The sequence below is a fragment of the Zobellia roscoffensis genome, from assembly GCF_015330165.1.
GTDB lineage: Bacteria > Bacteroidota > Bacteroidia > Flavobacteriales > Flavobacteriaceae > Zobellia > Zobellia roscoffensis.
Genome location: NZ_JADDXT010000002.1, coordinates 2,249,192 through 2,364,534, shown reverse-complemented (window position 1 = coordinate 2,364,534; position 115,343 = coordinate 2,249,192). Strand labels below are relative to the sequence as shown.

Annotated in this window: 97 protein-coding genes and 1 tRNA gene (2 of these 98 running past the window's edge); 44 read left to right on the top strand and 54 right to left on the bottom strand. The window is 37.6% G+C overall.

The genetic code is table 11. From position 1 onward, the window contains the following. Nucleotides 1–254, bottom strand: the 5' end (the start) of a protein-coding gene (locus tag IWC72_RS09910; protein ID WP_194529673.1) for a hypothetical protein. The gene continues 484 nt to the left of window position 1, outside the view; the window shows 254 of its 738 coding nt (coding positions 1–254); it begins with the start codon at nucleotides 252–254; its stop codon lies beyond the left edge, outside the window. 11 nt (nucleotides 255–265) lie between these two features. Then, the gene (locus IWC72_RS09905; protein WP_194526048.1) at nucleotides 266–421 is read right to left on the bottom strand and encodes a YqaE/Pmp3 family membrane protein; all 156 of its coding nucleotides are present in this window, start codon (nucleotides 419–421) and stop codon (nucleotides 266–268) included. A 218-nt stretch (nucleotides 422–639) separates the two neighbouring features. Here IWC72_RS09905 and lysS point away from each other — a divergent pair, with 218 nt between their 5' ends. The 8 genes from lysS to IWC72_RS09865 all read left to right on the top strand — a co-directional run bounded on the left by lysS (nucleotide 640) and on the right by IWC72_RS09865 (nucleotide 12,775). Beyond that, on the top strand, nucleotides 640–2,331 hold the full coding sequence (lysS, locus tag IWC72_RS09900; protein WP_194529672.1) for a lysine--tRNA ligase: 1,692 nt from the start codon (nucleotides 640–642) through the stop codon (nucleotides 2,329–2,331). A 424-nt stretch (nucleotides 2,332–2,755) separates the two neighbouring features. Beyond that, the gene (locus IWC72_RS09895) at nucleotides 2,756–5,494 is read left to right on the top strand and encodes a PSD1 and planctomycete cytochrome C domain-containing protein (RefSeq protein WP_194529671.1); all 2,739 of its coding nucleotides are present in this window, start codon (nucleotides 2,756–2,758) and stop codon (nucleotides 5,492–5,494) included. 3 nt (nucleotides 5,495–5,497) lie between these two features. Then, complete coding sequence (locus tag IWC72_RS09890; RefSeq protein ID WP_194526045.1) at nucleotides 5,498–7,009, top strand: DUF1501 domain-containing protein; 1,512 nt, start codon at nucleotides 5,498–5,500, stop codon at nucleotides 7,007–7,009. Nucleotides 7,010–7,036: 27 nt separating this feature from the next. Continuing rightward, on the top strand, nucleotides 7,037–7,909 hold the full coding sequence (locus IWC72_RS09885; RefSeq protein ID WP_194529670.1) for a sugar phosphate isomerase/epimerase family protein: 873 nt from the start codon (nucleotides 7,037–7,039) through the stop codon (nucleotides 7,907–7,909). Nucleotides 7,910–7,913: 4 nt separating this feature from the next. Beyond that, on the top strand, nucleotides 7,914–9,305 hold the full coding sequence (locus tag IWC72_RS09880; protein ID WP_194529669.1) for a c-type cytochrome domain-containing protein: 1,392 nt from the start codon (nucleotides 7,914–7,916) through the stop codon (nucleotides 9,303–9,305). 50 nt (nucleotides 9,306–9,355) lie between these two features. Further along, nucleotides 9,356–10,786, top strand: coding sequence for an SLC13 family permease (locus IWC72_RS09875; protein WP_194529668.1), 1,431 nt, complete (start codon nucleotides 9,356–9,358; stop codon nucleotides 10,784–10,786). A gap of 180 nt (nucleotides 10,787–10,966) precedes the next feature. Further along, nucleotides 10,967–12,088 carry a DUF4198 domain-containing protein gene (locus IWC72_RS09870; RefSeq protein WP_194529667.1) on the top strand — a complete coding sequence of 374 codons (1,122 nt, stop codon included), beginning with the start codon at nucleotides 10,967–10,969 and terminating at the stop codon, nucleotides 12,086–12,088. Further along, a complete protein-coding gene (locus IWC72_RS09865; protein WP_194529666.1) occupies nucleotides 12,089–12,775 on the top strand; it encodes a HupE/UreJ family protein in 687 nt (228 codons plus the stop codon). Between the two features lie 129 nt (nucleotides 12,776–12,904). On the opposite strand, the gene IWC72_RS09860 is transcribed toward IWC72_RS09865, so the two are convergent. Continuing rightward, entirely contained in the window at nucleotides 12,905–13,312 is a 408-nt protein-coding gene (locus IWC72_RS09860; RefSeq protein ID WP_194529665.1) for a hypothetical protein, read from the bottom strand. A gap of 462 nt (nucleotides 13,313–13,774) precedes the next feature. Here IWC72_RS09860 and IWC72_RS09855 point away from each other — a divergent pair, with 462 nt between their 5' ends. From IWC72_RS09855 to IWC72_RS09815, 9 genes are all read left to right on the top strand, one after another. After that, nucleotides 13,775–16,270 (top strand): zinc-dependent metalloprotease, encoded by a 2,496-nt coding sequence (locus tag IWC72_RS09855; protein ID WP_194529664.1) that lies wholly within the window; start codon nucleotides 13,775–13,777, stop codon nucleotides 16,268–16,270. Continuing rightward, nucleotides 16,267–16,851, top strand: coding sequence for a Crp/Fnr family transcriptional regulator (locus IWC72_RS09850; RefSeq protein ID WP_226979539.1), 585 nt, complete (start codon nucleotides 16,267–16,269; stop codon nucleotides 16,849–16,851). Before IWC72_RS09855 ends, IWC72_RS09850 begins: the two co-directional genes overlap by 4 nt. An 85-nt stretch (nucleotides 16,852–16,936) precedes the next feature. Beyond that, on the top strand, nucleotides 16,937–17,287 hold the full coding sequence (locus tag IWC72_RS09845; protein ID WP_226967999.1) for a YciI family protein: 351 nt from the start codon (nucleotides 16,937–16,939) through the stop codon (nucleotides 17,285–17,287). A 13-nt stretch (nucleotides 17,288–17,300) separates the two neighbouring features. Continuing rightward, nucleotides 17,301–17,744 (top strand): DUF1569 domain-containing protein, encoded by a 444-nt coding sequence (locus tag IWC72_RS09840; protein ID WP_194529663.1) that lies wholly within the window; start codon nucleotides 17,301–17,303, stop codon nucleotides 17,742–17,744. Nucleotides 17,745–17,748: 4 nt separating this feature from the next. Next, on the top strand, nucleotides 17,749–18,384 hold the full coding sequence (locus tag IWC72_RS09835; RefSeq protein ID WP_194529662.1) for a hypothetical protein: 636 nt from the start codon (nucleotides 17,749–17,751) through the stop codon (nucleotides 18,382–18,384). 230 nt (nucleotides 18,385–18,614) lie between these two features. After that, the gene (locus IWC72_RS09830; protein ID WP_194526035.1) at nucleotides 18,615–18,770 is read left to right on the top strand and encodes a hypothetical protein; all 156 of its coding nucleotides are present in this window, start codon (nucleotides 18,615–18,617) and stop codon (nucleotides 18,768–18,770) included. Between the two features lie 175 nt (nucleotides 18,771–18,945). Further along, a complete protein-coding gene (locus IWC72_RS09825) occupies nucleotides 18,946–19,389 on the top strand; it encodes a Spy/CpxP family protein refolding chaperone (RefSeq protein WP_194526034.1) in 444 nt (147 codons plus the stop codon). 136 nt (nucleotides 19,390–19,525) lie between these two features. Then, nucleotides 19,526–20,014 (top strand): MepB family protein, encoded by a 489-nt coding sequence (locus IWC72_RS09820; RefSeq protein WP_194529661.1) that lies wholly within the window; start codon nucleotides 19,526–19,528, stop codon nucleotides 20,012–20,014. Between the two features lie 28 nt (nucleotides 20,015–20,042). Then, nucleotides 20,043–20,282 carry a DUF1059 domain-containing protein gene (locus tag IWC72_RS09815; protein WP_194526032.1) on the top strand — a complete coding sequence of 80 codons (240 nt, stop codon included), beginning with the start codon at nucleotides 20,043–20,045 and terminating at the stop codon, nucleotides 20,280–20,282. Here the strand turns inward: IWC72_RS09815 and hemL are convergent, their stop codons facing one another. The 4 genes from hemL to IWC72_RS09795 all read right to left on the bottom strand — a co-directional run bounded on the left by hemL (nucleotide 20,283) and on the right by IWC72_RS09795 (nucleotide 23,728). Beyond that, on the bottom strand, nucleotides 20,283–21,563 hold the full coding sequence (gene hemL / locus IWC72_RS09810) for a glutamate-1-semialdehyde 2,1-aminomutase (protein ID WP_194529660.1): 1,281 nt from the start codon (nucleotides 21,561–21,563) through the stop codon (nucleotides 20,283–20,285). After that, nucleotides 21,564–22,418 carry a glucosaminidase domain-containing protein gene (locus tag IWC72_RS09805; RefSeq protein ID WP_194529659.1) on the bottom strand — a complete coding sequence of 285 codons (855 nt, stop codon included), beginning with the start codon at nucleotides 22,416–22,418 and terminating at the stop codon, nucleotides 21,564–21,566. Continuing rightward, complete coding sequence (locus tag IWC72_RS09800) at nucleotides 22,415–23,326, bottom strand: 1-aminocyclopropane-1-carboxylate deaminase/D-cysteine desulfhydrase (protein ID WP_194529658.1); 912 nt, start codon at nucleotides 23,324–23,326, stop codon at nucleotides 22,415–22,417. The genes IWC72_RS09805 and IWC72_RS09800 overlap by 4 nt, the downstream gene beginning before the upstream one ends. A gap of 63 nt (nucleotides 23,327–23,389) precedes the next feature. After that, nucleotides 23,390–23,728: a hypothetical protein gene (locus tag IWC72_RS09795; RefSeq protein WP_194529657.1), complete on the bottom strand. Its 339-nt coding sequence runs from the start codon at nucleotides 23,726–23,728 to the stop codon at nucleotides 23,390–23,392. A 201-nt stretch (nucleotides 23,729–23,929) separates the two neighbouring features. Here IWC72_RS09795 and IWC72_RS09790 point away from each other — a divergent pair, with 201 nt between their 5' ends. The 4 genes from IWC72_RS09790 (at nucleotide 23,930) to IWC72_RS09775 (ending at nucleotide 27,931) form a co-directional block, all read left to right on the top strand. Beyond that, nucleotides 23,930–24,088, top strand: a complete 159-nt coding sequence (locus tag IWC72_RS09790) for a DUF5522 domain-containing protein (RefSeq protein WP_194528118.1) — start codon at nucleotides 23,930–23,932, stop codon at nucleotides 24,086–24,088. A 78-nt stretch (nucleotides 24,089–24,166) separates the two neighbouring features. Then, nucleotides 24,167–24,727, top strand: a complete 561-nt coding sequence (locus IWC72_RS09785; RefSeq protein ID WP_194529656.1) for a DUF4136 domain-containing protein — start codon at nucleotides 24,167–24,169, stop codon at nucleotides 24,725–24,727. A 145-nt stretch (nucleotides 24,728–24,872) separates the two neighbouring features. Next, nucleotides 24,873–26,636 (top strand): aromatic amino acid hydroxylase, encoded by a 1,764-nt coding sequence (locus IWC72_RS09780; protein ID WP_194529655.1) that lies wholly within the window; start codon nucleotides 24,873–24,875, stop codon nucleotides 26,634–26,636. A 38-nt stretch (nucleotides 26,637–26,674) separates the two neighbouring features. Beyond that, the gene (locus IWC72_RS09775) at nucleotides 26,675–27,931 is read left to right on the top strand and encodes a glucuronyl esterase domain-containing protein (RefSeq protein ID WP_317171402.1); all 1,257 of its coding nucleotides are present in this window, start codon (nucleotides 26,675–26,677) and stop codon (nucleotides 27,929–27,931) included. A gap of 14 nt (nucleotides 27,932–27,945) precedes the next feature. Here the strand turns inward: IWC72_RS09775 and IWC72_RS09770 are convergent, their stop codons facing one another. The 6 genes from IWC72_RS09770 to IWC72_RS09745 all read right to left on the bottom strand — a co-directional run bounded on the left by IWC72_RS09770 (nucleotide 27,946) and on the right by IWC72_RS09745 (nucleotide 32,352). Next, nucleotides 27,946–28,560, bottom strand: a complete 615-nt coding sequence (locus tag IWC72_RS09770) for a DUF4230 domain-containing protein (RefSeq protein ID WP_194526025.1) — start codon at nucleotides 28,558–28,560, stop codon at nucleotides 27,946–27,948. Between the two features lie 50 nt (nucleotides 28,561–28,610). Further along, complete coding sequence (locus IWC72_RS09765; protein ID WP_194529654.1) at nucleotides 28,611–29,582, bottom strand: GSCFA domain-containing protein; 972 nt, start codon at nucleotides 29,580–29,582, stop codon at nucleotides 28,611–28,613. A gap of 63 nt (nucleotides 29,583–29,645) precedes the next feature. Then, nucleotides 29,646–30,074, bottom strand: a complete 429-nt coding sequence (locus tag IWC72_RS09760) for a DUF3995 domain-containing protein (protein ID WP_226979538.1) — start codon at nucleotides 30,072–30,074, stop codon at nucleotides 29,646–29,648. Nucleotides 30,075–30,161: 87 nt separating this feature from the next. Continuing rightward, nucleotides 30,162–30,575, bottom strand: a complete 414-nt coding sequence (locus tag IWC72_RS09755; protein ID WP_194529653.1) for a Crp/Fnr family transcriptional regulator — start codon at nucleotides 30,573–30,575, stop codon at nucleotides 30,162–30,164. A gap of 189 nt (nucleotides 30,576–30,764) precedes the next feature. Further along, a complete protein-coding gene (locus IWC72_RS09750) occupies nucleotides 30,765–31,640 on the bottom strand; it encodes a hypothetical protein (RefSeq protein WP_194529652.1) in 876 nt (291 codons plus the stop codon). A 1-nt stretch (nucleotide 31,641) separates the two neighbouring features. Next, the gene (locus IWC72_RS09745; RefSeq protein WP_194529651.1) at nucleotides 31,642–32,352 is read right to left on the bottom strand and encodes a hypothetical protein; all 711 of its coding nucleotides are present in this window, start codon (nucleotides 32,350–32,352) and stop codon (nucleotides 31,642–31,644) included. Nucleotides 32,353–32,612: 260 nt separating this feature from the next. Between IWC72_RS09745 and IWC72_RS09740 the strand changes: the two genes are divergently transcribed. Then, on the top strand, nucleotides 32,613–35,876 hold the full coding sequence (locus IWC72_RS09740) for a ligand-binding sensor domain-containing protein (RefSeq protein ID WP_194529650.1): 3,264 nt from the start codon (nucleotides 32,613–32,615) through the stop codon (nucleotides 35,874–35,876). Between the two features lie 182 nt (nucleotides 35,877–36,058). Here the strand turns inward: IWC72_RS09740 and alaS are convergent, their stop codons facing one another. Further along, entirely contained in the window at nucleotides 36,059–38,674 is a 2,616-nt protein-coding gene (alaS, locus tag IWC72_RS09735; protein WP_194529649.1) for an alanine--tRNA ligase, read from the bottom strand. A 101-nt stretch (nucleotides 38,675–38,775) separates the two neighbouring features. On the opposite strand from alaS, the gene IWC72_RS09730 reads away from it, so the two are divergent. The 8 genes from IWC72_RS09730 (at nucleotide 38,776) to IWC72_RS09695 (ending at nucleotide 44,119) form a co-directional block, all read left to right on the top strand. Then, nucleotides 38,776–39,753 carry a M23 family metallopeptidase gene (locus IWC72_RS09730; RefSeq protein WP_194526018.1) on the top strand — a complete coding sequence of 326 codons (978 nt, stop codon included), beginning with the start codon at nucleotides 38,776–38,778 and terminating at the stop codon, nucleotides 39,751–39,753. Then, nucleotides 39,753–40,082, top strand: a complete 330-nt coding sequence (locus IWC72_RS09725) for a MerR family transcriptional regulator (RefSeq protein ID WP_194526017.1) — start codon at nucleotides 39,753–39,755, stop codon at nucleotides 40,080–40,082. Before IWC72_RS09730 ends, IWC72_RS09725 begins: the two co-directional genes overlap by 1 nt. 83 nt (nucleotides 40,083–40,165) lie before the next feature. Then, a complete protein-coding gene (locus IWC72_RS09720; RefSeq protein ID WP_194529648.1) occupies nucleotides 40,166–40,765 on the top strand; it encodes a LemA family protein in 600 nt (199 codons plus the stop codon). Nucleotides 40,766–40,768: 3 nt separating this feature from the next. Next, a complete protein-coding gene (locus IWC72_RS09715; protein WP_194529647.1) occupies nucleotides 40,769–41,206 on the top strand; it encodes a TPM domain-containing protein in 438 nt (145 codons plus the stop codon). Further along, entirely contained in the window at nucleotides 41,187–41,978 is a 792-nt protein-coding gene (locus IWC72_RS09710) for a TPM domain-containing protein (protein WP_194529646.1), read from the top strand. Before IWC72_RS09715 ends, IWC72_RS09710 begins: the two co-directional genes overlap by 20 nt. Before the next feature lie 117 nt (nucleotides 41,979–42,095). Next, nucleotides 42,096–42,932, top strand: a complete 837-nt coding sequence (locus IWC72_RS09705) for a hypothetical protein (RefSeq protein WP_194529645.1) — start codon at nucleotides 42,096–42,098, stop codon at nucleotides 42,930–42,932. Between the two features lie 116 nt (nucleotides 42,933–43,048). Next, nucleotides 43,049–43,483, top strand: a complete 435-nt coding sequence (locus IWC72_RS09700) for a TPM domain-containing protein (RefSeq protein WP_317171401.1) — start codon at nucleotides 43,049–43,051, stop codon at nucleotides 43,481–43,483. Between the two features lie 417 nt (nucleotides 43,484–43,900). Further along, nucleotides 43,901–44,119: a hypothetical protein gene (locus IWC72_RS09695; RefSeq protein WP_194529643.1), complete on the top strand. Its 219-nt coding sequence runs from the start codon at nucleotides 43,901–43,903 to the stop codon at nucleotides 44,117–44,119. 60 nt (nucleotides 44,120–44,179) lie between these two features. Here IWC72_RS09695 and der read toward each other — a convergent pair whose 3' ends face one another. The 5 genes from der to IWC72_RS09670 all read right to left on the bottom strand — a co-directional run bounded on the left by der (nucleotide 44,180) and on the right by IWC72_RS09670 (nucleotide 49,978). Next, nucleotides 44,180–45,484: a ribosome biogenesis GTPase Der gene (gene der / locus IWC72_RS09690; RefSeq protein WP_194529642.1), complete on the bottom strand. Its 1,305-nt coding sequence runs from the start codon at nucleotides 45,482–45,484 to the stop codon at nucleotides 44,180–44,182. A gap of 144 nt (nucleotides 45,485–45,628) precedes the next feature. Next, nucleotides 45,629–47,161, bottom strand: a complete 1,533-nt coding sequence (locus IWC72_RS09685) for a choice-of-anchor I family protein (RefSeq protein WP_194529641.1) — start codon at nucleotides 47,159–47,161, stop codon at nucleotides 45,629–45,631. A 106-nt stretch (nucleotides 47,162–47,267) separates the two neighbouring features. Then, entirely contained in the window at nucleotides 47,268–48,152 is an 885-nt protein-coding gene (gene era, locus IWC72_RS09680; RefSeq protein ID WP_194526010.1) for a GTPase Era, read from the bottom strand. 10 nt (nucleotides 48,153–48,162) lie between these two features. Next, entirely contained in the window at nucleotides 48,163–48,627 is a 465-nt protein-coding gene (locus IWC72_RS09675) for an RNA methyltransferase (protein WP_194529640.1), read from the bottom strand. Further along, entirely contained in the window at nucleotides 48,614–49,978 is a 1,365-nt protein-coding gene (locus IWC72_RS09670; protein ID WP_194529639.1) for an alanine/glycine:cation symporter family protein, read from the bottom strand. The genes IWC72_RS09675 and IWC72_RS09670 overlap by 14 nt, the downstream gene beginning before the upstream one ends. A gap of 192 nt (nucleotides 49,979–50,170) precedes the next feature. On the opposite strand from IWC72_RS09670, the gene IWC72_RS09665 reads away from it, so the two are divergent. Further along, nucleotides 50,171–50,243: transfer RNA gene (locus IWC72_RS09665), tRNA-Met, on the top strand. Between the two features lie 54 nt (nucleotides 50,244–50,297). Continuing rightward, nucleotides 50,298–50,519 (top strand): hypothetical protein, encoded by a 222-nt coding sequence (locus IWC72_RS09660; RefSeq protein WP_194529638.1) that lies wholly within the window; start codon nucleotides 50,298–50,300, stop codon nucleotides 50,517–50,519. A 246-nt stretch (nucleotides 50,520–50,765) separates the two neighbouring features. On the opposite strand, the gene IWC72_RS09655 is transcribed toward IWC72_RS09660, so the two are convergent. The 10 genes from IWC72_RS09655 to IWC72_RS20455 all read right to left on the bottom strand — a co-directional run bounded on the left by IWC72_RS09655 (nucleotide 50,766) and on the right by IWC72_RS20455 (nucleotide 71,435). After that, on the bottom strand, nucleotides 50,766–51,488 hold the full coding sequence (locus IWC72_RS09655) for a phytanoyl-CoA dioxygenase family protein (protein WP_194525997.1): 723 nt from the start codon (nucleotides 51,486–51,488) through the stop codon (nucleotides 50,766–50,768). A gap of 15 nt (nucleotides 51,489–51,503) precedes the next feature. Next, nucleotides 51,504–53,540: a six-hairpin glycosidase-like protein gene (locus IWC72_RS09650; protein WP_194525996.1), complete on the bottom strand. Its 2,037-nt coding sequence runs from the start codon at nucleotides 53,538–53,540 to the stop codon at nucleotides 51,504–51,506. Between the two features lie 13 nt (nucleotides 53,541–53,553). Further along, a complete protein-coding gene (locus IWC72_RS09645) occupies nucleotides 53,554–54,774 on the bottom strand; it encodes an MGH1-like glycoside hydrolase domain-containing protein (RefSeq protein WP_194529637.1) in 1,221 nt (406 codons plus the stop codon). A 165-nt stretch (nucleotides 54,775–54,939) separates the two neighbouring features. Next, nucleotides 54,940–56,340: an arylsulfatase gene (locus tag IWC72_RS09640; RefSeq protein ID WP_194529636.1), complete on the bottom strand. Its 1,401-nt coding sequence runs from the start codon at nucleotides 56,338–56,340 to the stop codon at nucleotides 54,940–54,942. A gap of 1 nt (nucleotide 56,341) precedes the next feature. Further along, nucleotides 56,342–58,627 (bottom strand): family 20 glycosylhydrolase, encoded by a 2,286-nt coding sequence (locus tag IWC72_RS09635; protein WP_226979537.1) that lies wholly within the window; start codon nucleotides 58,625–58,627, stop codon nucleotides 56,342–56,344. Nucleotides 58,628–58,648: 21 nt separating this feature from the next. Then, nucleotides 58,649–60,892, bottom strand: a complete 2,244-nt coding sequence (locus tag IWC72_RS09630; RefSeq protein ID WP_194525992.1) for an alpha-N-acetylglucosaminidase — start codon at nucleotides 60,890–60,892, stop codon at nucleotides 58,649–58,651. Between the two features lie 152 nt (nucleotides 60,893–61,044). Next, nucleotides 61,045–62,616, bottom strand: a complete 1,572-nt coding sequence (locus IWC72_RS09625; protein WP_194529634.1) for a SusD/RagB family nutrient-binding outer membrane lipoprotein — start codon at nucleotides 62,614–62,616, stop codon at nucleotides 61,045–61,047. A gap of 21 nt (nucleotides 62,617–62,637) precedes the next feature. After that, entirely contained in the window at nucleotides 62,638–65,895 is a 3,258-nt protein-coding gene (locus IWC72_RS09620) for a SusC/RagA family TonB-linked outer membrane protein (RefSeq protein WP_194529633.1), read from the bottom strand. Nucleotides 65,896–66,347: 452 nt separating this feature from the next. Further along, on the bottom strand, nucleotides 66,348–70,562 hold the full coding sequence (locus tag IWC72_RS09615) for a hybrid sensor histidine kinase/response regulator transcription factor (protein WP_194529632.1): 4,215 nt from the start codon (nucleotides 70,560–70,562) through the stop codon (nucleotides 66,348–66,350). A 717-nt stretch (nucleotides 70,563–71,279) separates the two neighbouring features. Next, the gene (locus tag IWC72_RS20455; RefSeq protein WP_194529631.1) at nucleotides 71,280–71,435 is read right to left on the bottom strand and encodes an integrase core domain-containing protein; all 156 of its coding nucleotides are present in this window, start codon (nucleotides 71,433–71,435) and stop codon (nucleotides 71,280–71,282) included. Between the two features lie 166 nt (nucleotides 71,436–71,601). Between IWC72_RS20455 and IWC72_RS09605 the strand changes: the two genes are divergently transcribed. After that, the gene (locus IWC72_RS09605; RefSeq protein WP_194529630.1) at nucleotides 71,602–73,062 is read left to right on the top strand and encodes a sulfatase; all 1,461 of its coding nucleotides are present in this window, start codon (nucleotides 71,602–71,604) and stop codon (nucleotides 73,060–73,062) included. Nucleotides 73,063–73,138: 76 nt separating this feature from the next. Next, entirely contained in the window at nucleotides 73,139–73,366 is a 228-nt protein-coding gene (locus IWC72_RS09600; protein ID WP_194529629.1) for a hypothetical protein, read from the top strand. Between the two features lie 164 nt (nucleotides 73,367–73,530). Here the strand turns inward: IWC72_RS09600 and IWC72_RS09595 are convergent, their stop codons facing one another. The 14 genes from IWC72_RS09595 to IWC72_RS09530 all read right to left on the bottom strand — a co-directional run bounded on the left by IWC72_RS09595 (nucleotide 73,531) and on the right by IWC72_RS09530 (nucleotide 93,212). Beyond that, entirely contained in the window at nucleotides 73,531–76,767 is a 3,237-nt protein-coding gene (locus tag IWC72_RS09595; protein ID WP_226979536.1) for a VCBS repeat-containing protein, read from the bottom strand. 159 nt (nucleotides 76,768–76,926) lie between these two features. Next, nucleotides 76,927–78,480: a RagB/SusD family nutrient uptake outer membrane protein gene (locus IWC72_RS09590; RefSeq protein WP_194525984.1), complete on the bottom strand. Its 1,554-nt coding sequence runs from the start codon at nucleotides 78,478–78,480 to the stop codon at nucleotides 76,927–76,929. Between the two features lie 10 nt (nucleotides 78,481–78,490). Then, entirely contained in the window at nucleotides 78,491–81,715 is a 3,225-nt protein-coding gene (locus IWC72_RS09585; RefSeq protein ID WP_194529627.1) for a SusC/RagA family TonB-linked outer membrane protein, read from the bottom strand. Nucleotides 81,716–81,905: 190 nt separating this feature from the next. Then, a complete protein-coding gene (locus tag IWC72_RS09580; RefSeq protein ID WP_194529626.1) occupies nucleotides 81,906–84,731 on the bottom strand; it encodes a Kelch repeat-containing protein in 2,826 nt (941 codons plus the stop codon). A 9-nt stretch (nucleotides 84,732–84,740) separates the two neighbouring features. Next, nucleotides 84,741–85,862 carry a glycoside hydrolase family 5 protein gene (locus tag IWC72_RS09575; RefSeq protein ID WP_226979535.1) on the bottom strand — a complete coding sequence of 374 codons (1,122 nt, stop codon included), beginning with the start codon at nucleotides 85,860–85,862 and terminating at the stop codon, nucleotides 84,741–84,743. Between the two features lie 11 nt (nucleotides 85,863–85,873). Next, entirely contained in the window at nucleotides 85,874–86,299 is a 426-nt protein-coding gene (locus tag IWC72_RS09570; protein WP_194529625.1) for a GlcG/HbpS family heme-binding protein, read from the bottom strand. A gap of 4 nt (nucleotides 86,300–86,303) precedes the next feature. Then, on the bottom strand, nucleotides 86,304–87,263 hold the full coding sequence (locus IWC72_RS09565; protein WP_194529624.1) for a sugar phosphate isomerase/epimerase family protein: 960 nt from the start codon (nucleotides 87,261–87,263) through the stop codon (nucleotides 86,304–86,306). A 28-nt stretch (nucleotides 87,264–87,291) separates the two neighbouring features. Next, the gene (locus tag IWC72_RS09560) at nucleotides 87,292–87,849 is read right to left on the bottom strand and encodes a cupin domain-containing protein (protein WP_194529623.1); all 558 of its coding nucleotides are present in this window, start codon (nucleotides 87,847–87,849) and stop codon (nucleotides 87,292–87,294) included. 19 nt (nucleotides 87,850–87,868) lie between these two features. Next, nucleotides 87,869–89,134 carry an MFS transporter gene (locus IWC72_RS09555; RefSeq protein WP_194529622.1) on the bottom strand — a complete coding sequence of 422 codons (1,266 nt, stop codon included), beginning with the start codon at nucleotides 89,132–89,134 and terminating at the stop codon, nucleotides 87,869–87,871. After that, entirely contained in the window at nucleotides 89,127–89,762 is a 636-nt protein-coding gene (locus IWC72_RS09550; RefSeq protein ID WP_194525977.1) for a GntR family transcriptional regulator, read from the bottom strand. Before IWC72_RS09550 ends, IWC72_RS09555 begins: the two co-directional genes overlap by 8 nt. Before the next feature lie 281 nt (nucleotides 89,763–90,043). Further along, nucleotides 90,044–90,868, bottom strand: coding sequence for a class I SAM-dependent methyltransferase (locus IWC72_RS09545; RefSeq protein WP_194529621.1), 825 nt, complete (start codon nucleotides 90,866–90,868; stop codon nucleotides 90,044–90,046). A 363-nt stretch (nucleotides 90,869–91,231) separates the two neighbouring features. Then, nucleotides 91,232–91,918, bottom strand: coding sequence for a GNAT family N-acetyltransferase (locus IWC72_RS09540; protein ID WP_194529620.1), 687 nt, complete (start codon nucleotides 91,916–91,918; stop codon nucleotides 91,232–91,234). 91 nt (nucleotides 91,919–92,009) lie between these two features. Continuing rightward, complete coding sequence (locus IWC72_RS09535) at nucleotides 92,010–92,255, bottom strand: hypothetical protein (protein WP_194529619.1); 246 nt, start codon at nucleotides 92,253–92,255, stop codon at nucleotides 92,010–92,012. 12 nt (nucleotides 92,256–92,267) lie between these two features. Continuing rightward, the gene (locus IWC72_RS09530) at nucleotides 92,268–93,212 is read right to left on the bottom strand and encodes an NAD(P)/FAD-dependent oxidoreductase (RefSeq protein ID WP_226979681.1); all 945 of its coding nucleotides are present in this window, start codon (nucleotides 93,210–93,212) and stop codon (nucleotides 92,268–92,270) included. Between the two features lie 151 nt (nucleotides 93,213–93,363). Here IWC72_RS09530 and IWC72_RS09525 point away from each other — a divergent pair, with 151 nt between their 5' ends. Continuing rightward, nucleotides 93,364–93,741, top strand: coding sequence for a Fur family transcriptional regulator (locus tag IWC72_RS09525; RefSeq protein WP_194529618.1), 378 nt, complete (start codon nucleotides 93,364–93,366; stop codon nucleotides 93,739–93,741). A 35-nt stretch (nucleotides 93,742–93,776) separates the two neighbouring features. Here the strand turns inward: IWC72_RS09525 and IWC72_RS09520 are convergent, their stop codons facing one another. Further along, a complete protein-coding gene (locus tag IWC72_RS09520) occupies nucleotides 93,777–94,529 on the bottom strand; it encodes an arylamine N-acetyltransferase family protein (protein ID WP_194529617.1) in 753 nt (250 codons plus the stop codon). 86 nt (nucleotides 94,530–94,615) lie between these two features. Beyond that, complete coding sequence (locus IWC72_RS09515; RefSeq protein ID WP_317171428.1) at nucleotides 94,616–95,353, bottom strand: DUF5995 family protein; 738 nt, start codon at nucleotides 95,351–95,353, stop codon at nucleotides 94,616–94,618. A 368-nt stretch (nucleotides 95,354–95,721) separates the two neighbouring features. On the opposite strand from IWC72_RS09515, the gene IWC72_RS09510 reads away from it, so the two are divergent. From IWC72_RS09510 to IWC72_RS09500, 3 genes are read left to right on the top strand one after another with little or no spacing between them, the layout of a single operon-like run. After that, the gene (locus IWC72_RS09510; protein WP_194529615.1) at nucleotides 95,722–96,138 is read left to right on the top strand and encodes a DUF6789 family protein; all 417 of its coding nucleotides are present in this window, start codon (nucleotides 95,722–95,724) and stop codon (nucleotides 96,136–96,138) included. A 7-nt stretch (nucleotides 96,139–96,145) separates the two neighbouring features. Next, nucleotides 96,146–96,880, top strand: coding sequence for a flavodoxin family protein (locus IWC72_RS09505; protein ID WP_194529614.1), 735 nt, complete (start codon nucleotides 96,146–96,148; stop codon nucleotides 96,878–96,880). A 48-nt stretch (nucleotides 96,881–96,928) separates the two neighbouring features. Further along, nucleotides 96,929–98,674: a thiamine pyrophosphate-dependent enzyme gene (locus tag IWC72_RS09500; RefSeq protein ID WP_194529613.1), complete on the top strand. Its 1,746-nt coding sequence runs from the start codon at nucleotides 96,929–96,931 to the stop codon at nucleotides 98,672–98,674. 78 nt (nucleotides 98,675–98,752) lie between these two features. On the opposite strand, the gene IWC72_RS09495 is transcribed toward IWC72_RS09500, so the two are convergent. Beyond that, nucleotides 98,753–99,133 carry a DUF5995 family protein gene (locus IWC72_RS09495; protein ID WP_317171427.1) on the bottom strand — a complete coding sequence of 127 codons (381 nt, stop codon included), beginning with the start codon at nucleotides 99,131–99,133 and terminating at the stop codon, nucleotides 98,753–98,755. A gap of 298 nt (nucleotides 99,134–99,431) precedes the next feature. Here IWC72_RS09495 and IWC72_RS09490 point away from each other — a divergent pair, with 298 nt between their 5' ends. From IWC72_RS09490 to IWC72_RS09470, 5 genes are all read left to right on the top strand, one after another. After that, nucleotides 99,432–99,734 (top strand): DUF2607 family protein, encoded by a 303-nt coding sequence (locus tag IWC72_RS09490; protein WP_194525968.1) that lies wholly within the window; start codon nucleotides 99,432–99,434, stop codon nucleotides 99,732–99,734. A gap of 252 nt (nucleotides 99,735–99,986) precedes the next feature. Further along, the gene (locus IWC72_RS09485) at nucleotides 99,987–100,676 is read left to right on the top strand and encodes an ABC transporter ATP-binding protein (protein WP_194529611.1); all 690 of its coding nucleotides are present in this window, start codon (nucleotides 99,987–99,989) and stop codon (nucleotides 100,674–100,676) included. Between the two features lie 4 nt (nucleotides 100,677–100,680). Next, on the top strand, nucleotides 100,681–103,179 hold the full coding sequence (locus IWC72_RS09480) for a TonB-dependent receptor domain-containing protein (RefSeq protein WP_194529610.1): 2,499 nt from the start codon (nucleotides 100,681–100,683) through the stop codon (nucleotides 103,177–103,179). 2 nt (nucleotides 103,180–103,181) lie between these two features. After that, complete coding sequence (locus tag IWC72_RS09475) at nucleotides 103,182–104,621, top strand: ABC transporter permease (RefSeq protein WP_194529609.1); 1,440 nt, start codon at nucleotides 103,182–103,184, stop codon at nucleotides 104,619–104,621. Next, nucleotides 104,622–105,962: a DUF3526 domain-containing protein gene (locus tag IWC72_RS09470; RefSeq protein ID WP_194529608.1), complete on the top strand. Its 1,341-nt coding sequence runs from the start codon at nucleotides 104,622–104,624 to the stop codon at nucleotides 105,960–105,962. Between the two features lie 77 nt (nucleotides 105,963–106,039). Here IWC72_RS09470 and IWC72_RS09465 read toward each other — a convergent pair whose 3' ends face one another. The 6 genes from IWC72_RS09465 to IWC72_RS09440 form a co-directional block, all read right to left on the bottom strand. Further along, nucleotides 106,040–107,011, bottom strand: a complete 972-nt coding sequence (locus tag IWC72_RS09465) for an NAD(P)-dependent alcohol dehydrogenase (RefSeq protein ID WP_194529607.1) — start codon at nucleotides 107,009–107,011, stop codon at nucleotides 106,040–106,042. Nucleotides 107,012–107,340: 329 nt separating this feature from the next. After that, a complete protein-coding gene (locus IWC72_RS09460) occupies nucleotides 107,341–108,198 on the bottom strand; it encodes an alpha/beta hydrolase (RefSeq protein WP_194525962.1) in 858 nt (285 codons plus the stop codon). A gap of 22 nt (nucleotides 108,199–108,220) precedes the next feature. Continuing rightward, nucleotides 108,221–109,258 carry a serine hydrolase domain-containing protein gene (locus tag IWC72_RS09455; protein ID WP_194525961.1) on the bottom strand — a complete coding sequence of 346 codons (1,038 nt, stop codon included), beginning with the start codon at nucleotides 109,256–109,258 and terminating at the stop codon, nucleotides 108,221–108,223. 73 nt (nucleotides 109,259–109,331) lie between these two features. Continuing rightward, nucleotides 109,332–111,668, bottom strand: coding sequence for a helix-turn-helix domain-containing protein (locus tag IWC72_RS09450; protein ID WP_194529606.1), 2,337 nt, complete (start codon nucleotides 111,666–111,668; stop codon nucleotides 109,332–109,334). A 100-nt stretch (nucleotides 111,669–111,768) separates the two neighbouring features. Continuing rightward, on the bottom strand, nucleotides 111,769–112,329 hold the full coding sequence (locus IWC72_RS09445) for a hypothetical protein (RefSeq protein ID WP_194529605.1): 561 nt from the start codon (nucleotides 112,327–112,329) through the stop codon (nucleotides 111,769–111,771). Nucleotides 112,330–112,400: 71 nt separating this feature from the next. Then, nucleotides 112,401–112,976 carry a Crp/Fnr family transcriptional regulator gene (locus tag IWC72_RS09440; RefSeq protein WP_194529604.1) on the bottom strand — a complete coding sequence of 192 codons (576 nt, stop codon included), beginning with the start codon at nucleotides 112,974–112,976 and terminating at the stop codon, nucleotides 112,401–112,403. Nucleotides 112,977–113,137: 161 nt separating this feature from the next. On the opposite strand from IWC72_RS09440, the gene IWC72_RS09435 reads away from it, so the two are divergent. Then, nucleotides 113,138–113,857, top strand: coding sequence for an adenine nucleotide alpha hydrolase (locus IWC72_RS09435; protein WP_194529603.1), 720 nt, complete (start codon nucleotides 113,138–113,140; stop codon nucleotides 113,855–113,857). Nucleotides 113,858–113,880: 23 nt separating this feature from the next. Here IWC72_RS09435 and IWC72_RS09430 read toward each other — a convergent pair whose 3' ends face one another. Together IWC72_RS09430 and IWC72_RS09425 are read right to left on the bottom strand one after the other, a co-directional pair. Further along, nucleotides 113,881–114,219 (bottom strand): hypothetical protein, encoded by a 339-nt coding sequence (locus tag IWC72_RS09430; RefSeq protein ID WP_194525956.1) that lies wholly within the window; start codon nucleotides 114,217–114,219, stop codon nucleotides 113,881–113,883. Between the two features lie 137 nt (nucleotides 114,220–114,356). Beyond that, nucleotides 114,357–115,343 carry the 3' portion of an HmuY family protein gene (locus tag IWC72_RS09425; protein WP_194529602.1) on the bottom strand. 438 nt of this gene lie beyond the right edge of the window, so only the last 987 of its 1,425 coding nucleotides appear in the window; its start codon lies beyond the right edge, outside the window — the gene reads right to left on this strand; it ends in the stop codon at nucleotides 114,357–114,359.

The following is a 115,343-nucleotide window of genomic DNA, read 5'->3' as shown; positions in this document are numbered from 1 at the left end:
TGTTGTTTTGAAGATAATTGGGCAATACTATCTTTATTTTCCCGTATTAAATCTTTAAAAACAATTGTAGAGTCGATTACCTCTTCTAATTGGGTAGAATCTGATGATGGTAACATTTGCAGCATTTCACCACCATCAAAACCAATATTCATCTTCCCAGTTCCATCTTGATTAAAATGGATTTCTTCGGTGAAATTACAGGCAACAAAAAAAACGGCAATTAAGACTGTGGAAAATACTCTGTCTAATTTCATAAAACGGGGTTCTAATTTGGGTTGTTCAATATGACCAATGCAGCAATAACGCCAGGCACCCAGCCACAAAAAGTCAAAAGTAGAACAATTAAGAACGACCCACAACCTTTTCCGATAACTGCCAGGGGAGGAAAAAGAATAGCCAATAATACACGAAAAAAACTCATTTTTATTTGATTTAGATTGATTGATGATGTACCTGTATGACGAGACAAACCCATAATTGTTACATATTTCTACTAAAAATCGGGATGAGCCGAATATCATTTCAAGCTCTTCAATACTAACATTTGAACAAACAAAGTACCAAGCTTATAATTTCATATTATATGATGCATAGAGTGTTGCGCCATTAGTTTATATTTGCAGCCTTAAATAGTAAAAAATGCAACTTTCGGAACAAGAAATTATTAGAAGAGAAAAATTGACCAAATTGCGCGAATTGGGCATTGACCCCTACCCCGCTGCATTATACCCTGTTGACGCCACGTCAAAGGGTATTAAATCTGATTACGAAGAAGGTAAAAAAGTGGTCATTTCAGGTAGATTAATGTCCCGAAGAATTCAGGGTAAAGCTTCTTTTGCGGAGTTGCAGGATAGTGAAGGCCGTATTCAAGTTTATTTTAACCGCGATGAAATCTGTACCGGTGAGGACAAAAGTCTTTACAATGATGTGTACAAGAAATTATTGGATATAGGCGATATCATTGGTATTGAAGGAGAATTGTTCACTACTCAAGTGGGCGAAAAAACTGTAATGGTGAAGAACTTTTCGCTTTTAAGCAAATCGTTGCGCCCGTTACCATTACCAAAAAAGGATTCCGAAGGGAATGTTTTTGACGAATTCAACGACCCGGAAATGAGGTACCGCCAGCGCTATGTAGATTTGGTGGTCAACCCTAAAGTAAAAGAAACGTTTATTAAGCGTACCAAGATTACGAACAGTATTCGCGAGTTTTATAATGAAGCTGGTTATTTGGAAGTTGAAACTCCCATTCTTCAACCTATTCCTGGTGGAGCTTCGGCTAGGCCATTTTTGACGCATCACAATGCATTAAACATTCCATTGTATTTAAGAATCGCGAACGAGTTATACCTTAAAAGATTAATTGTAGGCGGATTTGATGGTGTTTATGAATTCTCAAAGGATTTCCGTAACGAAGGAATGGACCGTACCCACAACCCTGAGTTTACCGTAATGGAACTCTATGTAGCCTATAAGGATTACAACTGGATGATGGATACCACCGAAAAGCTGCTTGAGAAAATCGCTCTTGATGCCAACGGAACTTCTAAAGTTACAGTGGGTGATAATGAAATTGAGTTTAAAGCTCCTTATGCCCGTGTTCCTATTTTAGAGGCAATAAAGATTCATACCGGTAAAGACGTTGCCGGAATGGGCGAAGTAGAACTTCGTGAAACTGCAAAAGAACTTGGTCTTGAAGTAGACGATACTATGGGTGTTGGCAAACTGATAGATGAGATTTTTGGCGAAAAATGTGAGCATCATTATATACAACCAACTTTCATAACGGACTACCCAAAAGAGATGAGTCCGCTTACGAAAGAGCATAGAGACAACCCAGCACTTACCGAGCGTTTTGAATTGATGGTAAACGGTAAGGAATTAGCAAACGCCTATTCTGAGCTTAATGACCCTATTGACCAACGCGAGCGTTTTGAAGAACAGCTAAAACTTTCCGAAAAAGGAGATGACGAAGCAATGTTCATTGATCAGGATTTCTTGCGCGCTCTTGAATATGGTATGCCTCCTACATCAGGTATTGGTATTGGTATAGACCGTTTGGTCATGTTAATGACCAACAACTCTTCCATCCAAGAAGTATTGTTCTTCCCGCAAATGAGACCGGAGAAAAAAGCGGTTGAACTTACAGATGAGGAAAAAGCAATCATAGCATTATTGAAACCAACAGGCGAGATGGAACTGGCAGACCTTAAAACCCAAGCCGGGTTAAGCGGCAAGAAATGGGACAAGTCAATGAAAGCTTTATCTAAACACGGATTAACTTCTGTTGTTGTTGAAGGTGATTCTAAAACAGTACAGCTAAAGCAATAAGTTCTATTTTAATCTGATATTTAACGAGCCCAATTCATTAAATGAATTGGGCTTTTTTTCGTTGCACTTCATTAAAAATGGTCAAAGAAGAGTGAACCTAAATACTCTGATATAAATTTATTCTCAAAAACAATCATTTTTCCCATTTGTTATTTTGCTATAAATTTTAGCCAAATAGCGAAAATAACTTACTCTTTATTGCAAAATTTTATATTTTAATAACTCAATTAGAATATAAATATCAAATTATCAAAACAAACTGGTTTAACCGTCGCAATACAGTATTCTCTATCCTTAGGGGTTTTCTTAATGAACAGCCTAGTACTTATATACTAAAAGTTGCACAGGTTGCGCAAATATCAGACGCATTCACAACTTAAGTTTTCTATATTTAAGATTGATTTTAGCAAAAACGGACCTAAAAATGAAAAAGAATATAACGGATAATATCTACTGGTTTCTTTTTCTTCCTTTGGGAATATTGTTATTAGGAGCCTGCCAATCCTCCCCTCCCGTTGATTTCAGCACACAAATAAAACCTATTCTTAACAACAAATGTATTACTTGTCATGGTGGTGTAAAAAAGAGCGGTGGTTTTAGTCTATTATTTAAAAATGAAGCTTTCGCCAAAACAGAATCAGGCGTTCCAGCTATTATTCCTGGAGATGCAGCAGGCAGCGAAATGATAAAAAGACTTCATGAAGAAGACCCTGAATTACGCATGCCTTACGAAAAACCGAAACTAACAGGCGAAGAAATAGACCTCTTGACACGCTGGATAGACGAAGGTGCTAAATGGGGACAACATTGGGCGTACTCGCTTCCTGAAAAAGTAGATGTACCCAAAATTAATATGAAAGCTAGCCTTTCCCCCGGTACTACTTCTGGCTTTATAAAAAATGAGATTGATCATTTTATTCTTTCCCGATTAAATGAAAAGGAACTCCAACCCAATCCATCCGCAGAAAAAAATATAATCGCCAGAAGATTATCTCTGGATATTGTGGGTATTCCACCAAGTCAAGAATTACTACAACGTTTTGAAAATGACCAACTATCCTACGAAGGCTTAGTAGATACTCTCTTTAATCAAAAGACCTACGGAGAAAAATGGGCCACTTGGTGGCTAGACCTAGCGCGCTATGCCGATTCTAAAGGCTACGAGAAAGATTTGGCCCGAACCATTTGGCGGTACCGTGATTGGGTAATCGGTGCTTTTAACCGAGACCTTCCCTATGACCAATTTACAAAAGAGCAATTGGCGGGAGACCTTTTGCCAGACCCGTCGCCTGATCAACTCATAGCGACAGCTTTCCACAGAAATACCATGAACAATGACGAAGGGGGTACCGACGATGAAGAATATCGTGTAGCTACTGTCATAGATCGTTTGAATACAACTTTTGAGGTTTGGCAGAGTACTACAATGGGCTGTGTACAATGCCATAGTCATCCTTATGACCCTTTCAAACATGAGGAATATTATAAGTTGATGGCTTTTTTCAATAATTCAAGGGATGAAGATACCCCAGGTGAATCTCCAGTTTTAAAATTTTACTCGCCCCCACAGCAAAAGAGTGTTGATAGGATTTTGAATTGGGCAAAGAAATATGGTGATGAGGAGACCTTTGCTACCTACAAGAACTTTTTACAATTTACAGAGCCTGTTTATAAATCACACTTTTACAAAGAAATTAATAATGGTTCGTATGATGACCATGCCTCCGTGGTTTTATGGGATAAAGGAAACTGCATCATAGAAAACGGTTATACCAACAATGCCAGTTTTGTCTATCTCAACTTTCGCTCCCACTATGATGGAACAAAAATCATTATCCGCGAAAAAGGTTCTGGAGGGCCTATTATTGGGGAGTTTATCATCAACAAACAAAAGCAAAATACCACGGCACGCTTTCCTATTAAAAAAACAGAACGTCAGAACGATATTTACATAGAAACCCATAATACGAATTCTAAAAAGGAAGCCAACCTTATGAACTTGTACTGGGTTGCCTTCATTCCAGATTTGCCAGGAAAAGACCAGCCAGAGTGGAATAGTATAAATTCTAATCTTATGGAAGCCCTTAATTGGAATACCCCAACTGTACCTATTATGGTTGAGAATCCAAACCATATGAAGCGCACAACGCAACTTTTTGATCGTGGTAGCTGGATGTCCAAAACCGATACTGTAGAGCCGGGCACTCCTGAAAGTCTGAACGTTTGGAATACAGATTGGCCAGAAAACCGCTTAGGCTTGGCCGAATGGATTGTAGATAAGAAAAATCCTTTAACGGCCCGTACTTTAGTTAATAGAGTGTGGCACCAGATTTATGGAAGAGGACTTGTTTCGACTGTTGAAGATATAGGCTCACAATCAGACGCACCATCGCACCCTGCCATGCTCGATTGGTTATCCTTACGCTTTATGAACGAACATAAATGGAGCGTAAAAAAACTGATAAAAGAAATTGTAATGGCAGGCACGTATCGGCAAAGCTCGGAAAGCACTCCCGAAATGTATGAAATTGACTCTGAAAACGAACTCTACGCACGTGGACCTAGAATTCGTTTGGGAGCGGAACAGATAAGGGATCAGGCATTGGCCGTTGCAGGGTTGCTCAGTGAAAAGATGTACGGACCTGGGGTTATGCCACCTCAACCTGATGGCGTTTGGCAAACTGTTTATAGTGATGCCCAGTGGGTAGAAAGTAAAGGAGAAGACCGTTACCGAAGAGGTGTATATACCTTTTTAAAAAGAACAAGCCCCTACCCTTCTTTCTTAACTTTTGATGCGGGTAGTAGAGAAGTGGCCACAATACGGAGAACGGTAACCAACACCCCCCTTCAGGCTTTGGTTACGTTGAACGACCCCGTTTATTTGGAAACTGCTTACCATTTGGCGAAAAATAACCGTGTACCCAATGACGTAGAGAAAAGTATCGCCCAGAGCTATAAAAATGCAACGTTCAAGGAAATAAGTCCGAATCGACTGAAAGCCTTAAAAACACTTTACAGTACTTCATTGACAGAATTCAACAAAAATAGCGAGGCCTTAAAACTATTTATTCAGTTTGAAGAGAAACCGACCGCAGAACTCAGTGCCCTTACCATTGTGGCCAATGCCATTATGAACTTAGATGAATTTTTAACGAAAGTATAGGCCATGAAAGACCAAATTGAAAGACTTGTTCAAGAACACTTGGCTAGAGAAGCGCAGGAAAAGACCCGAAGACACTTTATAAAAAGTTGCGCCCAAGGACTGGGCGGATTAGCACTAAGTTCCATTTTTATGGGATGTGACCCAATATCCAAGCAGAACAAAAAATCAGCTTCCACTTTTTCAGAACGCGACCTTAATCCATTGGCGACTTTAGCACCTCATTATGGGCCAAAAGTTAAATCGGTCATTTATTTGCACATGGCAGGGGCACCCTCGCAACTCGAAATGTTCGACTACAAACCAAAACTTCATAAGTTAGATGGTCAAGATTGTCCGCAGTCGCTATTGGCAGGCAAAAAATTCGCTTTTATAAAAGGAACTCCAAAGTTAATGGGCCCACAAGCGGAGTTTAAACAAGAAGGTGAATCGGGTAATTGGGTATCTAACTTCATGCCTCATTTTAAAAAAGTAGTGGACGACGTAGCTTTTCTAAAAGCAGTGCATACAGATCAGTTCAATCATGGTCCCGCCCAACTTTTTATGCATACCGGTAGTGCCCGATTGGGGCGCCCCAGTATTGGCGCTTGGGCCACCTATGGCCTAGGCTCGGAAAATCAAAACTTACCCGGTTTTGTAGTATTGACCTCTGGTGGAAATACTCCGGATGCCGGAAAAAGTGTTTGGGGAAGTGGCTTTCTACCTTCCGTATACCAAGGTGTGCAATGCCGTTCTAAAGGTGACCCTGTACTTTATCTTGATGACCCAGATGGAGTTTCAAGAGATTTAAAGAAAAGCACTATAGATGCTATCACACAAATTAACAAAGAAGAATACGCCAAATATGCAGACCCAGAAATTCTGGCTAGAATTAACCAATATGAAATGGCATACCGCATGCAAATTGCGGTTCCTGAGGTTATGAATATCAACAGTGAGCCAGAACATATTAAAGAAATGTATGGTGTTGAACCTGGTAAAGAATCATTTGCGAACAACTGTTTACTTGCTAGAAAATTAGTGGAAGACGGAGTTCGTTTTGTGCAGTTATTCGATTGGGGATGGGATAGTCATGGCGTTATCCGCTCGGGATCTATTGACAAGGGACTCCGAAATAAATGTACCCAAATTGATAGGCCGATAACCGCCTTGATTATGGACTTAAAGCAACGCGGACTTCTAGACGACACTCTCATTGTATGGGGTGGTGAATTTGGAAGAACACCTATGCAAGAAAACCGAGGTAATAAAAAAATGCCATTTAAAGGACGAGATCATCACGGTGATGCCTTTACCATGTGGATGGCTGGTGGCGGCATTAAAAATGGGGCCTCCCATGGGCAGACGGATGATATTGGTTTTTCTGGGGTAGAAGGCCGTGTATCCGTTCATGATGTTCATGCTACTATCTTACATCTACTTGGTTTTGACCATGAAGAATACACCTATGAATTTCAAGGAAGACCTTTCCGCTTAACCGATGTAGAAGGCCATATCATCAAAGAAATCTTATCCTGAATAAATCTCCAACAAACCAAACAATCCATGAAAATACCGTTAACGCTAGTAGTGTTTTTTTTCTCCTTCTTAGGATTTTCCCAACAAAAACAATTAGAATTCTACCAGACCGATTGGGGCAGGCAAATATCATGGGATGCTTTTTGCGAAAAAACAAAGGCTGCTGGTTATGACGGAATTGAAACTTGGTTCCCGAAAAATGAAGAAAGTCAAACCGAATTAAAAGTAGCTCTAATCAAATATGGTTTAAAAGTCGGTTTTCTGAACGGCACTAACAAGTCGCTTCCGTTTGAAGAAAGTTTGAAAAAATACACCGAACATTTTAAAACCCTCATCGCTTGGAAACCTGCTTACATTAATTGTCATACAGGTAACGATTTTTTCACTTTTGAGCAGAACAAAGCCTTTATTGAGGCTGCCAATTCAATTGCAAAAGAGAATAACATACCCATTTACCACGAAACACATCGGGGTCGTTTCAGTTACAACCTGCCCGACACCCAAAACTATCTTTCGGCTATTCCTGACTTAAAACTGACTCTAGACATTAGTCATTGGATGGTTGTTCATGAATCGCTTCTGCAGAGTCAAAATGAAGAATTAGAGGAAATCATAAACCGTTCGCATCATATTCATGCTCGTGTAGGTCATGCCGAAGGCCCACAAGTAAACAACCCGGAAGCACCTGAATGGAAAAAAGCAGTTGACCGCCATATGAATATATGGGAGACAGTAATCCGTAAACAATGGCAAGCCAAAGATGTTTTTACTATTACAACAGAATTTGGTCCAGCGGATTATATGCCGACTTTACCCTACACCCAATTGCCGGTTGCCGACCAATGGAAAGCCAATGTATATATGATGAAGCTTTTAAAAGAACGATTCGACCTAAAATAATAGTATGAACGTTCTTAAACAGCTTCTTGGAAGGCTACATCCGCTTGTTGTACATCTACCCATTGGTTTCATTATGATGGGACTGCTTTTGCAGTGGTACGATAGAAAGAAAAAAAAACACAACACCGTTATATCGCTTGTCTACTTATGGGCGGGTATTACGGCTACCCTAGCCTGTATTACAGGTTACCTGCAATATCTTGGAGAAGGCTATGCTTTTGACACGGTAAAGTGGCACTTGTGGTCTGGTATCGCTACAGCTTTATTTTCCTTTTTGATGTACGCCAAACTAAAAGGTATTCTAACTCTAAGTTTTCTCCTGAAACTACCCATGCTCGGTTTATCCATTTTCTTTTTTATGCTGATTTCCTTTACGGGTCACCAAGGGGGAAATATTACCCATGGAGAAGAATATTTAATAGAACCATTGCCAAATGCCATAAAATCGGCTTTGGGCTTTGAAAATTTTGAAGAGAAAAAAATCGACTTAAATGAGGATAACTGGCAAGATGCGTTACTCTTTGAAGACGTAATCAAACCCATATTGAACAACAAATGCGCTAGCTGCCACAACCCTAAGAAAACAAAAGGCGAATTGCTTCTCACAACTCAAGAAGGAATTCTTAACGGTGGGGAAAACGGAGCAATAATTGAAGCTTCCAATGCTCCGGAAAGTGAATTATATACTAGACTTATTCTTCCTATGGATGATGACGACCACATGCCTCCCGAAGGAAAAACCCAACCCTCAAAAGAAGAAATTCAACTTGTAATGGCTTGGATAGATGCTGGCAATCCGTTTGATAAAACCATTGCCGAGTCAGGCTTGGACAAGTCTCTTTTTCTTTCGTTCTTCCCTAAAAAGGCAGATTTTGACCACCCGAATATAGATGTCGAGGCTGCATCTGACCAACAAATAAAAACAATAGAAGCTTCTGGCATTCACATCGACCAGATTAGTAACGCCTCTAATTTCTTAAGTGCTTCTTGCATCAACAAACCTGATTTTACCGATTCGGATTTTGATATGCTGCTGCCTATAAAGAATCAAATTTCAAGACTTGACCTTGGCAATACCAAAATAACCGATGCAGTTTTTTCTAAACTAGCACAACTTCCCAACTTAACCATAGTGTTACTAGACAACACTATCATAACTGGAAAAAACCTTCAATCCTTAGCAGGATTGGAACATTTAAAATCTATCAACCTAACCCATACTGCCCTAGAAACAAAGTATCTTAAGTCAATTCATGATTTCAAAAATCTACAGCATCTCTATTTACATGGTACAAAAGCTACGCCTCAAAACACGAAGTTGAACAATTCTAAAATCCATATCGACTTTGGAAATTATCAACTTCCACCAATTCCATCGGACACTATTGTATATTAATTTTCAAAAGAAAAAGAAAAAACATAGCTTAGGAGCTCTAATTCAATGCCATGGAACTCAGTAAAAAAGCCGGACTCTTTGTAGGCCCTCTTCTTTTTTTTATAATTCGCTTTTTACCTTTTGATTTGGTCTCCGATAAAGGAGATGCAGTAATTGCCGTAGCGGTTTGGATGGTTATCTGGTGGATTACAGAAGCCGTATCCATTTCTGTTACCGCTCTTTTGCCATTGCTACTATTCCCTTTTCTAAAAATCATGGATATTGGAGATGTGGGAGCCAATTATGGGAGCCCCATCATATTTCTCTTCTTTGGAGGCTTTGTTCTTGCCCTGGCCCTTGAAAAAGTGAATCTCCACAAACGCATTGCCCTAAATATTATAAAAATTACAGGCACCACACCCAACAAAGTAGTACTAGGCTTTATGATAGCAACAGCCTCTTTGAGTATGTGGATCAGTAATACAGCTACAACGGTGGTCATGTTGCCTATTGCCATGTCGGTTATCGGGCTTCTGGTCAATGATGAAGACGGATTTACAAAAAGTGATCGGAATTTTGCCCTTTCCGTGATGCTTGGCATTGCTTTTTCAGCTAACGCGGGAGGCGTGGCTACAGTAATCGGTACGCCACCTAACTCGGTAATGATCGGCCTTCTTGAAAATGAATACAATATTGAAATCTCATTTTTAAAGTGGATGGTTCTTGGTGTCCCCTTCTCTGCCCTTATGATATGGATCAGTTATATGATTTTGGTCAAATGGATGTATCCTAATCGCGATTTGGTATTTTCAGCATCAAAAGATGTCATAAATGATGAACTAAAAAAACTGGGGCCTATGAGCGGAAAAGAAAAAATGGTACTCGCCATTTTTGGTGTCACCGTTTTCCTTTGGATTTTTAGAACCGTCATAAACGGCATATTTCCGGCATTGAAGCTCAACGATACTATGATCAGTATTATGGCGGCCATAGCCATGTTCTCCATTCCCTATAATATGAAAAAAGGAGATTTTATTATTGTTTGGAAAGACACTCAAAAATTGGCTTGGGGCATTTTAATTCTTTTTGGTGGAGGTTTAGCGCTAGCAAAAGGCATGTCCGTTAGTGGGATAGTGGATATGGTTTCCTCTGCCATTGGTGATAGTCAAGTTAGCATACTGTTTACCGCCATTCTTTTAATAACCCTTATGCTCTTTATGACCGAACTGATGAGCAACGTAGCTTTAATTGCGGTACTGGCCCCAGTAGTTGCGGGCATTGCCATTGGTCTAGATATTCCTATTCTTTACCTGTTGATTCCTGTTACCATAGCCAGTAGTTGTGCCTTTATGCTTCCCATGGCCACACCGCCCAACGCCATTGTATTTGCCAGTGGCTACGTAAAGGTGAATGAGATGGCCAGGGTAGGTATTATCCTGAACGTTATAGCCGTTGCCCTTTTGGTTTTGATGTTTCAATTTGTTGTACCATTATTATTTTAGAATTGGCTAAAAAATAATAGTTCTGCATCAACATTATTTTATAGAAACTGTTCTTCAACCGGAAAAGCCGGATTTTATATGAAGTTCGGTTTGCTTGTTCCTTCATTTTCTTATTTTTACCAAATTCAGTTGAACGAGAAGCATATCGTTGTAATTCATCCACTAATTTAATCGCCATTAATGAAAAAAATAATTCTAGCACTACTATCCCTTGTACTGTTCAGTAGTCATATCATGTACCTAAAGTTAGACTCCTATTTTCTAAAACCCAATAGGTCTGCAACCATTCAATTGTTCAACGGTACTTTTGATAAGAGTGATAATGTTATTGACCGCGACCGAATGTTAGATGCCAGCATGCTGAATAATGGCAAGAGAATAAAAATTGATGACTCCCAGTGGAGTGAAAAAGACAGCATCACCTTTTTAAATTTTAGAACCAGTGAATCAGGAACATATGTAACCGGAGTTTCTACAGCACCCAGGTCTATTGCAATGGATGCGGAGGCATTCAATACGTATTTGGAACATGAAGGTATACGAGATATGTTGGCCTGGCGACGTGATAATGACGCTTTAAACGGTGCCGCTGTTGAAAGATACTCCAAACATGTGAAAACTATTTTTCAAGTTGGAGATAAAAGAACGGATGATTGGCAAGAAATTCTTGGGTATCCAATTGAATTTATTCCGTTAGACAATCCATATGATTTAAATACTGGCGATGATTTAAAATTCAAACTACTATTTAACGGTAAGCCCTTGGCAAATCAACTGGTATATGCCGATTATAAAGGCGCAGAAGGACATAGCCATGATTCACATAAAAAAGAAGAACATAGTCATAAAAAAGATGCCAAAAAAGAACATGGGCATAACCATGATGCAGAGGGTACCCATAGTCATGCTAAGGAAACAGAAGAAAAACATAGCCATGGCGCTGAAGGCACTCATAGTCATGCAAAAGAAACAGAAGAACATAGCCATGATTCGGAAGAGGAAACCCACACCCATACTTCAGGGCAGCAGCTACGTACGGATTCCGAAGGTATTGCTACAGCAAAACTAACCGCAGATGGCATCTGGTATCTGCAAACCATACATTTAGTAAATGTAGCTAATGATGATGAAATTACCCATGAATCCAATTGGTCTACCTTAACATTTGAGGTTACTCACGGCCATGGCAAAGAAACACATACCCATGTGGCAGAAGAAGCGGAAATTCCTTCTTATGTGTTTTGGATAGGTAGTGTTTTATTAGTTGGAGCCTTATTCTTCTGGTTTAATAGAAAGAAGTAAATGAAGACACCTAATAAGCAAATTCTAACAACTTCATTACTACTACTTTTTCCTTTACTTCTAGCAGCACATGGGGTAAGTTCAGCCGATCAGGAAACACTGAATAACGGTGGGTTATTATCCTATATATACGTGGGTGCAAAACATATGGTTACCGGGTATGACCATCTCCTATTTTTAGCTGGGGTCATCTTTTATCTAAATAACTTCAAGGATATTGTCCGCTTTATTACTGTATTTACGATAGGACACAGTATTACGTTAATTGGCGCTACTTATTTGGGTATTAAGGCAGATGAACATTTAATAGATGCCGTTATTGCTATAAGTGTTTTATATAAAGGATTTGAAAATTTAGGAGGGTTTGAAAAATATCTAAAATTCAAATCCCCTAATCTTTTATGGATGGTATTTATATTTGGATTGATTCACGGTTTTGGATTATCTACCCGCTTACAATCTTTTGATGTAGGAAGCTCTCAATTTCTAGCAAAAATTGTCTGTTTCAACATTGGCGTTGAACTGGGGCAAGTTCTTGCTTTGATTCCTATTGTTTTTATAATTACCCAATGGAAATCCAAAAAAAGCTACACTCCCTTTTACAAAGCAGCCAATTTATATCTGATAATTGCTGGAATTGGTCTTTTTATATATCAGATGTATGGGTATTTCTACGGAGGTCATTAATTTAAATTACATCTTTCCTTAAACTGTAGATTGAGAAATCTATAGTATAAAACAAAAGCGCACCAATAAAAAACAAAACCCCTGTTATTCACAGGGGTTTAGCTAGCTAATTCAAATAATTTACAATGGTTAATTGTTCCTTATATACGGATTATATCCGCTTGGTAGATGTTTCTTTGTATCAAAATCTAGAGAAATTTCATCATTTTCATCAATGTAGTTGAAAGCTTCTACATCTATTGGGAATGAATAGGCGTTAAAGCCTTCTGGAAGGTATTTCTTAGTACTTAGAACTACTCTAGCATCAGACTCAATAAAATTAATTGCATCTAGATTTACATAAATATCATTGGCATCAAAATCTTCTGGCAAATAATCTGCTGTATCAAAGCCAAGGTCAAAATCTGCATCCTCTTCAATATAATTTATAGAATGAATAACTGTATCATCCTTTTCGGTTAGCGGATCAGCTGCAAATACTCCGTTTGCAAATATAAGACCCAATAACATACTTACTTTTAAACTCTTGTTGTTCATAACGTTGTAGGTTTATGATATGAGTCTATATAACGCTGAAACCTTTCTTTATTGTTCTTTATATTTTGTGAGAGGTTTCCTAAAAAACCAGCAAATTACCAAATTCACAATTCAAGAGCACAAACGATATTAACTTCGCACTTAACAACACTCTAACTTACATTACAAGTAGAGAATAGCATGAATTTTTATCACAGAAAATTTTACTTTTTTTCTAGTCAGCCACTATTTTAATTGCCTTACGAATAAGTTATCGGTGTTTTTATATCTTACATCGAAACTAAACTTATTTCAAAAGAGAGAACAGCGAACAAAAAAGCGATAGCAACAACAAATACCCCCTACCTATCTCAAAAATAAAAATATCAAAAGTGCTATATTTACGAACGATAATAGAGGAATATCATGCAAAATTAGCTTTGCTCCATTATACTAAACATTACAACTTCTAACCAAAATTACATGTCCAAAACAGTTATCACCAAATTACTCTTTGCGATACTCTTAATTAATTTTGCATCCGCGGAAGCGCAAATTTTCAAAAAGAAAAAAGACGAGACCGAAAAGTCAGACAAAAAAGATGACGATAAAAAATCTAAAATAAAACCATACGGTAAGGTCATTACTAAAGATGCTAAGACGGATGAAGGTCTATTTGATGTACATGTGGTTGATGAAAACCACTTCTACGAAATACCAGATTCTCTTTTCAATAAGAAAATGCTCATGGTAAGTCGTATTTCAAAGACGGCTACTGGCATTGGTTTTGGTGGCGGAAAAATCAATACTCAAGTTCTTCGTTGGGAACGTAAGCCCAAAAAAGTGCTGTTACGTGTTGTTAGCCACAACGTGGTTGCCGCAGATTCCTTACCCGTACATGAAGCTGTAGTGAATTCTAATTTTGAACCTGTCCTTTTCGCTTTTAATATTATGGCGATAAAAAAGGATACGGTAAACCCAACTACCGTAATCCAGGTAAATGAACTTTTTGAAAAAGACACGCAAGCTTTTGGTATGCCAGATACCTATAGGGATAAGTATAAAGTTTCTCGCTTAGATGAGGCTAGAAGCTATATTGAAACCATTAAGAGTTACCCTTTAAATGTTGAAGCCCGCCATGTAAAAACGTATTTGGCCAAGAAGCCCCCCAGTAATGGTAGCCTAGGTTCCATATCTATAGAAATCAACAATTCTATGATTCTTTTACCTGCGGAGCCTATGAAACGCCGTTATTTTGATGAGCGTGTGGGTTGGTTTACCAGTGCCCAAACAGATTATGGTTTGGATGTTCAAAAAAGTAAAACCGTGAAGTTCCTTGACCGGTGGCGTTTGGAGGTCAAAGATGCGGATATAGAAAAGTACAAACGTGGCGAATTGGTGGAGCCTAAAAAGCAAATTGTATATTATGTAGACAGGGCTACACCAAAAAAATGGCTTCCTTATATAAAACAAGGTATTGAAGATTGGCAAGTTGCTTTTGAAGATGCAGGTTTTAAAAATGCCATTATTGCCAAAGAGCCACCTTCTGTTTTGATAGACCCGGAGTGGTCTCCCGAAGATGTGCGCTATTCCGTGGTGCGCTATTTGGCTTCGCCTATTCCAAATGCAAATGGACCACATGTGAGCGACCCGCGTAGTGGAGAGATTCTAGAATCCGATATAAATTGGTATCATAATGTAATGACTTTATTGCATAACTGGTTCTTTGTACAAACAGCTGCAATTAATCCGGACGCCAGAAATACGGAATTTAAAGATGAAGTTATGGGACGTTTAATCCGTTTTGTTTCTGCTCATGAGGTGGGTCACACCTTGGGTCTACCACATAACATGGGAAGCAGTGTTGCCTACCCTGTAGATTCTCTTCGGTCGGTTTCCTTCACTCAAAAATATGGCACAGCTCCTTCTATAATGGATTACGCCCGTTTCAACTATGTAGCCCAGCCAGAAGATGGTAATGTTGCTCTTATGCCAGACATTGGCACTTATGATAAATATGCCATTAAATGGGGATATAAGCCTATTCTTGATGTTTCTACAGAGGAAGAAAACAAAGTATTAGATAGTTGGATTCTAGAACATGCAGGAGATCCTCTATACCGTTTTGGCCACCAACAAGTAGGTGATGTGGTAGACCCAAGTTCTCAAACTGAGGATTTAGGTGATGATGCTATTAAAGCAAGCCTATATGGAATTGAAAATTTAAAACGAATTGTACCTAACCTCGTTACATGGACCAAAAAAGATGGAAAGACCTATGAAGACCTTGAAAAGCTGTATGGTCAAGTCGTAGCACAATTTAATCGTTATACGGGCCATGTATCTAACAATATAGGGGGAGTATATGAATATCAAAAAACCTACGACCAAGAAGGTGCCGTTTACATTCCTGTTGCTAAAGAACACCAACAAAACTGTATGTCTTTTTTACAAGATGAACTTTTTGCAACACCACGATGGCTAATTGACCAAAACATCTTTAATAAAATTCAGTACTCAGGTTATGTCGAAGAAATAAGAAAGATGCAGACCAGAACGTTGGACAACATTTTAAGTTTGGGCAAGCTACAGCGCTTGGTAGAAAATGAAACCGCGAACGGAGCGGAAGCGTATCATTTAACCGATATGATGGGCGAATTACGAAACGGTATCTGGTCTGAACTTGAAAATGGCAGCACCATTGACACCTATAGAAGAAACCTTCAAAAAGCACACATAGACCGGTTGGCATATTTGATGACCGCAGAAAACCAAAAGAAAAAACCTGATTTTGGCGGATATCAAAAATCTACGGTGGTGAACACCAGCCAATCGGACATTCGTTCGGTAGCCCGTGGTGAGTTAAGTAATTTACAACGAACTATTAAAAGGGCTATTGGCCGAACTTCGGATACGATGAGCAAATATCACTTGGAAGATGTAAACAAGCGAATAGAGCAAATACTTGACCCCAAATGATAAGCCAAGATCATTTTCTAAATAACATATTCACGCCTTCTAATTTTTCGGATGAAGAACTGGCCACGATTATCCCTAAATTTAAAAAAGTTACTTTCTCCAAAAACGACTTTATACTAGAGGAAGGAAAAACGGAAAATCACTATTGGTTTATTGAAAGTGGCTTTGCACGCTCTTATGTGGTGAATACCGAAGGGAAAGATATCACCACAAACTTTTATGCCGTTGGTGATATTGTTATTGACTGGACCTCTTTTTTCCTTAGAAACCCTACGAGAGAAAACATTCAGGCTTTAACGGATTGCGTATGTTGGCAGTTAGATTTTGATACTTTTCAAGAACTCTTTCACAGCATACGTAGTTTTAGGGAACAAGGGCGCACAACATTGGTAAACAGTTATTTCGCTTTAAAGAAGCAAAGTGTAGCTATGATTGCGGACCAAGCTTCCGAGCGGTACCTAAAGCTGTTAAGAGAAAAACCGCATATTATTCAGAATATTTCGCTTAAACATATTGCTACATATTTGGGTGTTACGGACACTTCTTTAAGCCGAATTAGAAAAGAGATTTCGGGCGAATAGGTTTTCTTGCCCTATGACAAGTTTTATTTTTTTTAATGCAGGTAGCTTAGCCTCATCGAAATATACAAACCATAAAACTTTGACAATGGAAAATCTTCAAGACTTCATGTTGCTATTCCGGATGCAACCTAGCACCGAACACCCCACTACTGATCAATTAAGTGAAATGCAGCAAAAGTGGGGCTCTTTTATTGGTGGTATTGCTGCACAGGCTAAACTTGTAAGCACAACTCGGTTGGCTTTTGAGGGAGCTACAATTGACAACCAATTAAATGTTAGCACAGGAATTACCATAGCGAACAACGAGACCCTAAGTGGTAACATGGTCATTAAAGCAACCACCGTTAAAGAGGCTACTGAAATAGCAAAAGGATGCCCTATTCTTGCCATGGGCGGTTCTGTAGAAGTGAGAGGCATAATACCAATGGAAGTTTAAAACCCTGCAAAAGATGAAAACAATTTTTAAAAACGAAACAATTGCCGAGTTAGTGGATAGAATAAACTCCCTTCAAGAACTCAATCAAGCTCAATGGGGTAAAATGAATGCTTACCAAATGCTTAAACATTGCACATTAGGCGAAGAATTGTTCCATAGTAAAAAAAGCTACAAGCGTTTATTTATTGGTAGGCTGTTTGGCGGCATGGCGTTGCGCAGTATTTTAAAAGACGAGCAACCGATGAAAAAAAATCAACCTACCCATCCTGAATTTAAAGTTACCGGTACGGGCAACTTTGAAAATGAACGCAAAAAATGGATTGAATTGCTTCAAGCATATGACTCCTTTTCAAACCCTGATTTTGTACATCCGTTTTTTGGAAAAATGACCACAGAGCAGATTGGAGTTTTTGTTTACAAGCATACGGACCATCATTTAAGGCAATTTGGAAACTAACACTATGCTACAGTATCTATTTATTGCGACTACCCTTTTATCCTTAATTCTTTTTTATCTAGGAACAGGAAAAGACAAAAGGTTTTTTGTTTTCAGTATACTCTGGCTTCTTATTATTGGTCTAATTGCACATAACGGATATTTTGAAAATACTAAAGCAAAACCTCCTCGGTTTATTTTTACAATTATCCCTTCCATCCTTGCTTTTGCATGGATTTATAAAATAGTCCGTTTAAATAAAATCAAACCTAAGTTTTTAGTCGCTGTTCATATCGTTCGTATCCCGGTTGAACTCATCCTTTTTCAATTATTTCTACAAAAGAAAGTCCCTATTCTGATGACTTTTAAAGGATGGAATTTTGACATTATAATGGGAATATCGGCTCTAATCATTCTTTTATACTTACTATATGCTAAAAAGAACCTTTCCCGATCTTTTATTCTAGCTTGGAATATTTTAGGACTTCTCTTTCTAACTACTATTGTCTTCATAGCAATTCTATCATCACCATTACCTATACAGCAGTTGGCTTTTGACCAACCCAATATTGCAGTTTTACAATTCCCATATATTTATCTACCCACTTACATTGTTCCAGTGGTTTATCTTTCACACACACTGGCAATTCAAAAAAATTAGAATTTAAGTAACAAAAATTTTGAGGCACAAAAACACTTAAAATAAGAACCATTGTTAATCTAGCCTCAATCCCTTTACAACATCTACGAAATACATTAAACCATGATGAAGTGATTTTACAAACAACAAGTTTGTACTATTTGACCACACCCTAAGGTCGCTTTACAACAAGCTTTTCACCCGCCTAATTGTTTTGTCTAAATTAGTATCAGAATCAAAAAACATACGCCATGTCTCAAAAACTTAAAAGTTCTTTATACCTAGCAGGATTCGTAATTGCATCAATTATTTATTACAATCAAACCAATTCTGAACAGTCTCCCCAGACTATAGAAATGGCATCTGCAGATATGGAACAAGTTATTTCCCCAGAGGCACTGGACTAGAATACATAAACATTGAACGACCTACTATGTGAGGGCGAAGAAGCATTTCTTTGCCCTTTTTTTATACCTCAAAATCCCGTCTAATCATCTATTAATTAATTGATAAAAAAATAACATACGTTAAACCATTCTCCATTTTTCCACTCTAAGTAGTATAATCATTAAAATTAAAAACATGAAAAAGATACTTGTAGCATTAGTATGTATGGTTGGGCTTACCGCAATGGCCCAGAAGGAAAAAGGACATGGTAGAGATCAAATGAAAGATTTGACCGCAGAACAAATGGCCACACTTCAAACCAAAAAAATGACCTTGGCCTTAGACTTAACGTCTGGTCAACAACAGAAAATAAAGGCCATTCATTTGGAAGAAGCAAAAGAGCGTAAAGCCAAACACGAAGAACGCAAAGCACAGAGAGAAGAAGGCGAACGTAAAAAACCGACTTCCGAAGAAAGATATGCCATGCAAAATGCAAGATTGGACAAAATGATTGCTTTTAAAGCCGATATGAAAGATATCCTTTCTGCTGAGCAATATGAGAAATGGGAGAAAATGCACAAACGCAGAGGGAAAAAGCACTCCAAAGAGAATAAGGGAGAGCGTAAAGCGAGGAAATAAATAGATGAAGTTGATTTTTAAGAAAGAAGAGTTGCCACAATGCAACTCTTTTTTTGTGCTTATTTTCTACATATTTGATTAGGTTTACGATGCAGCACAAGAATTATACTTTTCATTAAAGACTTAGATCACACATATGAATTTCTCAATTAAAAATGCTATTTCTCAGGTTTATGAACCCTTAAAGTTATCGCTAACAAAATTTACGATTGAAGCGGAAAGTCAAGATTATGATGCTTGTAGGTTTCATCTTGGGTCAAAAATAATTATCTTTAGGAAAGCGAAAATAACTCCAAAGAAAGTTGGACAATTTGTTACTTTCTGGAAACGCGCTAAAACGGGTGTAATTTGTCCTTTTGAAGAAAGTGATTATTTCGACTTTTTTGTAATAGCTGCCAGTAAGGATAATTTTTCCGGGCAATTCGTTTTTCCCAAAAAACGCTTACTAGAGAAAGGAATAATATCGACTGAAAAAAAAGAGGGCAAAAGAGGTTTTCGCGTATATCCTCCTTGGGATGTGACAAAAAGTAAACAGGCCATTACAACTCAAAAATGGCAGGAAAAGTACTTTTTTCACATCCATGATACACTAGACGAAAATAGAATACGAATGCTTTATAACTAGCATAAATGCTAATCATAAAAACTGACCTATGAAAACAATGACCTGCAAGCAATTAGGGGGAGCCTGTGACACAAAATTCTCTGCTAATACCTTTGAAGAAATAGCTGAATTGAGCAAAAAACATGGAGCGGAAATGTTTCAAAAGAAAGACTCCGCCCATTTAGAAGCGATGAATGAAATGCGCAACCTTATGCAATCGCCCGAAGGCATGCAAGCATGGTTTGAAAACAAACGAAAAGAATTTGCTTCACTGCCCGAAAACTTGTGATTAAAATTCTATCTTTTTTAAAGCGGCCACGGTGGCATCAATATCATCATACGTTAAGGCATCATTTAAGAAGTAACTCTCAAAAGCACTTGGTGGCAGGTAAATACCGTTCTCCAACATACCGTGAAAGTACTTTTTAAAAGTGTCATTATTTCCTTTTGCAGAACTTTCAAAATCAACAACCTCATCTTCTGTAAAATGAACAGATATCATACTACCAAATCGGTTGATTTGATACGGAATCTCTTTTTCCTTTAAAACGGCATCTAAACCTTCATGGAGGTAAGCCGTCTTTTTAGCCAAGCTTTCAAAAACTTCCGGATTATTGTTCAATTCAGTAAGCATAGCCAATCCTGCAGCCATTGCTAATGGATTTCCACTTAAGGTTCCTGCTTGATATACTGGGCCTTCAGGTGCCAAATGCGACATAATTTCCGCGCGTGCGGCAAAAGCACCTACAGGCAGACCTCCGCCTATAACCTTTCCAAAGCACACAATATCGGCATCAATACCCAAAGCTTCCTGAGCACCACCTTTTCCTAAACGGAAGCCGGTCATCACCTCATCGAACAACAAAAGGATTCCTTCTTCGGTACAAAGTTCCCGAAGTCCCTTGATAAACTCATCCGAAGGAATAATACATCCCATATTACCCGCAACCGGTTCAATAATTACCGTTGCTATTTCACCTTTATTGGCTGCAACCAATTCACGAACACTCTCTAGATCGTTGTACTTTGCCAACAAAGTATCTTTTGCCGTACCTTGGGTAACACCAGGGCTATTTGGACTACCAAAAGTAACCGCACCACTACCCGCTTGTATCAAAAACGAATCGGAATGACCATGATAACAACCTGCAAATTTTATAATCTTATCCTTTCCGGTATATCCACGTGCCAAACGAACTGCACTCATACAGGCTTCCGTTCCGCTATTTACGAATCTAATTTTATCAATATTAGGCACCATTGAAACAGCCAATTGGGCAAGCTGAGTTTCAATTTCGGTAGGCATACCAAAAGAAGTACCTTGCTTTGCTTTCTCGATTACCGCATTTATTACGGGTTCATGAGCATGTCCCAAAATAAGTGGGCCCCAAGAGGCAATATAGTCTATCAACTTATTACCATCTTCATCATACAGGTAAGCGCCTTTAGCTTTCTTTACGAAAATTGGATCACCGCCAACTGCTTTAAATGCACGAACGGGTGAATTTACACCTCCTGGAATATATTTTTGTGCCTCTGCAAACAAGGCGCTACTTCTTTGATATAACATCTATTTATTGAAATTTTGTGTCTTAACGGTAAGTTCTTGACCAATGGCCAAATTATTATCATACATGTAGTTCCATCTTTTTAAATCATCAACGGAGACCGAATATGACCTAGATATAGAGTATAGCGTATCTCCCTTCTGAACTACATGAACTTGACTTTTGGTACGAGTAGCAACAACCGGTGCTTCTTTTCTTTGCCCGTAGCCTTGCTTCGCAATTTCAGTATCAAAAGCATACAATTTATAACGCTCAATTAATGAAATTAGCTTCTGTGGATAATGCTTATCCGTGGCATATCCGGCCTGTCTAAGACCCTTTGCCCACTTTTTATAATCATCATTTCTATAATCGAACAAAAAGGCATAGCGAGAACGGTTTCTTAAAAAAATACTATGATCACGATAAGAGTACATGGGGTGATTGTATTTCCTGAAGCACTCCCCTTTCTCATCATCATCATGAAAATCATAATCGCCCTCCCAACCTGTGTGGCATTTTATCCCAAAATGATTGTTTGTTTTTAGTGCCAAAGCGCCTTTTCCAAGTCCACTTTCCAATAGTCCTTGAGCCAAGGTGATACTTGCTGGAATACCGTAAGCCTTCATTTCCATCTGAGCGACTTCGGAGAAGGTTTCAATATACTCTTCCGGCGAGTTAATCGTAAAACGAATGAACTTACCGGTATCTTCGGGCATAGGATAAAGTCCATCGTCAGTAATCTTCGTTTCTTTCTTTACGACTACAGCCTCAGTTCTCTTAGGAGGAGCTTCTTTTCGGGTAGAAACCGTTCGTTTGGCCTTACATCCTATAAAAAATATACTTAGAAGCGATGCTATTATCAGTCTACGTATCATACGTTTATTAATGGTAGTTTTTTCTTTTGCAAAATGCGATTCACTCCTTCTATACCCTGTAGACCTCCTGTGTGGATAGCCAAAATATTAGTTTTGGGAGAGAAATAATCTTTTTGGACCAAATCCATTATTCCAAAAAGTAATTTTCCCGTATAAATGGGATCCAGCTGAATTTTCGTCTTCTTTAAAAAAGTATTCATAAAGTCAACCAACTCCCCAGTAACCTTGGCATAGCCCCCAAAATGATAATCGGATTGCAATTCCCAATTATTTCTTGCTGCGAATTTACAAATATCTTCTTGTAAAAAATCGCCTTTGAGTGCTGGAAACCCCAAAACTTTTTGTGAACTAGAAGCCGCATTGCTAATACCGGCAATTGTACCGCCTGTACCTACAGCACAGCAGATTACGTCAAAATCAGCATCGGCAGGGGTTAGAATCTCCTGACACCCCTTTATGGCCAAAGGATTGGTTCCACCCTCCGGTAAAAGATAAAAATCTCCGAATTCATTTTTTAGCTCCTCTAAAAAATTGGGAATTTCCTTTTGTCTATATAGATCCCGTGAAACAAACTTAAACTTCATACCATGGGATTGGGCCAACTTTAAAGTACTGTTCTCCTGCCATTTTTGAGCAATTTCTTCTCCTCTAATAATGCCAACAGTCTTCAAATTGTGAATTTTCCCTGCATAGGCAGTTGCCGCAATATGATTGGAAAAAGCACCTCCAAAAGTCAAAAGCGTACCAAAACCTTCTGCTTTTGCTTCCTCTAGATTGTATTTTAGCTTTCTGTATTTGTTGCCAGAAATTAAGGGGTGGATACGGTCTTCCCTTTTAATAACAAGAGAAACCCCTTTTTGGGCCAGTATTGGCAAATGTACTTCTTGATTGACAGTTGTTACACGCATATTTCACAAAAGTAGTGTGAAATACAGTACTATTAAAACCTAGCAACAACCATGCTTAATAGATTAAGCTTCTTTCCTGAATAAATATTTAAAGAAACTAAATGCATTACGCTCACTCGTATAATTTAGGTTCTTCTCATTTGAGTAGGCCTCCCTCTCAAAGCTAATATTCTGGTACGCCTTATAACTATCCAAATAGAATATGGTACGTATTAGCCATTCCGAGATATAGAAAAAGTAGAAGAAAACAATCAACAGTTCTTGTTGTTGTTTTAAATGAATCTTCTCATGATTGATCAAAACAATATCTTCTTTGAGCTCATCATGTTTTAAAATGATAAAAGGCCAAAGTGATAGACCAACATAGTTCTTATAAAAAAAATGTTTAAAGACTAAGATCATAATCAAAGGTTTAAACGGCACTTAACAAAGTTAATTGTTACTAGACCATCTTATTCGATAACACAACTTTGCCGCTATAATTGTAATCATTCGTTAAAATACTGCTAAAGGCTATAAGATGTACGTTTTTAGAATCCTTTTTAGCTCTTTATCAACAATAATGCAGTAATTTTAATCTAGAATGAAATGGAAGATAAGTTAATGAAAAAAATAATTCCGCCAGAAGAAGGCGACTTCTACCTATCGGAAGAAGGGTATAGAGTTTTTACAAAACAGTATCATTTAAAGAGAGGCTATTGTTGCGAGAGTGGTTGCAGACACTGCCCATATGGTTTCGACCCTAAAACGAACCGTCAATAAACACTGTTGTTCGGCATGATTTTTGAGACTATTTTCCTGAAGAAAATGATGTATTAACACCAAATACGATAATTAGTTATGAAAAAGATTAAAATTTTAGTGGTGCCCATGCTCGTGTTGCTATTTTTAAGTTCGTGTACCTCTGTACGTGTGCTTTCTGACTACGACAAAGAAGCCAATTTCAACAGTTACAAATCCTATGCTTTTTATAAGACCGGAATTGACAAATCCCAAATTTCCGATTTGGACAAAAAGAGAATCCTTAGAGCCATAGAGTCCGAAATGACCAAACGTGGCTTTTCCAAATCTGAAAACCCAGATATTTTAGTGAGTATTTTCACTAAGGAAAAAGAACAAGTTGATATCTACAACAACTACTGGGGTGGTGGTTGGGGCTGGGGCTGGAACCCGTATTACTGGGGGCCAGGCTGGGGCGGTGGCAATAATGTCAGCACCCGCACCGAAGGTTCATTATACATAGACCTAATAGACTCAAAAAGTAAAGAATTAGTTTGGCAAGGTAAGGGTGTTGGAAACCTAACAACCACCGGTAACATAGCCAAGAAAGAGGAGCGTATTCAAGAATTCGTATCTGAAATTCTAATGCAATACCCACCTAATATTGTGGCCACTAAATAATGGAAATAAATTAGGCACACCAAAAATACCAAAGCTCTTTTAATCAAAAGAGCTTTTTTTAGGTCTTTCTCGTTTATCGAAAAAGAATTAAAAGAAAAAACCCTATCTGCCCTTTTTTGTACCTTTATAAAAGAAACCCTCTAGTATGACGTACACTAGCAATCCTGTTTTAGACAAACTGCCCGTGCATTTGCAGCAGTATATAAAACCGCAAGACTATAGTGACTATTCCGCTATAGACCAGGCTGTTTGGAGGTACGTAATGCGTAAAAACGTGGATTACCTAAGTAAAGTAGCCCATACCTCCTACTTGGAGGGCTTACAGAAAACGGGGATTTCCATTGACTATATTCCTAATATGTACGGCATGAACCGTATTTTAAAGGAAATAGGTTGGGCTGCAGTTGCGGTTGACGGGTTTATACCTCCATCGGCATTTATGGAATTCCAAGCATATAATGTTCTTGTTATTGCTTCTGATATTCGTCAATTAGACCACATAGAATACACTCCTGCTCCCGACATTATACATGAAGGAGCTGGTCATGCCCCTATTATAGCTAATCCTGAATACGCCGAATATCTAAGACGATTTGGAGAAATAGGTTCCAAGGCAATTTCTAGTGCCAAAGATTACGAATTATATGAAGCCGTTCGCCACCTTTCTATCATAAAAGAGGCCCAAGGTACTCCACAAGATAAAATTGACAAGGCCGAAAACCGAATTGAAGAGCTACAGGAGAATATGGGCGAACCCAGTGAAATTGCACTCATACGAAACTTGCACTGGTGGACCGTTGAATACGGGCTTATAGGCACACCGGAAAATCCAAAAATATATGGCGCTGGACTCCTTTCCTCTATTGGCGAAAGTGCTTGGTGCATGACCAATGAAGTTGAAAAAAAGCCCTATTCTTTAGATGCCGCCTATACTTCTTTTGATATTACAAAACCACAGCCCCAGCTTTTTGTTACTCCAGATTTCGCTTACCTAAGTCAGGTTTTAGAGGAGTTTGCGAACACTATGGCTTTGCGAAAAGGCGGTTTGAGCGGAATAAACAAATTGATTGCATCCAAGGAACTAGGTACAATAGAACTCAGTACCGGACTACAGGTTTCAGGTAATTTTGATAAGGTTATATCATATGAAGGCAAACCTGCTTTCTTTCAAACCAATGGGCCAACCGCACTCTCTTTTAGAGATAAAGAACTTGTAGGTCATAGTATTAAAAAACATGCCGCCAGCTTTGGCTCTCCAATGGGTAAACTAAAAGGCATTAACCTGGCCATAGAAGATATGAGCCCGCTAGACCTTAAGGCCTATAACATTTTTGAAGGACAACACGTTTCTCTAGAATTTGAAGGCGAAATAAAGATTACAGGAGAAATCATCACTGGTACCCGAAATTTACAGGGAGAAATTATTTTAGTCACTTTTAAAAATTGTACTGTCACCCATAAAGACAACGTGCTCTTTAAGAGTGATGATGAAATGTACAGCATGGCGGTAGGCAGGGAAATAGTATCGGCATACAATGGCCCTGCGGATTTAAGCAGTTTTGATTTGGTTACCCATAAAGTTTCATCCACCACTATAAAACCAAAAAATAATACTTCGCATTCGCAATTAGAAGCATATTACGAGCAGGTCCGTCAGTATAGAGAAGGAAAAAACATTACAATTTCTAGGCACAAAGTATTTGAGGCCATTAGAGATACGTATCCTAACGATTGGTTATTACCTGTAGAACTTTACGAGTTAGCCAAAGAAAACGGAGACCATGACTTTGCCCATGAGATTTCAACCTATTTACAGACCGTAAAACTAAATAATCCCAAAGTAGGCCGTTTAATAGATGATGGTCTCGACTTGATAAACCATAAATTTAAAACCGAGGAATTGAACTAAAACCAACAATTCCTTAATTGACCCCAAACCAAAAAACCGTGAAACCATTACTTTTTATACTACTTACACTTACTACATTAGGACTTATGGCACAGCCAGAAGCCAACTATGATGAAACCAAAGTGCCAAAATTCTCGGTACCAGATCCCTTAACCACGTTCAGCGGAGAAGCAATTACCGATAGCCAAGAATGGGAAGAAAAGAGAAAACTGGAAATTTATCAATTTTTTGAAAAGCAGATATATGGAAAAGTACCCGCTTTATTAGATGAATATTCGTTTAAGGTTATTGAGCAAGATAACCAGGCTTTAGAAGGAAAAGCACAACGTAAACAAATAACCGTTGGCCTAAAGAAAAACAACCGCACACTCAATTTCAACATCCTTTTATATCTGCCTAACGGAAATGAAAAAGCACCGGTATTCCTAGGCTACAACTTTCACGGAAACCATACGGTAACAGATGACCCAAATGTTATTATTCCCGAAGCATGGAACGAAAACAATGCGGATTTAAAAATAAGCAGTAACAAAGCCACTGAAGCCTCTAGGGGCGTACGAATGCACCGTTGGAGCATAGATAAAATGCTGGACAACGGGTATGGATTGGCAACCGTTTATTATGGGGAAATAGACCCCGATAAAAATGACTTTTCAGACGGTTTGCATAGTCTGTTCTATGCGGAAGAACAGACCAAACCCAAAACCAATGAATGGGGCAGTATAGCAGCTTGGGCCTATGGTCTTAGCCGTGCCATGGATTATTTAGAGAACGACACCAATATCTCCAATGTAATTGTTTTTGGACATTCTAGACTAGGAAAAGCAGCATTATGGGCTGGAGCTACGGACGACCGTTTTTCTGGGGTGATAAGCAATAATTCCGGTTGTGGCGGTGCTGCATTATTTAAACGAAAATTTGGCGAAACCATAGGTCACATCAATAATTCGTTCCCGCATTGGTTTTCCGAAAGTTTTAAAAAATACAGTAATAAAGAAGAAATTTTACCAGTTGACCAACATCAATTATTGGCACTAATAGCGCCAAGACCTTTATACGTAGCAAGCGCCGTTGAAGACGAATGGGCAGACCCAAAAGGTGAATTTCTTTCTACACAATATGCATCTAAAGTTTATGGCCTTTACGGTAAAAAAGGAATTGATTTAACGGAGTTTCCTGAAACGGACCGTCCCATTCAGCAAACTATGGCTTACCACATGAGAAGTGGCAAGCATGATGTTACTGCGTATGATTGGGACCAATATATGACCTGGGCAGAGACTTTTGCAAAATAAAACTCAAGTTGATTTTAATCTTTAAAAAGCACTTCAGGCAGATTCTGCTCTACAGGTTGATTTTTGTATGACAGCGTCCACCCCATGGAATTCGTCAAAATATAGAATTTCTGCAGTTCACTAATCAGCCGGTTTTCAGCATTGCTTTTTAATGCCGATGCTTCTACTTTTTTCATAAGTGAAGCCTTTACATTTTTTTTGATTTTATTGTAATCGGAAGCTTCAAACATGTTTAGGTAATCGGAAGTGACATCATAATATTCAAAATCAGGATTGATTTTCACTTCGGCTTCAGGTATGCTTTTAATATGCAGTGTTTTGGTTGACTCGTCTACTTCAAATTCAATCTTACTTAAATCATAAGCTATGGTCACATCAGCATTTACAACAACCAAAGCTTTCTTTTCTGCGGATATAAAAGGACCGAAAAGCATTTTTGAATCTTTGTAATTGTACACTTCGGCAAAATGGCCTTCGGTAACGATCAACTTGCTCACATTGTCTATCTGCGTCTGAATAAGCATACTATTCTCCTGAAGGATAGATTTCTCTTCCCTATCCTCAGCACATGAACGAAAAACCAGCACAGCAGCCAAAGTAATTAAGACACCTAAAAATACTTTTTTCATAAGATGAAGTTACAATACAAATTGAAATTGACGAAACTAAAAAAGCTAATCTAGCTGCCTGAATTAGGGTTGGTAAATTCCATAAACGGGAACTGCTTTTGCATATCGCTTATTTTTGTCTGTAACGATTTTAAAAACTTTAAATGCTGTTCAGAAGTTGGATGAAATGGCCTATGACTTAATCCCTTTTGAATGGCATCAACCTGTTGCATTGTTTTTTGAGCCTCCTCTGCAATCCACGCTATTTTAAACTTCTCCCAGATGTAATCAATAGCTAATTGATTTGGGTGTACCATATCCTCTTTATAAAAGCGATAATCGCGTAGCTCATCCATTTGTATCTCGTAAGAAGGAAAGTAATCCGCCTTTACTGTAGAAGTGGAAATAACCTCATGAACAGCAGCTACTAAATGTGCCTTGCTCCGTTGATTTTCAACAAAACCATCTTTTATATGACGTACCGGTGATACGGTAAAAATAAATTGGGCATTGGGATTGAGAGATTGTACCGAAGCCATGATACTGTTGAGACTCGCAATAATCTCTTCAATACGCAACAACGCTTTAGAAAACTGTTTTTGAGGAACTTTATGACAGTTGGCTACTACGGCATCTATTTCCAGATGACGGTATACCCAAGCCGTACCCAGTGTTATGCAAATGTGTGTAGCTTGCTCCAAATGTTTTGCAGTTTGTTCAATTCCTTGGTTTAAGGCGTTGAGCAAGCTTTCTTTAGAAACAGCACTTAAATCCGAATGTGCATCATAGCACTGCCAGCGTTCGTTGTGAAAAAACACATCTTCTTCCGTGTAGACCTTCCCTAATATGGTTCGAGAGACCAAATTTTCAATTGCCAACGGATGAAACAAAATACCAAACGGGTTCTGAAGTGCCCGAAACTCGAAGTAACTGAACTTTTGCCCAATATTCTCCGAAAAACAGGATCCCAATAACACTAACCTACTGTCATAGTTAACTTGATTTTGAGCCTTTTGTAAAGGTATTTGGGTTTGGAGTTTCATCTTAATTTGTTGCTTTTTCTACCGCTCAAAGATAGTGTCTAATTTAGAGGATTTTCAATTCCTTCAACTCAGATATTGAATCAGCATTCCCATTATACCAATTGTTAGACATAAAGGAACAAATACTTTTGAATCTGCTTTTGCGAATGTGGTATGTTTTATTTTCTTAAAAAAGCCAACATAATTAAAATCGCCTATGGCCCGTAAAATAAAAATAGAAGGAATAAACCAATATGCATAATTTATAATCCAATTTGAAACCTGAAATTCTATCAAACTTGATTTCAAAAGATAAACAAGACCAAATGAAACCAAAACAAGACCTACTATTAATGTTGCTATTTTAGGAATAGCCAGTGAGTTTACCTCGTTTTCTCTTGTTGGAATTGCTTTTTTCAATGCCCAAACTCCACCAAAAAGCCAATAGAAATGAATACCGCCAAGAGCAATAAAAATTAAGAATAGAATCACCGATAAAATCATGACAATCATACGCACAGGTTTTGAAAAATTACTCCATTTGTTTAACTGAAGGCAATTTCTAGAAATACAACTAGATTATGACTTAACTCTGGGTAATTAATGTTTTGAAATCTGATTTCTGATTCTACTTAATGATTGGGGCGTTATCCCCAAATAGCTGGCAATATGTTTCAAAGCATATTTTTGAAAGTAGTCCGGATGATCTTTTAACAAAAGTAAATATCTTTCCTTGGGAGTTAAGAATAATAGCTGTTCCGTTCTACGTTTGCTATTTACAAATATCTGTTCACTAATAATTCTACCAAATTTATTCCAATAAAAGGAGGTGTCATATAACGAATTTAGTCCTGCTCTGTCTAAAAAAATAGCTTCCCCTTTTTCAATAGACTGAATTCGTAAAGTAGACGGCTCTTGACTAATAAAACTCTCGTAATCCGTAATAAATTCATTATCCGACCTCAGCAAGAGATTGGTTTCAACTAGCTGGTCATCTGTATGATAAGACCGCATAGAACCCGACTTTATAAAAGCAATGAAACTACATATCTGAGGCGGACATAACAACTGATCCCCTTCTTTAAATTTTATGATGGATAAATGAGGCTCTATCGCTTTCCAATCGCTTTCCTCTATAGCGAGAATAGCGTTTAATATGTGTTTTAGTTTTTCGATTGTTTGTACAATTTTTAAAAATGTTCTTTAGACCGATTGTTTTAAAAGCTTTTTTTTGATTTGATATTCAAACCTCAAAACTCGTAATCCCCATAAAGTTAAGGTCTGTTCCGCCTTAATACTTTCATTACCCGAACCAACAACCAGTTCATCCTTAAATGATGAAATAAACTTAGTCCATATATTCCCTTTAGAATCGCTTAAAAGAAAATAAAATCCGCTATCGCCAATTGCCTTTCCTGAAGATGTCAAAATTAATTCGCCGTTCCTCCCCACTGTTGGGCTTAATATGACCGTTGCATTACCATTGGGCAAAGGAAATACTGCTTTAACACAAGTCTGCCCAGATGGAATGGTACAGGTTTCATATACCCCGGAATACACCACTTGTCCCGAGGTTTTAAAGGTCCTGAGCCAAATGGTACGCTTTACTTTTTTGGCTTGGCCATCCAACAAGTAAATTACTTTACTTGTCATTGCTTCGGAACCATTACTATTTTTAATGGGTACATTCAATTGTTCAATTCTATTACTAAATAATAAACGTAAAAGCACACCAAACCCTTTAAAAAAGGGATTCCATTTCACTTTTAAGTCAAAGTCATACGTACTGGTATTTTCATAAAAATCAATTACATTTTTGGACAATTTATCCAGCTCTGTTTGAGGTAGTTTAAGTTGACTAATGGATTGCAATATACCTTTGGCATGGGTACTTTTATCTTTACTTAACCTTTCCTTATGCGCCAGCTCTTGAATAAACTTCTCTCCAATTCCGTTTTTTGTTCCAAAAGGCCCCAGAAGCCACTTAATAGTGTCTTCATCAACTTTTTCCCCAAATAGGATAACCCATTGTTGGGTAACCCAATCCTGTACGTTTTGCTTAAGAATAGCAAGCCCCATTTTAATTTTCTTTTAGATTAGGAACAAAATTCTTTTGACCTTTCCATGAACCAGATTCCGAGATGGGTTTAAAACGTAAAGTGGTAAATTCAAAATGAAAGCTTTTCCGGTCTCTTTCTTTCATTGCAACGGCATGCCTTTTGGGTTTAGGCACCTTATTATGACCATGAACCATATCTGTCATTTCTTGCTCCGTTCTCCAAATGGAAAATGTTGATACAGTATTGGGGAATTTAAACGAAGCTAATGAAAGTGTAGTTCCAGGGTGGTCTCGGACCAGCTTTTCTACAGGTCTGCCCCAATGCAGAAATCTTGGGATTTGAAGAGGTTTCATTCTAGCGATCGTAACTGCTATTACAGGAGAATTAGCGCCATCTAACTCGGATTTATGTTCTGGAATCCTAAAGTCTTTAAACCTACCCCACTCTCGCATAAAAGACAAACGAACATGCCAGCCGTTAGCAAGAGTCCTCCCAAATCTCTCTTCTTGCAAATAATCATCCAGCGCATTTTCATCTTCCCATTGGGCGAAAACCACCACCTCTTGGATTAAAAACCTTGATGTCGAAACAATTGCAGAACCCAAAGTCATAGAAGACATGTATTCCGCATGAATTAATCCCTTTGTGTTCTTAGGAATAGGATTTATACATATTGCTTTAATAGCCGTTGAAAATGGTATTTTGACCAAATGGTAAGAAAATATACTCATGCTAAAATTAATATTGATGCGAGAGGACAATCTACCTAAACCATAGCTCCAATGCCCAATTATGAATTTTAAAGATAGTTTTTTAGTTTGACAGCGATATCTAAAAAGGAGCCATGTATTCTATATAATAACCAAACTCTTTCCGCTATTTACCGTTAGTATTTATTCTTATTTCATATAAAAATTTGCATCAATACATTTTTGGACGTAATTTCTTACCTTTAGATACGTTAAAATAGACATACTACACCACCCGAAAAATGTTTTTAAAGTATTGTTGCAAGGTTTTTACTTTTTTCATTCTTTTTCTTTCCATACATACGGTTAGACCTCAAGATGCAACATCCTTTAATTTCCAACATATAACAGAAGGAATATCGCATAGTACAGCTACTGTTTTTTTAGAAGATAGTTACGGTTTTATCTGGATCGGAACTAGAAATGGACTGAATAGATACGATGGTAAGGATTTTGAAATATTCAACAAAACGCTAAATGGCGTAAATGGACTTACCCACGAATACGTAGTTTCCCTATATGAGGATGGCGAAAACATACTAATTAGCACCAATGATGGCCTAAGCTTATACGACCGCAGTTTAAATCTAGTAGTTCCGTATCCCTTTAAGAAAGAGGGGAAGAAAATTGAATCCAAAAGGTTTCAAGGGGTAACAAAACTACATGGCTATTTATGGCTGGGCACGGAAAAAAGCGGACTATACAGATATCAACCAGAAACGGGAGACCTAAAACACCTTAAAATTCCAAATGACTATATAAAACTAAAAAATAAGCGGATAGACCGAGTCCTTGAAATAATGCCCCTGGCCAACGATCACATGTTGGTTATTACCACCTACAATATTTTAGTGATAAACAAGGAAATGGAAATCCTGAACAAACTTCAGCAAAAAGACGAAATTTTCGCAACCACCGCTCTGGGAGAAAACAACTATTTACTAGGCACCCTTAATGGGTCTCTAGTACAACTAGAGGTTGATAAGAATTTAAAGTTCCTTATCAAAAGAAAAAATGTTAGTCCCGGTTATTGCATCCGTTCCTTAGCAAAGGGCCGCAACCGTGAATTATGGATAGGAACAGAAAACAACGGCCTCTATATCTACAACAAAAATTTAGAACAGGTACAACATATAGAATATAGTGTTTACAGACCCAATTCCATCTCGGGCAACTCTATTTGGGCACTATTAAATACGCGTAACGGCATTATGTGGGTGGCTCCCTATAGGAGTGGCCTTAATTTCCACGATCCTGAGCTATTTAAGTTCAGACATTTTACTTCAGACCCATTAAACCCTAAATCTTTAAGTAACAAGTTGATAAATTGTTTTAGCAAAGATCCCAATGGGAATGTATGGATAGGAACGGACGGTGGTGGATTAAATTATTGGAACAGAAGTTTAAATACATTTGACCATTATTCTATAAAGAACAAGAATTTTGGCAGTGATGTAGTGCTTTCATTACTACAGACAAAACAAAACGAATTATGGGTCGGTACTTGGACCAATGGTATTATCGTCTTTAATACGAAAAGTAAAAAGTATGATGAATTAAATACACAGAACTCATTTTTAAAATCCAACATCGTAGTTGATCTCTTGCTAGACAAAAAGGATCGTATCTGGGTTGTAAATTTTTTTACAGGCTTACAGCTTTTCAATCCAAAGACAAACAAACATGAAGATATCGTTCTGACCTCTGAAGTAGATGGTACCGAAATAAATTCGTTAAACACCATATTTGAAGATAATCAAGGTAATATTTGGATTGGAGCACTCAATTCCGGCTTATTTAAACTATCAGAAAACAACGGTACTTGGACGAGCGCGCATTATCACATTAAGAATTCGCTAAGTAACAATTTTGTCAACTCCATTATTCAGGATACCGAAAATACCATTTGGGTCGGCACCCAAGGAGGACTTAACAAATACATCCCTGAAAATGATTCTTTTGAGATAATCAACAAATCAGACGGACTCAAAAATGATGCTATTAAAGAAATTATAGATGATAAGAACAAACATCTATGGTTAAGTACGGAGGAAGGTATTATTAGATACCATACGGATACCGGAAAAACAATGGAATATGGGGTGGTTGATGGTCTGCAGGCTAACCAATTCAACCCTAACGCCTCACTGGTTACCAACAAAGGAGAGTATATATTTGGGGGCGTAAACGGATTCAATATTTTTACCGCCAAGGATGTTGTTAAACGAAAAGATAAACTTACCCTGTTTATTTCGGACCTTAAAATTTTCAACAAATCAGTTCTACCAAATGATGAATTTGGTGTTTTAGAGAAGGATATTAGCCAAGTAGATTCCCTTACCCTCAACTATGACCAATCCGTAATAAATATTGATTTTAAGGCCCTTACCATGAGACACCCAGAAAGTGTTGACTATGCCTTTTATTTAGAGGGGTTTGAAAAAAACTGGAACTATGTAGGAAACAATCCCAGTGCCACATATACCAACCTAAACCCCGGAGCATATACGTTACGCATGAAATCTACCAATTCCGATGGAGTTTGGATAGATAATGAATTGAAACTGCACATGACTATTACCCCGCCCTATTGGCAAATGTGGTGGTTCCAATTTTTATTGGTCGTTCTGGTTTTACTATTACTGTATTTAGCCTATTACCTCAAAGTCCGAAATATCAAAAAAAACCAAAAAATATTAGTTCAAAAAGTAGCGGAACGTACTAGGGAACTAAGGCATCAAAAAAACAAACTTGAAGAAGCCGCAAGTAGCTTACAATCAAAAAACAAGGAAATTCAACAATTTACCTTTGCCGTGTCCCATGACTTAAAAAGTCCGCTTAATAATATTAAAGGACTTGCCGGTCTTGTACCCATATCCATTGAAGCAAAAGATTTTAAGACAGTAGAAGAATATCTCAACTTAATAGATATTTCCTGTGATAACATGAGCGCATTGATTTCGGATATCACCAAAATTGCGGAATTGGGTAAAGTCGAAAATAAAAATGAACTGTTGAACACCAATGAAATATTGAATTTGTCCAAGGATTTGATAAAGGGAAATCTTGACAAAGAAAAAGTTGAGCTCACTATTGCGAACGATTTACCCAAAATATATGGTGACCGCAAACGTATAACCCAGGTATTCAGTAACTTTTTAGATAATTCCATCAAATATATGGGAGACCAAAAAAATCCTAAAATATCTGTGGATTATATTGATAATGGGGACACTAACAGCTTCTTAGTACGTGATAATGGATTAGGGATGAATGAAAACGCCTTACAAAATCTATTTACACCATTTGAACGTTTTCACAAAAATACAGAAGGTACAGGCTTGGGGCTTTATATGGTGAAAAAAATAGCGGTTTCTCATGGAGGAACCATCGTTGCAGAATCTGAAGGCGTCGGAAAAGGAACCACCTTTAAGCTTACTCTACCAAAAGCGGAAATAGCTATGCAAAAAGCAAAAAATAACAATCGGTTACGAACTGAGTCATAGAAACAACTAGCGGTTCTAAGCAGCTCAACACCTCTATTAAACTACCCAAAAGGATTTCACCCTTATCTATTCAATATATTCGTAATCCATTGAATACACTCCTCTTCATCAAGAACGGACATTGACCAGATATTCCCTAAAAGAAAGAAGCTCCGCTATTACTAGCGAAGCTTTTATTCATATTACTTTATATACTCTTTAGCCTTGGCCAGCGCCTCATCTAGACCTTCCGGCTTTTTACCGCCTGCCGTAGCAAAAAACGGTTGGCCTCCGCCGCCACCCTGAATAAATTTACCCAACTCTCGTACAATGGTACCCGCATTTAACTCTTTTGAAGCCACTAGCTCTTTAGAAATGTAGCACGACAACAACGCCTTGCCATTCTGTTCTGTTCCAAAAAGAAGGAATAGATTGTTTTGGTTCTGTCCCATTTCAAAACATAAGTCTTTTATTCCAGCGGCATCCAAATCTATTTTCTTGGCTAAAAACTGAACTCCGTTTACCTCTTGCAATTCGTTCTGTAAATCGCCTTTCAGGTTTTTCGCTTTATCCTTTAGAAGTGCTTCCACTTCCTTTTTTAGTTTGGCATTCTCCTCCTGCAATGTAGACACTGCTTTTACAGGATCTTGTGCATTGTTCAATTGCGATTTTATCTCCGAAAGCATCCTATCGTTATCTGCAAAAAAATCTTTTACCGCATCGGATGTAATCGCTTCTATACGTCTAATACCTGATGCTACAGCACCTTCCGACTTGATTTTAAAATGCCAGATATCACTGGTATTCTTTACGTGCGTACCTCCACACAATTCAATGGATTGCCCAAAACGCACGGTCCGGACGGCATCACCATACTTCTCTCCAAAAAGAGCCATAGCACCTTCTTTCAAAGCATCTTCCATTGGAATGTTTCTTTGCTCCTCAAATGGCAATTGCCCAGCAATACGGGCATTCACAAAATTTTCAACTTCCCGAAGTTGATCTGGTGTCACTCTTGAAAAGTGAGAAAAATCGAATCGTAAATATTTAGAATGTACCGCAGAACCTTTCTGTTCCACATGCGTGCCTAATATCTCACGTAAGGCCTGATGTAGTAAATGCGTAGCGGTATGATTGGCTTGTGTACGTTCGCGCTGTTTCTTATCTACAACGGCCTTAAACGTTCCGTATGTATCTTTTGGAAGGTTTTTAGTAAAGTGGATTATTTCGCTGTTCTCTTTCTTAGTATCCAGAATGTAGACCACATCGCCATTTGGCATTTCCAAATATCCCTTATCCCCTACTTGACCACCACCTTCAGGATAAAAAGGAGTAAGATTGAAAACCAACTGATATTGCTCTCCTGCCTTTTTAGAAGTTACTTTTCTGTACTTTACCAATTTTACATTGGCTTCTAGGGCATCATACCCAACAAATTCTTGCTCTAAATCTCCCGAAAGCACCTCCCAGTCATCCTTGGAAATCTCCGAAGCCGATTTTGAACGGTTCTTCTGCTCCTGCATCGCCTCTTCAAAACCTTTTTCATCTAGGCTCAATCCTTTTTCAGAAAGGATAAGTGCTGTTAAATCTATTGGAAAACCGTAGGTATCATACAATTCAAAGGCCTTTCTACCATTAACTTCTTTACCTTTTGCATTTGCTATGATCTGGTCTAAAAGAACAAGACCCTGATCTAAAGTTTTTAAGAACGAATGCTCTTCTTCTTTGATTACGTTTTCTATCAACTGGCGTTGCTCCTTCAACTCAGGAAAAGCGTCTCCCATATTTTCAGTCAACACACTCACCAAACGGTACATAAACGGTTCTTTCGTATTCAAGAACGTAAATCCGTAGCGAACGGCACGCCTTAAAATACGCCTAATAACATAACCAGCACCTGTGTTACTTGGCAGTTGACCATCTGCAATGGAAAAAGACACCGCACGAATATGATCTGCAATCACACGGATCGCAATATCCGTCTCTTCATTTTTACCGTATTTGCTATGGGTTATAGCCTCTATTTCACGAATGATGGGTTTAAAAACGTCAGTTTCATAATTAGACTGTACGTTCTGAAGCACCATACACAAACGCTCAAAACCCATACCAGTATCTACATGCTTAGCAGGCAAAGGCTCTAAAGAACCATCTGCTTTACGGTTATACTGCATGAAAACCAAGTTCCAAATTTCAACCACCTGTGGGTGATCGGCATTCACTAATGAAGCACCCGAAACTTTAGCTTTTTCTTCCGCAGAACGAATATCTGCGTGTATTTCAGAACAGGGTCCACATGGGCCTTGATCGCCCATTTCCCAAAAGTTATCTTTTTTATTACCGAGAATGATTCGGTCTTCGGGCACGATAGCTTTCCATAAATCAAAAGCTTCGGTATCTAACGATAGGTTATCTGCATCTTTACTTCCCTCAAAAACAGAAACATAAAGACAATCTTTATCAATTTTTAGGACCTCCGTAAGCAACTCCCAGGCCCACGAAATAGCCTCAGGTTTAAAGTAATCACCAAAACTCCAATTGCCCAACATTTCAAACATGGTGTGGTGGTACGTATCTTTACCAACTTCCTCAAGGTCGTTATGCTTACCACTTACTCGCAAACACTTTTGCGTATCTACGGCTCTAGGACTTTTCGGAATACTATTCCCTAAAAAAAACTCCTTAAACTGGTTCATTCCCGCATTGGTGAACATTAATGTAGGGTCATCTTTAATAACCATTGGGGCAGACGGAACTATTTTATGGTCTTTTTCTTTATAAAAATTCAAGAATTGAGATCGGATTTCCTTGGAAGTCATAGAAAATTATAAGGTTTTACAAAATTTAACGTTTTAAACGAAAGTATTTCTATATTTGTTTATCCCGCTAAAACAGCACAAAAATAGGATAAAATCGATACATGTCTAAAGTAAAGTACTATTACGATCCAGATACGCTTTCGTATCGTAAAATAGAGCCTAAAAAATCTAGGCGCTACCGTAATATTGCACTGTTTTTTATAGGGTCTTTCCTTTTTGGCCTCATGTGCCTGGTATTTTTAATGAATACCAACCTCATAAATACGCCAAGAGAACTTTCTCTATCTCGTGAAGTAAAAAATTACGAGTTGCAATTTGAACTTCTAAACAGAAAGATGGGGCAAATTGAAGAAGTTTTAGCCAATATAGAGGATCGAGATAATAATATCTATCGTTTATATTTTGAAGCCAACCCCATACCCGAAGAGCAGCGAAGAGCTGGTTTTGGTGGGGTAAACCGCTATAAATCATTAGAGGGTTTTAATAATTCTGAAATGGTTATTGCAACTTCAAAGCGTTTGGACATCATTAAAAAGCAGATGTCCATTCAGTCAAAATCACTAGATGAAATCACCAAACTTGCCGAAGAAAAAGAAAAATTCTTAATGGCGATACCTGCTATTCAACCCGTTACCAATGAAAGTCTTAGACGTATGGCTTCCGGTTTTGGTTGGCGTTCCGATCCATTTACAAAAGCACGTAAACTTCACAGAGGTATGGATTTTTCCGCACCTAAAGGAACACCTATATATGCTCCTGGCGATGGAAAAGTTATTCGTGCCGATAATGGCTCTTCCGGTTACGGCAAGCACATTCGTATAAATCACGGTTACGGATTCAAAACCCTTTACGGGCATCTTAGTGAGTACAATGTAAAAAAAGGTCAGCAAGTAAAACGTGGAGACCTTATTGGCTTTGTAGGTAATACCGGACGTTCAGAAGCACCCCATTTACATTATGAGGTGTGGAAAGATGAGGAACGCATCAACCCCATAAACTTCTATTACGGAAGTTTATCGGCTGAAGAATTTGAAAATATGCTTAAATACGCAGCTCAAGAAAATCAATCTTTGGATTAATGCAAATAGATCTCCCAGAAAAAAGGTACTATGGCATTGGCGAAGTCGCCAAGGCTTTTGACGTGAACACTTCCCTGATTCGTTTTTGGGAAAAGGAATTTGATGCGCTCAAGCCCAAGAAAAATGCGAAAGGCAATCGCAAATTCACCCCACAAGACATAGAAAATCTTAAACTCATTTATCACTTGGTAAAAGAGCGTGGATTCACTTTAGATGGTGCAAAAACCCACCTAAAGGAGAATCGACAAAAAACGCTTAACAACTTCGACATTATTGATAAGCTGGAGCGTATTAAAGTAGAATTGACCAAAATTAAGGATCAATTGTAACTTTTTAGTCCTTTTGAGGTCTTATACCTTGAATGAACTATTTTTCTAAGAAAACACATTAACTATAACCAAATATTTTTAAGATGAAAAAAGGATTAATTGTACTTATTGTACTAGGAGTCATTGCTTTTGGGCTTTATAATTGGGCCGTTGGCTTTAACAACACCGCAGTAGAGTTAGAAGCGAATGCAAAAACAGCATGGTCTAATGTAGAGAGTGCCTACCAAAGAAGAAACGATCTCATTGGCAACTTAGTAAAAACAGTACAGGGTGCCGCAGATTTTGAGCGTGGTACATTAACAGATGTAATTGAAGCTAGAGCAAAAGCAACCTCCACTTCTATAGACGCCAACAATTTAACGCCAGAAAAAATGGCTGCTTTTCAACAAGCACAAAGTGGACTTACAGGTGCTCTCAGTAAATTAATGGTAGTTGTAGAACGATATCCAGAACTGAAAGCAAACCAAAACTTCCTTGAACTGCAAGCACAACTGGAAGGCACCGAAAACCGTATTAATGTTGAGCGAAATAAGTTTAATGAAACGGTAAACCTTTACGACATTCATATTTCTAAATTCCCAGGTTCATTCTTGGCAGGTATTTTCGGGTTTGAAGACATGGCACGCTACAAAGCAGATGCAGGTTCCGAAAACGCACCGGATGTAGAGTTTGACTTAAAATAAGATATGTCTAGAGTAGAAGCATTTTTAACTGCGGAAGAAGAACAAGAAATTGTTGAGGCTATACACCTAGCCGAGAAAAACACTTCTGGCGAAATCAGAGTGCATATTGAACCGCACACCCGATTGGAACCTATTGAACGGGCCAAAGAAGTGTTTCTACTCTTAAAAATGGAAAATACCAAAGAAGCTAACGGTGTCTTGATCTACGTTGCCGTAAATGATAGAAAATTTTCCATATTCGGAGATAGCGGCATCAACAAAGTGGTACCCGATAATTTTTGGGACACTACCAAAGATGCTATTCAAGACCAATTTGAAAAGGGAAAGTTTAAACAAGGAATCATTGACGGAATTTTAAAAGCCGGAGAAGAACTACAAGCCCATTTTCCTTGGCAACAGGGCGATAAAAACGAACTTAGCAATGAAGTATCTAAAGGGTAGTCTACTTTTTTTAACTTTTTTGATTCTAGAAAGTGCTTTGGGGCAAGCAATCATTCCTAAAAAACCTGACTTCATACCCGCTCTAATAGACAGTACTAATACTTTATCAAGCTCTAAATTCAATTCTCTATCTAAGAAGTTACAAAAATATAGTGATTCTACCTCTACTGAAATCCTTGTAATGCTCATGTCCTCTACTAAAGGAGAGGAAATAAAGTTTTATGCCGCTCAATTAGCTCATGAATGGGAAATTGGTAAAAAAAACAAGGACAATGGAATCATTATTTTACTAGCGAAAGATGATAAAAAAGTAGCTATACAAACAGGATACGGTATAGAACACCTTTTAACCGATGCTCTTTCAAAAAGAATTATTGAAAACATAATGCTTCCTCAATTCAGAGAAGGCGCTTTCTATGATGGACTCAACCAGGGAACGGATACAATTTTCGAAGTTTTAGCAGGTGAATATACCGGAAATCCTCAATCTAATAACAATAATATTCCATTTGACACCCTACTACCTGTTATTATTTTCTTTATTATACTTATAATCTTTTCAAGACGTAATCGCAATAAGGGCGGGGGGCGTAATGGCGGTAAACGTTCTGACGGTCTTGATTTATGGGACATGATAATCCTAAGTAACATGGGACGCAGCGATGGCTCGGAAAGCTTCGGTGGTGGCAACTTTGGAAGTGGAGGTGGCGGCTTCGGAGGTTTTGGAGGCGGTGGTGGTTTTGGAGGTGGCGGTGCGTCTGGTGGATGGTGAAAAATTTATGATACCCTTCATCGAGTTTCCTGTTATCTCTCTATAAGTTCGTTCTAGAATTCCTATATTATCAATTAATATATTGAGTTATAACTTAGTTCCAATAAAAAATTTCTTATGAGCAATGTGACAAAACTTATGTTTATTAAAAAGAAAAAATCTTTAAAAAATAAAATAGTTTCCAACATCTCAGATTGTCTAACCACAGCTGCAAAAAAAGAAAAAACTAGCACTGTTAAATCAAAAATAACCTCATCAGTTAAGGGTGCGTTACGAAAAGCTGAGGATTCAAAAACATTAGATAATATAGTAACTTACGATACTGATTCCATCCTAACAAAAAATAAAATAGACCATTCCTTTAATTTAATTTCAAACCCGGAAATTGAAAGGCTTAAAAAAGAAAAAATAGCCGTAGAACATGATTTATGGATAAAGGAAAACGAGGTAAAGAATTTAATCCAACGAGAAAGCTTAACAAAAGATTTAACACGTAACGATGCAATCAAAGGCTTAGTTTCAAGCATCATAGAAAAATTTAAAAAACTCTCGAAAGAAGAACAAATTGAATTTGCTAAGAATAAGAAAAAAATTTCTCTTCGTGTTGAAGATTACATAGAAAGATTAATTAATGTTTATGATGATAAAGGATATTGGGGTATTGACTACAGCAACAGCGAAAATTTTCTTGGTGATTTATCAACAGTAAAAGATATAGCTATTTTATCTGCAAACCTTTCTAAATATGTTCATTTAGCTACAAGTGGCGTCCATAACGCGACTCAGTTACAGCTAAAAATTGCGATTATGGAAAGAGACAAACTAAAACTGGAATTAGCTGAAATCAATCGGCTACTCGAAATAGAATATGCCAAGAATGGAGAACAACACGGATTTAACGGCGGATTTGGTGGAGGTAGTTTCGGTGGCGGAGGCGCTAAAGGTGACTGGTAATAATAGCACAAATAATTAAGTTTAATTATACATTCAGAAATCAATTTATAATGTTCAACCGTTATATTTTATTTATTACTTTAATATTTTTAAACTGCAAGTCAAGTAAAGAAAGTGTGCCTACATTCAATTCTTTCCCGGAAAATATTAAAGGCACTATCATCAACGATTTTTCTGAAATACTATCCGAGAATGAAAAAGCCAACTTGACTACCAAATTGTATAACTACGAGGTAGCCACAACTAGACAAATGATTTTTGTAAGTATAGATAAAATAACCCCCTATACCGATATTCAGAAGTATGCTACAGATTTAGCCAATCATTGGGGTGTCGGCCACAAAAAGAAGAATAACGGGCTTCTGCTTGTACTTTCTGTACCATCAAGAAAATTAGGCATTGCTACCGGCCTTAATACAGAAAAAATACTGACTGATAGTGTTTGTCAGCAAGTAATTGACATGACAATAATCCCACACTTTAAAGAAGGCAACTATTATAACGGAATCTCGAAAGGATTGGATTCATTAATCTACAAATGGGATAACTGAACAATCCTATTTGTATAGTATAACGAAGCTATTGTTTGCTTTGTTTAATAGTTTTTTACAGATTAAAATAATAATTTAATACGAGAGGCTTCTACTTGTTTTAAGCTAACCCTATATTGTTTCACACAACCTTTATTCCTTAAAAACATCTTGTAGGAAAATCACCATGAAAAAATTCCTTTTAGCATTACCACTACTTCTGATTCTTATGATGTGTACATCTGATGACACTAAAGATTATGATTGTTCAGCAGTAACCTGCGCATCTGGCTTCTCTAATCTTTACATAGAACTTGTGCAGATAGTGAGCGTGGCGAAAATCTACTAGCTAATGATACCTATACTGCTTCGGACATTGCAATATCTGGCAGTGAAACCATTGAATTTTCAATTGAAGAAATATCCAAGAAAACTGTTTTGTCCCTCTCCGATTCCGAATGGGACACTGGAACTTATGATTACGTTTTATCCGTTGGGGATAAAAATAGTCTCGACCTAACTTTAAAATTAGAACGGTCAGGCGGTGAAGGTTGCTGCTCAAACACCCTTTTACTAGATTCTTTTAAGATTGACGGAGAAGTTCAAGAAGAAGATACATTTTTAACATATAAAATCCCTACAAGGAATATAGACTAGTCTAAATCACTTATAGGGATAATAATTCTTCCGAAGAAAATGAAACTTTTAAAACTTCGTTTATTTCTTCCTCATATAAATTGTAATGGGTACACCGCTAAAATCATAATTTTCTCGCAACTTATTCTCTAAAAACCGCTTATACGGTTCACGAACATATTGCGGTAAGTTGCAAAAGAATGCAAACTGAGGATAGTTTGTTGGCAGTTGTGTGATATACTTAATTTTTACGTATTTATCTTTGTACGCTGGTGGTGGTGTCCGCTCAATAATTGACAACATCGTATCATTAAGTTTACGCGTCTTGATTTTTCTAGACCGACTTTGATACACCTCAACAGCAGTTTCAATTGCCTTATAAATACGTTGTTTGGTGAGTGCAGATATAAATAGAATAGGCACATCTACAAAAGGCTCCAATGCTTGTTTAATACGTATGGTGTACTCTTTCATGGTATTGGTTTCCTTATCCTCAACCAAATCCCATTTATTAACTAGAATAACGATACCCTTGTTGTTACGTTGTGCCAGCCAGAAAATATTCTCAACTTGACCATCAAAACCACGTGTAGCATCAAACATCAACAAACAAACATCGCAATGCTCAATAGCACGCACAGAACGCATTACAGAGTAAAACTCTAAATCTTCTTTTACCTTAGACTTTCTTCTAATACCTGCTGTGTCTACAATATTGAAATCAAACCCAAAACGGTTGTATTTAGTATCAATACTATCTCTTGTTGTGCCTGCAATATCGGTTACGATGTAACGGTCTTCACCAATAAGGGCATTTATAAATGATGATTTACCGGCATTTGGTCTACCAACAACGGCAAACCTAGGCAACTCACTCTCTTCTTTCTCTTTTTCAGGAAGAACTTCCACTAAATCATCCAGCAAATCTCCTGTACCACTACCGTTAATACTAGATAGTGTATAGTAATCACCTAGACCCAAAGCATAAAACTCCACCGCATCTTCGGCACGCTTGGCATTATCAACTTTATTCACTACCAAAAAAACAGGTTTTTTTACTCTACGTAGTAAGTTCGCCACATCTTCGTCCATTCCGGTAATGCCACTTTCCACATCTACCATAAAGATAATGGCATCGGCTTCATCAATAGCAAGTTCTACTTGCTTATCAATTTCCTGCTCAAAAATATCGTCGCTACCTTGCACATAGCCACCCGTATCAATTAACGAAAACTCTTTTCCGTTCCAATCACTTTTTCCGTAATGACGGTCGCGGGTTACCCCACTTACGGCATCGGTAATAGCTTCCCTTCTTTGAATCAAACGGTTAAAAAACGTTGATTTCCCTACATTTGGTCTCCCTACAACGGCTACAATCGCACTCATACTTCCTAAAATTTGCTGCAAAAATAGTATTAATCCCGATGGAATCGTAATTCTAAACAACTAATCGTAAGTAAATTAAAAAGAGAATCCCCAGATCTCAAAAAGAAATATGGGGATTCTATAATTTTAGTATGTTAAAACCGACTATTTTATTTCGTAAATAGACACGGTATTGGACACCTCATTTGTGATAACCAAAAGGTTTTCACCGTTAGGCGACTCTTCCGCAGGGATAGTTAAAAGCCCCTCAGGAGCAACATCTTGGGTATTGAAAACCCACTTTAAGAATACCGGAGCAGATGGACTTGAAATGTCATATACAAAAGCGCCACCTGTTCTCTCCAAACCTACGAACAACAATGTAGACCCTCCTACTTTTAGCGTAGTCACCGATTCTGGCTCTGCACCTTTATCATCACTTCTGTCATCTACTTCACCTTCATCGTTATTGAACAAAGCAGGAGCGATTTCCAATGTTTTTCTTCCTATTTCATCTCCACTATCATAAACGATCTGCCCTTGAGGAGACCAGATTGTAAACGAACGTGCCCCGTATGAATAGATTTTATCAAAATCACCATCACCATCCGTATCTCCATTGGCCGTTGTAGTCTTTAAACGACCTAAATTTTCTTCAGTCTGTAATTCTTCAGCATTAGGGAAAGCAGTAGCATCCAGCTCCAAATCCTCTACTCTAACCTCTTCAGAATACCCATCATAATCGCGAGAGTCTCCTTCATTAGCAGAAATGATATACCCTGCACCATCAATTTTAGCATATGTAATAGCATCAGGCATATAGAAACCTAAAACCGGCCATGTTTTAAAATTACCCACAATATCATCTTTATTGCTAGCGTCCATAGCGTTTTCAGTAAGCGAGTGGTCTTTTACCCCCAACCCAAAAACATCCGTTAGGGTCATTGAAGTTAAATCTACCACGGCCATACCGTTATTTTCCTGTAAACTGATGTAGGCATATTTACTATCGTCAGAAACCGCGACGTATTCTGGCTCAATATCCTGCGCTACTGAAGCACCAGGACCAAAAACTCGAAAATCGTTTCCTATGGTTTGTCCGTTGTAATTGGTAAAGAACAAAGTATTCACCTCATTTTTCTCCAGGTCGATTACCGAAATAGAACCTTCAGGGTCTACCGTATAATCGTCATTTGGCTCTCCTTCGTTTGCAGAAATGATATATTTTCCATTAGGACTAAAAGCGACCATATCTGGCAATGCTCCAGCAGGATAAGAGGTTTCCAAGGTCATAGTAGCCGTTTCATAAACTTCAATTGTTCCGTCTGCTTGCTTGTTGTCGTTCTCTACGGCAATTGCCAAAAGTCCATCATGAACCGCAACACTATTTGGAGTACCGCTTAAAGCGATAGATGCTTGTTTTGCTGGAATTGTTGGTTCAGAAATATCCCAAACGGAAACTTCACTTTCCACAGGGTTTACAACGAACAGTTTACCGGTCTTAGCATCAAAGGCACTAATTTCAGCAAAACCTTCATCTCCGGTACCGTTTGTAAAACCACCGATTCTAGTAAAAGTAAGGTTGGACGGATCTACGACCTCTTCATCTATAGGGTGGCCGACAAGGTCTTCTAGTTTTTCACAAGAAAAAGTAGCTAATGCAATAAGAATAAGCGGAATACTTTTAAATTTTTTCATCTTCAGGTTGGTTATTAATCACCAAAGATGAAATTTCAAGATCACTTAAAGGTTAGCATAAGAATAACCAATGTTTACTAGACTGCAACCAAATTGTTAACTACGTTTAATTATTGTAACCAAACCGTTTTAGTTGACGGGCATCATTACGCCAGTTTTTATTAACCTTCACGTACAATTCTAAATGCACTTGTTTTCCAAAAAACTTTTCTAAATCTTTACGGGATTCCACTCCTACCCTTTTTAATGCGCTGCCCTTATGACCAATGATAATCCCTTTTTGAGAATCGCGTTCCACCATGATTACCGCACGCATCCTGATGATATCTTCATCTTCAAAAAATTCTTCGGTCTCTATTTCAACTGAATATGGAATCTCTTTTTTGTAATACATCAAGATTTTCTCACGGATATTCTCGTTTACAAAAAACCGCTCGGGCTTATCCGTAAGTTGGTCTTTAGGGTAATAGGCAGGAGCTTCCGGAAGCAATTCTATTATTCGTTCAAAAATATTTTTAATATTGAAGTTTGATAGAGCGGAAATAGGATGTAGTTCTACAGTGGGAAGCATTTCTTGCCAATACTGAACCTGTTCCTCCAATAACTCCTGTGTTGCCGTGTCTACTTTATTCAACAATAGCAGAACGGGAATTTTACTATTTTTTATCTTTTCAAAGAAAGCTTCATCCTTCAATGCTTTTTCTCCAATCTCTACCATATACAAAAGCACATCTGCATCTTCAAAAGCCGACTTAACAAAATTCATCATGGAAGATTGCAGTTCGTAGGCAGGCTTAATGATACCTGGCGTATCCGAAAGGATTACCTGAAAATCATCACCATTAACAATACCAAGAATACGATGCCTGGTGGTCTGTGCCTTGGAAGTAATAATAGAAAGTTTCTCGCCTACAAAGGCATTCATTAAAGTGGATTTTCCCACATTGGGATTCCCTATAATATTTACAAATCCAGATTTATGATTTCCCATACTTTATCTTTTAACGCATTCGCGGTTTTGATAGACTCCTATCATACATAACAATACTTCCGGCTACAGCCACATTAAGGCTTTTCTCAGATTTAAAACGAACCAAATGGTGCGACTTTTCACAAGCTAGGTTAGAAAGTCCGTGGTCTTCCGCTCCCAGCAAATATACGCATCGCCTTGGGTGTTCAAAAGTTTCCAGGTCAACCGCATTCGCTTTCATTTCTACCCCGACCAGCATAGCACCTTTGGGCAAATTATTATAGAATGCCTCAAACGTATCGTAATGAAAATAAGGCATGGCCTTCACGGCATGGTGCGTATCGCTTGCCTGTTTGGCATATCTATTACCAATCGTGAAGATAAAACTAGCGCCCAGATTTTGTGCCGTTCGCCATAATACCCCTAAATTTTCAGGCGTTTTTCCATTTTGGATACCAATACCAAAAAACTCATGTTCAAAATTATCCGTGCTCACCTTTTAACCTCTGAAAATATTTTTTTGCTTCGCTGTTCACCTTTGGTGCCAGCAAAAGTACGGCAATCATATTGGGTATGACCATTAAAGCATAGGAAAGATCTATAAGGTTTTTTACTAAATCCAAAGAAGCTACGGCTGCAAATACAATCATAAGTACAAAATACCAATTATAAAACTTCCCGATTTTTGCATTGGTCAAGAAAGAAAGACATTTTACACCATAATAAGAATATGTGAACAAAGTTGAAAAAGCAAATGCAGTAACTATTACCATGAGCAAAATATCACCATAACCGAACAGCGTGGTCTCAAATGCCGATAATGTCATAACTATTCCGCTTCCATCTTCTAGATATGCACCACTTAATATAATAACTACGGCTGTGAAAGTACACACCAAAATAGTATCTATAAAAGGTCCGAGCATGGCTACAAGCCCTTCTTTAATAGGATTATCCGTTTTTGACTGCCCATGATACATAGGTGCACTACCCAAACCTGCTTCATTGGAGAACATAGCCCTACGAACCCCAATAATAACCAGCCCCCAGAACCCTCCGGTAACAACGGTCTTAAAATTCCAAGCTTCCGTTATAATCAGTTTTAATGAAGGGATGATCTGCGAAGCGTTCAAGACCATAACAACAACCACCGCTACTAGATAAACCAATACCATAAATGGAACGATTGCAGATGCAACTTTGGCAATTTTGGAAAGTCCACCAAAAATCACAAAAGAAGTAACGACGGCCAGAACAACGCCTATTCCCAACTGCCAGTTGAAATCACCAAAATTGGCAATAGTTTCGTTGGGCTCCACCACACTCATAAATGTTTCCGTAAACTGGTTTGCCGTAAAAACACCTAAAAAGCCGAATAAACCACAGACTGCAAAAAACAGCGCCAATGGTTTTGCTTTAGGCCCCAAACCTTGGGTAATATAGTACATAGGCCCTCCTTGCAATTTACCATCAGAGTCCGTACTACGGAACATAATGGCCAGACTACAGGAATAAAATTTGATACACATACCAATAAGTGCCGTAACCCATATCCAAAAAACAACACCAGGTCCTCCGTCATGAATGGCAATGGCTACACCGGATATATTACCAAGGCCCACGGTTGCCGCAACCGCAGCCGATAGTGCTTGAAAGGAACTTACATCGCCTTCAGCCTTATCATTATCATACTTACCCGCTGTTATGGCAATGGCATGGCCAAAGTAGCGATAGGGTAAAAATTTGGAATAGAAGACCAAAAAAAGCCCCCCACCAATAAGTAAGAGAAACATGGGCCACTCCGTATAAGGCAGCGCGGCAGAAATAAAGTCGTTTATTGTATCCATAAATAGGCTTGAAAGTCCCGAAGATATGGAATTTGGATATTTTTTAGGGTATGCATAAAAAGATTCTGCTCTAAGTTTGGTTTTAAGTAAAAAACAGTTGTATATTTGTCGCCCGTTACGAATAGTAGCGCACCTTTATCTCGTCAGCGTAATGACCTGAAGTTGCAAGACAAGTGAGATAAAAACCCATATCGCGGGGTAGAGCAGTAGGTAGCTCGTCGGGCTCATAACCCGAAGGTCGCTGGTTCGAGTCCAGTCCCCGCTACTAAGCCGAAAGGCAATAAAACCAACGGTCCGTGTACGCACAGACCGTTTTTTTATGCCCACTATTTCCGTAGTTTTACAAACAGTAAACGAAACAGTATACACTTTCCCCATGAAACCGAACTTTACCGAGCCTAAAATTTACACTGGCGGGGTAGATGTCCGTCAATGGTCCAAGCTCTCAAAAACAGAGCAAAAAGAAGCCCTTAAAAAACCTTGGTATGTCTATTTTTCCTTCCGCGATCCTGAAGACTTACCCTTCTTAGGACATTGCTAAATTCATAAAATTATCATTATCGTTTGTCGTTTGGGGGAAGAATTCTTCCCCCAAACGGTCTTTGTATTCCTAGGGTGAAACATTTCAGCAGTTGTTTTGCAATAAGCTCAACCATACATTCAGAGGACAAAAACTATAGAAACAATAATATCAACCCTACTTTTAGCTAAAGAATTCCCTATACCTTGAAAAAATATCTTCTTTTAAGGGAAGCCTAGTTTTATTTAGTCGTGACAAATACTTTTATTATTTAGATTTTCTGAATTTCCGTTTTCCGGTATGGTCCATCCCTTGCTCACGTTCTAGTTGTATCATTTCTTGAGGTCTATAATTTAAAATTAGAGCTCGCCGTGGTCCATCAGTGATATTACCTTTGCTAAAGTGCAGGGTAAAACCATCATGAAATGTACAACCTCCTGCTTTTAAGGGAACAGGTTTACCATCTTTAGGCCTTATAGCTATAGATAGCGCCCCACCCTCTTTACTATGAGTATGTTTGAATAACTGATTGTCATATCTGGGAACAAACCACATACATCCGTTTTCTTCATATACGTCATCCAGTGCAATCCAACAGCTTACCGATCTTTTGTCAGGTAAATCAATCCAATAAGCAGCATCTTGGTGCCAAGGAGTTTCTGTATTCGTAAAAGGAGCCTTATTAATTAGCATATCAAAATCTAGTGCCATATCCTCTCCCAACAAATTTTGGGCCCAAGCCAATGCTTTTGTATAAACTTGCTTCTGTAAAAGTTGGGGTTTAATACGACTGGGAAGCATTATCTGTGTAATTTTCTCAACAGTTTCAGTGTTTGAACTATTACCTGATAAATCACTTCGCAAGCCAGCAGTGAGCTTCTTGTCTTCCAAAAGCACATTGTATAATTTTCTAAGTTCAACCACTTCTTCAAAAGATAATAGTTGTTCTAAATGAGCAAATCCATTATGGATAAAATCTTTTTTCAACATAGTAAGGTTAGGTTTTTATTTAAGAAATACTTCTACAGAGTCACCATCTTTAATTAAGGAATTCATGAATACACTTCCATTACTATCAACCACGTTACAACGGATCTTATCTCCTTCCCTAAACACCTTAATATGAAAATCCTTATTAAAAGCCTTTATCTTATTAAGTTCCATCTTATCCCACTCACTCGGAAGTCTCGGAGTCAAACTAAAACTCTTTAGACCAGTGGGAACAATCCCGAACATTCCCTCCGTAAACACCCGACAATATAATCCGCTTTCCGCAGAAAGATGAGCCATGTTCCCTTCAGGGTATGCTTCCACCACATATGGGACCCTGTCTCCCAACAATCGTTGCGCAGAAAATTCTTGTAACTTTGTCAACGAGCGTTCTGTTGCTCCGGCTAAAAAAGTTCCCCGTAAAGCATACAAAGTCCCTCGATCCCAGAAAATTTTTGATATATCAGGGTTCTGATCGTTCTTCTCTACGTGAACACCATTTTCCGTCCACAATTTATTGAACAGCGCATCAATTGTTCCTTTCTTCCTGTCATTTATCTGTACCACTAATGGTAAACATATCCAATGTCTTAAATTTTGATGCTCTTTATAGTACTTGTAAGTTTCTAAACCCTCTATAGTTGCTCCAAAGTAGGATTCAATGTTCTTTTTCAATCGAACTGCGGTCTTTCGGTAGCCAGAAACTTCTTTTTTGGGCCTCCCTAATGAAACACCAAGGTCAGCGGCTAAGTTTAAGGCTCCGTAATATAAACTTGAAGTTGATAGATTCGCATTACCTGTTTCTATCCTCCCTTCCATTTCATCCGATTCCGAAATCACCACGCCACTCTTGTTCAAGTTTCGCTTGTTATATTCCAAACACCATTTAATTAGGGGCCATATCTTTTCTGCCACCTCTTTATCTCCGGAAGCCATAGCAAATTGTGCAGCCCCATATGCAATCATAGCCGCATCGCCCCTATCTAAGGGGCTAATTGGGGCGTCGCCTTCCATTTCAAAAGAATACCTGATATTTTTATACTCGCTATCTATTTCTTTCAAATAGAGTTCGTACATATTTAGCGCAGCATCATTACCCAAACCATAACCTAAATAAGGAAAGAACGGATTAATATACTCGGCCTGATCATTCGCCCAAAACCCAACATAATACCTTCCTCCACCAGGCGAATGAATCATACCTAGTTTTGATTCAAAAATACTTTCCGATCCTCTAATTTTTGAAAATTCAAATAGTGTATTTAGGGTTTCATTTGGTGTAACCAGTTGAAGTGAATTTTTCATTTCCTCTAAAAAGGCAATGCGCTTTTCATAATGTTCTTCTGCATCAACATTTACCCGACTTTCATTATTCATGCTAGCGGAAATTTGCACAGAAAACCGATAAGATTTACCCGCTGCAATTTCTATGGTATCATCTAAATTACTATCGGTAAAAATTGAATAATCACCCTTTACACCTTTTGTATGCTTAACTGTTTTAGTTTTCTTTCCCTGTAGTACTATTTTTTCTTTAGTAACATTTGTAAGCTTCCACTCTTCTACGAATAACCTTTCATCGGTAGAAGGATAAAAAGTTCGAGTCACTGCAATCCCCTCCTCTGCTTCATGCTCAATAACCAACATTCCATTTATTCTAATACTTTTTGCTTTTCCAGGTTCATAGATTTTATCATCAACAATCAGAGTGGGTAGTATATCATCTGAAAAAGTATCGGATAAATAAGCCCTATAATGCTTCCATTCTGGATCATTGGTTTTTATAAATGTCCTTAACTGTGGAAAAAACACCTGTCTGGACATACTTAATTTTCTACTCTCGTCAATGGAATATGTTACAATACCAGAGACTCTTACTCCGGACATCTCAATATTATCTTGATACGGCACGTTATCCGCTTTAGACAAATCCAGTAAAATTTCATTTCGGTGCTCTATTGACCAATGTTGCTCCTGCTGTGCGAATTGGTAATTACACACTAACACGGTTACCATTACCATGATGGCTTTTATATTAAAGCTTACACTCATTTCTCTTTATCTTTTAATCAATTTCAAGTAACATCCAATTATCGTTCACAACTCCATCTAGAACATTTTCTATACAAAGATTCCAACTAATAAAGCCTACAATGTTGCCGTTTTCATCTACGTGATCATCACTTGGGGCTAGAGGAACACCGGTATCCGCATGATAATTTTCATGGGTTGTTTTGTATTTACCAATATCGCTGAGTAATAAATTTGATACGGTTTGTCCTACCCAAGCAACTTCTTCATTAAATCCGTAATTTTTAAGTCCAATACTATAAATGTAGTTTGCTATTGGCCATACCGGACCTTGCCAATTAGAAAAAGGTACAATTATATTCTTATTATTATAATCAGGGTCCGACGCCGATAATGTGCGAAAACCATACTTGGCTTTCATATGATTTTCGGCGAGCAAATATTTATTAATCATCTTTTTTGCGTTAGAAGGATGGGCAATTTTGGCCGTTAAGGGAAGAAACGAAGAGAAGGTAACGCGTTTATAAAACATTCCCGTTTCGCGATCAACAGTATAGTAGATAGAGTCTTCATCTGACCAAAGGTGATCATTAATAGCCTTTTTCAGCATCCGTGCTTTTTCTTGATAATACACGGCATCATCAGTTTTTCCCAGTTTTTGTGCTAGACTGGATTGAGCCAAATATTCTTTGTACTGCCAGGCACTTACATCTGGAGCTAAAAAAGAACGTTTATCCTCCACAAAATAGTTAAGCGCAGGATTATTATCCGCTCCACTTTGCATGGCAATATCCCAAAAGAACAGACCTGTTATACTATCCTGTTGTGTCCTTTCTCGATACTTTATTACCCTTTCGATTTGGTCATAATAGGGCTTCACCCACTCAAAATCGTTTAATCCTTTTGAAGCAAGGTATACTCCTTGCGACAAAAATGGTTTCATGGCAAACTTTCCAAAAATAGGTCTAGGACCTTTAGTAGTAGCACACCCCGAGACATATCCTTCGTCATCTATTCCTTTAATCAAGTTAAGAGCCCAATACTTTAGATATTGAGGCTCACCTTTGCTAACAAAATAGTTCCCCATAAAAAAACCGTCCCAATCCCACATTTGTTTATAAAATCCTGCAGGAATTAAATACGGATACTCAAGGTATCCTTCAGCCGGTTGCACAACTTTAGTACTTAAATGCTCAAATTCCTTTTTAAGCATTCCATAGGCTTCTTGAAGCTCAACTTTATTTGTTGTTTCCACATGTGCAAAGTCAGGATTTTTAGCTTGCTGTTGCCCAGAATTGTTGCGACATCTAACAAAGATTAAACAGATAAAGCTACATAGCAGTAAACACTTGTATTTATTCATATATTTTATTGTTGGAGATTTAAAAGAACAGCTCTAAAAGGTCAAAGTTATCTTCCCCTATGACCCATTTTTTATATTTTCTAAAACAGCAGTTAATTCCTCTACCTTTTTAGGCATTTTATTTGCCAAGTTATTTTTTTCCTCTGTATCCAATCCTAAATCAAACAATTCTATACTGGTACTATCGTTTTTAGGATAATCTATTTTCACCAGTTTATGATTACCCGCTCTAATTGCATATCGAGCGATATTGGTTTTAAATTCCCAATACAAAAAAGGGTGTTGTAATTGTTTATCCTTACGTCCCAAAAGGGTGGGCAAATATGAAATTCCATCTGTTGATTTTGGTTTTGTCGCACCTGCCAGATCACATGCAGTAGGTAAAAAATCCCAAAAAGTTGTTACTTGATCGGTAAGACCTGGATTTATTTTTCCCGGCCACCTAGCAATAAATGGAACTCTTATTCCGCCTTCATACAAATCTCTCTTCATCCCCCTTAACTGTCCGTTGCTGTTAAAATAATCCAATCGCCAGCCTCCTTCTTGATGTGGACCATTGTCCGATGTAAAAATCACTATGGTGTTTTTATCTCGATTCTTTTCTTTTAGCAAATTCATTAGTCGTCCTACATAAGAATCCAACCTAGAAATCATGGCGGCACCAGATTTTTTTGGGGAAGGCCAATCTTCATTTTCATAAATCCCAAAATCAGGTACTTCCATACCATGTTCATTAAGAAGAAAACTCTCGTTATTAGCATGTGGTATGGTATAAGCTAGATATAAGAAGAAGGGGTCTTTCCTATCGGCTTCAATAAAATCTATTGCCTTTTCCGTAAACAGATCATTTGAATATTCTTCTTTTTTTACTGCCGCGCTACCTATACCCACAGCATAATTTGTACTATCCGAAACATAGACAACCTCATTTTTAAGAGGGTACCTCTGCCCATTTTCCATTAAGTAATCCGGGTAATAATTATGTGCTCTTATTTGATCATAATAACCAAATGAATAATCAAAACCCTGTGCATTCGCATAGCCAGAAGTGCCTACATTACCAAGCCCCCATTTCCCGATTACACCAGTTCGGTAACCAGAGTCTTTTAATAATTCGGCCACCGTAACATCACTATCCTTTATGGGTTTTTCAATGGATTTTATGGTTGTATTACCCATATGTTGCCCCGTCATAAGACTATTTCTTGAAGGAGCACATACCGTAGCACCCGCATAATGTTGAGTGAAGAGAAGACCTTCCTGCGCTAGACGGTCGATATTTGGTGTCTTGATCGTTTCTTGTCCGTAACAACCTAAATCACCATATCCGAGATCGTCAGCAAGAATAAAAACTATATTTGGCTTGCTCCCCTTTACCGGTTCATTTTTGGAAGTGTTCTCTTTACAAAAACAAAAACTTATTAAAAGGCCGAGATATAAAACAGATCTTTTTTTCAAATTAATTTTTTAAAGGTGTTACTAGTCTTTCAAATGGTAGAAAACCGTCCATTTTATCGGTTTTATACTTTAGGTTCAACTGATTCTGAATTTTGCTATAGAAATATTCTAATCTTAATGTATGTTCCCCTTTAGAAAGATTTACGGTGAAATCTTCTGATACTTTTTTTAATTCCGTTCCTTTAGCAATTTGTTTTCCATCTATATAAATATTTGCTAATCCGTCATCCGTGGTCAGTCTAAAAGTATAGGTAGTACTTTCGGGCAATGACAAATTCCCTTTTAGTTCAACTATATAAGGGTTGTAAACTCCATAAAACCTAGTATCAATGTGACCATCTCTTTCTACTTTGGCAAACAGTTCCCCATTAATTTTATCTAGGCGTTCATTAGACATAAACCCGGACACCCCTTCTCTAATTTGTTTAAAGCTTGATAGATTTGGCACACTACTCCATGTTTTTTTAGGCAGGGGACCGTATAATTTATACGAATATGCCGGAATAACTTTTTCATAATATTCCTGTATCGGATGGCCTATTGGCACTCCTGCCGAGAAGGCCTGAACTGTAAGAATACCTGACCTTTCAATTTCAATAGGGGTTTCATACGTTTTTGCTTCTCCCATATTTGGTAAATTCCAAGAATTTGAAAAACTCCATTTGTATTCAACATCTTTCTTAGAATTAATTTCTATGACTAGTTTTTCCTTAAAACGTTGATCTGCTTCGTTTAGCAACCCCTGAACATTAAAAGTTATCGGTCGAAAAAGTTTACCGTACAATTTGTCTGAACTATCAAGAGTATTAGAGAATTCATCGTAGGTAGCCTCTATGCCACCGCTCCACAAATGAGCAGCAAGAATCGGCACCCTTTTTCTCAAAACGGGTATTACTTTAAAGTGATTTTGCTCCCAAAAAGAAATTTGACCACCCAGAATGCCCTTATCGCTATTTACTTCTATATCCTCAATTGAATCTTGCCAATGAGACCATTGCGTGGGCTTCCAACTATATGCTTGTTTTTGGGTAGGGGCAAAATTCATTGCACCCACCATATACCATGGCATCCAGGTTGAATTGACTATGTGATATCCGTTATCCAACAAATTCTGTGGGTGGTTGTAGGTAGTGTTCCATACGATTACCGTAATATCTTTATCTACAGTTAGGTTTTTGGATCCGGTTCCATGAAAACCTTCCCATATAATAGTCTTCTTTCCTTGGGCCTTCACCATGCTGTTCATTCTATTTATAAAATGACAAAAGAGTTCATTTGCATCACCTTTAGCCGCCTCTTGTAAATTGTGTTTAGATGTGTACTCCTGATACTCCGGTACTTTTTTAAGATTCTCTAAATAGACCTCATCTCCTCCTACATGCAGGTAAGGGCTGTTATAGAATACTTCCGCAACCTCACTTATGATTTCATTTAATGCCGAATAAGTAGACTCTTTGGCCATATTGACCACATAGAGAGGCTTGGCCTCACTGGTTTTATCATCGACACTACCAAAAATTTCAGGATATGTACTCCATAAAACTCCCGAATGCCCAGGTACTTCTATTTCAGGAATTATAGTTACGCCTCTTTTTTTTGCGTAGTCTACCAGATCTTTTAGTTCATCTTTAGTATAAAACTCACGGCTCCCATCAAAATGAGTCTTATTTACTTTTGGATAATTCTCCAATGGAAATGTAAAACGTTTATTATCCGATAGATGAAGGCTCAAGTATTTAATCTTATACAACCATAATAAATCTATGGTTTCCTTGATTGTCTCAGTAGGATGCCAAAAACGGGCAAGGTCCAACATTACCGACCTGAAATCTGATTTTGGGCTATCAGTAATGGTAACATGCGGTATACTACTCCCCTTTTCAGAATTTTTCACCAATTGCACTAAGCTCGCAACTGCATTGGCAACGGCCTCATAAGATTGCCCCTCTAGCTCAATTATTTTACCAACCTTTACAGAATGGGAATTGGGCTTAAGGTCTTTATTAATTTTCAATTGAATTTTAGCTCGTTTTTCTTTTGCATCCACAAAATCTAAATCAACCTTAGCTATACGATTCAAATAATTAATCAAAATCTTTGCTATGGGCTCTAGTTCAGTTTGGTTTACACCTACGGTTATAGCACCTGAAAGTTGGAAATGGCCCTTCTTTTGAATCAACTGGTGTGGTGTAGGTATTAGACCCAAATTCTTATCTACTTGCACTGGGCTCTGGGCATTTATAAAACATGTACTCAACAACAGAAATAAAAATTTTAGGCAAGTCATTTTTTTATATATCATGGTTATTTAGTGTTTGAATAGTTGTGTATACTGCGTACGAATTCTATGTGCTACCTCAATAGTATTACCAGTTGGAGAATCCGGGTATTTTTGTTTCGCGCGTGTCCATTTATAATCCATATCACGGACTTCATAATCATATGCTTTAGCATCAAATGCGGTCCCCTTTTCTAAGGATTTCTTTAGGTGGTTTACAAAGAGTTGCCATCTTGGCTTATAATACCCACTAAACAGACCGTTCCACTGTTTACCAGCATAATCTCTGAGTCCCCCTTCAGGATAGGGTTGCCAAATGGTAACGATAGTTCTAGCATTCCATTCGTAATAATCTTTCTCCTCTTTAGTTTTGCCCCAACTTCTTGCATCGCTCAACCATTTACCCAACAAGAAATTCTCATTGGTTCCTGTAATTGCCTCAAGGTCATCTAGTAATTTTAAAAGCGCTATAGAGCTTCTTTGAAAAGCCTTCTTGTCCTTTTCTTGATACGCTACACTCAGATTGTTAATTTTTTGATGTGTTAATCCAAACAGCAACTCTCTATAGACGTTTGTAAGGTCAAAGTTGTAAGTGTCTACATCTTTTAGTTCATCAGCTGCACCAAGTAGTAATTCTGCAGCTTCAGCTAATTGATACACATCAAAATCCCACGCAAAAGGATCGGCCTTTGTTATCTTAAAATCTTTTCTTACGTGTCTAATATCCTCTTTACTGCCTTCTTCAAAAATCATTAACCTTGGTGTGGTAATGAGTGGAGACCACATGGTCCTTGTTCTACCATAAACCGTTTTCTCCAGAAGCTGCCAAGCTTTGGATACATTTTCATTTTTAGTTCCGTACCGGACCGAAGCATAGTTTTCTACCCATTGCGGCACATTAACAGGTGAGCTATCCCAAGCTTTTTCAAAAATAAAATCTTGAATTATGGGATTATAGCCCAAACCTTCCGGAATCACTCCTATCCCTTTTAGATTGTTATTTATTTCTGATGAATAAGCATCTTGAAACTGTCTTTGCATTTCCTCAAGATTACCACTCATGTTTACCTTCTGATCTTCGTTACAGATTACATTCCATATCCATGGCTGACCATAAAAGGCATCGGTTTTATTCCATGTGGGATTCTTTTCACCATAAAGATCAAGTACAATAGCCTTGTTTTTGGGGATACCGTTTAAAAATGCCCGGCCTCTTTCCTTTGTCCAGAAATCTTTTTTGAAAAAGAAAAACCATCCTTGAAGTACCCATGTAGCTTTAGGGTCTGCTATGGCCATAGATTTATAAACATTTTCGCTAACCTGCTTTAAAAAAGCCGGATCTTTTGATGGTGGATCAACTTCAATAAAACAATCAGCATCGTACAAATGGTCTGTTCCATAGAATTCCGTCTGTTTCTTTATAAATGCTGTTCCTATTTTTTGGAAAAGCTCATCAGTAGGGTCAAGAAAATAAGTTCCTTCTACCCCTGCCCAATCTTCTATTTGAAAAATGTTAGCATCAGGGTAAAGTCCTTTTAGTGCTTGGGGAACGTGACCGGTAAATGCTTGCTGTACCGGTTTCATTCCTAATGACCGCATTCGTTCCAGTATTTTTATCTGCAGTTCTTTTCTTTGTGAAATCCAGTTTTGGGGCAATGGACCACCCATGCCGTCTATATTCCCCATCCAGCCCCAGGGAAGATGTGCCGGCCCTACAAAAAAATCATCTATCTGTTTTTGGGACATACCAAAATCCATCAGAACCTCCTGCCAAACTGCTTCTTGACCAATCATGGCCAAAGGCATGTTGACACCCTTTAGAGCCATATAATCAATCATCTTCTCCCATCTGTTCCAATCCCACCATGGCATGGTATATCCATAAGTACAATAATTGAAAAGATAGCGATGGTCAAACGTAGTTTGCTTCCTTATTTTGGAAGTCACCTTGGGAAGTTTGACCGGCAGATTAAGTTGACTATAATTAAGAGAGATATGAGAGTTGCAGTAGTTTTTAAGATACCATTCTAAACCAGAAGCCATAGCAACTGCACTATTTCCCGAAATAGTAATTTTTTCATCTTTACCATTTTCTATTTCAAAAACATCTTTACCATTGTCAGCAGCTATTTCGGTAAAAGTGAATGAAGCGGTATGTTGTGGTAAAAGTCGGTTCAATATACCATATGCGGACTTTTCAGCATCGGTTTGAGAAATTTGCCCATAACCATGGCAAACAATTAAAAGAACTACGAATTTCAAAAATTTTAACATAATCAACAGATGTAAAAAATATTAAGTTAGACTGTACAAAAAACACATCTAACAACGGGCGATTAAAAGTTAAGGCTCATCGATTTATTTAAAACATATAAAATATTTCAATAATTGACGACAAGCCTTTTCAACTAACTCAACTACTAACACTAATAACTATATAGAACTGGTCCACTTTGAATAGTTGGAACCATTTGCACTACGGGGGCATTTTGTGCAAACCACAAGTTATCTCCAAAAACATTATCGATTATTACCACACCCTGAATAGCCGCTTCAAAATTTGCTTGGTTGAAATTTTGCATTGTTTCTCTAGGATAGCCTACTCTGACCGGATACCCCTTCTCTTTATTTATTCCGATATCGAAAAAATCCAATGTTGGCATACCTGTTCTTCTAATCATTGAGAACGTATTGATACTTTGCCCAAACTGCGAAATATAACGTTGGGTAATTATTTGTTCTAAAGCCCTACCAGTATCAAAAGTGATTTCAGGAGACGCTAAGTACGTATCTATGTCTGATTGATCAACATCAAGTTCTTGCATATGAGCCACAATTCCATTTTCATAATTCTCAGCCGCAGTACTCCCTGTGTTGATATTTTTTGTTTCCGCTTCCGCTTTAATCAACATCAACTCCGAATAAGTCATTATATTTCGCTGTTGAGCTTCTGTAAATTTATTGGATAGTTGACTTACCGAATCTAATGCTATTCGAGTAAAACCACTTGGATTGTCCTCATCGAAAGCTGGAGGAAGACCTACATAAGTATCCCCTTCTGAATAGCCAGAAGCCGGAGCAATAAGAGCCTTCATTCTAGGATCACTTAAGTCCCCAAGTGTGTTTACAAAGCCTGTAATTGCGATTGGTGAATTTGTATTACTTTCTATATACTGTGCAAAGGGATCTGAATATGACCCAATTGTTGTTTCCCAAGTCATACCAAAATTATCATCATTACTCTCCAAAATTGGATAAGTAGCGGGGTTACCAAAAATTGTCTCAAGTTTAGTTTTGGCAAAGCCTGCATCTGCATCAGAAATTCTCATTAATAGGCGCACTTGTAAGGAATTAGCAAATTTTTTCCATTTCATTATATCTCCACCTGCATAGGCATCACTTTCAGGGTTCATGGCTACACCAGGATCTCCGGATAAATCAAAAGTGTTATTTGCTTCTTCCAAAATATTGAGCACCTCTTTTAAAATTTCCTCTTGGGTATCAAATTTCGGCTTGTTATATTGTTCTTCTTCAGAAACTTCTCCAAACTGAGCATCCGAAAACGGAATAGGTCCCCATAATTCAGTCATATTGCCATATATCCACCCCTTTAACACCAATGCTACCGCTCTATAGTTGGGTTGAGGGGTTTCCTCAGTATTATCTAATATTCGCTCCAATAACGGAATAGTCTGGGTTACTAAATTCTGATACACCCAAAAATCATTGAAATCTTCTCTAGGATTGGAAGCTATAAAATCCGTAGGAGCGGTAGTATTTGTATAATACTGCACCCATTTTGCAGTTCCCTTATTATAGCTATTAATATTATCAAGAAGCTCACGTGCAGCTGCTATTTCAGCTCCTAACAATAAACTTTCATTGCTGCCAACTACCTGGGCGTTGGGGTTCGTATTGATTTCCTCGAAGTTGTCGGTACAAGCCTGCAGTGACAAAAACAGGAGGCAAATAGCCACTATATAATTTGTATATCTCATATTATTATATTTTTTACTCGATTAGAAACTAACTGAAAAATTCATTCCAAAACTTTTGGTATTAGGTAGTGATCCCGTCTCAAATCCTGACCCATTATTTAAACTACCCATATTTGCAGTTTCGGTATCAATTCCGTCCAAATTGTTCTTTATCAACCATAAATTTCTTCCCACTAATGATATGTTTACATCTGCTAGTCCCAGCTTTTTGGTAACTTTTCTATCTAAACGATAGCCTATGGAAAGTTCCTTAAGCTTAATATTTGTAGCATCTCTCATTAAAGCTGAAGTAGGATAATTGAAATTGGCATACAAATCTTGCGTAGAAATCGCAGTAGTGTTTGGTTCGCCCGTTTCTACATCTATACCCTCAAAAATAAATCCTCCATTATCTTCCGTGCTTTCCCTGACAGCTACTCCATTTATATTATCACCTGCACTTTCTGGATTGAGACCATTTAACGACATATATTGATAAGTAGTTGATATAATTTTACCACCATATCTAAGATCAAAAAGAAAATTTAAGTTGAAGTTTTTATATCTAAAACTATTTCTTATTCCGGCTGTCCAATCCAAAGGTGCAGAAACCCCTAGATCTCTAGTTCCTCGCCATTGGTTATGCATCGGAAAACCATCTTTGGTTAGTATCTGCCCGGTTCCATAAATGTTGTCTTCCGCTGTATAGCCAAAATTATTGAAGTCATCGGCCATATTTGGAACATTCGCCAAGGCATCTTGCGTATCTCTAAAATATTCAAATCCTACAATGTGTCCATAAGGCTCACCATTGGTAGCTCTAATTTCAGGACCGAACCAGGCTGCAATATGTTTAAAATCCACAAGGTCTTCAGGAAAGCCTGAAACAGTACCTCTATTCCTAGACCAGTTCATATTTACATCCCATCGAAAATCTTTAGTTTCAAAAGGAGTAATATCAAGTTTTACCTCTATTCCTTTATTGGTTATAGTTCCTGCATTGATAAAAGCGAATCGTGCGCCTCTCTCCCAAGCGTTCTCTACACGTATTAGTTGGTTGCTAGATTCGTTTTTGTAATATGCCACATCTAGTTTTACTTTAGAATCAAACAAATAAAGTTCTCCACCAACTTCAAACGAAGTTGATTCTTCAGGAACCAATGTTGTTGCTGGAATTACATTATCAATTCCGCCAACTGGCTGCCCATTAAAGGCATTAGAACTTCTAGTAATAAACCTATCCAAAGCGTAGGGTTGTGTATCGTTCCCAACTTTCGCCCAACTACCTCGTAATTTACCATAAGTCAATATTTTGTTCTTAATATTAAATGCATCTGTAAAGATGAAACTGGTAGAGGCCGATGGATAAAAGAAAGACCAATCATCTTTTGGTAATGTAGAAGACCAATCATTTCTTCCCGTTAGAGTAGCATATAGATAATCTTTGAAGTTAAACTCAACAGAGCTAAACACACTGCTAACCTCTTTCTCCGATGTTCTATTATTTACGGTTGCCGGCTTTGCGGAATTACCTAGATTATATATTCCAGTAACCAAAAGTCCTCCGTCCGTACTTGCAAATTTACTGTTACTCTTCTCGTTTCTATTTGCTGCCCCAACCATCAAATTGAAATTCAAATCCTTATAAATATCCCTATTTAAGTTAAGCCTAACATCTGCATTAATTTCTTTATTTAAATCAAGCCCTTCTTGATAACTGCCTGTATTGAACAAATGTTTAGCTACGATTCTTTCATATTCTGTGGTGTTGGTATCCTGAAAAAGATTTGCTTGTAGCGACAACCCGTCTGCAAGTGCGTACTCAAGGCCTACGTTAAAACTAAAACGGGTACGTGTAACGGGATTGACATTTTCATAGAGATCCCAATACGGATTTGGTCCGTTTTGATAAAAACTCGTTTTATTACCAAACTCATCCTTGTAATCCCTCAAATCTCTAATATCTATATTTGTAGGTATAAAAAGAGCTTGCCACATACCTCCATTTCCAAAGCCATAGCTAGATCTATTATCACTATCCATGGTAGAACCTGTGGCAACGAAATTTAGGCTCAGTTTCTCTCCCAGCTTAAATGTTGAGTTAAAACTTCCGGTAATACGCTCCAACCCGGTATTAGGTGTAATACCTTTAATATCCTGATGTCCAAGAGAAAAACGCGCGTTAGATGTTTCGGTTACGTGGGTCAATGAAAGGTTTTGTTGGTAGGTATGGCCTGTCTCGAAAAAATTATCCAAATTATTGGCTCCATAAGGTTGCCAAGGCTTAACTACAGCCCCACCCGTTTCCGAGTCCCATTGAGATATGGGTTGCCCATTGTATTCTGGGCCCCATAACCTAGTATCTGTTTCATTAACCCCAGCTCCGTTTCCGTCTACATACGAATACTCTCCGTTATTACCCTGCCCATATCTCAATTGTGGCTCAGGCAAAATTAAAGCAGACTGAAAAGTTGTGGAAGTGCTTATACTTGCTCCCCAGCCTTTTTGGCCAGATTTACCCTTTTTAGTAGTAATCATTATTACACCATTGGCGCCTCTTGCACCATATAAAGCGGTTGCACTCGCTCCTTTAAGAATACTGATATTCTCAATATCATTTGGATTTATATCCGACAATGGATTCCCTAAATCTGATGATCCACTAGATGAAGTAAACAAACTTTCAGAAAGAGACCTATTGCTTAGTAAGGGCAAACCATCAAGCACATAAAGCGGCTGATTATCGGAAGATAAAGATGTGACACCTCTAATCAACACTCTTGGGGAACCGTCTACACCGTTAGCTGAACCGGAAACTTGTACACCTGGAGCCTTTGCAGATAGATTCAATAATACATTGGGCTCTCCTGTAGAATTTATTTCATCAGCAGATATGGCATCCACAGCATACCCAATTGCTTTTTTCTCCTTTTTAATACCAAGAGCCGTCACTACAACTTCAGACAATTCACTGGTATCCGGCTCTAACGAAACGGACAAGAATCCATCACTTGGCACAGGCTGTTCAAGAGCACTGTATCCTATATAAGAGAACACTATGACTTGATTCTCTTCAGCCTTCAATGCATACCTTCCATCAAGGTCCGTCAATGTCCCAGCCTGAGTCCCTTGTATGTACACATTAACATAGGGCATTGGCATATCATATTCGTCCGTTACAATACCTGATACTTCTATTTTTTGTTGATTTCCTTCTTGAGCCATCGTTACTGACGTAAAAACGAGTTGACAAAATAATAGCACCAACAATAATCGGTTTTTGGTTTTTCTTTTTTTCATACTTGGCGTTGTTTGTTATCTAATGTTCATTAATGTTTACTACCCTTTTCTTTACATAATGTTCTTTTGAAGTTTACACAGGATGAAATTAGATTTACGTCTCATATTTCACTTATAATTCCGTATCAAAAACTTATAAAATAGTAACAAAACCCCCATTTTACTAGTATTACAACACCATTGATAGCCACCTACAAAATAAACCTCAGTAATTATGAAAAAATAAAGCGGATATAGGAAAGAGAGGCAAATGCTCTTTTTAAGCTTAAAATAAGAGCATATCTGAGCAGAACAGAAATTAAAATAAACCTAGTAGAATAGAAAAACCGGAACTCTAAAACGAAAGTATATTTATCTCTTAACTTAAAAGATATTTGAGGCTAATTAGAGCTAAAAACCATTTTATAATAAATATAATCAGCTATTTTGGCTAGTTAATTACCATTAGAACTTTATTTGCCGTATTCCTTGGGAGAACAACCATAGGCCTCTTTAAAACAACGGGAAAAATAACTCGGTTCTTTAAACCCACATAAATATGCGATTTCAGATATTTGGAATTTATTTGACTCCAATAATTCAACTGCATATTTCAGCCGTATAGATTTTATAAAATTATTAGGGGTCAAACCTGTCAATGCTTTCATTTTTCTGAACATTTGAGCACGGCTAACTCCTATTTCAGACGCCATAGACTCTAAAGTCAGGTCATAATCTTGTATGTGATCTTCAATGTACTTATTCAGTTTAAGAAGCAGCTCTTCGTCCATAGAGCTAACCGTTATTTTTGAAGGCTGAAGTTTTTTCTCGTTCTGAAAAATCAGACGTAGTTTTTCTCTTCCTCTGATTAGGTTTTCAATATTCGCTAGCAAAATTTCTCTGTTGAACGGCTTAGTTAAGTATACATCCGCTCCCGACTTTAAACCATCTACCTTTTGATTGTCAAAAGACTTAGCTGTTAGTAGAATTACTGGTATATGACTAGTATCAAAATTATTTTTCACCTGACGGCACAATTCAAGTCCGTCAATTTCTGGCATCATAATATCGCTTACTACAAGATCGGGAACCTCCTCTTTTAACAGCGCCAAACCTTCCCTACCATTATTAGCTGTATAAACATTGTAAAATTCAGAAAGAATACTCTTAAGGTATATTCTCAATTCATCATTATCTTCAATAATTGCAACACTATATGGCTTGAGGCTTTCGGGATGTATTAGTATATTTTCCAAAGGAATATTTACGGTAGTTTCTTTAAAATCTTTCGCCATTTGAAATGAATTGGTCTTAGAAGTCACAACTAAGCCTTCATACAAATCATCATTCTTTGGTAAGATTATAACAAATGAGGTGCCCTTGTTTTTCCTACTTTTCAAAAGGATTGTTCCAAAATGCAATTCAGTTAACTGTTTTACCATATATAATCCAATTCCTGTTCCTGAATTCAAAGAATCGTCTTGATAAAAACGGGTAAAAACATTCTCTAAATTCTTTTCCGAAATACCTACACCATTGTCAACTACCTTTATATATATGTGGTTGTTCAATTTTTTTAAATCGACACCACCACATATCAATTTGTACTTTCTTAACTTCGAAATCTTCTTAGCGTCAAATTCCCTTAGTGTAAGCACAATTTTACCCTCATTAGGTGTAGCCTTAAATGCATTTGATAAAATATTATATACAATTTTTTCTATTTTATCTTCATCATAGAACATAACCAAATCCTCTTTGGGTAGACGGACCTTAAATTTTATATTCTTCTGGTTAGATCGATACAAAAACGAATCGGTAATTGTATTTAGTGTTTCCGAGATATCAGATTGAACAATTTTCAGTTCCATCTTACCATACTCGTACTTCCTAAAATCCATAATCTGGTCAATAAGCCTTCTAAGACGATCTACATTATTATTCAAAATATTGAATAACTCCGTATTTAGATTATATATTTCTTTTTGACCTATGAGACTTTTAATGGGATCTACGATTAACGATAACGGAGTTCGTAACTCATGAGATAAGTTTGTAAAGAAAACTAACTTTGATTCATACAGTTGTTCCAAGTTATCTTGCTCAATTTCCTTAATTCTCAGAGCGTTGTTCTTATTGTGGTTTTTCATCAAAATACGAATGAATGAAAACGCAATGAGCAGAACACATAAAACCCATAGAGATATCATGTACCATGTATTATACCATGCCGGTAAAATTTCAATATTTAATTTTAGAGGAGTCTCTGTCCAAATACCATCATTATTAGTCGCTAAAAGTAAAAAGCTATAATTACCTTTTGGGAGATTACCATAATTAATAGACCTTTTATTCCTTAGCTGAATCCAATCGTCATCAACACCTACCAGTTTACATTTAAAGCTATTGCTCAAAGGGTGCGGCAAATGCAATGAGGTAAACTCAAAACCTAAAGTATTTTGTTTAGAAGACAATGTAAGCGATTTAGTGTAAGCTATATCACTATCCAACATTTTATTGTCTAAATTATTATTTAGCAATTCCCCGTTAATATAGAGTTTTGTCAAAACCACATTAGGTTCAAATGTGCTCTTACTAAACTTTACCGTAGGGTTATATATGTTTAGACCATTGGCACCTCCAAAATAAAGGTTTCCCATAGCGTCTTTATGTATAGCATTTCCATTAAATTCTAAAGATTGTAAACCATCCTTAACACCAAAATTCTCAATTAGACCCTTCTCAAAATCAAAGGAAAACAATCCGTTATTTGAACTGGCCCATAATTGGTTGTGTGATTTATTGTATATGAGTCCGTATACATAACTGTTTGCTAAATTAGTTGCGGTGCTTAAGTCACCTTGAGAAACGAATGGTGCTATTTGCTTTTTTACAATATCAATTTTACATATCCCAAAGTTCGTTCCGGCCATAATACTCCCATCTCCAATTTCAGAGAGTGAATAAACAGCATAGTTTTCAAAATATTTCTCATAATCTGAGGCAACCCTAATTCTCTGAAAGTTTAATGACTTTCCTAAATATTGTGAAAACAAATATGGGTTATCATAATCTTTAAGTTCTAAAAAGACGACACTTCCATTTAGGGTTCCAAACCATAGTCTTTGCTGACTATCCAAAAACATTGAATAAATTACTTTTTTGTCTAAAATGGTCTGGACATTAGTGTTGGTTATTTTCTTAAGATTATTTTGAGCTGTATATATATAAAGACCGTTCAAGGTACTTATCCATATATTACCCACATTATCTTCTAAAACATGGTATACTTCCTCATTAGGAAGTAAAGACGGTTTTTCAGTATTAAAATAGCTTACAAGTTCTTGTGTATCAATGTCACTTTTCCTTACGATATAAATGCCTTTCTGCGTACCTACCCAAATACTAGAGTTTTTTACTTGTACAATAGAACGTATATGTCCAAATCTACCGTTCTCCTCTGGGTGTATATTTATCGCAAGCTCATTTTCTTTAACAAAAAGACCATTCCCTTTGGTTCCAATCCAGAGCCTTTGACTATCATCTTTTAGAATGGAATGAACGTTTGACACGTCTTCATTTCCTCTTTGACAGGTTAAATGGTCAATTAAATTAAATTTCCCATCCTTAGCCACAAGTGTATTTATACCAGCATCACTTCCTGCGACTATCATTCCGGATTCATCTTCATATAGAGCTCTTATGAAATCGTTTTTCAGAACGTTTTTCTTATTTATTTCATATTTGAAATTTTGCCATTGTTTTGTTTTTCTATGATAGGAAAATAGCCCTTCACCTTCAGTTCCTATCCAAATAACTCCATTGGAATCTTCAAGAATAACATTTGCCGCTTTACATTGAGGCCAATTCTCATATTGCTCATTAATTGGCCTAACTCTAACAACTTTATCAATACCCGTATTCAAATGAACACTGAAGAAGCCTCTTTCCGAAGAGATTAAAATATTCTTGTCCGGCGTTATGTAAATTGAATAAAAAATACTCAATTCTTGATTTTCGGTCTTTACGGTCAATCGGTTTGCTTTTTTACTATCCTCCATTAATAGAAAAAGCCCCCTACTTGTATTTAGTAAAATTCCTTGAGGAGATTCTAACATGCCCTTTACTAAAACCTGCCCAGTCTTTATTCCGTTGATATAGAAAGACACCTCATCAACTACTAAGGTTGAATCCAACTGAGTTTTGACGAGGCCGTTGGCGGTGCCTACCAACAATTCTCCATTAGGTGTTTTGTGAAGGGAAGTAATATCATTACTAAGTTCGGAATTTGTATCTGTAGGAAATAAGTAACGAAACCTACCTGTTTTAGTATTCAGAAAGTTAACCCCTCTTTTGGTTCCAATAGTTAGAATATTACCATCACCTATTATATCGGTAACCCATGGGTTACTTAAGCCAATTTCATTGTTTGAAGAAGCAGAATATACATCGGCATCGTAACCTGTATATTTATAAAGGCCATCCATCTTACCTACCCAAATAAAGCCTAGGCTATCTTTACAGATAGAAGAAACAACATTGTTAGTGATTATGTTCTGATCATTTAAATTCCCAACTTCATAAGCTGAGTTTTGAGCCTGACCCAAATAGCCTAGGAACACACAGAGAAGAATAAAACTTATCGTGAACTTACATTTAGAAATAAAGCTAAATAATAATCTAATCATTACTTTCTCTCCTGCATATTTTTCAATATCACTCCAAAGTAACCCTTATACTTATAAAGGTTCTTGCGATTAAATATCGTAATTTAGAATTAGAACCCATTCTCAAAAAGCTTCAATTATCAAAAAAACATACTCATCACGTTTTTTCGTGGAATTCACAAAATAGCAGAATGCAAATAGGTTTTCTTCGAATACAATTAAATTCTTTACGACACTGATGAGTTTAATTTCATCAATAATCTATTAGTGCTAACACAATTATTTAAAGATGAGTGCATTTTTTTTAAGGCAGCAATTGCTTTAAGAGAGGTTATTCCCTACATTTAATTCCAAGAAAAATTAATTAATAACACAGTAAACAATTCGGTAAACAGTTTCATAGAATTCACATAAAATAGTGCCAAAATTCGGGAGTTTCCTCAAACTCATAACCCGAAGGTCGCTGGTTCGAGTCCAGTCCCCGCTACTAACTCAGAAGCCATTCGATTGATTTTCAGTCAGATGGATTTTTTATTCCTGATTTTTTTCCGATTTTTTGAGCTACCTTTAAATCCAGTTCGCTCTACATCCTTATATCAGTGAGCTAATTTGGTGTAAGCGGTTTGTATAGATGTAGCAGTATTGAATATATTTCTTAATCCTTGTACTAAATCATATGCTTTTTTGATATCTGGATAGTGTTCAAAGAGTATTTTAGAACGAGACCTCCTCCAATATTTAAGTACCGGTCATAACTAGAAAATCCGGAGTATTTTCATTCTTTTCGATATACTCGTTGGGGGACATGTCCCCCAACGAGCTGTGCGGTCTAAACCCATTATAGTCTTCTCTCCAAACATCGAGCTTTTCTTGGCTATTTTTCAAGGAAAACATAGAAAGTCAGGATACTACAGAATTATATCCTTTACGTCACATCTATTTTAATTCGTATTACTACTCGGTAAACTGCTATATTTATAAACCATAATTTATAACCTCATTTTTGTACCAACCAAACCCATTGGCATTCACATGCCCAAAGAAAACTAATTTTTCAAAAATGCTATTTTTCAAATTACACATCAGATTACTTACACTACTCATTTTTGTTCCTATATTTTTATCGAGTCAGGAAAAGAACAGCGCAAAACCTAATGTACTATTTATTGCAGTAGACGACCTCACCACCAGCTTAGCTTCATATGGAGATTCTGTAGCCAAAACACCAAACTTTGATAGGCTATCCAAAATGGGAGTTCAGTTTAATAAAGCGTATTGCCAGATTCCACTTTGTAATCCTTCCAGAGCTTCTGTCATGACGGGTTTAAGACCAGATGCTATTAAAGTGTACGACCTTGATGCACACTTTAGAGATGAAGTCCCCAATATTACTACCCTTCCCCAACTTTTTAAGGACCAAGGGTATTGGGTAGGTCGAGTAGGAAAATTATATCATTACAATGTTCCTGCGGCTATCGGCACCAATGGGCATGACGACCCTGCTTCTTGGCAGGAAGTTTTTAATCCTAAAGGACGAGATAAAGACGAGGAACATCTTATAACAAATGCGGAGCCTCACCGAAAAATTAGCGCTGCACTGAGCTGGCTAAGAGCTGAAGGCGAAGATAACGAGCAGACCGATGGTATGATTACTGTGGAAGCCATTAAGCAAATTGAAAAACATAAAAAAGACCCATTTTTTCTTGGTGTAGGCTTTTTTAGGCCCCACACGCCTTATGTGGCACCTAAGAAGTATTTCGATTTGTATCCTATAGATTCTATAAGCATTCCATATGCACCGGAAGATGATAGAGCTGACATCCCCTTTGCTGCTCTTGCCCATAATTGTAAAGTAGCGCACTACGGATTGCCAGAATCTGTTTGTTTGGAAGCTAAACAAGCTTATTACGCTACTGTTTCCTTTATAGATGCCCAAGTTGGACTCTTGTTGGATGCCTTGGAAGAAAACAAGTTGATGGACAATACTATTATTGTTTTATGGAGTGACCATGGGTATCATTTGGGAGAGCATCAGGGAATCTGGCAAAAGCGATGCTTGTTTGAAGAATCTGCTAAAGCTCCTATGTTTATCTATGCACCCGGTGCAGCAGGAAATGGCACCAAGTGTGACGAAATAGTAGAATTTATTGATATCTACCCCACAGTAGCGAAGTTGTGCAACTTAACCCCTCCAAATAAACAGCCCGGAAAAAATCTGACGCCTTTATTAGAGGAACCCAATCTGAACTGGGAAGGCCACGCTTATACCCAAGTACTTAGACCAGGTAACGGAAACCCTGTTATGGGCAGAAGCGTACGTACTAACAAATGGCGCTATACGGATTGGAACGAGGACAAAGAAGGCGAGGAATTGTATGACCAAATACAAGACCCAAAAGAGTTTAATAATTTAGCACGTGATGTCAATTACAAGCAAATAAAGTCTGAACTCAAAGCGCTTTTAGAAGAAAATGTAAGCGGAAAAGTACCAACCACCCCTTTTAATCCTGATAGGCTTTAGCACTAAAATGCCACCCAATAGTTCCTAATGCAAAAGAGGCTGAAGGGTTAAGTACAATTAAACTTGTCAGAATGAAATGAAGGTTGCACTTTCCATCATATTATACTTAGTCCTCCTGTTCATACTTCCGCTTGCCGCTTCACTTTATATGATTCAAAGTCCATATGTGATTTTATCAGCTGTTGTAATAGTCCTTCTACTAACTACACAACCTCAAATGAATTTGGGTGAGGCTACACGAGACAAACGAACTGACGGAGGAACGATATATATCATATTGGGTATGGGTATGAACAATACATGAAACGAACATGGAAATTTTTACCAGGATATTAAGAAAGGGTGCCACATTCAATCAGAAGACCGCGAACTATTTTGATTTTTAGAAATAGGCTAGATATTTTCTAGGATCCAGATCCTACATCAAAAATCAACCTAACTACCCTATCATTTTCACAATATGAGCTATTACATATTGCCCGCTGGGTTTGTAATTTTCACAAATTGTAATGTATCATTATTACGTACGGAAATAATGAATTTATTCCCTTTTATATGAATCAAACTTGCATCTTTTACGTCACCGTCTAAATACAAGCCATTATCTTGATTTTTAGTGGCTACAAAATTTCCATTGCCATCACCTTTTAAAAATGCACCTATACTAGAGTCGTTTCTAGGCGTCTCAATTTCTGATGCGTAAAGATTTCCTGCAACGACAATATCTTTAAGTCCATCTTTATCAAAATCCTCTGATATGATTTTATTTACCGATGAAAATTGTGCTTCGTTTGGAAGCTTAGTTAAGCCAAATTTTCCATTTCCTAAATTTTCGATATAGCTAGTTGCAAAGGTTTCTGCCTGATAGTGAATCTCTGCTTCTACCAGTTTTTCTTTGCCATAAATTTCATCTAGTTCTGCTGAAGCAAAAGAATTATAATCTTCAAACTTTTTGCTCAAAGATGGCATTTGTTGCGATGAACAGGACTTGCCCCGAACTGGAAATAATTTTCCAAAATTATAATAACTCAGCACAATGTCTTTTCTACCATTTTCATCAAAGTCATCTGCATATACTTCAAAAGGAGCTTCTATTGATGCCTGATATTTATAGTTTAACCCAAGATTACCCACCACATAATCCATATCTCCATCAGCATCAAAATCACTTTCGGTTATGCTTGACCACCACCCACTTGTATTTTCAAGCCCTGTAGCATCTGTAACATTCTTAAAAACTCCATTTACATTGCTATAAAAAAGAATGGGAGTCCACTCACCTACTACAATAAGGTCCAGCGTACCATTTCCATCAAAATCTGTCCAACGGGCATCTGTTATCATTCCCAATTGGTTAAAGTCTGGTGCTAATTGTTCTGTTACATCTTCAAAAATACCTCCTTCGTTTTTCAGGATATAACTTTTTGTAGGCCACGGATATTGACCAGCTACCAATCTACCTCCTACGAAAAGGTCTTGGTCACCATCATTATCATAATCACCCGCCACTACTCTAGAGCCGCTTGTATTCATGTAAGGCAAAACATTCATTGTTTTCATGAAGATACCATCCCCATTATTCTCATATAACCGATCTTGAAAAAAGTTAGCGTCATCACTTTTTTCATTTCCCCCACTTACCACATACAAATCTGCATCGCCATCATTGTCGTAATCAAAAAATAAAGCGCCAATATCTTCATGTTTGCTATCTCTTTGCCACACCTCTATATTAGACCTATGAAACTTACCTTCATTGTTCTGCATAAAAAGTGCTCCTTCTTGTTCTGATGCTCCTCCTACATAAAAATCTTCCAATCCATCTCCATTAACATCAGCTACCGCTAGACCAGAACCTAGCATAGAGGTTTGATGTGGCAAAAGTGGCTCATCTAAATAATCATCATATACATTTTCAGCATGTACAAAATCGATACCTAATGAATCCGACTCAACACTATTAAAAATCCTTTTCCCAATCTTCTGTTTGACTTTAGATTCCTTTGCCGTTAAAATATCAATGCTCACCGTCTGATTGACTCCAACATTTTCTACTAATGAGATCGTGCCATCAGGCCAAACAATCTTCACAGATTTTACCATTGTTTCTTTACCCAAGCCAAAATGCGCTTCTGGTGGAACAGAAGACTGAAACCCTCTAGTTAATGTCAATTCACTAAATTGCTCTAAACTATCCGTGGTTACATAAATTTTAGCTCCTAATCCATTTGTATTGGTTTTAGGGCCTTGCAAGATTACCTTCAAATAGTTATTGTTATCTGAATTATTGTTCTTATAAATTGATGCTTTATGGTCTATATTATTAATCACAAAATCCAAATCGCCATCATTATCAAGGTCTGCATAAGCGGCACCGTTCGAAAAGGTTTTTTCTTCCCAACCCCATTCATCCACCATATTTTTAAAAGTGAGGTCTTTATTGTTTCTAAAAACATAATTAGCAATTTTCTCCGAGGGTATTTTTTGAATCTCCTCTGCAGATAGTTTAACTCCCCCAAAGTGATTTCTTGATTGTAACTTTAAAAAATAATCCCTGTTATTAATATCTCTTCTCGTACCGTTTGAAATGGTAATATCTTTCCAACCATCATTATCTAGATCTGAAAAAAGAACAGACCAACTCCAATCTGTAGTAGAAATACCCGCTAAACGAGATACTTCGCTAAAAACCGGATTTCCATTTGAATCTTCACCTCTATTCAGCTGAAGACTATTCTGCATATATTGATAGTTTAACCCTGCGTTTACCATTTTAGAAAAACCTAGAGGATTCATACTGGCCATATTAGCCTTAGACCTTTTATTGTCTTCAGGGGTCATGTCTACCTGTGCTATATCTACTAAATTATCATTGTTATAATCCGCTATATCTGCTCCCATACCGTATTGAGCCGTATGTTTTAAAACGGAAAGTGCAACTTCTTTAAACGTCCCGTTCTTATTATTGATATACATAAAATCTGCTGAATCAAAATCGTTGGACACATAAATATCCTGCCATCCATCACCATTAAAATCAGAGACTGTTGCGCTTAAGGACAGCCCAAAATTTAATATACCCGCTTCTTCTGTCACATCAACAAAACCACCATTGCCATTATTCTTGAATAAGATATCTGAATCCGCCAACTTAGGAAACGCTGCTTTGCTTTGATAAAACTCTACAGGACTATTAAACGGAGTGGGTGAATAATTTGCGAGATAGAGGTCTAAATCCCCATCATTATCATAATCAAAAAATGTACTCTGTGTGGTATGCCCGTTATGGTCAATACCATATTCTTCAGCTTTTTCTGTAAATGTAACCAATCCTGAAGGTGCAGAACTACCGTTATTAACATAGAGCAAATTTCTACGATTTTCCCCTTTTCCAGAAACACTTACATAGATATCTAAATATCCATCATTATTTATATCTACCATAGTAGTGCCCGTAAACCAGCGATCATCACCGGCAACTTGGGCTACCTCCGTAATATCTTCAAATTGAAAATCTCCTTTGTTTAAATATAATTTATTCGGTTCCATATTGGCCGTAAAAAACAAATCTACAAGCCCATCATTATTGACATCTCCAGCAGAAACACCACCACCCATGTACATATATGGATAGTTGAAATAATTTAAACTATCCGTCTCTACTATATCGTTTGAAAAATCAATGCCCGTATCAGTATCTGACATAAGGCTGAATTGCGTTTTTCTTTGCTCAGTACAAGAGATGAACACGGTTAAAAAAAGAAAACTGATACATGCTTTTTTCATATGGAAAAAATTATAAAAAAGGGCTTTGAACAACTACTTTCAAAGCCCTTAAAACTAACTCTAACTCAACAAACTATTTTAATACCCTTGGTTCTGTTCTAGATTAGGGTTTATACTTAATTCTGAATTTGGTAGTGGCACCAATTCATGTCCACTAGGTATACTTACACCGTATCTAGACTGAATGAAGTTGGCTGCTTCTCCCGATCGTCTAATTACAGGCCAAAGCGAATACTCCCCGCCCAGTTCATGTCTGTATTCTTCTAATATATTATCTAAAGAAACTGTCTTTGCAGGTGCTGTACCATTCCAAGCTCTATTTCTAACACGATCAAAAGCAGCCTGTGCTTTTGCAGTTTGGCCATCCTTAAATGCAGATTCTGCCAGACTTAGCAAAACTTCCCCATAGCGTATCCAAATATGGCCTTGGTTTCCAAAAAGAACGGTTCTTCCCCAACCATCAATATTTGGGTCTCTCCAACTTTTTACGCCCCAGTATCCACTTCTTTGATCAGGTGTACCACCTACCCATGGTTCCTCTACTGTTCCACACGTATTGATATCTACCCCGTCATAATCTATAATATTGATTAACGGATCGGGATGTTCTTCTCCTGGGCCTATAATAGTCGCCTGGCGTCTTAAATCTCCTTCTTCAAAAGAATCATATAACTCTTTGGTAGGAATACCTGTAAATCCACCACCACCGGTTATATCCGTTGGCATGGCAAATAATTGCAAAATATTGACCTCATCATTTCTATTCCAACCTAAATCTCCGTTTGCGGCCCACTGAAGTTCAAATAGAGATTCTACTCCATTGCGGTTTGATACAGAATGGATATCTAAAAAATTAGGTTCTAACGAAGTTACGCCACCCGCTTCTATTGCTTCAAATGCTGTAACGGCTTCGGCATATTGACCCAACCACATGTGTGCATTTCCTAAAATAGCATAGGCCGTTCCTTTGGTGACTCTTCCCTTTTCTCCATCATAAGTCCACGGAAGCCTGTTTACCGCATCTTGCATGTCTGCAACTATTTGCTGAAAAACCGCTTCTTGTGAATCCCTTCCTTTGAAAGGATCGTCATCAATACTTAATACCAATGGAACCCCTCCATAAACTGCCGCCAGGTATTGATATGATACCGCTCTTATAACCAAAACTTCTCCTATCAACCTTTTACCCAAGTCCTCACTAATACTACCCGCATCTATAGCCGGCTGAAGATTATTTAAAGCATTGTTCGCTCTACCAATAACCCGGTAGTTGTTAGGCCAAATCTTAACAGGAATATCTGTATCAGGATTGATATCAAAATCAAAAAAGGGAGAATCTTCGCGTACACTAGGGTCTTGCCAATCTAAGGTTATGTTATTGGCCATTTTAAAAATACCCTTCACATTATATTCATTGGGAAGACCAGGATCACCTTGAGAGTCGTTTTGTAAACCATCATAAACACCGGTTACTGCAGCTATTGCAGTAGCATCCGCCCCAAAAACAACGCCTTCAGACAAATCTTTGTTATTGGTATCTTGCAAGAAGTTATCAGAACAACCTGCTGTCATTGCTAGCAGAACAGAACCATAGACTATTAACGTCTTTGTATTTTTCTTTATAATATTCATAACTAAATATTTAAAATTTAAAATTGAAGCCCAGGGTTGTTGTACCTGAAATAGGGTATGCACCCGCATCAATACCTCTTGTTGTTACACTACTATTGCCTCGTATATCAGAATTCTGACCTATTTCAGGATCAGAACCTGAGTAATTGGTAATTGTAAATACATTTTGAGTACTTACATATATCCTTAAAGAAGAGATACCCAATTTATCTATTATCTTATCCGGCAGACTATAGCCAATATTCAGGTTACGTAGTCTTAAGTAGGATCCATCTTCTACAAAATAGCTAGAAGCTCTGTTATTCTGAATATCACCATCATCTATTAAAGCTCTGGCGTAGCTATTTGTAGAACCCTCGCCATTCCACCTATTATTGAAGTAATCTGTACTCACGTTAGAAAACGATGCAGAATTACCATAACCGGAAGCACTTTCCAGTTCACGTTTTACCAAGTTCAATATTTCGTTTCCGTAAGAGCCATAAAAATTCAACCCTAAGTCAAAATTCTTGTACGAGAAGTTTAAATTTAGACTTCCGTAAAAGTCAGGAACGGGACTACCTATAACTTCACGATCTTCACCAGTAATCTCTCCATCTCCATTTAAATCTACAAATTTGCGATCACCAGGAGAGGTTTCATTTGCTTGATAAAAACCACTTGGAGCAGCAGCATTAAGTGCATCTATCTCTCCTTGGTTTTGGAAAATACCATCGGCAACAAAACCATAGAAAGAACCTACTTCTCCTCCCAAAGCCGATCTTGTAATATCATACCAAAAACCTGCTTCGTTGAAGCTGTCTAAGAACTCATTATCAAATCGAACTTCATTTGAGGGCGTATCAAGCTCTGTTATCTCATTGCTGATTTTTGTTAAATTCGCCGAAATATCATAGGTAAAATCTCCGTCGTTCTTCCGATATCCAACCATGAATTCGAAACCTTTGTTAACTACACTTCCTCCATTTACAGGCTTGTTTGCAAAACCCGACTGAGAAGGAACATTTATATTGAATAGAAAATCTGAAGACTCGCGATTAAAGTAATCTGCCGTAAAGTATAGCCTATTATTCAAAAGCTCTCCCTCAAAACCAACATTACTCTGTACTTGGGTTTCCCACCTTAAGTTGGCATTTGAAGCTCCTACAGGAGCAAGGCCCACAACATTATTTCCTCCAAAGCTGTAACTAGAATCGTTTCTAGGTGTACCGTTATTAAATATAGAACTGAAACCAAAAGGACTGATACCATCAAAATTTCCGGTTTCTCCCCAACTGGCTCTGAATTTCAATATATTGAACGTACTGTTTTTCATGAAGGTTTCTTCATCTATATTCCACCCAGCAGCGAATGAAGGAAAAACACCCCATAGATTTTCCGAGTTAAAACGGTTACCTACCCCATCTCTACGGATAGTTCCTGTTACGTAATATTTACTATCAAAACTATAGTTTAACCTAGCAAACGTACTTGCCAGCGTTTCTCTTGTTGAAAAACCTGCAGCGTTTGAAATTTCTTCGGCTTGGGCTATATCCCTAATTCTATTGTCCAAAAATCCTGTGCCTTCTATCTGGCTATATTTTGTATACGTTCGCTGTGCGGAAACACCGCCTAGTACATCTACCTTATGCTTGTCCGCAAAAGTTTTGTTGTATTGTAAAATATATTCCGCCAACCATTGGTTGTCGGTACTTTGTGTATAGGTATATATAGCAGCATTTCTAACATCAACATTACCGGAACTCCTGTAATACTTTGGATTAAAAACCCAACCGGCATAATTATCTACCCGTGTACCTACATTAACTTTAGTAGAAAAACCAGCAGCTATATCCCACTCCGCTCCAATATTGGCCAGCACTGTATTTGTAATATTATCTCGGTCAGATTCACCTGCTCTAGCTACAAAGTTTCTACCATCACGAAAAGTTTCACCGCTTACATCTGGATAAGCGCCATAATTACCATTGGCATCAACCGGTAAGTTGGTCGGGTTGACATCACCTTGAAGGTTAACTTCTCCAACAGGAGCCAAATGAGGTATGTTTCCGTATAAATTCAACAGACTACCACGACCCGAACCTAAGGGAAGAAAACTTTGAGAAGACACATACTTTGTATTGGCCTTTAACCTAAGTTTATCCGTGATATCAAAACTTGAGTTGAAACCTAAATCATATCTCTTATATTTAGAACCAATAAGCGTTCCTTCTTCATCATACGCACCTGCAGTAAAAGCTATCTTAGATTTTTCACCACCACCACGTATACTTAATGTAGTGCTCTTACTAATGGCCGAATTGAATACTTCATCTTGCCAGTCTATACTCCTAAGGTTTCCGGGTGTATTCCAACCGTCATAGGGAATAGCTACACCACTAACTTCCGTATCGGTACTATTACTAAGTCCTACAGCAAAAGGAGCAAATGTTTCTACGCCCAATACATCAATAGTTTTAGGTTGAGTACGGAAACCAACAAACGTATTCAGTTCTACCTGAACTTTACCGTTTGAACCCTGCTTGGTCTGAATAATAACAACACCATTACTTGCACGTACTCCATAAAGAGCAGTAGCAGATGCATCTTTTAGAACAGACAGTGATTGTATACTATTAGGATTTATAAATGATATATCTCTTGTTGGAAAACCATCTACAATATAAAGAGGTGTGGTACTACCAAATGACCCTACACCACGAATATTTACAGAAACAGACGCACCTGGAGCACCGGAGTTAGAAGTAATTTGAACACCACTTGTTTTTCCTTGTAATGCTTGATCTACTGTTGTAGCAGGAAAAGTATTTAATTCGTCCGCGCTAATAACCGCTACGGCTCCCGTTAAATCTTTTTTGGTTGATGTACCGTAAGCCACCACAACCACTTCTTCTAATGATTGGGCATCTTCTTGCATTTGTACATTAAGTACCGTTTTCTCTCCTACGGATATTTCCTTTTTTGCAAATCCTATAGAACTAAAAACCAATGTAGCATTGTTGCTTGATACTTTTATAGAATAGTTACCGTCAAAATCTGAAGCTACCCCATTTGACGTTCCCTTTTCCACTACCGAAACTCCAGGAATTGGCTGCCCATCCGCATCCGTGATCGTACCTGAAACTGATTGTTGTAAAACCAAGGCAGTTGCCTCGGGAGGAGCTGTATTTTTTGTAAACGCATTAGCTCGCACAGAAAATGATAAAACTGTAATACATAAGAACAGTAGTTTCATCGTCAATTTTAGCTTTGATGGTTTAATGCATCTAAGCCTAAACTGCTTATAGTTTTTCATATCTTTGAAATGTTAATTATTTGACTAATTTTTGTTAGTTAATTTTCAGCGAGATGTGTGCCAGCACATCTCGTTTTTTAATTTTTTGTCTATCTCATTCGCGTATTATCTATGTTTTAGTTTTGGTTAGTTATATTTTCTTCAAAAGACAGACCCAGTCATCATGCTTGGTGCCTTTTGTAGTTGGCGGTACACCTAATTCTCTGACAGCACCAGCACTAAGAGTTGTAACACTTCCCAACTGAAGTTCTCCCCCATTTACAGGATCGAACCAGTGTACTTGAAACTCTCCTTCTTCTTCCAACAAATTAATTGTTGCTTCTTTAGTATCCGGAAGGAACAAAGCATAAACTTCTCCCTTTTCCCGAAAACAATATGCTTCTTCTATATTGACTAAGCTATGTTCCGGTTTCATCTGCCAGAACGGGAGATACTCTTCAAAAAACACTCTAGCATGATTGGTTATTTGCCAAAGTCGATTCCTTTCCCGCCAGTCTTCCGAATTTAAATCGTTATGCGGGTGTTTTGCTCCAAAATACCACTCTACTCCCGCACCACCGGAAAGTAATGTTCCCCATAACACATATTTCCTTAAGCTATCATGGGTTGGGTCCTCACTATCCAAAACAGCGCCTTGATACCATTTTCCTATTTCATCCATAGTAATTAACCATTCATTCCCTGCAGCTTCTGATTTCTTTTTCCATCTTTCTATTACTTCTGAGGTTTCTGTTCTTTCTTCTTGTTGCAAGGAGAGTCCATCAACATACTTATAGCCAACAATAGAATCTAGAATATCGCTTCGTAAAGGGTCTTGTGCATGCGTGTGCAAAAGCACCGGATGGTTATACGCGTCAGACTCCTTAATAAACTTCGCCATTGCTTTTCTTTGCGCATCGTTCTGCCCTAAAGGCGACCAATGTGCAGGTCCGTTTTCTTCGCCTAAATTCCAATTAAGCGCTAAATGATGACCAAAACGCGCCATCAATTCATTCAAGTATAGCTGTCTTAATGGCCCCGTATCCCCTCCATCTAACAGAGTTTCATTTTCGGTTTCCTGTAAAACGATATGTAGTAACAACCCTTTAGACTGCATATGGCGAAAAACAATTTCCCATTGTTCTAATTTGCTCACATCAAAACGATTGAATTCATCCGGTTTAGCGTAAGGCCAAACATCTTTTCCATCACCCAAAATGTTCATAGTCAAGAAATAAACTGAATTCATTCCTGTAGAAGCAAGATAATTTAGAGCTCCAATAAGTGCTTTTCCTTTACCATCTTTCCAAGTAGGATCACCCGTTTTCCAATCTTTTAAGTGTAATGGGTAGGAGTGAATTTCGTTGGTGGTGCTTGCCTCTCCTTCTTCATTTGAAGCTTCCATTCGGTACGTATCGTCAAAATCAACATAACCCAATAAATTTTCTGGGCTATTAGCTCCCACTTTCATCCAATATTTATCCGAACCCGTGAATTTATAATAACCGTTGGATGCTACGAGCCTGCCATGTGCCCTAAAATCAACACCTTCCTTATCGGATGCTACCACTTTAAACCCGCCAGTAGCATTGGAAATGGAAATTTTTTCTGCTGTGGCAACATCATTTTTTAAAGCGATATTATCTTGATGGTACAGTACAGCAGAATACGTCCAATCACCCAACTCCTCAGGAGTAAACCGAACACTCCAAATATTCCCCTGGTCTGCACTGGACTCAGAAGCGTTTCCATCTGCCGCATAAAAACCTCTTATTGTATAGTTGGTCTCCTCATTTTTGAACTCCACTTGTAGTAAGTAGTTTAAAAACGGATTATCAGCTGCATCTTCTGAAGTCTTAGGACCTTCAAAATTTAGTTCTACTGTATGCCATTGTTTTCGGATTTCAGTAAAATTAGTGCTGGCAACCGCTACACTCTCATCTGTTTCTGAGGGTAATTTTAACCTCTCAATTGTAGTTAGTTCTGGTCCACCTCCACGATTACCGCTACCTGCAGCCATATAGACATAATCATCAACAATAACATATCCGGTGCCGTGACGCCCTTGTATCATTGAAGGCCAATTCCTCCATGTTTTTGTCTTTATATTATAGGCTTGCACTTCATTATGAGCAACTTCATGTGCTATACTTTCCCCGCCGCCAACTATTACTTCATTCTTCCAAACAAATGCAGCATTTCCCGCTCTTTGGGTAGGTATGGCTAAATCATCCGTAACCTTTAGCCATTCATTTTTTTCAAAATCATACACATTACCGTATGTATTGGTAAGTGCCATATCCTGACCTGTTTTCTTTGAGGTTTTACGACCCGCAAAAGCATATAACTTGTTACTGGCCACTGCAGCATGAAAGTGGTCACGGGAACCAGGAGCATCTGGTAACACCTTCCATTCTCCCGTTTTAGGGTCATACACATCAAACCACGGCTGGTAACCGTTCATATGGCCTTTGGTGATTCCTCCTACTACATATATTTTACCATTATGAGCAACAACGCCTGCCCCACCTCTTCTGCGATGCTCGGGAATTTCATGACTATAGACATACTCATCTTTCTCCGGATAATAGACAACAACACGGTCCAGTGGAGTTTCATTAGGCCATTGTCCGGTCATTCCTCCAATAATGTACACGGCATCATCTACAACAACCGGTTGAAAGTGATGTATCTCAATTGGTGTTGATGCTTTTGCCGTCCATATTTTGTTTTCAGTATCAAAGACATCGGTAGGATTAATACGCCTACCTCCCATAAGGAGAATTTTATTTTTATAGGCAACCATACCTGCCTCATGGCGGGCTGTTGGCTCTCCTTTTGCTTCAATTTTCTCCCACTGCCATGTTTCCGTCTTGGAAGCGGCACAACTCATTAACGATAAAAGACCTGCGAAAACTACAATGAAGTACAGGTTCTGCGAGAAAAAATCCGATTTATATACTTTGGTATTTTTCATTAAGTCGTTCTATTTTTTATTCGTAATTATATCAATCAATTCTTGGTATGGTGTACCGTCATCCGCTACAAGACCAAAGCTTCCACTTTTGTAGTTCCAATTGGCGTGGCCTATGCCCGTTTCTTTAAACAAGGCCATCATATCTTCATACCATGCCAAAGCCTCTTTTTTAGGTGCTCCCTCAATAATTCCAAATTCTCCACAATACAGCGGCAGACCTAAGGATTTTGCTTTTTGAATCGGTTTTTGCCATAATTCCAACAAAATCTCTTTATCGAATTTTACGTCTACATATCGTTTCACTGAAGGCTTTACATTTTTCGGCAGGGTATTGAATTCCTTTTCAGTAAGCAAGACGCCTGGATAATGCACAGGACCTTCATACCCTTTTAAATTCGTCCAACTTGCATTGTAGTGACTCAGTAAAAAAGGTGTATAAAAATGAAAACTCAGCAGAATGTTCTTATCATTTTCAGGCACTTTTAGCGCATCAAAAGTATCCACGGACTGCCACCTATTAGAACCTATAACGATAGTCCGTTTTGGCTCAAGCTCACGAATAGCCGCAAAAGCATTCTTCAATAATTTATTCCACGATTCATTATCATCAGCTACCGCCTCGTTCATTAATTCATAAGCCACCAGGGAGTTAGGGTATTTGCTCAAAGCTTTTGACAGATCGCGCCATAAATCGAAGAATTTTTCTTGTTCTTTCGCTTCTGTCCACAGCGGCTTTTCTTTCGCATTAAAGTGATGTGACCTAAGAATATGGAGGTCCACTATAACCTTTAAATTATATTCCTCGCACCATTTTATACAATTGTCCATCAGCTCAAAAGCATCATCATGCCTTTCAACATCATCATTCCACATTTGCTCTTCGTCAATGGGCAACCTAATATGATCAAATCCCATAGCTGCGATCGCCTTGACATCCGCTTTTGTAAAAAACTGCTTGCGTTCCTCTCCCCTACGACCACTTTGTGACAACCAATGCGCAATGTTGGTTCCCTTATAAACAGTGAAACTTTCACTCTTTTTTTGCTCTGAGGACTGACAATACGAAACAGTTGTGATGAGTAACATCACACATAGGAATCCATTTTTCATCATTTTACTATATAGCTTCATACACTTCAATTTTACCAGCCCTTATTTTCCAATGCTTCCAAAACAATAACCTCATCCATATCTGCATCCATGGTTCCCGCTACTGCAATTGCACCTATCAATTCATTATTAAAATAGATGGGATACCCCCCTTTTAGTGGCACATATGCCTGGCTAGTAGCACTATCCAAAACTAGCATTGGCGAACGCCCAGCAAGTACCACAGCTTCTATATCAATTGTTGCTCTTTTGAAAGCTGCAGCAGTAGCTGCTTTTCCTATTGCTATATTGGCGGCACTGCTCATAGTATCATCAAGACTTTCCAGTAAAAGGAGATTCCCTCCGTTATCTACAATAGCTATGGCTCCAGGCACTTTGTGCTTAGCCGCCGATTCACTTGCAGCCGCCATTAGAGACTTTGCTTCTTGGTATGTTATTTTGTACGTTGTTTTAGGCATCCTTTTAAAGTCTGTATATTTCCTGGCGCACCAATTTCATAAGATCCATATGTTTTTCTTCATGCATGAGCCTTCTATATTTATCTCGATCTAGGTTCTCTACAATATTCCAAATGGCCATATTCATTTCTGCATGTTCCGTAAAAAAGCCAACCATATCAAAAATACGGGGCGAAGCATCTGCCGTAAAATACTTGTCATAACCAAATTCTTTGGCGTAAAAGAAAAATTCTACGGTATGCAAAAAGTTTCTAGAACCGCCTATCAAATCCCAATCAAATTGCCAATCATTATCATTGGTGTGCAAGTAATAATCCATATTTGAACGCTCACACATGGCAAGTACTTCAGCCGGATTTTCTTTTGCTAAAAGTGAATGACCAAAATCTATGGTAATACCCGTAGCCGCATTTTGAACCTCTTTTAAAAACACGATGGTCTTAGCACAACTATCCAGAAAACAGTTCACTCGCGTCTCATTAATTTTATATTCTACGAACAATGGCATCTCTGGTTTGTAATCTGCAGCTTCGGCAAAGGCATCAATCATATTTGACCACCCCTTTTTATAATCTACTTGAAAAAGATTATCATATCCATCGGATAATGGACAAACTGTAACCAATGGCGCACCAACGGCAATAGCATAATCCTTAGCATCTTTTATTAACTGTACGGCACCTTTACGTAAGTCTGCATCTGGTCTAGACAAAGCTCCAGGAACCCATTTGGTTTCCTTCTTAATATTGGCGTTTACCGCGGCAAACTCCAATCCCATTTCTTGCATTAGTGCCTTAGTTAAAGAAGCCTCTTCCGTCTCATATGGAAAAACAATTTCAACACCCGTTACACCATTAATCTTCTTAACGGTCTCCAATCGTTCCCGTAGCGCAGTAGGCTTTTGGTATTCTGAAAAACGGTCTTGTGTTTTGCTTAGAAAAGCGGTAATTATACTCTGTTTCATATGTTTATAGATATGTGTTTCTTACGTATTATAGGGTATTCGGTTCTTTTTCGATTACAGTATCCCGAACTATACTAGGGTCTGTAAATTGGTCGTTCAAATCTGTTACGGTAGTAGAAAAAGAATACATTACCGCACCCTGAGCCCCAGCTTGAAACCAATGTTTTGTTCCTGCTGGAAGCTCCAATTGATCTCCCGGTTTCATAATCACCTCATTTCGCATGGTGTAACAATCTTCCTTACCTTCTACTATGAAGCCTTTTTTCATATTGTTTTCCCCAGGGATGTAAAAATAAAGCTCACCACTGATAGCCCTGATAACCTCTTCTTTACCTGCATCATCTCCTACTGTAGGATGCCAATGTTCTGGCTCTGTTTGAAAAGGAAGCAATATCAAAATCTTTCCTGCTATTCGTCCTGTCTGAAACATGGTTAAAATTTGAATTCCTTCTTCTTTAATATGACTCAAACCAAAATCAGCAGCCGTAATCTTATCTCTATCTGCGGGAGTTAACAATAGACCTGCAGCTTCAATCATCTCTAGTGATTTTTTACAGACCTCTTTAAATTCATCGTATTTTATCATTCTTATTTTTTTAGTCTATCTAATTCAATTTTAAAGCCCGTTCTGGTTTTATCGCCAGCCACATAGGAATAGCCAGAACGTTCAAGGCGGCTGCCAGAAAGAAAAAAGGCGTGTTAGAACCCGTAAAAGCCACCAAATAAGGAAATGCCAAAGCTGTAAAAAACGAACCAAGGTTTCCTGCCATATTCATTGTACCACTAACCGACCCTGAATATTCCTTACCAACATCCAAACAAACGGACCATGAAGGACTCAAAGTCATATCCGCACCAAAAACTGCCATGGAGATAAAAATTACAGCTCCAAGAACATCATTCATATATACACTACCTACCAAGCCAATTGCCGCTAAGGAGAAACCAATAATTGCAGGAAGCTTTCTGGACAACGACCATTTCTTCTTTTTATAAATTGTATCTACCATGTAACCTGAAACCCAATTACCCAACGCGCCAAAAAAAAAGGGTGCCGAAGAATAAAACCCGGCTTCGATAATATCTAAATTATATTTTGCTTTCAGATGAGGAAACAACCAGGTTAGGCAAAAGAAAAAGGTAAAATTACTGCTGAAGTACTGTCCCATAAGCAACCACATTGCTTTGGAACCGAACATTTTAGAGAACGATAACGGTAATTTATCTGAATTTACTTTTTCTGTGTTGGCTTCAATTAGTTCCAACTCGTTTTCCGACATAGATTTATGGTCCCTAGGGCGATCCCGATACCACCCATACCAGACAATAGCCCATAAGACCCCTAGTGCGCCTAATATTACAAAGCTCATGCGCCAACTGGTAAGATCAATTAACCATGCTACAATAGGCAAAGCAATTGCCGCGCCTAATCTACCACCTGAAAAATTAATACCGTGTACCAGGCCACGTTCCTTAACAGGAATCCAACTAAAAATAGCTCGCGCCATACTCGGAAAAGCACCAGCTTCCCCCACCCCAAATAGAAACCGAACCACCAATAATCCACTAAAATTAAAAACAGCTCCGGTCAATGCCGTAAAAATGGACCACAGACTAACCACTCCTGCCAATATTTTCCGTGCTCCATATTTGTCTGCCAGATAGCCAGATGGCGTTTGAAACAACGCATACCCCAAAGCGAATATTGATAAAACCCAACCCATTTCTTTATCCGAAAGACCAAGGTCATTGGCTACGGGATCTTTGGCTACGGAAATCAAAATTCTATCGAAGAGTACAATCATGGATAAAATGAACGTACCAAAAACCATTCGATATCGTATAGGAAAAAATATGCCTTTTTTACTCATTCATTCTTTTTAAGATGAGTTGCTTTGTCTTATCCAAGTGCAGCTTTGCTAAAGATTCCGCCAAATCTGCATCTCTTTTTTCAATAGCATCAATAATATTTATATGTTCCGAAAGTGTTTCATCTGGAAACCTCAGAAGACCAATAGCATCCATACTCACCAAAAGATTACCCTGCCTAAATAGGCGGTGTAAATATTCATTTTTACTTCCCTTTAAAATTGCCTCATGAAATTGGGCATCAACTTTTTTGTAGTATTCCAAATCTATTTTCCCTTTTAAAAAAGGTTGAAACATACTTCTAAGGGCATTGATTTCTTCATTGCTCGCTCTTTCCGTAAATAGTCTAATAGCAACACCTTCCATGGCTGCTCTACATTCGTAGATTTCAACAATTTCCTTATCTGTAAATTCTTTTACAATAACACCTTTACGAGGAACGGACTCAATAAGTCCCTCACCTTCCAACATTTGAAGTGCCGTTCTTAGAGGCGTCCTACTGATACCCAAATCTTCCGCAAGCTTGTCTTGCACTATTTTTTGACCGGGCATCAGTTCTTTTGACATAATCATGGCTCTGACCGTTTTATAGGCCTGATCACTCAATTCGTTGTTGGCAATTTTTCTCATAGTGATTCGCTTTTTTGTATACCGTATACGAAATACCGTATGCGAAAATATAAAAGAAAATGGTTTTGGCAACTATTTCTTTGTCATATCAGCAAAATTTAACAGTAAAATTGAATAAATCTGTTTTTGGATACAGATATAATTATTGCTTAGAGATACAATTAGGTGTAGAAAACCTACTGTCTTTGTTTTTCAAAGACAATGAAAAACATATCAGCTTCAATAAAAAAGCCCTATGAGTCAAAAATTGACTTGACCAATAGGGCTAGAGTAAAAATATATTAGAACTTTTTTGCCGCTATCATCATATGTGGACTAAAACTTAGAAGATTTACATCATTCTCAGTAATTTCTACTAAATCCATTAGCGTTTTTTTATCCTCTTCGTTGGACATGCGAACGAAATAATCCTTATCCAACCAAGCCATTCCCTCCACCGCATGAGTATTCAAGTATTCCAACTCTTGAGTTTCAAACTCCTCTCTCAATTCTTCTGGCCTGTGATAGTAGGCTTCGGCAAGAAGCCATGGAAATTCTTCTGGTGGAGTATGAACTCCACTTGTTAACTCTTCTACGCACATCTTAAAATAAGATTCTTTGTGCAACAACCCGTGAAATAGACCCACCAAGGTAGATGCGGAATAGTTGATAGCAAAACCCAAAATAATCCCTCCCTTTTTCGCAATCCTACAAGCTTCTTTTATTGCTTTTATTCGGTCTTCCTTATTCTGCAAATGATACAAAGGGCCGTGAATGATTACTAAATCTGCATAATTATTTGGCAGGTTTAAACATCTTGCTTCTCCCAACTGAACCTGAAAAGGATTCTTTAGACTACTTGCCCTTTCTTTTGCTTTCTTAATGTGTTTAGGAACAGGATCTATCAAGCACACATCATGCCCCTTATTTGACAACCACGCTGCGTACTTGCCCGTACCACCGCCTACATCAACTACTTTGGCCGAATCTAGTTGAAGATATTTATCTATGAGATATTTTATCCTTTCGAACTCAAAAACACCCATGCCTTTGTCCAGCCTGGTTTCTTCTGATGCCCTGGAATAAAAGAATTCTATTTCTCTACTTATTAATCGTTTTTTGCCCATTAGATGTTGGGAGTTACCTTTTCATATTACAGATAATACTCTGTGATAGGAAAAGAGGGTCGTACAAACAATAGACCACTTTTGACGTTCTTAAAATGTTGTGATTTATAAAAAAATGAACATAGTTATCTCCTTACACTGGATTTGAGTAACCCACTGGTATGTTCATCTCTATTAAGGAGAGTGTCTTTAGAAAAGACAAAATCTGTATGTTAAGTATAGTAAACAGGCTCTAAAAGTAAATGATAAATTTTAAATTTCAAATACCTCTAATAGATAACCTAGCTAGATATTTATTTACAGATTTGGATTCTTAGAAAAAGGGGTGACTCATGATTTCTTTATTAGCCCTTAAACCGCACCTTATTTTTTGCGATACAACCACCAGTTCATATCTCTTGTTAGCTCATATCCTAATTTCTCGTAGAGAGCAATTGCCGGATTACCTTTATTTGTGTGCAAAATAGGCGTTTTGTTCTCTCTGAGAATTTCCTTTGTAGTATGCGCTATCAACTGTTTGGCCAGTCCTTGTCTGGTATACTCGGGGTGAGTAACCACTGCACTAACTTCTATTAAATGATTGGTCTGCATGCGTTGCCCTGTGATTGAAACCAACTTACCATTCTTAAATATGCCAAAGTACTTCCCCATTTCAAAGGTTCTTTTCTTGTAGTACCCAGGCATAACCAACCAGACTAAATCATAAATTTCATCCATAAAACTCTTATCTAGCAAGACAATGTTTTCTGTTATTGAAACGTCTGGCAACGTATTTAAAACCATTTGACAGCCATCAATCTTTTTCTCAAAGATAACTTTGGTTTCATCTATTACAGGAGTTTGATCGGCTGAAACAAAGAAGAAATGATCCGAAGTTTTCACATACTCATCAGCAGCTTTAGCTGTCTTTGATTCATCAAAAAAAGAACCAAAAGTGCACACATCGGGGTTATAAAATTGAACTCCATTCAATTCAACAGCGAAGTTTTTATGGGTCTCCTTTAAGGAATACCAAACCGGATTTTTTAATTGTTCCTCCAAATCTATCATGAGGTCAAATATATAAGAAATATGCTTTTATTTCATCTTAAGAAAAAAAAGACATAGCCCTTCATGAGACCAGTTAGTTCTATGTTTCTTTTTACTGCGGAATACGGTCTTCCATTATTTCACATCGTATTCCGAATTCACGGGTCAAACGCATAATTTTTACGTGATCTATATGCATTCCTTCTACGCGCAAAACGGTATGCCCTTTTGGAAAAGGTAAATCAGTTTCATCCAAGTCAAAATCAATTTTCAATTCAGAAAACACGAGCCCAAGCATTTTTACTATCCCTTTTGCCTGAGCTCGTTTATCTATATTGGTAATGAATACTTCAACCATAAACGTTTAGGTCTAGAATTCCTCTTTGGACAGCTCCATATTCGCCACTGCGCCAACTATAGCTCCAGCGGATACCGCAATTGCCAAAGAACGCATTCTTATGCTGTTGTCTCCACATGCAAACACACCATCTACAGTAGTTTTTTGCATCATATCTACCTGAATATAACCTTGCTCCGTAAGTTCGCAACCTATAAACTCCGGTATATCTAGATTTTGCTGAAATGGAAGCGGCCCATACGCCGCCTCAAAATGCATTGTACTGCTATCATCAAAAACTACATTTTTCATGAATCCATTTTCATGTTCAATCTCTGTAATTTCCTTTTCAATGATATGAATATTATGTTCTTTCAATTTCAACAGCTCTTCCGGAGTAAAGTCTGCTTTTCCATTGGTTAAAACACTAAGGTTATCTGTGAGGTTACTTACCAAAGGAGCCAGGTGAAATGCGACTTCGCCATTGGCAATGATTGCCGTTTTTTTGTTTCTTATTTCATACCCGTGACAATAAGGACAATGAACTACGGAAATACCCCAACATTCAGAAAACCCTTTAACGGACGGCATTATATCTTTAATTCCGGTGGCAATTACCAATTTCTTAGCTTTAAATTCTTTTCCTGATTCGGTAAGAACATAAAAACCACCCTCTTCTTTTCTGCCCTTAATTGCTTTGTCTTCAATAAAGCTGACCGTGTCATATTTTAAGACTTGCGATTTTGCTTTTTGCGAAATTCCAGCCGGAGTTGAACCATCTTGTGTTATAAAATTATGCGAGTGCGGCGTTTGCCTGTTACACGGTAACCCACTATCTATAATTAAAACATTGCGCAAAGAACGTCCCAACGCCATGGCCGCAGATAGACCGGCATAGCTACCCCCTATAATTATTACATCGTAATCTTTTGTCATAGCATTATCTTTTTTTAAATGAGTTACTACCATAGGAAACATAGGAACTAATCCGGCAACGCTTCCTTTCTTTATTGCATCTCTTCTAGTCATTTTAAACACACTATCGCAACATTGTCGCATTAACTTATTTTGCAAATATATAGATATTTTGTACTATTGCAACTAGGTTGCAATAAATTTATTTTCTATAATGAAAAGAAGAAATACCGTTACCAAAGAAGCTGTGCTTTCCGTCTTAAATGCGTCTGGCAAAGCCATGAGTCAACAAGCAATTGAGAAGGAAATTGGAGTTGATATTAATAGGGCTACTATTTATAGAGTTCTAAACCGATATTGTGATGATGGTATTGTACATAAAATTATTGCAGACGATGGTAGGCAGTATTTTGCTATTTGTATAAAGTGCGACGAAAAAAAGCAACCTTTACATCACTTTCACTTTCGTTGTACGCAATGTGAGACCATTGAATGTTTGCCTGTGCCGGTTACGTTTTCGCTGCCCAAGAGCTATACTTTAGAAGGGGTTAACTGTGTTCTTACCGGGGTTTGTAAAGATTGTGCCAAGTAGTTATTGAACCAACTTATAAGCCCTAGTTTACGGCATTACCCTATTTCTATATCAAAATGTTGTTTCAATTTGGCATCAAACTCATTTTCTTCAAAATCTACTTGCTCCTCGACTCCCATGCGAGTAATTTTCAATTGAGAATTATTTAGCGTAATTCTTCCTTCTTTTTTTGCAATTGAAATTAGCTTCTTCTTTGTAAAATGCGAGTTTTCACTTGTCTGATGAAACATACACCTTTCGGCAAATTCGGAAAGATTTCGCTCTTCATTTCTAAATATATATTGAGGAATTAGCTTATTGTTTTTCACTTCATTTATACGGAAATAATTAGCATCGTATTTGTCAAATTGAAATTGCCCATATTTATCTAATATCCGCTGACCAATTTCAAGTTTCAATGGTTCTAATGAAAATTTACCAAAACCCACATCAACTAAAAAATCATGATTATCTAATTGTACTAGTATTGCTAAATGGTCGTATTCTGGACTGTAATGTGCCTCTTTTGTATGAACCCGTGCTGAAATCAGTTTTGCATTAAAGCCTATTTGTTTTAAGAAATCACAAAAAAGCCCATTGAGTTCATAGCAAAATCCTCCACGTTTTTCAACAACTACCTTTTGATACATATCCATTATTGAAAGCCTTATATTTCTTCCATAATGTATGTCTAAATTTTCAAATGGAATATTAAGCAGGTGTTGTTTTTGAAGTTTGAAAAGAACACTTTTTTTAATGGTAATTGTATCTTGAAAATCTATTCTATTTAAATAGGCCTGTGCGTTCATTTTGCTAGTGTATCTATTTTATAAAATGTCCAATTTATTGAGTATTGAAATTGGTATTACTCCATTCTCCCCCGAGGTCAACGTATTCAGTTTTCCCTTAAGGTTGAAATGACCTTTCCTACATTTTTTTCTTCAAACCTACCTATACATTTTAGCACAAAACCAATTACCTTGGATTTAGGCGATTTTATACACTCCCCTAGCTTCAGAACTACTAAATCCATAGTATCAATAGCTTCTCCTTGATGGTCAACTCCCAAACTCCATAGTAAATTAGCATTACGCCATGATACCTCTCTGGCCCTGCCCATACTAAAATTAATGATTTTCTCATCTGAATTTTCCCCTGCCAGATCTAATAAAAATAATAATGGAGATACCCGGCTAAGGCGGTCTTGCATTTCATTGACAATGTTACCAAGAATGGTATTTACTGTATTAAAATCATTTTCTATATCAATTATTTCTTTGCCTTGCATTACAGCACTTGCTGCTAAACCCAAATCAAGATTAATGTGGGTATTGATACCTAACATGATATGTTGTAGAATGGTTAGTGGGTCGTTTTTGGCATCAAATGCAAACTGCCAAGATTTACTGATTGGTTGGTTTGTTGTATAACCGTTGTATGCATCTATATAGTAGTTGGCAAAGGCAACATCAAAAGTTTCCATTCGGGCGTTATCCTCAAAATTCCCTAATTGTACCTCATTCAGAATTTCAGCAGTGACCCTTCTATACAAAAAAGCAAAATATCCTATGCGGTCATTGTTGGCGATGGCATTATCTATGATTTCGTCCAATTGAATTAGGACTTCTTGTATGGTGGTTGGTCGGCTGATGGTTGTAATTGTTTATTTAATTAAAACTTATTTGTTGGTTAGAAATTTCAAGTTAAGTAAATGAATAGAAGTACTTCATTAAAATTTTAAAATCATTTTAAACGTATTACGTCAATCATTGTAAATAGGTGTTTTATAGCTGAAACATGCCTCTTAAATGATTTCAACCACATAAAATTCAAGTAGTATATCGCCTTCACGCTAATAAAAAAATGGTATGAACTAATGATTTAATGTAACTAAAAATATCTTGCGTGCTGTTAATCAGCTTCATATTGGAAATAAATAGGTCTGTATGAGTAGAAATATATATAGACTATAAAATTATCAAAAAGCAAAAAAGTATATAAATGAAAAATGAATTACCAAAATTGGTGTTAGCAGGAATTTTAGGAACAGTAGTAATGACCATAATAATGTTGGTAGCACCACATATGGGCATGCCCGAAATGGCACCATGGAAATTATTGGCAGGCGCTATGAACTTACCCATAACAGTAGGTTGGGTGTTACATTTTCTTATGGGAATTCTATTTGCTTTAGGGTATGGTTATGTATTTGCTCCTAAAGTCAACATCTCTAATCTTTTCTTGAAAGGAATTGCCTTTGGTATCGTAGCACTTATTATGGCACAGATTGGTATGAAGGTAATGGGAGTGCTATTTGAAATGCCACCAATGGATGGTTCTATGCCAATGAGATTAGTGGCGATGTCAATTGGTCACATAGTATTTGGTGTGGTTACTGTAAAAACTATAGGAAAATAAGAACAATATGAAAAAGACAGATTTTAGTACGTTAAAAGCAATATTCATCAATTGTACCTTAAAAAAATCACCATCTAAAAGTCACACACGTAATTTAATCGATGTGTCGGCTAAGATTATGAAATCGGAAGGAGTTGATGTAGAGATTTTACGACTTGCAGATTTTGACATACCCGTTGGTGTGCAACCAGATATGACCAAAGAAGGATATGATAAAGATGATTGGCCAGAAATTTATAAAAAGGTAATGGCAGCGGATATATTGGTGATAGGTACGCCTATTTGGTTGGGTGAACGTTCATCGGTAGCTACAAAACTCATTGAACGATTATACGCTATGAGCGGGTACCAAAATGATAAGGGGCAATACGTGTATTATGGCAAAGCGGGTGGTTGTATTATTACCGGTAATGAAGATGGAGTTAAACATTGTTCTATGGGAATATTATATGCCTTACAACACTTGGGTTATAGTATACCACCACAGGCAGATGCAGGTTGGATAGGGAAAGTTGGACCCGGACCCAGTTATGGAGATACGGAATGGGGTGGCGAAAAAATTGAGCCACCAGTAGGTTTTGATTCAGAATTTACGAATCGTAACACCACTTTTATGTCATACAATCTAATGCATTTGGCTAAAATGTTGAAGGATAACGGAGGATATCCGTCTTACGGAAATTCAAGAAAAGATTGGGATGACGGCACACGTTGGAATTTCGAAAATCCGGAGTATAGATAGAAAATGGATGCATAGTTCATCCAATTTAAAAATATAAAGAAATTACTTATGAGTAAAAATGTATCAGAACAACTACTAGATATTTTACAAAGTGTTGGAGTAGATAAAGTATATGGAGTAACGGGCGATGCCTTAAACTTTTTTGTTAAAGCAATAGAAGAACGAGACACTGTTGACTGGATCGGCATGAAACACGAGGGTAACGCATCTTTTGCTGCCTTTGGTCATAGTCAAACAAGCAACAATTTAGCGGCATGTGCAGGTACTGTTGGCCCTGGTGCTTTGCATTTGATTAATGGATTGTACAATGCTAAAAAAGAACGCACGCCGGTTATTGCTGTAACAGGTCAAATTAATCAGAAACAACAGGGTACCAATTACTTTCAAGAAGTAGATTTAAAAAAGGTATTTGATGATGTTTGCGATTACCAGGCTATAATTGAAACACCAGAGCAAGCACCAATGGTAATACAACGCGCCATTAAAATTGCGATAGCCAATAATGCAGTGTGCAGAATAGAGTTGCCGGCAAATGTAGCGGAAATGAAAGCCGAGAATGAGCAATTCGTACATCCTATTAAGAAATATGTTTCCCGTTTAGTTCCTGAAGAATCTGTTGTTATGAAAGCTACCAAGCTTTTGAACAGTGCTAAAACGGTAGGTATATTGGCTGGTGATGGATGCAGAGAAAGTAGAGCTGCCGTACTTGAATTATCTAAAAAACTAAATGCACCTATTACCCATAGTTTACGTGCTAGCGATATTTTTGACCATGATACTGACAATGTTGTAGGCCTTACCGGTTTAATAGGAAATCCTTCTGGTTACAATGCCGTCATGAAGTGTGATTTATTACTGATGTTAGGTACTGATTTTCCATACATAGATTTTCTTCCACATCAAACAAAAACGATACAGGTAGATATTCGACAAGAAAATATAGGAAATAGAACCTCGGTATCACTTGGTATATGGAGCGATATTTCGTCATTTTTAGAATTGTTAAATCCGAAAATTAATCAGAAAAGCGATACAGCGTTTTTAGATAAATTAAGAGGTAATTTTAAGGATTGGAGAGCGAATATGAAAAAGCAGGCCTCCCCTACTCGAAACCATGAACCTTTGCACCCGCAAATATTTGCAGACTTGGTTAACGAGCATGCGGCTAATGATGCCATTTTTACGGTAGAAACGGGTACTTCTGCCATATGGGCTGCACATCATATTTCTTTTCATAGTCAAAGAAGACTTATCGGTTCTTTTAACCATGGTTCTATGGCTGTGGGTTTACCTTCTGCCATTGGTGCTCAGTTTGCGAATAAAAACAAAGAAATATGGGCTTTTTGTGGCGATGGAGCTTTTAATATGTCTATGCAAGATTTTATAACGGCCGTTAAACACGAATTACCGGTTAAAGTTTTAATATTCAATAATTCAGAATTAAGCTTTGTTAAGTTGGAAATGGAAGAAGCAGGTTTGGCAGCAAGCTTAGACGCTTTACATGAAACCAATGTCAATTTTGCTGAATATGCTAAACTTTGTGGTGGTGATGGTGTTAGGGTCGAGCATGCAGAAGATATCGATGCAGCTATTATAAAAGCTAAAGCAAGTAAAAAACCATTTATTATTGATGCTGTTGTGAATAGTGGTGCATTGTCCTTACCGCCACATATTGGCATAAAAGAAGCTATAGGTTTTAGTACTTCTAAAGTAAAAGAAGTAGGTCAAATAATTAGCGGAGATAAGGGACAATGGGAAAACTTAAAAAAAGAGTTGTATTCTTATTTTGATTGATATTTAGCAAGGTTTGGAATTTTAAAAACACCAGTTTTCAAAGTGATTCTTTTTATCTCAAACTTGAGATATTAGGAATCACTTTTTATTTACAATAATTTCTTTGCCATGCATTACAGCGCTTGCTGCTAAACCCAAATCAAGATTAATGTGGGTATTGATGCCTAACATGATATGTTGTAGAATGGTTAATGAGTCTTTTTGGGTATCAAATGCAAACTGCCAGGATTTACTTACTTTGCTATTATTTACATAACCGTTATACACATCTAAATAAAAGTTAGCGAATTCAACATCAAACTTCTCCATATGTTCATTATCCTCAAAACTTCCCAATTCCACTTCTTTGAGAATCTGAGCCGGAGTTCTTCTATATATATAGGCAAACAACCCTATGCAGTTATTGTTTGCAATAGCCGTATCAATTATGACGTCTAATTGCTGAAGAACTTCTTGTATGGTAGTTACGCGGCTAATTTTATATTATTTTCTGTATTATACGTTTTCAATTTTCACTCTTAAAGATACTCATAAAAGCAATTTCAATTTCCCTAGTAACAAATTTTATAAGACCACACTTTTTTAATAGGCCAATGAAAAAATCCCGTAGAACCATACTCTTATTAGAATTTCCATTGCCAGCTTGGCATTTCCCAAGAACGTTACTCCACCTTATTAAAATTGTTTGAATTGCCATTCTTCTTTTTTATGCTTCTACCAAAATAATCTAGAATATTGTTTACTTTTGCCTCTTCTTATGCAAAACGTAAAACGTTTTATTGCCATGTTTTATGTTGCCTTGATGCTTTTGTTCAAGGTTGCAGGCTTGCATGCGCTAACGCATCATGCAGACGAACAAGACGTTCAACACTGCGAGCTTTGTGATATTACCACAGTAGTAAATTTCATTCCTGCTTTAAAAACCGAACATCCGGTTTTACCACAAAAGGAAAATTACTTTTCCGAACCAAAATTTACGAATACCACGCCTTATATTGTTTTTAACAATAGGCATTTGGCCAGTAACCTTTTTACTAGGCCTCCCCCACAGTTCTCATAGCTCATATTTTTTTCACCATCCTGTTCATAGGGTGCGTACGTCCTATAAGCACTTTATTTAAGCTTTTGCAGTCCTTTTTTCTCTTGGAAAAGAGGTGCTAATACTTTGATATACTGCTAAAAAATATGGGCACATCCCTTTATCAGGGTGACTCTTCTACAATAATACGCTTTCTTTTTACTGTCATAGTCACAGACAGTAAGATGTACATATGCGTAAAAATTACAATCAATTTAAATTCATAGAACACTCATGCTTAAAGCAATAAATATAACCAAGTCTTACAATGGAAAAGTTGCATTGAAGGACGTTTCCTTTGAGGTATCAAAAGGAGAGATATTTTGTCTGTTAGGTCAAAACGGAGCAGGAAAAACTACTACCATCAATATTTTCTTAGGTTTTATAAATAAGGATGGCGGTCAAGCCTTTGTCGGTGATAAAGAAGTAGGCAAGGATGATACCAATCAGCTAACAGCGTACATTCCGGAAACCGTTCAATTGTATGGAAATCTAAGTGGTATTGAGAACCTAAATTTCTTTAGTCGCTTAGCCGGTTTTTCATATTCCACATCAGAATTAGAAGACTTTCTTAGCAAAACTGGTTTACAGAAAGATGCTCAACACAGTAGACTATCCGGTTATTCTAAAGGAATGCGTCAAAAAGTAGGGATTGCCGTTGCGCTTGCCAAGAATGCAGAAGTCATTTTTATGGACGAACCTACTTCTGGTCTTGATCCAAAGGCAACAGCTGAATTCACTAAAATTTGTAAAGAACTTGCCGCTATGGGCAAGGTTATTTTCATGGCTACGCATGATATTTTCAATGCCGTAGAATTAGGAACCACAATTGGAATAATGAAAGAAGGTATTCTGGCACAACAATTAAAAGCCAGTGAAATAAACGCAGAGCAACTAAACCAACTATACTTACAGACTATATAGAATTATGAAAAAAAATGTACTACTCATACTAGCACTGTTAGCATTCAATTCTGCTTTTTCCAGAGTTGTGGTTAAAGGCAAAATAACGGATACAAACGGACTTCCCATAATGGGAGCAACAGTTGCATATAATCTTGAAAATGTTACGGCCAAAGGCGGTACCATAACAGAAGAAGACGGAACTTTCACTTTTGAGTTATCAGGACTGGGAACCTACCAAATTAGGGTAAGTTACATAGGAATGAAAACTCTAAACCTTACAGAGACATTTGATGAAAACAAAACATACGATTTAGGCTCCATCAACCTTCAAGAGAGTGTAGAGCAATTACAATCGGTAGAAGTCATTGGTAGAGCAAGAACAGATTATAATAGCGATTATTCATTTTCGGCTACCAAAGTGGCAATTGCCAATAAAGAATTGCCGCAAGCGATAACGTCGGTAACAAAGGAGTTAATTGCAGACCGACTTGCTTTTCAAGTGCCAGATGCCGTAAAAACGGTAAGTAATGTATCGGTAACGGGTTTATACAATCATTATAACATTCGTGGTATTACACAAGGTGATGACGGACAAGTGTTAAATGGCATGCGTACACGTCAATACTATTTTTTACAGCCTATTACCTCCCACTTAGAACGTGTTGAAGTTATAAAAGGTCCGTCATCGGTTACCTTTTCAAGTGCCGATCCAGGTGGTACGGTAAACATGGTAACTAAAAAACCATTAACAGAAAAACGTAGTGAAGTTTCTTTGACCACAGGTAGTTTTGGAACCATAAGAGCTACAGCAGATTTTACCGGTCCTTTAAACGAATCTAAAACGCTTTTATATCGTTTTAATGCCGCAATACAAGAGGCAGATTCATTTAGAGATGTCGTAAACAACAATGCCATTTTGTTTTCGCCTTCCTTAAGCTATATTCCAAATGAAACCACATCTTTAAACGTAGAATTAATCTACAGTGATGCCGTGGGTAATTTAGATAGAGGTCAGCCTATTTTTGGAGCTATTAATGGTGATTACGATATTAATAGTACGCCAATTACCATGAATGTAGGAGCTTCAAGCGATCATTACAAAAACAAAGAGTTCATTTTTATGACTAATTTCAGTAAAAAGTTAACCGATAACTTAGGTTTCAATGCCCAGTTCATGAAACAAACTTGGGATGAGGATTTAGCCGAACATAGAGTTGATGGTACAGCTGTGGATATTGATGGAAATGTGATTCCTACCTTGGCTAGAATGCGATATGATGAAAGACAACAATATTGGGAAACCGATAACTTTAGCACTTACTTTACGTACGACATAGAAACGGAGAAGATTACCAACAAAATTTTAGTTGGTTATGATGCTACACGTTGGGAAAGAAAAATTGGAGCCGGATTTCTTCGTGCCAGAAGGTACTTAACAGTAGATAGTGGTCAGTCTAACTATGACCCTGCAAATGCAGCCAATTTTCAGCAAATGGTGGTAGATGGTGTAACTATGCCTGTACCTGCAGTACCTCATTTTAACTTAGCAGACCCATTTAATGGTGCTAGAAATACAAATGCATATAATCTGGCAGAATTGAGTATTCCTGCTAACCTGAATACCTCAAATGGTTTTTATATTCAAAACCAGTTTAAAGTAGGTAAGTTCTCTGCTTTATTGAACTTGCGATATGAGCGTTTCACTGATATTTTTGATTATGAAGGCGATGAGCAAGAGTTTACAAATGATGCTATTGTACCTAGGTTTGGTCTTACCTATGAAGTTACCAACACGGTTAGTGCATACGCTACGTATTTAGAAGGTTTTCAGCCACACACTAATACTGTTTCATTATCGCCAACGGCAGAAGGTTTCTTTTGGTCCACTTCACCAAGCAGATTTGATCCCCTTGAAAGTAGTTTAACAGAGTTTGGAGCAAAAGGAGAATTTTTGAACGGGAAAATATTTGCCAACCTAGCTATCTTCAACATTACTCAAAAAAATATCCTTTTAGGTGACACCTATGATTTGGACAATTTAACTACAAGAGGTGAACAAAGAAGTAGAGGTTTTGAGATGGATGTATCTGGGTATATATCATCTAACTTTCAGCTTACCGCATCTTACGGTTTTGCAGATGCTGAAATTGTAGAAGATGCCATAGAAGAGTTTATTGGTGAACCTATAGGAGGAGCTCCAAAACACAATGCGAATATTTGGGGGAGATATGATTTTACAAATGAAACCTTAAAAGGTATCGGCTTCGGTTTGGGTGCTCAATTTATGGATGAACGATATACGTGGTACAACCCTACGTACGACACAGATAGACTATTATTACCTTCCTATACCGTATTTGATGCAGCGGTATATTACAAGCCTAATAATACCGGTATGCAATTAACCCTTAAGCTAAATAATTTATTTGATGAAACGTATTGGTTAGGTGGTCTAAACCCATCAAGATTAGGACCTGGCGCACCAAGAAATGTATTGTTGAACGCAACGTATAAGTTTTAAGAATGAGGAAAAATGTAATTCAATTATTGGCTCGTCAATTATGGCAAGATGCCTTTAGATCCAAGGTCATGTTGATTGCTTCTGCCTTAATGCTATGCCTACTTCTTTTTTCCGCGTATAGTGGTTGGGAGAATTACCATGACCAGAATTTTACGCGAGATGAAATTCAAGATGAAGTAGAAGAAAGTTGGGAGAACAATCCAGATAAACATCCGCACCGTATGGCGCACTATGGCTCTTTTGCCCTAAGATTAAAACACGTGTTAAGTGTGTTTGATATGGGAATGGAAAACTTTGTGGGCAATGCCGTTTTCTTGGAAGCTCACAAACAAAATACCGTCAATTTTTCAGAAGCCAGTATGTCTACCGGTTTGTTACGTTTTGGCGAAGTGAGTCTGGCAATGTTATTAAAAGTAATCGTACCACTTTTAATATTCTATTTAGGATTTGCTACCATTGCCAGAGAGCGTGAAAATGGCACCTTAAAGCTGTTGATTGGGCAAGGTATAACGCGTAAAGAAATTGTATTCGGAAAATGGCTGGGCTTATGGAGTCTATCGCTTGTTTTTCTAAGCGCTATATTTCTGGTACTTCTGTTTTTTGTTTTGATTGAGTCACACGATAGCATGCATACCGATAGTCTATTAAGATATGTTGTACTGTTAGTAGCTTATCTACTGTTTTTCGGTATTTTGAGTGCAATTACCATTCTGGTTTCGGCTTTTAGTGCTACAGCCAAAGGAGCACTGGTAAAACTATTGGGCATCTGGTTGCTTTTTGTGATCATTGTTCCAAAATCATTACAAGCAATGGGGTTCTACCTTTACCCTACTCCTTCTAAAATAGAAATGGAAACAGCAGTGGAACACGATTTGGCTGAGATTGGAGATAGTCATGACCCTAATGATCCGCATTTCAAAGCCATGAAAGATTCCGTATTACGTGTCCATAACGTAGAAAATGTTGAAGACCTTCCTTTTAATTATGGTGGTTTTGTGATGTCTCAAGGTGAAGCAATGAGCACTAAAATATATTTAAAGCATCAGGAGGATTTGTATGAAGTGTATGGAAAGCAGAATAACCTAGAGCGCTATTCTGCATTTGTAAATCCGTATACGGCAATCAAGAACTTATCAATGGCTTTCTCGGGTACAGATTTTCAATCTTTCCTTCATTTTAAGGATAAGGCAGAAGCGTATCGTTTTAAGCTGGCGCAAGAAATGAACCAATTGCAGATGGATTTAATTCCGAATAAAGGAAAAGAAGGACCAAATACTATATCCAGTGATTATTGGAAAGAATTTCCTCCGTTTGAGTATCATTTTTTAAACATTTCAGATGTCTTTAAAAATGAGCTTATATCCTTATTGGCATTAGTGCTTTGGGGCGTTCTCTCCATTTTCGGACTATTAAGATTATCCACTAACCTAAAAGCCATATAGATGTATAGTTTATTATTTAAATCATTTTTTAGGACGAAAATTTTCTTGGTTAGTCTGATATTGTTGTTAACCGTTGGGGTGATAAGCATCTTGATCGGAAAACAATATTTGGTAAAGCAGGAAAAGACAATTGCTGCAGCACAGGTATTTCAAGAAGAAAGCATTAAAAAGAACGTGGAATACCATAGTGAAGACTTAGGCTTGCTTTTATATTACCTGCGTTTTACGCTCATAAAGAAACCTCAAAATATAAACGCAATTTCCATTGGGCAGAGCGATGTTAATCCGTTATTGCAAGCGGTGACCATTAGAGGCTTGGAAGCACAAAAATATGACACCGATTTTGAGAACCCGTCATTACTAATGTCCGGCAACCTCGATCTAGGCTTTGTTATCATTTATTTGTTTCCGTTGGTATTGATAGCCATGACTTTCAATTTGTATTCTGAAGAAAAAGAATTGGGAACATGGCGAATATTGGCTGCTCAAACCTCTGGAAAAGCAAAGTTTTTATTCAAAAAACTACTGGTGAGAATACTCTTTGTATTCGCTGTTTTAATTTTCTTGATGTTTTTGGCAAGTGCTATGCTACAAATTCCGGTGAACGCCAATTTCTGGGCAATTTTTATTCAGAGCGTTTTGTATGTGATGTTCTGGAGTGCCTTATGTTTTTGGATTGTATCCTTTTTAAAGAATTCAAGTTTTAATGCTTTGGCATTAATTTCCATTTGGGTGGTACTGACCATTTTAATTCCTGCATTAGTGAATAACTATGTTATTAATACCTATCAAGTGCCAGAAGCCTTAGATGCCATGGTAGAGCAAAGAGATGGTTACCATGAAAAGTGGGATTTGGAAAAAGGTGCCACGATGAACGAGTTCATTAAAGAATATCCGGCGTACAAGAACTACCCTGTTCCCGAAGATGAATTCAGTTGGATTTGGTACTACGGCATGCAATACATGGGAGATTTTGCGGCAAAGAATACAAGTGCCGAAATGACCGAAAAAATCATGTTACGTAATGCTGTAAGTGAAAAAATAGCCCTGTTTGTACCCACAATGCATGCACAACTGAGCTTTAATAGTCTAGCGGGCACAGATATGGTTAGTCATTTAACTTTCTTAAAATCATTGACTGAATTCCATAAGAATTTACGCCAAGGTTTTTACACCAAAATTTTTGATAACAAATCTGCGGATTCCGTAGATTGGAAAAATCATGAAGCTAAGTTTTATGAAGTAGTTTATAGCTTTAGTTGGTTTAAGCTATTACTGCCCACTTTTTTAATAACACTAGCAATTGGAATTTTAGGAGGATTAAATCTTCGTAAATTGTAATGGAAATAAGGGCTGGAAGTTATTCTCGCCCTTATTTTTTTTGAAGGTTGATTGATTGATGAATAATTTTAGCAAAATTAAAGAAGAATAACTACGTTACCTTTTTTACGTCCCATATCTATATATTCATGGGCTTTACCTATTTCTTCTAAAGTATAATACCTATCTATTACTGGTTTTAATTGGTTGGATTCCCAAAGTTCTTTAAGTTCATTGAGGAACAATCGAAGTGCCGGAATAGACTTGGTTCCCGTAGCTGAAAATTTTGCTTTTTTACGGCCGAACATAGACGTCCATACTACCCGAACTAGCAAAGAGAAACTCAATACGGGGGAAAGATAAATGCCTTTAAAGCTAAGTGCCTTTTTACAATACGAGTACTTTGATTTACCCACAGTATCAAAAACAACATCATACATCTTTCCTGTTTTGGTAAAATCTATTTTATTATAGTCCAGAACTTTATCCGCTCCTATGGTGGCAACCAAATCTACATTTTGGGCACTACAAACACCCGTAACCTCGGCTCCAATATATTTTGCTAATTGCACGGCTGCAGTACCAAGACTTCCTGAAGCACCATTTATTAAAACGGACTGGCCCGGTTTTACCTCTGCGATCTCTTTTAAGAAATTCCAAGAGGTTAAATAGCCGTCACAAATAGTAGCCGCTTCTTTGTGAGATAATTGTTCGGGTTTAATAGTGAGTACGCCGTCTTCCCGAATGCAAACGTATTCCGCATTTGTCCCGGCTCCAAAAATTGACTCTCCAAAAACGGCATCTCCCACTTCAAATTCTGTAACGTCTTTACCAATGGCTTCCACAACACCAGAAAAACCGGTACCGGATATAGGGTGTTTTGGTTTTGTTAGACCAATAAAAAGTCTTCCTAACCACGGGCTTCCTTTTCGCATCATGGTATCGGCTCTAGTTGCACTAGCCGCTTTTACCTGTACCAAAACTTCTTTGTCTTTAGGAATGGGTTTTTGAACGTACTGCAATTGAAGTACTTCCGGCGAACCGTACTTCGTTATTATTATTGCTCTCATTGTTTCTTTGGTTATTCTTTTCATACACCAAAAGTAGGTGCTGGCTACAAGCCTGTCGTTCGGGTTTAAAAATCGGAACTAATTTGAAGAGCATTACCTTTTATAGATTTTCTATTGGAACCAATATTCTAGTGCCAATGCTATTACTATGAGTATAAGTTTTACCATTTTAATATTTTCTTTATTTTTTTATTGATTGAGAACGAAACCTACCGTTTTAAACAGGTAAGGAGTCTCTACAAGGGCTGTTTTTCAACTCAAGGCAGCCGTTATTCTATCCATTTCTGCAGACAGAGGATGAAATCAAAATTTAGTAAATGTGTTGTGTGTTATTGTTGCAAAATAGCACTTTCAATCAACTCATTCTGCGCTTTGTTTTGAACGTGTTTTGAATTTTCAAACATTAGGACACTTTTTAAAGAAGGGAATATTTTTCTTGCTCTTTTAATCATCTTTGCACCAGGAAAAATTGTGTCGTTCTGAGCTGCAAACAGGGTTATTGGTGTTTTTATAGATTTAGCTGCAACCTCACTTATTACAGGTACAGGCGTAAAGTCCATTTTAAAATGCACGAATACTTTTGACAAATATTTGATTGCAAACTCATCACGTTCCGTAAAAAGTTCCGCTAAAAATTTTTCCACATATTTCGCTTTTTCCGTTTTCATAAACCGCTTCATTGGAATAAAGATTTTAAATAATGTTTTCAATGGGTTGCCATTTACAATGTAAGCGGGTGCAGCCAAATACACCTCCTTGATCTTACTTTCACTAAATTCAAGGGTTTTTAATATGATCAATCCTCCTAAAGAAAACCCGGCTAGAGTAACATTATTAATCTTTAGAGCTGTTATTATTTCGTTCATCCATCGTCCATAAGAATCATCTTTCATACTCATTCTTGTTTCTGCACTGCGGTTTGGTTGCGCTAAAACATCAACCGCATACACTTTAAAATTCTTCCTTAAAGCAGGATATGTGTCAAGCGCAATGGGTGCACAACCGTTAGAGCCATGAATCAATATAATGGGTGGATTTGTAGAAACCCCAGTTGTTATAACATTGGTCCGTCCAAAACTGGTATCAATATCCAAGCATTCAAATTCAATATTTAGTTCGTTCAATTTTTGGTCATACAGACTTAAAATTTCCTTCTTCCCTACCTCTGTTTTAAAAAGCCCCTTCATTGTTTTGATCTCTTATTGATTTCTATTTGCCTTTTTTATTTCTCAATATTTTTACAATACGGTTGATTGTAATTTCAGATAGATTCCACTCATACCCTTGAAAATCTGTTGTATTAATAAATTGAACCACCACGGTATCTATGTCCTCATGATATTCTGCAAGACTCTGATAACCGGGAACCAAACCACCGTGTTCATAGACGTATATGGAAGAATAAATTTCTTGCTCCCCTTCATCAAACACAGAGCCATCATTTAATGCTCTTAAGAAGGCTCCCACATCCTCTGCTGTAGCTAACATTCCGTTTTCATTGGTCTTAAAATCTTCTTCCATACCCACATAATAACCACTCATTACATCATCTATATTCACTTCACTAAGCGAAAAGAAGGTGTTGCTTAGTTGAAGGGGCATCAATATTTCCTCCTTTATATATTGTTCATGACTGTAACCTACTACTTTAGTAATGATTTGCCTAAGCAATAAATAATTGGTGTTTGAATATTCATAACCTTCGTCTGGTTTAAAGCTAGCCGGTAGATCAAGGGCAAATTCTAGGGCTCGTTTTCCGTTATCTTGTTCGTCTTTCCAATATTCGGGATTATCGGTGAAGTTGGGAATACCACTCCGATGTTGCACCATTAATTTTAAGGTGATTTTTTCTGCGTTTTCAATTCTTCCTTCGAGTTCTGGAAAATAGTCAACCAGTGATTCATCTAAAGACAGACGCTTGTCATGGACCAGTTTAGTGATAGCCACTGCTACGTAGAGCTTACTAATACTCGCAATTTTAAACAAGGATTTGGGGTCCGCAGGTATTTTATCCTCCCTATTTTTCCACCCACCTGTATAATAAGCCGGTGGCTTTTCTCCTTCGCCCACGTAAACGATCATCCCGTCAAAACCGTGACCAATGGCTTCATCTACTTGTTCCTGAACGGTATCCGGAAGAGGTAAAACCCAAGCTTTTACCAAAATCCATGGTACAAAATACAAAGAGCCGATGCTCGCCATAATGAATACTATTCTGAGTATTCGTTTTACTTTGTTTTTTGTCATTCTGACTTTTTTTAATTTGACTTCAAACTTAAGTTCTAAAACAGGGGGAATCGTTCGGATTTGAAAATCGGAACTAATTTGCAGTTATCGTTTTCCAATAAGCTCTAGGAGTAACACCCATGGCCTTTTTAAAATAGGTATTAAAAACCGTCTTGGAATTAAAACCGCTATCATAAGCCAATGCCAAAATTGTCAAATGCCGCTGAGACGCATCTGCCGCTTTTGACTTAAAGGTTTCCAAACGATATGAATTCACGAATTCCGAAAAGTTCTTTTGAAAACCTTCATTAAGCAGTTGTGATAAATGATTGGGAGGAATTTCTAACATTTCTGCCATGTTCCGCAGCGTTAAATTAGAATCTAGATAGGGCTTTTTTTCATTAATCAGACGCATCAATTGCTTCCTATACTGCTCTAATACCTTTTTATTGAATAGCGGCTTTTGATATTTACTTTCGACAATTAGTGTTGTGCTTTTATCACCAAAAATTTGTCCCATCAACTCTTGATATCTTGGCTCTGAATGCAAATTTTTAACCAGTGGCTCTGTCTTTAGAAGTAGCATCATAAGCAAACGATATTCAATCCCTTTTTCCATCCATCCAATTGCCTCATCCGTTCTTCCAATAAAAGCCGTAATCAATATCAGAAAATAAAGTGCACTCCCCATAGCTTCGGATTCTAAAGCAGATTGTAATTTGTTCAATCCGTCATTTAAGGCATTGGTATTTCCTAAAGCGGCATGAGCTAAAGTTATACCACCAAGTTGGGTAAGGTCTCTAGTTCTATTGATGTTAAGATTTTCAAAATACATTAATCCTTTATCTGCATCACCTTGTAATATTAACGAGACACCAATATACAAGGGTGGAAACGGAAGTTCCGGATTTAGTTTGAGTGCTTCTTTAAAAAATGGTTCTGCAGCATTAAAATCCTCTTTTAAATAAAATAAAAAGCCTTTGTAATGGTGATTCATCGCCGCAAACGGGTCCAGTTCCAAAGCTTTGTTCGCAAAATTAAATGCGGCATCAAACTTACCTTCAACCGTTAAAAAATTTGCCATGGTGAGGTACATTTCATCTGTAGGCCTACTTTCTATGGCATTTGCCAAGTGGCTGTAAGCCTCCTTCAAATCCCATTTTTGCCAACCGCTGATCCATGCTAGATTTAATTGAACTTCAGGTAAGTTATTATCTAACTCAATAGCTTTCTCCAAAAAAGGCTGAGCTTTTCTGAAGGCTTCATCAGCAGGAATTAACCCCATAGTTCCCAAGAAAGTATATCCTTGATTAATGCCTAAGTGAGTAAGGGCAAAATTAGGCTGTTCCGCTATTACTTCTTTAAAAATAGAAATGGCGGTTTCCGTACCCTTTACATCCAGCTTCATTAAATGATACTTTCCTTTCAAGTATTTTTTGTATAAAGTTGCAGATATATCTAGAGCACTAACCAATTGATTGTCAATATCAAAATGACCAATATGCTCACGTAATTTATCCGCAATAAGCAAACTCACCTCATCTTGAACCGAAAAAATATCGTCTATTGAACGGTCAAAAGTTTCTGACCAAAAATGAAAATCATCGGCCACATCTATTAACTGTGCGGTAATGCGCATTGTATTACCGGACAAGCGGATACTACCCTCTAAAATAGTGGAAACATTTAATGCTTCGCCAATCTTTGTGACCGGGATATTTTTACCCTTAAAATGAAACGAAGATGTTCTTGAAGTTACTTTAAGACCTTTAATTTTGGTTAAGGCATTAATGATTTCTTCTGTCATTCCATCTGAAAAATACTCGTTCTCCGTATTGGAACTCATATTAACAAAGGGCAATACGGCAAGCGTTTTGTTTTGTTTTTTGGATACATCACTTAGTTCCGTACGCTCGGGAACCACGAGCCCTTCATTTGCTATGGCAAAAACTTCAACGGGTTTTGCAATATTTTTCAGCTCAAAATAGCCAAGCGATTTTGTGACTAGCTGTGGTTGATTTTTAAGTTCATCGTTCAGCTTTCCCGATACGAGAACCGAACCCGCAACACCTAAAGACTCAATACGTGACGATAGGTTTACCCCATCTCCATAAATTTCTGTTCCATCAAAAACAATATCGCCCAAATGTAGTCCAATACGTATGGGTACCGTTTTTTCTTTTTGTAGTGTCTGTTGAATGGCTATGGCACATTCAACAGCCTCTACTGCACTTGAAAATGTGCTTAAAGTACCATCTCCGTAATACTGTAAAACTTTACCGGAGTGCGCTGTATGGTTTTTTGTAAAAGTTGAGCGATGCCTTTCTCTCATGACCATTGCTGCGGTTTCATCTTTTTGCATCAATGCCGTGTACCCAACAATGTCGGTAAACATAATAGCGGCAATACGGCGGTTTTTAGAATTTGACATAAGCGATGCCTTAAAAATACAACAAATCCTTAACTAGAAAGCGTGGTATATGCTGATAGTGATTGCATTCTTTGCACAAATCCAAAATGAATGTGACATACTAATGTTTATTTCTGAAAAATTTAACTGCGAACTGTAAAAAGACCCCTATTAAAATCACAAAATATAGCGTAGTGCCCATGCTTTTGACAAGGGTAAAACTACTGGTAATGGTTACACTACTATATGATATTTCTGGGTAACTATTCAGTAAAAACAATATTCCAAAATTTTCACCATAATCTGCCATTCCAACAACTAATGGCAGGAGGCATCCATAAATAAAAAGAGGTTTCAATTTATTGAGCTTGTTCAGAAAATAAGCTAACACTAAGCAGTAACTTACTCCAAATAAAAGAGGGTACACCATGTCCAAAGGTAATTGCTGGTGTAAATACGCATGCCTTCCTTCCGGTCCTAAGTTCTGAAAAAGTAGGTGAACATACTCAAAATCATACCCCATAGGTTGCATATCCAACAACCTCATCCCCTTAGAAAAAATCATAACCTTTGGAATGGTCAGCATCAACATGGCAACATAAACTGTATTCGTGAGCAAAAATAAAAATAACACTTTTTTACCTTGAATATTTTGAAGTATGCTATTATAAACCACTTTCATTTCCTTTATTTTTCACAAAGAAATGACGGTAGCTTTTGCCATGCATTAACAATTGATAAAATCGGTATTTTTCAAGAGAATTTCCGAAGTCTACTAAGCGAAACATTGGTTATCCCTAAATAGGAAGCAATCATGGGGTGAGGAATGCGATTTTCGAGCATAATGAAATCTTTCCTAAACTGTTCCAAACGTTCTTTGGCAGTCCAAGAAGCCATTCTTATTTCTTTTTGGACTTTATTTCCTAATTCTTGACGCATGACCGCATTCCCAAATTCTCTAACCTCAATATTTTCTATCATTAACGCTTCAAAAGCACTGGCGTTCATTTGGGCAAAAACACAATCAGTCAATGCTTCGCCATATAACAAAGATTTTCCATTTTGAGTTCGTATTACGCAAGGAGGCAGAATCGTATTTTCCTCAAAAAATGAGAGTGTAATTTCCTCTCCTTCGGTATTCAACACAAAAGTACGTGCTATTCCTTTCAACAGAATATACTCAGATTGGTCATTTTGATTCGGCTTAAAAATGACACTTCCACCAGCAAAAGTCTTTTCTACACATAAAGCACTAAAGGCAATAAGTGCCTTTTGAGTCAACTTATGGCCGTATGTCTTAATAGATTTGTTTAACCGCTGCGCTTCCATGGCCCTTAAAATAAAAATAATTTATAAGAATGAAGGCTTAAGCTAAGCTCTATTAAATTAGACTTTAATTAGGTAGATAAGTCTTATGGATTTAGCTTTGAAAAAAAGATAAAGCTTTTGCTTCTTACAAAGCCTTTATGCCCAACCAGAATACCCTTGTAATGAAAAAGCGAAAAACGTACTTTAACTGGAGTACAGGTAAAGATGCCTCATTGGCACTGTATCATCTTCAAAAAGATAGTAATTATGATATAGACCAGTTAGTTACCTCTATAAACTCACACCACGATCGGGTTTCTATGCATGGATTAAGACGGGAGTTATTACTAAAGCAAATCCAAGAAATTGGACTTCCGGTTACCACAATTGAACTTCCTGAAGAGCCTACAATGGAAGTATACAACACCCAAATGGAACGGGTTGTAACCAAATTACAATCTGAAGGTTACTCTCATTGTGGTTTTGGTGATATTTTTTTAGAAGACCTTAGAGATTATAGGGAAGAGCACCTAAAAAAATATAACATTGAGTGTTGCTTTCCACTTTGGAAAAGGGACACCAAAGAACTCATAGAGGAGTTTTTAGATTTAGGCTTCAAGGCCGTTGTAATCTGTATAAAATTAGATGTATTGGATGCTTCTTTTGTTGGAAGAGAAATTGATAAAAGCTTCATTAAAGATTTACCGGACAATGTTGATCCTTGCGGCGAAAACGGAGAATTTCACACTTTCTGCTATGATGGACCTATCTTCAAAAACCCAGTGAAATTTAGGACAGGCGAGAAGGTTTTCAGAGCTTATAAAAATCCCCAAAAAGACAATGAACAAGACACTGAGACCATCGGTTTCTGGTTTTGCGACCTATTACCAGTTGATGAATAGGGTTTTATAGCGTTAGAGCTATTTTATTTTATTCGATATTTCTCCAAAGTAGCATTCACATCCAACATAAATTGAGCGCCTCTAATTAAGTCCTCCAAATGATCAAGAATAGATTCATCTACTTTTAAACAAATATCTATTAACGGGTTGGAGCACCAAATCTTATTACAGAAATCCCCACCACAATCGGCACAGGTACATGGCTCATATGATTTGTGAACAATACTCAAAAGGTGATTAAGGTCTTCTCTAGACAGAAAAATACCCACCGTATCTACAATCAGCTGCATTTCGCAAATATGACTGGTATTCTTAGGCATTTTATATATGGATCCATAACCATTTTGATATAGTAATTCCATTGTTTTCTATTTTAGTAATTTGTAATGGCTATACACTCCTTGGCATATTTTAATACTATGGTAATCTGTAATAAAAAACCGGACACACTTTACTATGCCCAGTTCCAAACTAACTCAAACAAATTTTTAGTGGGGTATTATTGTAAAAGCTCATATTCAAAAGCTGGATAGCCTCTAACACCACTTTCGTTTACCAAAGCGGTAAACTTTAGTTTGTAACGGTTGCCATCATTATCTTTAACAATAAAGAACACATCATCTTTTAACGAAGGCAGGGTATCCGGTCCTCCGCCATTTCGCCAATTGCTGCCTATTACCCTTTGATCAGCATCAAAAGCTTGGTCATCAATATCCGATGCGGAAAAATCTTGGTAAGCTTTGGTTTCGGTAGTAACCCTATAAGCCATGACTTTCCCCTTACTATTGGTAGAGACAAAATCAGAATAGCCATATGAGCCAAAACCTTCAATTACATTTGTAAAAACGGTAAAGTTCAAATCCCACTTTTCCTTTTCAGGCTCAACGCTCACAATAGCTTCTGAGGTAAGACTAACAAATTGAAAATTAAATGCTGGATCTTTAGAAATGCTAATTTCTTTATGGGCAGCCTCATCAAGACCTGCATACTGTAGTGTATAACCCGTATCATTCCTTAGAATCCTAATTTTCATCCATCCCCTAGAATCACCAGAAGTGTTTACCGCTCCTGCTTGTGGTTCTTCCGTGCCTACTTCAGCACCCATATTTACCAAGTATACTTTGTTATTCATCTCGGCAACAGCTATTTCTTGAATTGCGGTACCGCTAATTTCTCCATTGGGCGCATCTATAAATTCGGTATTTGCAGCATCAAAAGTTCCCACAGCCACACTCGCCTGAAGGTCGGCAACCTGCTCTGCCGTAACCACATCAATATCGGTTTCATCCAATTCGGATACCGCCATATAAAGAGAACCGTTAATGGCCACCCTGAAATCATCGCCATTGTAAAAAGCCAGGTCCCACGTTTCACGATTTATACTGGTTTGGTTTTGTGCACTTAAATCAATATACACTTGGTTAGGTTCATTTGGCCCACCAACTTCTGGGGCGAAGTTACCACCAAGAGCAGCCGTTTCTTCAAA

Coding starts and splice junctions, on each gene's coding strand:
- IWC72_RS09905 (WP_194526048.1), bottom strand. CDS start 421: ATGAGTTTTTTTCGTGTATTATTGGCTATTCTTTTTCCTCCCCTGGCA.
- lysS (WP_194529672.1), top strand. CDS start 640: ATGCAACTTTCGGAACAAGAAATTATTAGAAGAGAAAAATTGACCAAA.
- IWC72_RS09895 (WP_194529671.1), top strand. CDS start 2,756: ATGAAAAAGAATATAACGGATAATATCTACTGGTTTCTTTTTCTTCCT.
- IWC72_RS09890 (WP_194526045.1), top strand. CDS start 5,498: ATGAAAGACCAAATTGAAAGACTTGTTCAAGAACACTTGGCTAGAGAA.
- IWC72_RS09885 (WP_194529670.1), top strand. CDS start 7,037: ATGAAAATACCGTTAACGCTAGTAGTGTTTTTTTTCTCCTTCTTAGGA.
- IWC72_RS09880 (WP_194529669.1), top strand. CDS start 7,914: ATGAACGTTCTTAAACAGCTTCTTGGAAGGCTACATCCGCTTGTTGTA.
- IWC72_RS09875 (WP_194529668.1), top strand. CDS start 9,356: ATGGAACTCAGTAAAAAAGCCGGACTCTTTGTAGGCCCTCTTCTTTTT.
- IWC72_RS09870 (WP_194529667.1), top strand. CDS start 10,967: ATGAAAAAAATAATTCTAGCACTACTATCCCTTGTACTGTTCAGTAGT.
- IWC72_RS09865 (WP_194529666.1), top strand. CDS start 12,089: ATGAAGACACCTAATAAGCAAATTCTAACAACTTCATTACTACTACTT.
- IWC72_RS09860 (WP_194529665.1), bottom strand. CDS start 13,312: ATGAACAACAAGAGTTTAAAAGTAAGTATGTTATTGGGTCTTATATTT.
- IWC72_RS09855 (WP_194529664.1), top strand. CDS start 13,775: ATGTCCAAAACAGTTATCACCAAATTACTCTTTGCGATACTCTTAATT.
- IWC72_RS09850 (WP_226979539.1), top strand. CDS start 16,267: ATGATAAGCCAAGATCATTTTCTAAATAACATATTCACGCCTTCTAAT.
- IWC72_RS09845 (WP_226967999.1), top strand. CDS start 16,937: ATGGAAAATCTTCAAGACTTCATGTTGCTATTCCGGATGCAACCTAGC.
- IWC72_RS09840 (WP_194529663.1), top strand. CDS start 17,301: ATGAAAACAATTTTTAAAAACGAAACAATTGCCGAGTTAGTGGATAGA.
- IWC72_RS09835 (WP_194529662.1), top strand. CDS start 17,749: ATGCTACAGTATCTATTTATTGCGACTACCCTTTTATCCTTAATTCTT.
- IWC72_RS09830 (WP_194526035.1), top strand. CDS start 18,615: ATGTCTCAAAAACTTAAAAGTTCTTTATACCTAGCAGGATTCGTAATT.
- IWC72_RS09825 (WP_194526034.1), top strand. CDS start 18,946: ATGAAAAAGATACTTGTAGCATTAGTATGTATGGTTGGGCTTACCGCA.
- IWC72_RS09820 (WP_194529661.1), top strand. CDS start 19,526: ATGAATTTCTCAATTAAAAATGCTATTTCTCAGGTTTATGAACCCTTA.
- IWC72_RS09815 (WP_194526032.1), top strand. CDS start 20,043: ATGAAAACAATGACCTGCAAGCAATTAGGGGGAGCCTGTGACACAAAA.
- hemL (WP_194529660.1), bottom strand. CDS start 21,563: ATGTTATATCAAAGAAGTAGCGCCTTGTTTGCAGAGGCACAAAAATAT.
- IWC72_RS09805 (WP_194529659.1), bottom strand. CDS start 22,418: ATGATACGTAGACTGATAATAGCATCGCTTCTAAGTATATTTTTTATA.
- IWC72_RS09800 (WP_194529658.1), bottom strand. CDS start 23,326: ATGCGTGTAACAACTGTCAATCAAGAAGTACATTTGCCAATACTGGCC.
- IWC72_RS09795 (WP_194529657.1), bottom strand. CDS start 23,728: ATGATCTTAGTCTTTAAACATTTTTTTTATAAGAACTATGTTGGTCTA.
- IWC72_RS09790 (WP_194528118.1), top strand. CDS start 23,930: ATGAAAAAAATAATTCCGCCAGAAGAAGGCGACTTCTACCTATCGGAA.
- IWC72_RS09785 (WP_194529656.1), top strand. CDS start 24,167: ATGAAAAAGATTAAAATTTTAGTGGTGCCCATGCTCGTGTTGCTATTT.
- IWC72_RS09780 (WP_194529655.1), top strand. CDS start 24,873: ATGACGTACACTAGCAATCCTGTTTTAGACAAACTGCCCGTGCATTTG.
- IWC72_RS09770 (WP_194526025.1), bottom strand. CDS start 28,560: ATGAAAAAAGTATTTTTAGGTGTCTTAATTACTTTGGCTGCTGTGCTG.
- IWC72_RS09765 (WP_194529654.1), bottom strand. CDS start 29,582: ATGAAACTCCAAACCCAAATACCTTTACAAAAGGCTCAAAATCAAGTT.
- IWC72_RS09760 (WP_226979538.1), bottom strand. CDS start 30,074: ATGATTGTCATGATTTTATCGGTGATTCTATTCTTAATTTTTATTGCT.
- IWC72_RS09755 (WP_194529653.1), bottom strand. CDS start 30,575: ATGCGGTCTTATCATACAGATGACCAGCTAGTTGAAACCAATCTCTTG.
- IWC72_RS09750 (WP_194529652.1), bottom strand. CDS start 31,640: ATGGGGCTTGCTATTCTTAAGCAAAACGTACAGGATTGGGTTACCCAA.
- IWC72_RS09745 (WP_194529651.1), bottom strand. CDS start 32,352: ATGAGTATATTTTCTTACCATTTGGTCAAAATACCATTTTCAACGGCT.
- IWC72_RS09740 (WP_194529650.1), top strand. CDS start 32,613: ATGTTTTTAAAGTATTGTTGCAAGGTTTTTACTTTTTTCATTCTTTTT.
- alaS (WP_194529649.1), bottom strand. CDS start 38,674: ATGACTTCCAAGGAAATCCGATCTCAATTCTTGAATTTTTATAAAGAA.
- IWC72_RS09730 (WP_194526018.1), top strand. CDS start 38,776: ATGTCTAAAGTAAAGTACTATTACGATCCAGATACGCTTTCGTATCGT.
- IWC72_RS09725 (WP_194526017.1), top strand. CDS start 39,753: ATGCAAATAGATCTCCCAGAAAAAAGGTACTATGGCATTGGCGAAGTC.
- IWC72_RS09720 (WP_194529648.1), top strand. CDS start 40,166: ATGAAAAAAGGATTAATTGTACTTATTGTACTAGGAGTCATTGCTTTT.
- IWC72_RS09715 (WP_194529647.1), top strand. CDS start 40,769: ATGTCTAGAGTAGAAGCATTTTTAACTGCGGAAGAAGAACAAGAAATT.
- IWC72_RS09710 (WP_194529646.1), top strand. CDS start 41,187: ATGAAGTATCTAAAGGGTAGTCTACTTTTTTTAACTTTTTTGATTCTA.
- IWC72_RS09705 (WP_194529645.1), top strand. CDS start 42,096: ATGAGCAATGTGACAAAACTTATGTTTATTAAAAAGAAAAAATCTTTA.
- der (WP_194529642.1), bottom strand. CDS start 45,484: ATGAGTGCGATTGTAGCCGTTGTAGGGAGACCAAATGTAGGGAAATCA.
- IWC72_RS09685 (WP_194529641.1), bottom strand. CDS start 47,161: ATGAAAAAATTTAAAAGTATTCCGCTTATTCTTATTGCATTAGCTACT.
- era (WP_194526010.1), bottom strand. CDS start 48,152: ATGGGAAATCATAAATCTGGATTTGTAAATATTATAGGGAATCCCAAT.
- IWC72_RS09670 (WP_194529639.1), bottom strand. CDS start 49,978: ATGGATACAATAAACGACTTTATTTCTGCCGCGCTGCCTTATACGGAG.
- IWC72_RS09660 (WP_194529638.1), top strand. CDS start 50,298: ATGCCCACTATTTCCGTAGTTTTACAAACAGTAAACGAAACAGTATAC.
- IWC72_RS09655 (WP_194525997.1), bottom strand. CDS start 51,488: ATGTTGAAAAAAGATTTTATCCATAATGGATTTGCTCATTTAGAACAA.
- IWC72_RS09650 (WP_194525996.1), bottom strand. CDS start 53,540: ATGAGTGTAAGCTTTAATATAAAAGCCATCATGGTAATGGTAACCGTG.
- IWC72_RS09635 (WP_226979537.1), bottom strand. CDS start 58,627: ATGACTTGCCTAAAATTTTTATTTCTGTTGTTGAGTACATGTTTTATA.
- IWC72_RS09630 (WP_194525992.1), bottom strand. CDS start 60,892: ATGTTAAAATTTTTGAAATTCGTAGTTCTTTTAATTGTTTGCCATGGT.
- IWC72_RS09625 (WP_194529634.1), bottom strand. CDS start 62,616: ATGAGATATACAAATTATATAGTGGCTATTTGCCTCCTGTTTTTGTCA.
- IWC72_RS09620 (WP_194529633.1), bottom strand. CDS start 65,895: ATGAAAAAAAGAAAAACCAAAAACCGATTATTGTTGGTGCTATTATTT.
- IWC72_RS09615 (WP_194529632.1), bottom strand. CDS start 70,562: ATGATTAGATTATTATTTAGCTTTATTTCTAAATGTAAGTTCACGATA.
- IWC72_RS20455 (WP_194529631.1), bottom strand. CDS start 71,435: ATGTTTTCCTTGAAAAATAGCCAAGAAAAGCTCGATGTTTGGAGAGAA.
- IWC72_RS09605 (WP_194529630.1), top strand. CDS start 71,602: ATGCTATTTTTCAAATTACACATCAGATTACTTACACTACTCATTTTT.
- IWC72_RS09600 (WP_194529629.1), top strand. CDS start 73,139: ATGAAGGTTGCACTTTCCATCATATTATACTTAGTCCTCCTGTTCATA.
- IWC72_RS09595 (WP_226979536.1), bottom strand. CDS start 76,767: ATGTCAGATACTGATACGGGCATTGATTTTTCAAACGATATAGTAGAG.
- IWC72_RS09590 (WP_194525984.1), bottom strand. CDS start 78,480: ATGAATATTATAAAGAAAAATACAAAGACGTTAATAGTCTATGGTTCT.
- IWC72_RS09585 (WP_194529627.1), bottom strand. CDS start 81,715: ATGAAACTACTGTTCTTATGTATTACAGTTTTATCATTTTCTGTGCGA.
- IWC72_RS09580 (WP_194529626.1), bottom strand. CDS start 84,731: ATGAAAAATACCAAAGTATATAAATCGGATTTTTTCTCGCAGAACCTG.
- IWC72_RS09575 (WP_226979535.1), bottom strand. CDS start 85,862: ATGAAGCTATATAGTAAAATGATGAAAAATGGATTCCTATGTGTGATG.
- IWC72_RS09570 (WP_194529625.1), bottom strand. CDS start 86,299: ATGCCTAAAACAACGTACAAAATAACATACCAAGAAGCAAAGTCTCTA.
- IWC72_RS09565 (WP_194529624.1), bottom strand. CDS start 87,263: ATGAAACAGAGTATAATTACCGCTTTTCTAAGCAAAACACAAGACCGT.
- IWC72_RS09560 (WP_194529623.1), bottom strand. CDS start 87,849: ATGATAAAATACGATGAATTTAAAGAGGTCTGTAAAAAATCACTAGAG.
- IWC72_RS09555 (WP_194529622.1), bottom strand. CDS start 89,134: ATGAGTAAAAAAGGCATATTTTTTCCTATACGATATCGAATGGTTTTT.
- IWC72_RS09550 (WP_194525977.1), bottom strand. CDS start 89,762: ATGAGAAAAATTGCCAACAACGAATTGAGTGATCAGGCCTATAAAACG.
- IWC72_RS09545 (WP_194529621.1), bottom strand. CDS start 90,868: ATGGGCAAAAAACGATTAATAAGTAGAGAAATAGAATTCTTTTATTCC.
- IWC72_RS09540 (WP_194529620.1), bottom strand. CDS start 91,918: ATGATAGATTTGGAGGAACAATTAAAAAATCCGGTTTGGTATTCCTTA.
- IWC72_RS09535 (WP_194529619.1), bottom strand. CDS start 92,255: ATGGTTGAAGTATTCATTACCAATATAGATAAACGAGCTCAGGCAAAA.
- IWC72_RS09530 (WP_226979681.1), bottom strand. CDS start 93,212: ATGTTTCCTATGGTAGTAACTCATTTAAAAAAAGATAATGCTATGACA.
- IWC72_RS09525 (WP_194529618.1), top strand. CDS start 93,364: ATGAAAAGAAGAAATACCGTTACCAAAGAAGCTGTGCTTTCCGTCTTA.
- IWC72_RS09520 (WP_194529617.1), bottom strand. CDS start 94,529: ATGAACGCACAGGCCTATTTAAATAGAATAGATTTTCAAGATACAATT.
- IWC72_RS09510 (WP_194529615.1), top strand. CDS start 95,722: ATGAAAAATGAATTACCAAAATTGGTGTTAGCAGGAATTTTAGGAACA.
- IWC72_RS09505 (WP_194529614.1), top strand. CDS start 96,146: ATGAAAAAGACAGATTTTAGTACGTTAAAAGCAATATTCATCAATTGT.
- IWC72_RS09500 (WP_194529613.1), top strand. CDS start 96,929: ATGAGTAAAAATGTATCAGAACAACTACTAGATATTTTACAAAGTGTT.
- IWC72_RS09490 (WP_194525968.1), top strand. CDS start 99,432: ATGCAAAACGTAAAACGTTTTATTGCCATGTTTTATGTTGCCTTGATG.
- IWC72_RS09485 (WP_194529611.1), top strand. CDS start 99,987: ATGCTTAAAGCAATAAATATAACCAAGTCTTACAATGGAAAAGTTGCA.
- IWC72_RS09480 (WP_194529610.1), top strand. CDS start 100,681: ATGAAAAAAAATGTACTACTCATACTAGCACTGTTAGCATTCAATTCT.
- IWC72_RS09475 (WP_194529609.1), top strand. CDS start 103,182: ATGAGGAAAAATGTAATTCAATTATTGGCTCGTCAATTATGGCAAGAT.
- IWC72_RS09470 (WP_194529608.1), top strand. CDS start 104,622: ATGTATAGTTTATTATTTAAATCATTTTTTAGGACGAAAATTTTCTTG.
- IWC72_RS09465 (WP_194529607.1), bottom strand. CDS start 107,011: ATGAGAGCAATAATAATAACGAAGTACGGTTCGCCGGAAGTACTTCAA.
- IWC72_RS09460 (WP_194525962.1), bottom strand. CDS start 108,198: ATGAAGGGGCTTTTTAAAACAGAGGTAGGGAAGAAGGAAATTTTAAGT.
- IWC72_RS09455 (WP_194525961.1), bottom strand. CDS start 109,258: ATGACAAAAAACAAAGTAAAACGAATACTCAGAATAGTATTCATTATG.
- IWC72_RS09450 (WP_194529606.1), bottom strand. CDS start 111,668: ATGTCAAATTCTAAAAACCGCCGTATTGCCGCTATTATGTTTACCGAC.
- IWC72_RS09445 (WP_194529605.1), bottom strand. CDS start 112,329: ATGAAAGTGGTTTATAATAGCATACTTCAAAATATTCAAGGTAAAAAA.
- IWC72_RS09440 (WP_194529604.1), bottom strand. CDS start 112,976: ATGGAAGCGCAGCGGTTAAACAAATCTATTAAGACATACGGCCATAAG.
- IWC72_RS09435 (WP_194529603.1), top strand. CDS start 113,138: ATGAAAAAGCGAAAAACGTACTTTAACTGGAGTACAGGTAAAGATGCC.
- IWC72_RS09430 (WP_194525956.1), bottom strand. CDS start 114,219: ATGGAATTACTATATCAAAATGGTTATGGATCCATATATAAAATGCCT.